Annotated in this window: 123 protein-coding genes and 1 tRNA gene (2 of these 124 only partly in view); 33 read left to right on the top strand and 91 right to left on the bottom strand. The window is 56.6% G+C overall.

All coding sequences use genetic code 11. The features are described 5' to 3' along the window. On the bottom strand, positions 1-133 hold the beginning of the coding sequence (locus AC0J4F_RS11435) for a branched-chain amino acid aminotransferase (protein WP_133946029.1). It extends 773 nt beyond the left edge of the window; only the first 133 of its 906 coding nucleotides appear in the window; it begins with the start codon at positions 131-133; its stop codon lies off the left edge, out of view. Positions 134-381: 248 nt separating this feature from the next. Between AC0J4F_RS11435 and AC0J4F_RS11430 the strand changes: the two genes are divergently transcribed. Genes AC0J4F_RS11430 through AC0J4F_RS11420 form a run of 3 tightly spaced genes read left to right on the top strand, consistent with a single transcriptional unit; the run spans position 382 to position 3087 of the window. Beyond that, on the top strand, positions 382-939 hold the full coding sequence (locus tag AC0J4F_RS11430; RefSeq protein WP_208326649.1) for a MarR family winged helix-turn-helix transcriptional regulator: 558 nt from the start codon (positions 382-384) through the stop codon (positions 937-939). 44 nt (positions 940-983) lie between these two features. Then, positions 984-1682, top strand: a complete 699-nt coding sequence (locus tag AC0J4F_RS11425) for a response regulator (protein ID WP_133946027.1) — start codon at positions 984-986, stop codon at positions 1680-1682. A 10-nt stretch (positions 1683-1692) separates the two neighbouring features. Next, positions 1693-3087 (top strand): ATP-binding protein, encoded by a 1395-nt coding sequence (locus AC0J4F_RS11420; RefSeq protein WP_133946025.1) that lies wholly within the window; start codon positions 1693-1695, stop codon positions 3085-3087. 30 nt (positions 3088-3117) lie between these two features. Here the strand turns inward: AC0J4F_RS11420 and AC0J4F_RS11415 are convergent, their stop codons facing one another. The 5 genes from AC0J4F_RS11415 to AC0J4F_RS11395 all read right to left on the bottom strand — a co-directional run bounded on the left by AC0J4F_RS11415 (position 3118) and on the right by AC0J4F_RS11395 (position 6234). Then, positions 3118-3459, bottom strand: a complete 342-nt coding sequence (locus tag AC0J4F_RS11415) for a tRNA-binding protein (protein ID WP_133946022.1) — start codon at positions 3457-3459, stop codon at positions 3118-3120. Positions 3460-3520: 61 nt separating this feature from the next. Next, the gene (locus tag AC0J4F_RS11410) at positions 3521-4225 is read right to left on the bottom strand and encodes a TetR/AcrR family transcriptional regulator (protein WP_473026310.1); all 705 of its coding nucleotides are present in this window, start codon (positions 4223-4225) and stop codon (positions 3521-3523) included. 83 nt (positions 4226-4308) lie between these two features. Then, complete coding sequence (proC, locus tag AC0J4F_RS11405) at positions 4309-5127, bottom strand: pyrroline-5-carboxylate reductase (protein WP_473026309.1); 819 nt, start codon at positions 5125-5127, stop codon at positions 4309-4311. Further along, positions 5124-5624, bottom strand: a complete 501-nt coding sequence (locus tag AC0J4F_RS11400; RefSeq protein WP_209174376.1) for a type III secretion system chaperone family protein — start codon at positions 5622-5624, stop codon at positions 5124-5126. The genes proC and AC0J4F_RS11400 overlap by 4 nt, the downstream gene beginning before the upstream one ends. Positions 5625-5967: 343 nt before the next feature. After that, positions 5968-6234 (bottom strand): accessory factor UbiK family protein, encoded by a 267-nt coding sequence (locus tag AC0J4F_RS11395; protein ID WP_133946014.1) that lies wholly within the window; start codon positions 6232-6234, stop codon positions 5968-5970. A 149-nt stretch (positions 6235-6383) separates the two neighbouring features. Here AC0J4F_RS11395 and lgt point away from each other — a divergent pair, with 149 nt between their 5' ends. From lgt to AC0J4F_RS11370, 5 genes are all read left to right on the top strand, one after another. Continuing rightward, complete coding sequence (gene lgt / locus AC0J4F_RS11390) at positions 6384-7277, top strand: prolipoprotein diacylglyceryl transferase (RefSeq protein WP_473026308.1); 894 nt, start codon at positions 6384-6386, stop codon at positions 7275-7277. Continuing rightward, positions 7274-8362 (top strand): class I SAM-dependent methyltransferase, encoded by a 1089-nt coding sequence (locus AC0J4F_RS11385; RefSeq protein ID WP_473026307.1) that lies wholly within the window; start codon positions 7274-7276, stop codon positions 8360-8362. The genes lgt and AC0J4F_RS11385 overlap by 4 nt, the downstream gene beginning before the upstream one ends. A 42-nt stretch (positions 8363-8404) precedes the next feature. Further along, the gene (gene pgeF / locus AC0J4F_RS11380) at positions 8405-9172 is read left to right on the top strand and encodes a peptidoglycan editing factor PgeF (RefSeq protein ID WP_473026306.1); all 768 of its coding nucleotides are present in this window, start codon (positions 8405-8407) and stop codon (positions 9170-9172) included. Positions 9173-9400: 228 nt separating this feature from the next. Continuing rightward, positions 9401-9922, top strand: coding sequence for a hypothetical protein (locus AC0J4F_RS11375; protein ID WP_133946008.1), 522 nt, complete (start codon positions 9401-9403; stop codon positions 9920-9922). 243 nt (positions 9923-10165) lie between these two features. Further along, on the top strand, positions 10166-11098 hold the full coding sequence (locus AC0J4F_RS11370; RefSeq protein ID WP_133946006.1) for a ribose-phosphate pyrophosphokinase: 933 nt from the start codon (positions 10166-10168) through the stop codon (positions 11096-11098). 70 nt (positions 11099-11168) lie between these two features. Here AC0J4F_RS11370 and AC0J4F_RS11365 read toward each other — a convergent pair whose 3' ends face one another. Next, a complete protein-coding gene (locus tag AC0J4F_RS11365; RefSeq protein WP_473026305.1) occupies positions 11169-11927 on the bottom strand; it encodes a hypothetical protein in 759 nt (252 codons plus the stop codon). Positions 11928-12015: 88 nt separating this feature from the next. Between AC0J4F_RS11365 and AC0J4F_RS11360 the strand changes: the two genes are divergently transcribed. Together AC0J4F_RS11360 and AC0J4F_RS11355 are read left to right on the top strand one after the other, a co-directional pair. Next, positions 12016-12576, top strand: coding sequence for a MarR family winged helix-turn-helix transcriptional regulator (locus AC0J4F_RS11360; protein ID WP_473026304.1), 561 nt, complete (start codon positions 12016-12018; stop codon positions 12574-12576). 9 nt (positions 12577-12585) lie between these two features. After that, positions 12586-13272: an MOSC domain-containing protein gene (locus AC0J4F_RS11355; protein ID WP_473026303.1), complete on the top strand. Its 687-nt coding sequence runs from the start codon at positions 12586-12588 to the stop codon at positions 13270-13272. Positions 13273-13293: 21 nt separating this feature from the next. Here AC0J4F_RS11355 and AC0J4F_RS11350 read toward each other — a convergent pair whose 3' ends face one another. Both AC0J4F_RS11350 and AC0J4F_RS11345 read right to left on the bottom strand, forming a co-directional pair. Then, on the bottom strand, positions 13294-15420 hold the full coding sequence (locus AC0J4F_RS11350; RefSeq protein ID WP_473026302.1) for a methyl-accepting chemotaxis protein: 2127 nt from the start codon (positions 15418-15420) through the stop codon (positions 13294-13296). A 54-nt stretch (positions 15421-15474) separates the two neighbouring features. Further along, positions 15475-16044, bottom strand: a complete 570-nt coding sequence (locus tag AC0J4F_RS11345) for a PDC sensor domain-containing protein (RefSeq protein WP_209002081.1) — start codon at positions 16042-16044, stop codon at positions 15475-15477. 365 nt (positions 16045-16409) lie between these two features. On the opposite strand from AC0J4F_RS11345, the gene AC0J4F_RS11340 reads away from it, so the two are divergent. The 5 genes from AC0J4F_RS11340 to AC0J4F_RS11320 all read left to right on the top strand — a co-directional run bounded on the left by AC0J4F_RS11340 (position 16410) and on the right by AC0J4F_RS11320 (position 21099). Next, positions 16410-17033, top strand: coding sequence for a 50S ribosomal protein L25/general stress protein Ctc (locus AC0J4F_RS11340; RefSeq protein WP_133945991.1), 624 nt, complete (start codon positions 16410-16412; stop codon positions 17031-17033). 117 nt (positions 17034-17150) lie between these two features. Further along, complete coding sequence (gene pth / locus AC0J4F_RS11335) at positions 17151-17897, top strand: aminoacyl-tRNA hydrolase (protein ID WP_133945987.1); 747 nt, start codon at positions 17151-17153, stop codon at positions 17895-17897. A gap of 94 nt (positions 17898-17991) precedes the next feature. Continuing rightward, positions 17992-19008, top strand: a complete 1017-nt coding sequence (locus AC0J4F_RS11330; RefSeq protein WP_473026301.1) for a ribonuclease T2 family protein — start codon at positions 17992-17994, stop codon at positions 19006-19008. 198 nt (positions 19009-19206) lie between these two features. Then, a complete protein-coding gene (gene ychF / locus AC0J4F_RS11325) occupies positions 19207-20307 on the top strand; it encodes a redox-regulated ATPase YchF (protein WP_133945982.1) in 1101 nt (366 codons plus the stop codon). A 105-nt stretch (positions 20308-20412) separates the two neighbouring features. Beyond that, positions 20413-21099: a fumarylacetoacetate hydrolase family protein gene (locus AC0J4F_RS11320; RefSeq protein ID WP_133945980.1), complete on the top strand. Its 687-nt coding sequence runs from the start codon at positions 20413-20415 to the stop codon at positions 21097-21099. Positions 21100-21166: 67 nt separating this feature from the next. Here the strand turns inward: AC0J4F_RS11320 and AC0J4F_RS11315 are convergent, their stop codons facing one another. Then, a complete protein-coding gene (locus tag AC0J4F_RS11315) occupies positions 21167-21328 on the bottom strand; it encodes a hypothetical protein (RefSeq protein ID WP_166672590.1) in 162 nt (53 codons plus the stop codon). 223 nt (positions 21329-21551) lie between these two features. Between AC0J4F_RS11315 and AC0J4F_RS11310 the strand changes: the two genes are divergently transcribed. The 4 genes from AC0J4F_RS11310 (at position 21552) to AC0J4F_RS11295 (ending at position 24884) form a co-directional block, all read left to right on the top strand. Then, positions 21552-23327 carry an SLC13 family permease gene (locus tag AC0J4F_RS11310; protein ID WP_133945976.1) on the top strand — a complete coding sequence of 592 codons (1776 nt, stop codon included), beginning with the start codon at positions 21552-21554 and terminating at the stop codon, positions 23325-23327. 188 nt (positions 23328-23515) lie between these two features. After that, positions 23516-23878, top strand: coding sequence for a hypothetical protein (locus AC0J4F_RS11305; RefSeq protein ID WP_473026300.1), 363 nt, complete (start codon positions 23516-23518; stop codon positions 23876-23878). A 71-nt stretch (positions 23879-23949) separates the two neighbouring features. Then, positions 23950-24408 carry a MaoC family dehydratase gene (locus AC0J4F_RS11300; protein WP_473026299.1) on the top strand — a complete coding sequence of 153 codons (459 nt, stop codon included), beginning with the start codon at positions 23950-23952 and terminating at the stop codon, positions 24406-24408. Next, complete coding sequence (locus AC0J4F_RS11295) at positions 24405-24884, top strand: MaoC family dehydratase (protein ID WP_473026298.1); 480 nt, start codon at positions 24405-24407, stop codon at positions 24882-24884. Before AC0J4F_RS11300 ends, AC0J4F_RS11295 begins: the two co-directional genes overlap by 4 nt. 34 nt (positions 24885-24918) lie before the next feature. Here AC0J4F_RS11295 and AC0J4F_RS11290 read toward each other — a convergent pair whose 3' ends face one another. The 12 genes from AC0J4F_RS11290 to AC0J4F_RS11235 all read right to left on the bottom strand — a co-directional run bounded on the left by AC0J4F_RS11290 (position 24919) and on the right by AC0J4F_RS11235 (position 37425). Then, positions 24919-25398, bottom strand: a complete 480-nt coding sequence (locus AC0J4F_RS11290; RefSeq protein WP_209174395.1) for a GNAT family N-acetyltransferase — start codon at positions 25396-25398, stop codon at positions 24919-24921. A 60-nt stretch (positions 25399-25458) separates the two neighbouring features. Further along, complete coding sequence (gene bluB / locus AC0J4F_RS11285; RefSeq protein ID WP_473026297.1) at positions 25459-26121, bottom strand: 5,6-dimethylbenzimidazole synthase; 663 nt, start codon at positions 26119-26121, stop codon at positions 25459-25461. Between the two features lie 6 nt (positions 26122-26127). Then, a complete protein-coding gene (locus AC0J4F_RS11280) occupies positions 26128-26676 on the bottom strand; it encodes an adenine phosphoribosyltransferase (RefSeq protein ID WP_133945963.1) in 549 nt (182 codons plus the stop codon). 122 nt (positions 26677-26798) lie between these two features. Then, the gene (locus AC0J4F_RS11275; RefSeq protein WP_133945961.1) at positions 26799-27677 is read right to left on the bottom strand and encodes an S-methyl-5'-thioadenosine phosphorylase; all 879 of its coding nucleotides are present in this window, start codon (positions 27675-27677) and stop codon (positions 26799-26801) included. A gap of 131 nt (positions 27678-27808) precedes the next feature. After that, entirely contained in the window at positions 27809-28648 is an 840-nt protein-coding gene (locus AC0J4F_RS11270; RefSeq protein ID WP_133945959.1) for a cytochrome c1, read from the bottom strand. Positions 28649-28678: 30 nt separating this feature from the next. Beyond that, positions 28679-29944 carry a cytochrome b gene (locus AC0J4F_RS11265; protein WP_133945957.1) on the bottom strand — a complete coding sequence of 422 codons (1266 nt, stop codon included), beginning with the start codon at positions 29942-29944 and terminating at the stop codon, positions 28679-28681. A gap of 26 nt (positions 29945-29970) precedes the next feature. Next, entirely contained in the window at positions 29971-30531 is a 561-nt protein-coding gene (gene petA / locus AC0J4F_RS11260; protein ID WP_133945955.1) for a ubiquinol-cytochrome c reductase iron-sulfur subunit, read from the bottom strand. Positions 30532-30836: 305 nt separating this feature from the next. Then, a complete protein-coding gene (locus tag AC0J4F_RS11255) occupies positions 30837-32675 on the bottom strand; it encodes an ABC transporter ATP-binding protein (protein ID WP_133947536.1) in 1839 nt (612 codons plus the stop codon). After that, positions 32668-33138: a hypothetical protein gene (locus AC0J4F_RS11250; protein ID WP_133945953.1), complete on the bottom strand. Its 471-nt coding sequence runs from the start codon at positions 33136-33138 to the stop codon at positions 32668-32670. The genes AC0J4F_RS11255 and AC0J4F_RS11250 overlap by 8 nt, the downstream gene beginning before the upstream one ends. A gap of 453 nt (positions 33139-33591) precedes the next feature. Next, the gene (locus AC0J4F_RS11245; RefSeq protein ID WP_473026296.1) at positions 33592-34911 is read right to left on the bottom strand and encodes a methyl-accepting chemotaxis protein; all 1320 of its coding nucleotides are present in this window, start codon (positions 34909-34911) and stop codon (positions 33592-33594) included. Between the two features lie 180 nt (positions 34912-35091). Further along, on the bottom strand, positions 35092-35496 hold the full coding sequence (locus AC0J4F_RS11240) for a DUF2177 family protein (RefSeq protein WP_133945950.1): 405 nt from the start codon (positions 35494-35496) through the stop codon (positions 35092-35094). Positions 35497-35547: 51 nt separating this feature from the next. Next, positions 35548-37425, bottom strand: coding sequence for an ABC transporter ATP-binding protein (locus tag AC0J4F_RS11235; protein ID WP_473026295.1), 1878 nt, complete (start codon positions 37423-37425; stop codon positions 35548-35550). Positions 37426-37557: 132 nt separating this feature from the next. On the opposite strand from AC0J4F_RS11235, the gene AC0J4F_RS11230 reads away from it, so the two are divergent. Further along, positions 37558-38028, top strand: a complete 471-nt coding sequence (locus AC0J4F_RS11230; RefSeq protein WP_133945944.1) for a tRNA (cytidine(34)-2'-O)-methyltransferase — start codon at positions 37558-37560, stop codon at positions 38026-38028. A 51-nt stretch (positions 38029-38079) separates the two neighbouring features. Beyond that, positions 38080-39006, top strand: coding sequence for an oxygen-dependent coproporphyrinogen oxidase (gene hemF, locus AC0J4F_RS11225; protein WP_473026294.1), 927 nt, complete (start codon positions 38080-38082; stop codon positions 39004-39006). Positions 39007-39041: 35 nt separating this feature from the next. On the opposite strand, the gene AC0J4F_RS11220 is transcribed toward hemF, so the two are convergent. From AC0J4F_RS11220 to AC0J4F_RS11200, 5 genes are all read right to left on the bottom strand, one after another. Then, the gene (locus AC0J4F_RS11220) at positions 39042-40163 is read right to left on the bottom strand and encodes an HD-GYP domain-containing protein (RefSeq protein WP_473026293.1); all 1122 of its coding nucleotides are present in this window, start codon (positions 40161-40163) and stop codon (positions 39042-39044) included. An 87-nt stretch (positions 40164-40250) separates the two neighbouring features. After that, positions 40251-41498, bottom strand: a complete 1248-nt coding sequence (locus AC0J4F_RS11215; RefSeq protein WP_473026292.1) for a CCA tRNA nucleotidyltransferase — start codon at positions 41496-41498, stop codon at positions 40251-40253. Between the two features lie 4 nt (positions 41499-41502). After that, complete coding sequence (locus AC0J4F_RS11210) at positions 41503-41763, bottom strand: DUF6111 family protein (protein ID WP_133945935.1); 261 nt, start codon at positions 41761-41763, stop codon at positions 41503-41505. After that, positions 41763-42413, bottom strand: coding sequence for a CoA pyrophosphatase (locus AC0J4F_RS11205; protein WP_420340138.1), 651 nt, complete (start codon positions 42411-42413; stop codon positions 41763-41765). Before AC0J4F_RS11205 ends, AC0J4F_RS11210 begins: the two co-directional genes overlap by 1 nt. 53 nt (positions 42414-42466) lie before the next feature. Beyond that, positions 42467-43084 (bottom strand): DUF1285 domain-containing protein, encoded by a 618-nt coding sequence (locus tag AC0J4F_RS11200; protein ID WP_473026291.1) that lies wholly within the window; start codon positions 43082-43084, stop codon positions 42467-42469. Positions 43085-43335: 251 nt separating this feature from the next. On the opposite strand from AC0J4F_RS11200, the gene AC0J4F_RS11195 reads away from it, so the two are divergent. The 4 genes from AC0J4F_RS11195 to AC0J4F_RS11180 are packed head-to-tail and all read left to right on the top strand — an operon-like array spanning position 43336 to position 50221. Next, positions 43336-44355, top strand: a complete 1020-nt coding sequence (locus tag AC0J4F_RS11195) for an AAA family ATPase (RefSeq protein ID WP_133945928.1) — start codon at positions 43336-43338, stop codon at positions 44353-44355. Between the two features lie 35 nt (positions 44356-44390). Further along, positions 44391-45314, top strand: coding sequence for a DUF58 domain-containing protein (locus tag AC0J4F_RS11190; RefSeq protein ID WP_133945926.1), 924 nt, complete (start codon positions 44391-44393; stop codon positions 45312-45314). Between the two features lie 3 nt (positions 45315-45317). Continuing rightward, positions 45318-48137 carry a DUF4159 domain-containing protein gene (locus tag AC0J4F_RS11185; protein ID WP_473026290.1) on the top strand — a complete coding sequence of 940 codons (2820 nt, stop codon included), beginning with the start codon at positions 45318-45320 and terminating at the stop codon, positions 48135-48137. 8 nt (positions 48138-48145) lie between these two features. Next, the gene (locus AC0J4F_RS11180; RefSeq protein ID WP_133945922.1) at positions 48146-50221 is read left to right on the top strand and encodes a hypothetical protein; all 2076 of its coding nucleotides are present in this window, start codon (positions 48146-48148) and stop codon (positions 50219-50221) included. A 99-nt stretch (positions 50222-50320) separates the two neighbouring features. Here AC0J4F_RS11180 and AC0J4F_RS11175 read toward each other — a convergent pair whose 3' ends face one another. Then, entirely contained in the window at positions 50321-50818 is a 498-nt protein-coding gene (locus AC0J4F_RS11175; RefSeq protein ID WP_473026289.1) for a GNAT family N-acetyltransferase, read from the bottom strand. Between the two features lie 377 nt (positions 50819-51195). Between AC0J4F_RS11175 and AC0J4F_RS11170 the strand changes: the two genes are divergently transcribed. The 3 genes from AC0J4F_RS11170 to AC0J4F_RS11160 all read left to right on the top strand — a co-directional run bounded on the left by AC0J4F_RS11170 (position 51196) and on the right by AC0J4F_RS11160 (position 54371). After that, the gene (locus tag AC0J4F_RS11170; protein ID WP_133945918.1) at positions 51196-52170 is read left to right on the top strand and encodes a glutathione S-transferase family protein; all 975 of its coding nucleotides are present in this window, start codon (positions 51196-51198) and stop codon (positions 52168-52170) included. 591 nt (positions 52171-52761) lie between these two features. Continuing rightward, positions 52762-53688 (top strand): metallophosphoesterase family protein, encoded by a 927-nt coding sequence (locus tag AC0J4F_RS11165; RefSeq protein WP_473026288.1) that lies wholly within the window; start codon positions 52762-52764, stop codon positions 53686-53688. A 101-nt stretch (positions 53689-53789) separates the two neighbouring features. Next, positions 53790-54371 (top strand): hypothetical protein, encoded by a 582-nt coding sequence (locus AC0J4F_RS11160; protein WP_473026287.1) that lies wholly within the window; start codon positions 53790-53792, stop codon positions 54369-54371. Between the two features lie 14 nt (positions 54372-54385). Here AC0J4F_RS11160 and AC0J4F_RS11155 read toward each other — a convergent pair whose 3' ends face one another. Then, positions 54386-54967: a hypothetical protein gene (locus AC0J4F_RS11155; protein WP_473026286.1), complete on the bottom strand. Its 582-nt coding sequence runs from the start codon at positions 54965-54967 to the stop codon at positions 54386-54388. A gap of 226 nt (positions 54968-55193) precedes the next feature. On the opposite strand from AC0J4F_RS11155, the gene mtnA reads away from it, so the two are divergent. Next, positions 55194-56300 carry an S-methyl-5-thioribose-1-phosphate isomerase gene (gene mtnA / locus AC0J4F_RS11150; protein WP_473026285.1) on the top strand — a complete coding sequence of 369 codons (1107 nt, stop codon included), beginning with the start codon at positions 55194-55196 and terminating at the stop codon, positions 56298-56300. A gap of 15 nt (positions 56301-56315) precedes the next feature. Here mtnA and AC0J4F_RS11145 read toward each other — a convergent pair whose 3' ends face one another. Then, positions 56316-56936: a GNAT family N-acetyltransferase gene (locus tag AC0J4F_RS11145; protein WP_473026284.1), complete on the bottom strand. Its 621-nt coding sequence runs from the start codon at positions 56934-56936 to the stop codon at positions 56316-56318. 157 nt (positions 56937-57093) lie between these two features. On the opposite strand from AC0J4F_RS11145, the gene AC0J4F_RS11140 reads away from it, so the two are divergent. Further along, positions 57094-57375, top strand: a complete 282-nt coding sequence (locus tag AC0J4F_RS11140) for a hypothetical protein (RefSeq protein WP_473026283.1) — start codon at positions 57094-57096, stop codon at positions 57373-57375. Between the two features lie 121 nt (positions 57376-57496). After that, positions 57497-57778, top strand: a complete 282-nt coding sequence (locus tag AC0J4F_RS11135; RefSeq protein ID WP_473026282.1) for a flagellar biosynthesis protein — start codon at positions 57497-57499, stop codon at positions 57776-57778. A gap of 5 nt (positions 57779-57783) precedes the next feature. On the opposite strand, the gene flhA is transcribed toward AC0J4F_RS11135, so the two are convergent. The 9 genes from flhA to AC0J4F_RS11090 form a co-directional block, all read right to left on the bottom strand. Then, positions 57784-59961, bottom strand: a complete 2178-nt coding sequence (gene flhA / locus AC0J4F_RS11130) for a flagellar biosynthesis protein FlhA (RefSeq protein WP_473026281.1) — start codon at positions 59959-59961, stop codon at positions 57784-57786. A 66-nt stretch (positions 59962-60027) separates the two neighbouring features. Then, a complete protein-coding gene (flbD, locus tag AC0J4F_RS11125; protein WP_133945901.1) occupies positions 60028-61380 on the bottom strand; it encodes a sigma-54-dependent transcriptional regulator FlbD in 1353 nt (450 codons plus the stop codon). Positions 61381-61392: 12 nt separating this feature from the next. After that, positions 61393-61728: a flagellar motor switch protein FliN gene (gene fliN, locus AC0J4F_RS11120; protein ID WP_133945899.1), complete on the bottom strand. Its 336-nt coding sequence runs from the start codon at positions 61726-61728 to the stop codon at positions 61393-61395. Next, positions 61725-62417 carry a FliH/SctL family protein gene (locus tag AC0J4F_RS11115; protein ID WP_209002074.1) on the bottom strand — a complete coding sequence of 231 codons (693 nt, stop codon included), beginning with the start codon at positions 62415-62417 and terminating at the stop codon, positions 61725-61727. Before AC0J4F_RS11115 ends, fliN begins: the two co-directional genes overlap by 4 nt. Positions 62418-62455: 38 nt before the next feature. Beyond that, complete coding sequence (gene fliG, locus AC0J4F_RS11110; protein WP_133945894.1) at positions 62456-63505, bottom strand: flagellar motor switch protein FliG; 1050 nt, start codon at positions 63503-63505, stop codon at positions 62456-62458. Continuing rightward, positions 63505-65121, bottom strand: coding sequence for a flagellar basal-body MS-ring/collar protein FliF (fliF, locus tag AC0J4F_RS11105; protein ID WP_133945892.1), 1617 nt, complete (start codon positions 65119-65121; stop codon positions 63505-63507). Before fliF ends, fliG begins: the two co-directional genes overlap by 1 nt. A 313-nt stretch (positions 65122-65434) precedes the next feature. Next, a complete protein-coding gene (gene sciP / locus AC0J4F_RS11100) occupies positions 65435-65710 on the bottom strand; it encodes a CtrA inhibitor SciP (protein WP_008194991.1) in 276 nt (91 codons plus the stop codon). 312 nt (positions 65711-66022) lie between these two features. Beyond that, complete coding sequence (locus AC0J4F_RS11095; protein WP_473026280.1) at positions 66023-66709, bottom strand: flagellar hook assembly protein FlgD; 687 nt, start codon at positions 66707-66709, stop codon at positions 66023-66025. Positions 66710-66739: 30 nt separating this feature from the next. After that, positions 66740-68881 carry a flagellar hook-length control protein FliK gene (locus AC0J4F_RS11090; RefSeq protein WP_473026279.1) on the bottom strand — a complete coding sequence of 714 codons (2142 nt, stop codon included), beginning with the start codon at positions 68879-68881 and terminating at the stop codon, positions 66740-66742. 370 nt (positions 68882-69251) lie between these two features. Here AC0J4F_RS11090 and mnmA point away from each other — a divergent pair, with 370 nt between their 5' ends. Beyond that, positions 69252-70430, top strand: coding sequence for a tRNA 2-thiouridine(34) synthase MnmA (mnmA, locus tag AC0J4F_RS11085; protein WP_473026423.1), 1179 nt, complete (start codon positions 69252-69254; stop codon positions 70428-70430). A 115-nt stretch (positions 70431-70545) separates the two neighbouring features. Beyond that, positions 70546-70622: transfer RNA gene (locus tag AC0J4F_RS11080), tRNA-Met, on the top strand. Positions 70623-70796: 174 nt separating this feature from the next. On the opposite strand, the gene AC0J4F_RS11075 is transcribed toward AC0J4F_RS11080, so the two are convergent. The 52 genes from AC0J4F_RS11075 to AC0J4F_RS10820 form a co-directional block, all read right to left on the bottom strand. After that, positions 70797-71051, bottom strand: a complete 255-nt coding sequence (locus AC0J4F_RS11075; protein WP_473026278.1) for a hypothetical protein — start codon at positions 71049-71051, stop codon at positions 70797-70799. Positions 71052-71067: 16 nt separating this feature from the next. Then, positions 71068-71874, bottom strand: coding sequence for a toll/interleukin-1 receptor domain-containing protein (locus AC0J4F_RS11070; RefSeq protein WP_473026277.1), 807 nt, complete (start codon positions 71872-71874; stop codon positions 71068-71070). 129 nt (positions 71875-72003) lie between these two features. Further along, positions 72004-72711, bottom strand: a complete 708-nt coding sequence (locus AC0J4F_RS11065) for a DNA-methyltransferase (RefSeq protein ID WP_473026276.1) — start codon at positions 72709-72711, stop codon at positions 72004-72006. A gap of 76 nt (positions 72712-72787) precedes the next feature. Then, positions 72788-73348: a hypothetical protein gene (locus AC0J4F_RS11060; protein WP_473026275.1), complete on the bottom strand. Its 561-nt coding sequence runs from the start codon at positions 73346-73348 to the stop codon at positions 72788-72790. After that, positions 73335-73505 (bottom strand): Com family DNA-binding transcriptional regulator, encoded by a 171-nt coding sequence (locus AC0J4F_RS11055; protein WP_473026274.1) that lies wholly within the window; start codon positions 73503-73505, stop codon positions 73335-73337. The genes AC0J4F_RS11060 and AC0J4F_RS11055 overlap by 14 nt, the downstream gene beginning before the upstream one ends. 179 nt (positions 73506-73684) lie before the next feature. Then, complete coding sequence (locus AC0J4F_RS11050; RefSeq protein ID WP_473026273.1) at positions 73685-74815, bottom strand: hypothetical protein; 1131 nt, start codon at positions 74813-74815, stop codon at positions 73685-73687. A gap of 76 nt (positions 74816-74891) precedes the next feature. Then, complete coding sequence (locus tag AC0J4F_RS11045; protein WP_473026272.1) at positions 74892-75911, bottom strand: phage late control D family protein; 1020 nt, start codon at positions 75909-75911, stop codon at positions 74892-74894. Next, complete coding sequence (locus tag AC0J4F_RS11040; RefSeq protein ID WP_473026271.1) at positions 75908-76150, bottom strand: tail protein X; 243 nt, start codon at positions 76148-76150, stop codon at positions 75908-75910. The genes AC0J4F_RS11045 and AC0J4F_RS11040 overlap by 4 nt, the downstream gene beginning before the upstream one ends. Next, positions 76147-76548, bottom strand: coding sequence for a hypothetical protein (locus AC0J4F_RS11035; RefSeq protein ID WP_473026270.1), 402 nt, complete (start codon positions 76546-76548; stop codon positions 76147-76149). Before AC0J4F_RS11035 ends, AC0J4F_RS11040 begins: the two co-directional genes overlap by 4 nt. Then, positions 76545-78863: a phage tail tape measure protein gene (locus AC0J4F_RS11030; RefSeq protein WP_473026269.1), complete on the bottom strand. Its 2319-nt coding sequence runs from the start codon at positions 78861-78863 to the stop codon at positions 76545-76547. Before AC0J4F_RS11030 ends, AC0J4F_RS11035 begins: the two co-directional genes overlap by 4 nt. Before the next feature lie 12 nt (positions 78864-78875). Further along, positions 78876-79109: a hypothetical protein gene (locus AC0J4F_RS11025; protein ID WP_473026268.1), complete on the bottom strand. Its 234-nt coding sequence runs from the start codon at positions 79107-79109 to the stop codon at positions 78876-78878. Beyond that, positions 79064-79543, bottom strand: coding sequence for a hypothetical protein (locus AC0J4F_RS11020; RefSeq protein WP_473026267.1), 480 nt, complete (start codon positions 79541-79543; stop codon positions 79064-79066). The genes AC0J4F_RS11025 and AC0J4F_RS11020 overlap by 46 nt, the downstream gene beginning before the upstream one ends. Positions 79544-79554: 11 nt before the next feature. Next, positions 79555-80061 carry a phage major tail tube protein gene (locus tag AC0J4F_RS11015; protein ID WP_447235519.1) on the bottom strand — a complete coding sequence of 169 codons (507 nt, stop codon included), beginning with the start codon at positions 80059-80061 and terminating at the stop codon, positions 79555-79557. 16 nt (positions 80062-80077) lie between these two features. Further along, entirely contained in the window at positions 80078-81310 is a 1233-nt protein-coding gene (locus tag AC0J4F_RS11010) for a phage tail sheath family protein (protein ID WP_473026266.1), read from the bottom strand. Positions 81311-81486: 176 nt separating this feature from the next. Further along, on the bottom strand, positions 81487-81966 hold the full coding sequence (locus AC0J4F_RS11005) for a hypothetical protein (protein WP_473026265.1): 480 nt from the start codon (positions 81964-81966) through the stop codon (positions 81487-81489). Between the two features lie 13 nt (positions 81967-81979). Next, positions 81980-83275 (bottom strand): hypothetical protein, encoded by a 1296-nt coding sequence (locus AC0J4F_RS11000; protein ID WP_473026264.1) that lies wholly within the window; start codon positions 83273-83275, stop codon positions 81980-81982. Next, the gene (locus AC0J4F_RS10995) at positions 83275-83964 is read right to left on the bottom strand and encodes a hypothetical protein (RefSeq protein WP_473026263.1); all 690 of its coding nucleotides are present in this window, start codon (positions 83962-83964) and stop codon (positions 83275-83277) included. The genes AC0J4F_RS11000 and AC0J4F_RS10995 overlap by 1 nt, the downstream gene beginning before the upstream one ends. Then, positions 83945-84121: a hypothetical protein gene (locus tag AC0J4F_RS10990; RefSeq protein ID WP_473026262.1), complete on the bottom strand. Its 177-nt coding sequence runs from the start codon at positions 84119-84121 to the stop codon at positions 83945-83947. Before AC0J4F_RS10990 ends, AC0J4F_RS10995 begins: the two co-directional genes overlap by 20 nt. A gap of 8 nt (positions 84122-84129) precedes the next feature. Beyond that, on the bottom strand, positions 84130-86487 hold the full coding sequence (locus AC0J4F_RS10985) for a hypothetical protein (RefSeq protein WP_473026261.1): 2358 nt from the start codon (positions 86485-86487) through the stop codon (positions 84130-84132). 2 nt (positions 86488-86489) lie between these two features. Further along, positions 86490-87152, bottom strand: a complete 663-nt coding sequence (locus tag AC0J4F_RS10980; protein WP_473026260.1) for a phage tail protein — start codon at positions 87150-87152, stop codon at positions 86490-86492. Beyond that, complete coding sequence (locus AC0J4F_RS10975; RefSeq protein WP_473026259.1) at positions 87149-88111, bottom strand: hypothetical protein; 963 nt, start codon at positions 88109-88111, stop codon at positions 87149-87151. Before AC0J4F_RS10975 ends, AC0J4F_RS10980 begins: the two co-directional genes overlap by 4 nt. Continuing rightward, entirely contained in the window at positions 88108-88515 is a 408-nt protein-coding gene (locus AC0J4F_RS10970; RefSeq protein WP_447235530.1) for a GPW/gp25 family protein, read from the bottom strand. The genes AC0J4F_RS10975 and AC0J4F_RS10970 overlap by 4 nt, the downstream gene beginning before the upstream one ends. Continuing rightward, positions 88512-89081 (bottom strand): phage baseplate protein, encoded by a 570-nt coding sequence (locus tag AC0J4F_RS10965; RefSeq protein ID WP_473026258.1) that lies wholly within the window; start codon positions 89079-89081, stop codon positions 88512-88514. Before AC0J4F_RS10965 ends, AC0J4F_RS10970 begins: the two co-directional genes overlap by 4 nt. Beyond that, on the bottom strand, positions 89078-89728 hold the full coding sequence (locus AC0J4F_RS10960; RefSeq protein WP_473026257.1) for a hypothetical protein: 651 nt from the start codon (positions 89726-89728) through the stop codon (positions 89078-89080). Before AC0J4F_RS10960 ends, AC0J4F_RS10965 begins: the two co-directional genes overlap by 4 nt. Beyond that, positions 89725-90207, bottom strand: a complete 483-nt coding sequence (locus tag AC0J4F_RS10955) for a phage virion morphogenesis protein (protein ID WP_473026256.1) — start codon at positions 90205-90207, stop codon at positions 89725-89727. Before AC0J4F_RS10955 ends, AC0J4F_RS10960 begins: the two co-directional genes overlap by 4 nt. After that, positions 90208-90672, bottom strand: coding sequence for a gp436 family protein (locus AC0J4F_RS10950; RefSeq protein WP_473026255.1), 465 nt, complete (start codon positions 90670-90672; stop codon positions 90208-90210). Between the two features lie 21 nt (positions 90673-90693). Next, on the bottom strand, positions 90694-91260 hold the full coding sequence (locus tag AC0J4F_RS10945; protein ID WP_473026254.1) for a hypothetical protein: 567 nt from the start codon (positions 91258-91260) through the stop codon (positions 90694-90696). 255 nt (positions 91261-91515) lie between these two features. Continuing rightward, positions 91516-92481 carry a capsid protein gene (locus AC0J4F_RS10940; RefSeq protein ID WP_473026253.1) on the bottom strand — a complete coding sequence of 322 codons (966 nt, stop codon included), beginning with the start codon at positions 92479-92481 and terminating at the stop codon, positions 91516-91518. 55 nt (positions 92482-92536) lie between these two features. Then, entirely contained in the window at positions 92537-92911 is a 375-nt protein-coding gene (locus tag AC0J4F_RS10935) for a hypothetical protein (RefSeq protein ID WP_473026252.1), read from the bottom strand. Then, positions 92908-93894 (bottom strand): phage protease, encoded by a 987-nt coding sequence (locus AC0J4F_RS10930; protein ID WP_473026251.1) that lies wholly within the window; start codon positions 93892-93894, stop codon positions 92908-92910. Before AC0J4F_RS10930 ends, AC0J4F_RS10935 begins: the two co-directional genes overlap by 4 nt. A 249-nt stretch (positions 93895-94143) precedes the next feature. Then, positions 94144-94980 (bottom strand): hypothetical protein, encoded by an 837-nt coding sequence (locus AC0J4F_RS10925; protein ID WP_473026250.1) that lies wholly within the window; start codon positions 94978-94980, stop codon positions 94144-94146. A gap of 100 nt (positions 94981-95080) precedes the next feature. After that, entirely contained in the window at positions 95081-96754 is a 1674-nt protein-coding gene (locus tag AC0J4F_RS10920; RefSeq protein ID WP_473026249.1) for an ATP-dependent nuclease, read from the bottom strand. 100 nt (positions 96755-96854) lie between these two features. Continuing rightward, positions 96855-98063 carry a phage head morphogenesis protein gene (locus tag AC0J4F_RS10915; protein ID WP_473026248.1) on the bottom strand — a complete coding sequence of 403 codons (1209 nt, stop codon included), beginning with the start codon at positions 98061-98063 and terminating at the stop codon, positions 96855-96857. A gap of 9 nt (positions 98064-98072) precedes the next feature. Continuing rightward, positions 98073-99710 (bottom strand): DUF935 domain-containing protein, encoded by a 1638-nt coding sequence (locus tag AC0J4F_RS10910; protein ID WP_473026247.1) that lies wholly within the window; start codon positions 99708-99710, stop codon positions 98073-98075. Further along, positions 99704-101359, bottom strand: coding sequence for a hypothetical protein (locus AC0J4F_RS10905; protein ID WP_473026246.1), 1656 nt, complete (start codon positions 101357-101359; stop codon positions 99704-99706). The genes AC0J4F_RS10910 and AC0J4F_RS10905 overlap by 7 nt, the downstream gene beginning before the upstream one ends. Then, positions 101356-101949: a DUF3486 family protein gene (locus tag AC0J4F_RS10900; RefSeq protein ID WP_473026245.1), complete on the bottom strand. Its 594-nt coding sequence runs from the start codon at positions 101947-101949 to the stop codon at positions 101356-101358. The genes AC0J4F_RS10905 and AC0J4F_RS10900 overlap by 4 nt, the downstream gene beginning before the upstream one ends. A gap of 2 nt (positions 101950-101951) precedes the next feature. Then, the gene (locus AC0J4F_RS10895; protein ID WP_473026244.1) at positions 101952-102248 is read right to left on the bottom strand and encodes a VpaChn25_0724 family phage protein; all 297 of its coding nucleotides are present in this window, start codon (positions 102246-102248) and stop codon (positions 101952-101954) included. After that, complete coding sequence (locus AC0J4F_RS10890; protein WP_473026243.1) at positions 102248-102583, bottom strand: DUF2730 family protein; 336 nt, start codon at positions 102581-102583, stop codon at positions 102248-102250. The genes AC0J4F_RS10895 and AC0J4F_RS10890 overlap by 1 nt, the downstream gene beginning before the upstream one ends. Then, positions 102583-102840, bottom strand: a complete 258-nt coding sequence (locus AC0J4F_RS10885; RefSeq protein ID WP_473026242.1) for a hypothetical protein — start codon at positions 102838-102840, stop codon at positions 102583-102585. The genes AC0J4F_RS10890 and AC0J4F_RS10885 overlap by 1 nt, the downstream gene beginning before the upstream one ends. Beyond that, entirely contained in the window at positions 102791-103021 is a 231-nt protein-coding gene (locus AC0J4F_RS10880) for a hypothetical protein (protein WP_473026241.1), read from the bottom strand. Before AC0J4F_RS10880 ends, AC0J4F_RS10885 begins: the two co-directional genes overlap by 50 nt. A gap of 6 nt (positions 103022-103027) precedes the next feature. After that, a complete protein-coding gene (locus AC0J4F_RS10875) occupies positions 103028-103255 on the bottom strand; it encodes a hypothetical protein (RefSeq protein WP_447235550.1) in 228 nt (75 codons plus the stop codon). A gap of 40 nt (positions 103256-103295) precedes the next feature. Next, on the bottom strand, positions 103296-103952 hold the full coding sequence (locus AC0J4F_RS10870; protein ID WP_473026240.1) for a peptidoglycan-binding protein: 657 nt from the start codon (positions 103950-103952) through the stop codon (positions 103296-103298). Between the two features lie 122 nt (positions 103953-104074). After that, positions 104075-104785, bottom strand: a complete 711-nt coding sequence (locus AC0J4F_RS10865; protein ID WP_473026239.1) for a hypothetical protein — start codon at positions 104783-104785, stop codon at positions 104075-104077. Positions 104786-105878: 1093 nt separating this feature from the next. Then, the gene (locus AC0J4F_RS10860) at positions 105879-106289 is read right to left on the bottom strand and encodes a hypothetical protein (protein ID WP_473026238.1); all 411 of its coding nucleotides are present in this window, start codon (positions 106287-106289) and stop codon (positions 105879-105881) included. Beyond that, positions 106290-106916 (bottom strand): regulatory protein GemA, encoded by a 627-nt coding sequence (locus AC0J4F_RS10855; RefSeq protein ID WP_473026237.1) that lies wholly within the window; start codon positions 106914-106916, stop codon positions 106290-106292. It lies immediately after the preceding gene. 3 nt (positions 106917-106919) lie between these two features. Continuing rightward, the gene (locus tag AC0J4F_RS10850) at positions 106920-107171 is read right to left on the bottom strand and encodes a gas vesicle protein V (RefSeq protein ID WP_473026236.1); all 252 of its coding nucleotides are present in this window, start codon (positions 107169-107171) and stop codon (positions 106920-106922) included. A gap of 1 nt (position 107172) precedes the next feature. Beyond that, positions 107173-107607 (bottom strand): hypothetical protein, encoded by a 435-nt coding sequence (locus AC0J4F_RS10845; protein ID WP_473026235.1) that lies wholly within the window; start codon positions 107605-107607, stop codon positions 107173-107175. Then, entirely contained in the window at positions 107604-107870 is a 267-nt protein-coding gene (locus tag AC0J4F_RS10840) for a hypothetical protein (protein ID WP_473026234.1), read from the bottom strand. The genes AC0J4F_RS10845 and AC0J4F_RS10840 overlap by 4 nt, the downstream gene beginning before the upstream one ends. Beyond that, the gene (locus tag AC0J4F_RS10835) at positions 107863-108252 is read right to left on the bottom strand and encodes a transcriptional regulator (protein ID WP_473026233.1); all 390 of its coding nucleotides are present in this window, start codon (positions 108250-108252) and stop codon (positions 107863-107865) included. The genes AC0J4F_RS10840 and AC0J4F_RS10835 overlap by 8 nt, the downstream gene beginning before the upstream one ends. Next, positions 108249-108890, bottom strand: a complete 642-nt coding sequence (locus AC0J4F_RS10830) for a hypothetical protein (RefSeq protein WP_473026232.1) — start codon at positions 108888-108890, stop codon at positions 108249-108251. Before AC0J4F_RS10830 ends, AC0J4F_RS10835 begins: the two co-directional genes overlap by 4 nt. Further along, positions 108890-109642: an AAA family ATPase gene (locus tag AC0J4F_RS10825; protein WP_473026231.1), complete on the bottom strand. Its 753-nt coding sequence runs from the start codon at positions 109640-109642 to the stop codon at positions 108890-108892. Before AC0J4F_RS10825 ends, AC0J4F_RS10830 begins: the two co-directional genes overlap by 1 nt. Positions 109643-109735: 93 nt before the next feature. Beyond that, positions 109736-110634: the 3' portion of a transposase gene (locus AC0J4F_RS10820; RefSeq protein ID WP_473026230.1), read on the bottom strand. 493 nt of this gene lie beyond the right edge of the window; 899 of the gene's 1392 nt are visible here — the last part of the coding sequence; the start codon falls outside the window, past its right edge — the gene reads right to left on this strand; it ends in the stop codon at positions 109736-109738.

Below are 110634 nucleotides of genomic sequence, written 5' to 3'. Positions count from 1 at the left end.
GTTCACCTTCAAACACGCTGCTTCCGTAATGCAACCCGTGGCTCAACACATGCAGCTTGGCATCGGACCAGGGCACAAAAGTCCCGTCATACCAGATATCACCCGTCAGCTGATCAAAGGGCTGTGCAGCCATGTCTTAAACTCCCGCCCGCTCTCCTGAGCGTGTTTTCATTTTTCAGTCGCGTTTTCAATCGGCTCAGGCGTACAACGGCCCATTGAATGGCTGTATCTTTTGCACAGCACGCCAACTATCGGTATCTTGAGAAGCGCGCCGTTCCTGATTGGATTCGTTTGTCGTTAAATGCTGAAAAAAGCAACAAAACGACCAATCATTTCGCACACCGTGGTCAACAAGTAACAATCGGTCCTAAATAAGTCAATATGACTGACATAAATTTCAAAGCGTCCCTGCCCGCCGAATCCAAGCCTGTAAGCCAGTCCGAACCGGCAGGAGACAATGACGGAGCCGCAAACGCAGTTCCCTACGATCTGATCGAACTTTTGTTTTTTGCCTATCGCGATTTTACCGGCGATCCAGATGATGTTCTGGCGGAATATGATTTCGGCCGTGCCCATCACCGCGTTCTACATTTTGTGGAACGCAATCCCGGGATCATGGTGACTGACCTGCTTGGCATTTTGAGGATCACCAAACAAAGCCTCGGCCGGGTGCTGAAACAGTTGGTCGACGCGGATATCATCGAGCAGCGTGAAGGCCCGCATGACCGCCGCCAGCGCCTCTTGTATACGACTGAGCGTGGCCAGGTGCTTGCGGATGATCTTGCCCGCCTGCAGCAAAAGCGCCTTGAACGCGCCCTAATTGGACTGCCAGATGGCGCCGACGTGATTGTCCGGCAATTCTTGTTGCAAGTCATTGATCCTGAAGCCAGGAACGACATTGTCGGGCTGATCCGCAGTTCATACGAATTGAAAGACTGATCTGGCGTCCGCCGGGTTCATCGTTGGGAAGGACAAAAGCGCCGATGACTGTGACGGCTCCTGATGACAATGCGCCTCATCTCCTACTGGTCGATGACGACAGCCGGATCCGGGATCTGCTTGGACGGCTTTTGAAAGACAACGGATATCGCGTGTCTGCCGCGGCCAATGCGGCCGAAGCACGGGTTTGCCTGTCCGGGCTGGAGTTTGATCTGATCATTCTCGACGTGATGATGCCGGGAGAGACAGGGACGGAACTTGCGACGTCGCTCCGGGAAACGTCACAGGTTCCAATCCTGATGCTGACAGCACGGACTGATGCCCCCGACAGGATCGCCGGCCTGGAGGCGGGTGTCGACGATTACCTCGGCAAGCCGTTTGAACCGAAAGAACTGTTGCTGCGCATTGGTGCCATTCTTCGCCGAGGCCAATACCAACCGCCAACGACGGTGACGGAAATCCGGTTCGGACCGTTTTGCTACAACACATCGCGGGGTGAACTCAAAAACGGCGACAGCTCGATCCGCCTCACCGACCGCGAGAAACAGATCCTGTCGATTTTCGCAGAACAACCCGGCGCCACCGTTCCACGGCACAAGATTGTCGGCGATGACAGCGGCCTCGGTGAACGCACAGTCGACGTCCAGATCAACAGGTTACGCCGGAAAATCGAAGACGATCCGGGCAACCCCGTCTACCTGCAAACCGTTCGGGGCATCGGCTACCGGCTTGCGTGTGACTAGGGCCTGTTGAATGGCGAGTATTGAAAGCTTTCTTCAGCGGTATGCAGCTTTTCTTCCCGTCAAGGCTGCTCATCGCGGCTATCGCCGCGTCTCCCGGTTTCTCTATCGGGTCATGCCGAAAGGCCTTTACACCCGAACCTTTCTGATCATCGTGATCCCGGTTGTCATACTGCAATCGGTGATCGCCTTCGTCTTCATGGAGCGACACTATCAACTTGTATCGCGGCGCATGTCTGAAGCCGTGGTTCGTGAGATTGCAGCTGTTGTCTATGTTCTTGAGAACTACCCGCAAGATCCGGAGCATGCAAAGATCGAAGAACTGGGCGCGCGGGCGCTCGGCATGTCCATGTCGATCCTGCCGCTGGAGCCGTTGCCTCCCCCCGCTCCAAAGCCGTTTTTCGATGTCATTGATCAGGAGCTCAGCAAGGCGATCAGCCAACGGATCGGCCGGCCATTTTGGATCGACACCGTCGGCCGGTCGCGGTTTGTCGAAATTCGAATTCAGCTGCAAAACGAGGTTCTTCGTGTCTTTACACGCCGGAGCCAGACCTTTGCCTCAAACTCACACATTTTCCTTGTGTGGATGTTTTCGACGGCCCTTGTTCTGATCATCATCGCGCTCTTGTTTTTGCGCAATCAGATGCGCCCGATCATCCGTCTTGCAAACGCGGCCGAGGCATTCGGCAAGGGCCGCCCGGTCGGCGATTACAAGGCAAGCGGAGCTCTGGAAGTCCGGCGTGCCGGGGTCGCCTTTGCCGACATGCGCCGGCGGATCGAACGGCAGATCGACCAGCGGACCACAATGCTGGCCGGTGTCAGCCACGATCTTCGTACTATCCTTACACGTATGCGGCTGCAGCTTGCATTTCTCGGTGACACTCCGGAAAGCGAGGCCATGCGCAAAGACGTCGATGAAATGAGCAACATGCTGGAGGATTATCTGGCGTTTGCCAAAGGCGATGGCGATGAAGAGCCGCAAGAAACCGATGTGGCGCTTTTGTTCGAAGAGCTTGAGGAAGAGAGCGAGATTTCCGGCAACAACGTCAAAGCCGATTTTGACGGCCCCTCGGAAGTTCTGCTTCGCCGGAACTCGATGAAACGGTGCCTCTCAAACCTGGTGACCAACGGCTGCAAATACGGACAGCGCGTCGAGCTCAATGGAACGATTGAGAATGACTGGTTGATCATCACCGTCGATGATGACGGCCCGGGCATTCCCGAGGATCAGCGCGACATGGCGTTTCGTGCTTTTCACCGCCTTGATTTGGCGCGCAATCAGGACGAGACCGGAAGCGGCCTCGGCCTTGCAATTGCCCGCGATATCACGCGGTCTCATGGCGGCGATCTCTACCTGGAAGACAGCCCGCTCGGTGGGTTGCGGGCCCGCCTCAGGATCCCGGCTTAAGTGACAATGGGATAGTTGGAACCAGAAGACCTAATAGAGCCGCCCGCCGATCGGCACGTCCTTGTCGGGGGTCATCAGGACAACCTCCCCGTCGGCGTCTGGGACACCGAGTGTGAGGACCTCAGACCTGACAGGTCCGATCTGGCGCGGTGGGAAGTTGACCACCGCCATGACCAAGCGGCCAACAAGCGTTTCGGGCGTGTAGTGTTTCGTGATCTGGGCAGAGGTTTTCTTGATCCCGATCTCGGGTCCGAAATCGATCCGGAGTTTATAGGCAGGTTTCCGCGCTTCGGGAAACTCCTCGGCCTCAACAACGCGGCCCACCCGGACGTCAACTTTCAAAAAATCATCAAAACTGATTTGGTCGCTCACGGTTCACTCCATTTTTTTGAGCGACCATGATCGCTAAACCAGCAGGAGTAAACCCCGGAAATTACGCGCCTTGCTCGGACGGCATCGGCGTCTCAGCGTCGGCTGCAAAATCATCGCCATCCCGAGCTCTGCTGCGGCTCCGGCCGCGCCTGGACGCGGACTTGATGAATTTGCGCAAACCCTTTGCCATTCCTTCCAACCGGTTCAGACGCTTCATGAAAGACACACCGTTGTCGAGTTCCTTGTCGAGGCGGGCCATGGTGCGCGGCATGCCTTCATCCGGTTCGTCCAACCAGGTATCGACGACCTTTGCAAACGCCATTACGAGCCCCTGGGCGACCACTGTGCCCTTCGCTCCGGCCAGATCGATCCCCGCGGCGACAAGCATCCATTTCTGCGAGCGTATGGCGATGCGATTGAATTCAAGTGCCAGGCCCGGGTCTTCATCGGCTGCGGTTTTGAGGGCCCGGACGGCCTCCTTATGCACCGCCAGAGCATCTATGCGTGTCATCAGGATATCGAAAAGACGGTCACGTGCCGGCTGATCATCCATACCCTCGTCGCGCTCGTCCAAAACCGCAGCGTCAATGCTCTCCGCAAATGCTTCGACCAGAGCAAGTTTGGACGGGTACGCGCGCCGCAGATCGGACAATTTGACTTTGGCGGTCTCGGCAATCAGCTGAAGCGAGACATCCTCGTAGGGATGCTTTTCAAGCAACTCCAGAAAAACGCTGAGGATCTTCTGCTTTGTCTTGGCGGTTGCCATGCTCTGGTCTCCTGTTTCCTATCCGGAAGATAGGAAACCAGCGATGCGGCGAAAAGGGGTATCTCGCCGCACCCGTTGCGGTTCTAGCCCGCCAGTTGTTTTGCCCTTTTTACAGCCGCAGCGACCGCCTCGGTCATGATGGGCTGGATTCCCCTGTCAGACATCAGAACATCCAAAGCGGCCGCAGTCGTCCCGTTCGGGCTGGTGACGTTCTGACGTAAAATCGCCGGGTCTTCTCCGGACTGGTGCATCAATTCACCAGCTCCGCAAACTGTGGCTATGGCCAATTGCTCCGCAAGCTCTTCCGGCAAGCCCGCAGCTTTGCCGGCTTCTTTCAACGTTTCGGTCATGTAAAAAACATAGGCGGGTCCCGAACCACTGACTCCGGTTACGAGGTCAATCTGGTCCTCGCTGTCCAGCCAAACGACCTTGCCGACGGCGGAAAGCAGCTGGGAGATCGTGTTCTTTTGCGCGTCCGTCACCTTTTCGGTCGGGTAAACTGCGGTAATGCCGCGTTTCACCATGGCCGGAGTGTTCGGCATGCACCGTGCTGTCGGGATGTCTCCGAAAAACTCCTGAAACTTGCGTACCGGCGTTCCGGCGGCAACCGAAAGGACTAGCGTGCTGTCGTCGCCGGCGGGCACCAAACCAGGCAGCACATCATCCATCATCTGCGGCTTAACGGCCACGAGTATGATACCCGCAGTCATATCATCCGGCATCTGCGCAGCATGACCAATGCCATGTTTTTTCAAAAGCGCACCGATTTCCGGCGATAAAAAGGGATCAACAACAAGAATGGATGCCGGATCAATTCCCTCCGCCATCCATCCAGACAACATCGCCCCACCCATCTTGCCAGCACCGACAAGAACAAAGGGTCGCTCTTTAGAAAACGTCATGCTTCTCCTGCAGTTTCAAAAAGGGCTGTACTCAGGGCCTCCGACGCGGAGTGGCCAGCCCAGACCACAAACTGGAATGCTTGATAGAACCGCTCGCAGTTATCAAGCGCATTGGCCAGCATGGCCTCGATTTGTGCCGAAGTCGGCTCCGCCCCGCCGGCAAGCAGCAGGGATTGGCGGAACATGACCACGCCTTCCTTGCTCCAGAGATCGAAGTGGCCGGCCCATAACTGTTCGTTGACCAGTGCCAAGAGCCGGACAACCTCGGTCTTTCTGATCTCCGTCACCTTCAAGTCGAAGGCACACGCCAAGTGAAGCGCCTCAACATCTTCCATCCAGGAAAAGGAGACGTGGTAATCGCACCAATTTCCGGCAATGGAAATCGTGATCTCATCATCATCTGAGCGCTCGAACGTCCAGTCGTTCAAGGCCGCAACAGTTTCGATGGTATCCACGGGATTCTCAGGTCGCTCGAAGTCGATCTCGATGAGGCTCATATGCCTTCTCCCCTTCCAGCCGGGGCCGAATACCCGATCAGGATAACCGGGTGGGCCGCCGGGGTAAGTCCCAAGCCGAGGAGCAACGCGCGTCCTTGTCTGGCCCAATCGTTAGACCGGTTCCGCCTTGCTCCGACGAATCCCTGTTATCTTTGAGTATAGGTGCAGGAAGGACTTGAGGCCTACCTACCAATTTCGAGCAGAAAGCCGAAACTTGTGGACGACTGAGCAGAAAGTTTAGCCTTCCTGCCCAAAAACACTGCAATTCCGCCGAGTTTGACTGTTACATCACTGACATCATTGATTAACAGAAATCGGCCGATAACGCTGATAAAGCGACCGCTTAGCTCTTTCCGGAGGCCTTTTCACCGGCTCCTTCGAGTACAGCGAGTCTCTCTTCCAGTTCATCAAGACGATCAAGAGCGCGGACGGCCATCTCTTTCACCGCTTCATGCTCTTCACGCGACACCAGATCCATGTCGGAAAGAAAGCGTTCCGCCTGGGCGCGAAATGCAGTCTCGACCTCGCGGCGCGCGCCTTGGGCAACACCGGCAGCATCGGTCATCAGCTTTGCGAAATCATCCAGCAGGCGATTTGGGCCTTGGGTCATGCCCTGCTCCTTTCAAGCATTAAATGTCTACCCGACAGGTATGAGGGTTTAAGGTGAACTTCAAGCGCTTAGATCAGTGAACATCTGCCAATACGAACGATATATCAGTTCGCACCTCAAAGACGTGATGCGCGGTGGCTTGACGCCTGATGCCAGATCGCGCATGCGTTGCCCACATCGGCATTTACTCCGAAACCGAGGGTCCCAGCTTGCCACCGCTTCTCGCCATTCCGTTTCCAGCGATTGATCCCGTTATCGTCGAAATAGGTCCGTTTGCCCTGCGCTGGTACGCGTTGGCCTACATCGTCGGCATTGTTTTGGCGTGGCGGTACATGAGAGCCCTTGTGCTCAACGATACCCTCTGGGGACCACGGAACCGTCCAACCCCGGTCGATCTGGATGACTTCGTACTCTGGGGAACCCTGGGCATTATCCTGGGCGGACGTCTTGGATATGTCCTGTTCTACAATCCCGCCTATTATCTCGCGAACCCGGGGGAAATTCTGGCGATCTGGTCAGGTGGCATGTCGTTTCATGGCGGCTTTGCCGGAACGGTTGTTGCCATGATGCTGTTTGCCTGGAAACGCGGGCTCTCATTGTGGACCCTATTTGACCTTGCCGGCTGCGCGGCGCCCATCGGCATATTCTTCGGCCGGATGGCGAATTTCATCAACAGTGAGCTTTGGGGACGTCCGACAGATGTCCCATGGGCTGTTGTCTTTCCAAACGCCGGACCTGAACCGCGCCACCCGAGCCAGCTTTACGAAGCCGCCCTGGAAGGCGTGATCCTGTTTCTGGTGCTCCGCCTTTTGAGCCATCACTTCAAATTGCTGCAGCGGCCAGGCTTCCTGGCCGGCGCTTTCGCCTGCGGCTACGGCGTGGGACGATCCATCGTCGAGCTCTATCGGGTCCCCGATGCCCACATCGGATATTTAAGCGGGTTCCTGACGATGGGAATGCTCTTGTCACTCCCGATGATCCTTGCGGGGATCGCGTTAATGGTCTGGTCCGCCAAACGAACTCCGCAGGCAGCTAATCAGTGACCGCACTCAAAGAGAAGCTTCGCCAACAGATCGCAGCAGAAGGTCCTATTTCTGTTGCAACCTACATGGCGCGCTGCCTCGGTGATCCGGAGCATGGGTATTATACCACCCGGGAGCCGTTTGGACGAACAGGCGACTTCATAACGGCTCCGGAAGTTAGCCAGATGTTTGGCGAACTCATCGGTGCAGTCTGCCTGAAAGCTTATGAAACGCTGGGCGCTCCGGGCGACTTCCAGCTGGTGGAGCTTGGCCCGGGCCGCGGCACGCTCATGGCCGACTTTCTCCGTGTGGCATCTCATCGGCCAGAGTTCCTGGAGGCAGCCACACTCAATCTCGTTGAGATGAGTCCGAGGTTGCGGCAGGTTCAATTGCAGACACTTCGGAACACACAGCTTCAGCCCAATTTCCGGAACACATTTCAGGATGTACCGGACGGCCCCGTAATCGTGATTGCAAACGAGTTTTTTGATGCGCTCCCGATACACCAGTTCGTCAAGACACCGAATGGTTGGAACGAACGCATGGTCGGGCTTGATGCGTCTGGGAAACTGGAGTTTGGCGTGGGCCCTGCACAGCTGCCAGCTGACGCTATTCCCCCTGCCGCAATGAAAGCTCCGGAGGGGAGCATTTTGGAGACGCAGCCTGCGGCCAATGCAGTCGCCGAGGAAATTGCGACGCGTATTGCGGAACATGGCGGCTTTGCGCTGTTCATTGACTACGGTTACGCCCAAACGGCACCAGGCGATACGCTGCAAGCCCTTTACCGGCATGCTTATGATGATGTTCTGGCCCACCCTGGCGAGGCAGATATCACCGCACATGTAAATTTCGAGGCACTTGCAACTGCGGCAAGGAGAGCAGGTGCGGTACCGCTCCCCCTCCTCACTCAAGGCACATTTTTGCTCCAGTCAGGGCTTTTGGAACGCGCCGGTGCTCTTGGTGCCGGAAAAACACCAGCGGACCAGGATGCGATCCGGGATGAAGTCGAACGGCTTGCCGCTCCGGACCAGATGGGCGACCTTTTTAAGGCTCTCGCGATTGCGCCTGAGGGACAAGTCTTTGCCCCATTCGAGCCGACTAGTTAGAAGCGCCTGCAAGTTTTTGCGGTGATACACCATGGAGACCGAATGAAAATCGAGGCGAACGAGCTCAATTGCAATGGGATCACGCACGGCTTCTTCACGCGCAACGGCGGTGTATCCGGTGGCCTTTACGAGAGCTTGAACATTGGTCTCGGCTCTGATGACGAACGGCCTCTGGTTCTTGAAAACCGGAAGCGGGTTGCCGAGACATTCGGCATCGCCCCGGAGTACCTTGTCTCGCCTTACCAGATCCATTCTCCAGATGTGATCACGGTCGAAGGTCCTTGGGCAGAAGGCGCAGATCGCAAAGCTGATGCGCTGGTAACAAGAACCCCGAACGTGGCTCTCGGGGTAGCGACCGCGGACTGCGGGCCGATTCTCTTTGCCGATCCGGAGGCCAAAGTTATTGGTGCAGCCCATTCCGGCTGGAAGGGGGCGATCTCAGGCGTAATGGAAAACACCCTTGAGGCCATGGAAAAGCTCGGCGCGAACAAACACAACATCCGCGCTGTACTCGGACCGACGATCTCACAGAATTCCTATGAGGTCGGACAGGAGTTCTTCAAACGGTTTGCAGATACGTCGCAGGCGAATGAGAGATATTTCAAACCGTCATCGCGGGCGGAACATCACATGTTCGATCTACCTGCGTTCATTACAGATTGTCTATTGGACCTCGGCCTTGCAAAGGTCGCTTCAATCGATGTCTGTACCTATGTGGACGAGGACCGTTTTTTCTCTTATCGACGAACAACGCATCGCAAGGAACCGGATTACGGGCGCCAAATCAGTGCCATTATGATCCGTGCATAACGAAAAATTAGGTTAGCATCGGGCCGCTTTTGCACCAGAACTGTTGGCCTGCTACCCAATTCGCTACGAATAAGGCCGGATTGGCGGTTAGCGGCACCGGTTCTGCACCAAGCCTCTCGACCTGCCGGACAAGTCGGGCTAAACCAGAAACCAAAATCGGGGTGGGGTTCGGCAAGTGCCGGAATCTGGCCCAAACGCCATGTGAGAGAATTCAGGCCAGCCATCTAAATGCCCCATAGAACCGAACTCCCGATTCTCCGGATCCTCAAAGTTATCGGAGGGCTGCTTCTGGTAGGTGGCCTTGCTGCCTGTCAGGGCGCAAATCCTCCGCCAGCTGCGATCAACACGACGCCGGTCGCGCCGAGCTTCATCCAACCCATTGATGAACAACAGGGCACGACGTTTGCCTTCGAGCCGTTTACCGGTGCTCCCGGCAACATTGCCGATGAGCTGTCCAATGAAATTGGTCAACAGGCTGCCCTGCGCGGCCTCAAGCTTGTGCGGCGGGTCGGTGCTGACGCGACCTACCGGGTAAACGGATATCTTGCAGCGACGGGCCAACCTGGCAAAGGTACGGTATTTTACGTTTTCGACATCGTTGACCGATCAGGGCGCCGCCTGAAACGGATTTCGGGTGCAGAGGAAACCGGCGGCTCTACTGGCGATCCCTGGACTGGGGCAACGTCCACGGTTCTGACCCGCATCGCAGAACGTTCTGTGGTTGAAATTTCCGCCTGGCTCAACCGATAAGGTCAACTTTAACCGGATAAATCAAAACCGGCGTCATAAAAACTAAAAAAACCGCATCTGACACCCTCAGCGCGGTTGTCGTCCGTCCGGTTGGTTGTTACAACGCCGCCGCCTGCCGAAGGTTTTCCCCCAAGAAGGCTTTGGGCAATCGGCACCTTGAACGACCTAACGCCCCAACCGCGTGTTTGCTTGGCCCATCTTGGCCCTACAAACCCGGCTCCGCACCAGAAGGACTTGCGGCTTATGAAGATCGTCGCGGGCAATTCCAACCGAGCCCTGGCCGAGGAAATCTCCCAATACTTGGATGTTCCATTGGCCAAATGTCAGGTCCGGCGCTTCGCCGACCAGGAAATCTTCGTCGAAATCCAGGAAAATGTGCGCGGTGAGGACGTCTTTGTCGTCCAGCCGACCAGCTACCCGGCCAATGACCACCTTATGGAGCTGCTCATCATTATCGATGCGCTGCGCCGGTCATCTGCCCGCAGAATCACAGCCGTTATTCCTTACTTCGGATATGCCCGCCAGGACCGCCGCGCCTCCGGCCGGACACCCGTCTCGGCCAAGCTTGTTGCCAATTTGATCACGGAAGCCGGTGCTGACCGCGTGCTGACACTGGATCTGCACGCCGGCCAAATCCAGGGTTTCTTCGATATTCCGACGGACAACCTGTTCGCCGCACCGGTCATGACCCGCGACATCAAGGAGCGCTATGCGACCGACAATGTTATGGTCGTCTCGCCGGATGTCGGTGGCGTGGTTCGTGCCCGCGCGCTTGCAAAGCGCATCGAGGCTCCGCTGTCCATCGTCGACAAACGCCGCGACAAGCCTGGAGAATCGGAAGTCATGAACATCATTGGTGATGTGAATGGCTATGACTGCATCCTGGTGGATGACATCGTCGACAGCGGCGGTACGCTCTGCAATGCAGCGGATGCGCTGCTTGCCAAGGGCGCCAAGTCAGTTACCGCCTATATCACCCACGGCGTTTTGTCCGGCGGAGCGGTTGCACGGGTGACCTCCTCCAAGCTGAAGGAATTGGTGATCACCAACTCCATCGAGCCGACGGCTGCCATCACTGCCGCGCCGAACATTCGCGCGATCTCGATTGCTCCGCTGATGGGCGAGGCAATCAACCGGACAGCTTTGGAAAAATCGGTTTCCAGTCTGTTCAACTGATTGGTCTGATAGACTTTTTGAAAGCGCCGGTTTTGCCGGCGCTTTTTTGTTTGAGTGAAACCATCTCCGATCAGTTGAGCTTGCCCGGCAGACTGAGATCTCCAGAAGCCACATCGAATACATCGACGACGCACAGCAGCGGAGCGTGGATGTTCTGATTGACGCGAAGAGCCGACGTCACCCCGTCGTAAGACATCCCATCAGCCACTGACGGATCATCAAAACTGACATTGATTGTGATTTCTTCACTTTTGAGCACCGGAGAGAAACCCGGGCTGTCGATGTAAATCGGCAATCCCGGCCAGGTCGCCGGCATTTTGGGCGAGGCCCCATCCGGGATATCCTTCACCGACAAAGCTCCTGCCCCACAGGCTTCGTTGGGCGTTAATACAACCCAATGCGAGTGCCATTTGGCCCCGTCATTTGTCAGATCCCCATCCCCGTCTTCATCAAAAAGCGGCGTGTCATCAAAATCCGGGTGAGACGTTGCAACCAGCGCCAGGATGCCGTCTTCGCTTTCAAAGCCGACAGCGTCCGGCTTCAATGAGGTCGGCCAAACATAGGCTTCAACCGGAGCCCCGGCGAGTTGACCGGCCGGTTCAGGCGTCGTGGCCCCAGCGGTTCCCTTAAGCGTCATGTGGAAGGTCACAATGCGTCCGGACCGATGCACGTGTGCTGCCAGAATATCGTAGTTCTGGTCTATTTCCGCGTTTTCCGGCGACAGCACTGCGCCCTTTTGATGAATTGCATGATCGCTGTGTGACCCGCCTGCCAAAGCGGCAATCGGCAAGGCAGCAAGGACAAGGCTTCCAGCTAGTGTCTTCAACATGGGTGTTCTCCTTTTCAGAAAAGACGCCCCTTCATTAATAGCGAGTCGATACTATTGCAAGTTTAATTTCGACTCGCTATAAAAAGGCATGACCGACGACCGCGACCACACCCGCTTCATCTCTGATCTGATTGACCGCCTCGGCAGGCTGAACGCGGCCGAAGAATGGAACGGACCGCTCAACCCGTCACAATTCGCTGCACTGTCTTATCTCGCCCGGGCGAACAGGTTTTCGCGGGCGCCGTCTCATGTGGCCGACTACCTGGCAACCACCAGAGGCACAGCGTCTCAAACCTTGAAAGCGCTGGCCCGGAAAGAGCTGATTGCCGAGTCGCGACTTGAAGAAGACAAACGCAGCATTCGTTATGACGTGACAGATGACGGGCACGCGTTGCTGGCCGCGCAGTCTGCAATGTCAGCCGCGATTTCGGCTCTTGAGGCTACGAACGCTGAAGCGCTAAAGGACGGGCTGGCAGCGTTGGTTATGAAGCTTCTGGAACAACGCGATGCAAAATCCTTCGGTCTTTGCAAAGAGTGTAGCCACCATCAATCAACGGATGCTGGCGGGTACTGCAACCTTCTGGACGTTCCGTTGAAGCCGCGGGAAGCTGAACAGATTTGCCATGAGCACACCCCCACCACAGGATGAGTCTTAAAGATGACAACCGCACAGATCTTGGGCGTATATGCCGGAAAACCTGAGGACAGATGGGACGGGAAAGCACCCTCTGCAATCCGTAAGTCTCTGATTCAGGGAGCTGTTCAGCTTACAGAAACCGGGATTGTGGAAGACCAGCAGGCGGATCTTGCGGTTCATGGCGGTCCTGAGAAAGCGCTGCACCACTATCCTTCAGAACACTACGCCGATTGGGCTGAGCTCTTTGGCATTTCCCCGTTCGCATACGAACCCGGGACATTTGGGGAAAACATATCATCGTCCGGATTCACCGAAGTAGACCTTTGTATTGGCGATGTTTTTGCCGTCGGCTCAGCCCGTCTCCAAATCTGCCAGGGCCGGCAGCCATGCTGGAAGCTTAACATGCACACCCAGAACCCTGCCCTTGCGGCGCATTTTCAGAAAACCGGCAAAACGGGCTGGTACTACCGGGTTCTGGAAACCGGCGTTTTCAAAGCAGGCGACAATATGACCTTGTTCGACCGGCCCTGCCCGGATTGGAACCTGAAAGACGTGATCTTTGCCCGGTTCAACCCGAAACTGGAAAGCAGCACGGCGTCCGCACTTGCCAACCTGGCCGTACTTGCCGAACCATGGCGGGCCGCCTTCGCAAAGAAGGTCGACCCTGATTTTGTAGAAGATACGTCACGCCGACTTCCTGGAAGCTAGGCGGGATCGCTCCGGCAACCCTTAAGCAGCTTCAACGGCTTTGAGGAACCGGTCGACCGTGCCGCGGAGATCTTCGGTTTTATCGGCCACATCATTGGACGCCCGCAAGACGTCGCCAGCGGATGAGCTGGTCATCTGCGACTTTTCGCTGATTGCGACCATTGATCCCGCGACTGACCGCGTTCCTTGAGCAGCTTCCTGCACATTCGCAGAAATCTCTGTTGTCGCCTGTCCCTGCTCCTGAACTGCTGACGCGATGTTTCCGGTGTAATTGTCCACCGTTGCCATGGTTTCAGCAATCGTTCCGATCGCCGAAACGGCTTCCTTCGTTGCCGCCTGGACTTCAGACACCTGCGCCTCTATCTGCTCGGTCGCCTTGGCCGTCTGTGTCGCCAATTCCTTGACTTCGGACGCAACAACCGCAAAGCCGCGGCCCGCCTCTCCGGCACGGGCGGCTTCAATCGTTGCATTGAGAGCCAGAAGGTTGGTCTGCTCGGCAATATCAGAGATCAGGTTCACAACATCGCCGATGTTCTGGGCAAGCTGCGCCAGCCCGCCAATCCGCTCGTTGGTTTCCTGAGCCGATCCAAGTGCAGCCCGGATAATCTCCGTGGTGCTGTCAACTTGCCGGCCAATCTCCTGAATGGACGCGGACAGCTCTTCAGAGGCAGAGGCAACGGTCTGGACATTTGCGGACGCCTGCTCAGAGGCAGCTGACGCGTTCGTCGCCTCACCGGATGTTTCATCCGCTATGCCGTTGAGGCCCTCGGCGGCCGCCTGCATCTGATTGTTGTTGTGAACAACCGTATCAAGCATTTGCTCGACTTCATCGCGGAAAGTTTCAATCAAGGAACTGACCCGATAAGCTTGCTCTTGTTGCGCTTGCTGGTTGGCATTTTGCTCTGCCTCCAACCGTTCACGCTCCAACGCATTCTCCCGGAAAACGGCGACTGTGTCGGCGATTTCCTTGATCTCGTCATCGGAGGTCTGCTTGGGGACATTGACCGCTGTATCGCCTTTGGCGAGAGCGCCCATGACCCCCGCCAACCCATTGATCCGGCGGGACAACTGAACAGACACCCAAAGGCCGAGCAGCCCGGCACCAAGTGCGCAAACCACAGCGATGACCACTGTCCAGTTCCGCAGCTTTGCCAGCGGGGCGAGGACTTCAGCCGCGCTCTGCACGACGACAAGAGCATAGTTTTTGCCGAGATATTCAAACGGCACGGCTGCCGCGAATGATTCCTGTCCCTGCAGATCGTCCAAAACCTGGAACTCCGGCGCGCCGCCCAGTGCATTGAGAATAGGACTGCCCTGGAGCAGATCGCTCGTCACTTCATCGACATCCGGGGTCCGAACACTGTCGTTTTGAATGATCCCGTCAGCGTTGACCAAAAACACATTCCCTGTCTCACCAAGGCCTGCATACTTGCCAAGCATGTTGCTCACACGGGCGACAGCGGTCTCATAAATTGCAACACCGATGACCTTTGATCCGACCGAAATCGGCACTGACAAGAAACCAACAGGCTTGTCATTGGGTCCAGGATAGCGCTCTACATCGAAAACATGCGCCTGGTCCGGAGCACCTGCAATGGCCGCCTCGAACGCCTTGGCTGCTGCCGTGCCGGTCCATTCGGCTGACTTCAGATTTTGAGCAAAATCAGCCTTTTTCTGAACGCTGTAGACAACATCGCCGTCCAAATTGATCAATAGGATCTCGTCGAAGCTGTTGGATTCAGCGAACGCCCGCATTGCAGGATGATGCTTGGTGTGCGCCCGGTCGTATGGCTTGCGGCCGGCCTTCACAAGATCTGCGCGTTGATCCGCCGGATGCGGATTGTCCGTGACATACACCTTGGTGAGAGTCGCCTGCGCCTTGTCTCCGTATTTCGCCCAGTTTTTATCGAAGTCGGAATAGGCAGCCCGTAAGCCTTTGCCGGATGCATGATCTGTCACAAGAGCCTGTTTAGAAGACAAGTAATCTGTCAGGGCGTCCTTGCGGCTTTCAGCGAGGCCCATAAGCTTTTCTTTAGCCAGATCCCGAACAGACTGTGCTCCGGATATGTAGCTCGCAATACCGACACCTGCCGAACAGAACAATGCAATCCCGACCATGATGGCGGGAAGTTTCTGAGAGACTTTCAAAGTATTTGCTCCGCAAAGGACATGGGCAAGGCTCCCGCCTTGCCCTTTGAAACATTAAAGATTTTCGACATTCACGCCGAACGTGACGGCACCGATAGGCTCACCACTATCCGGATCAACAACCGGTACACTGACCTGGCTCTGCAGAAGCTGAGTGCTCTCATCTTCTTCTAGATCACTGATGTGCACAGAGCCCGAACCCGCACCATAGGTGTCTTGCCATTTGGCTTCATCCCCCTGCCAGTAGTCAGAAGTCACATCGCTCTGACCAACGTTGAGGCCCTTGGCATCCATCACGAAGATTTCGGTAAAGAGACCATCGCTGCCATCTTGCAGATCGGCCAGATATCCGGACAGATCGTTTTCAAGCACGGCATCGATCATCGGCTGATCAACTGCTTCTGCTTCAGCGCGCCAGGTTTTGTCGAGCTCGTCGATCTTAGCCTGATCATGACCGGCAGTTTGCGTATTCTGTGCCTTTACTGCCGCAATTACTTCAGAAGAGGACGCGATTTCGGCGATTTGGCCGTTTGCCAGCTCCTCCAGCTCGGCCTTAAATTCATTCGCGTTGGCGGCACCGGTTGCAAGGAGTACAAATACCGCGGACTTCAAAAACATTTTCATGGATCGCTCTCCGTTGAGTTCCGTTACGATATTCAACGCGGCAGATCTTAATCACATATGTATAGTCGCTTATATTTACTGATTGAATTACTATTACATTCAACCAATGAGTTGCATTACAAAACCAATAATCTAAATAACTAAAATAACACTCGATGGTTGATAATTTTTACTTTTGAGAACTAGCAGATTTGACGATAATCGCGCACCTATCGGGGCCGCTTGCTTTTCCAAAGGGTTTCAGCTATATCGCGCACGCGCCTGCACCCCTGGAGGAGGCGCTCGTAGGACCGATCCCGAACAACTGATCGAACACTCGGTGACCCTGTTCGCCGGTCCGTTACATATTCCTATAGGAGTTTGCCATGGCTTCCAGCTATGAGCTGAAGGCGTCGGCACGGGACCGTGTGGGCAAGGGGGCCGCACGAGCACTGCGTCGCGAAGGCCTTCTACCTGCCGTGATCTACGGCGACAAGAAACCGGCTCTGCCGATCACCATTCCGGTGAAAGAAACCACCCTGACCCTGCACAAGGGCGGTTTCCTGATCAACATCGGAACCATCGACATCGACGGTGAAAAGCACCAGGTCATCGCCAAGGACTTCCAGCTGCACCCAGTGCGCGACGATGTTCTTCACGTTGATTTCCTGCGCGTTTCCGGCAACACGACCCTGACGGTCGATATTCCGGTCACCTTCATCAACGAAGAGACCTGCCCGGGCCTGAAAAAAGGCGGCATGCTGAACGTGGTTCGTCACACTGTCGAACTGATCGTTCCGGCGAATGCCATCCCGGAAACCCTGGTCTTCGACCTTGCGAAAGTCGAAATCGGCGACACGCTGCACATCTCGGCAACCACCCTGCCGGAAGGCGCGCAGCCGACCATTACCGACCGTGACTTCACCGTCGCAACACTTGCTGCTCCTGGCGGCGGTGTACAGGACGACGAAGAAGAAGCCGAAGGTGGTGAAGAAGAGACAAGCGAATAAGCTTGATCCTTCGATAAATTTGCAGAAGACGGCATCGTCTTCTGCACTTTGGGCAGCCGATTTCGGCTGCCTTTTCGTTTCAGCACCCTGATTTCAAAGAACGCGCAGAGACAGATCATGAAACTGATTGTCGGCCTTGGAAATCCCGGCGGAAAATACGCCCATAACCGCCACAACATTGGCTTCATGGCGCTTGATGAAATCCACCGCCGCAATTCCGGTTTCCAACCCTGGCGCGCCCGTTTTCAGGGTCAGGTCTCCGAGGGGCGTCTCGGCAGCGAAAAAGTGCTGTTGCTCAAGCCCTCAACCTATATGAACGAATCCGGCCGCGCGGTCGGCGAAGCCATGCGCTTTTTCAAGATCGAGCCGGAAGACATAGTCGTCATCTACGATGAATTGGATCTCCCACCTGCCAAATTTCGGATGAAGAAGGGCGGTGGTCATGGCGGTCACAACGGTCTGCGATCAATATCGGCGCATATTGGTCAGGAGTACCGGCGTTTGCGGCTTGGAATCGGTCATCCGGGCGACAAAAAACTCGTCTCCAACTATGTCCTGGGCGACTTCTCCAAGGCGGACCAAGACTGGCTGGATCCGCTGCTTGCGGAAATCGCTGATCAGGCTGGCCTTTTGGCAGAAGCAAAAGACAGCCAGTTTGCCAACAAGATGACATTGGCGCTCGAACCGGAAAAAGCTCAGCGCGGCAACAAGACGGCCTCCCAGAAGCCGGACAAGCCCTCCAAGCCAAAACAGCAGAGCCACATTCGTCAGGCCCGCCAGAACAAACCCGCCGCGAACTTGCCCAAGTCAGGCCCGATGGCGGACATGCTGAAAAAGCTTCTGGGCGGTGGCGACAAAACATAGAGCACAATTAGAGATTTTAGATCACGCAACCGCACGTCATATTGTGGTAACCTGAACAAGGATAATGGCCCCAAGCTTGATAAAGGGGGAAATCATGCGCCGCGTTGTTCTTGCATGCGTTGTTCTGGGACTCACACTCACGCCTGCGGCTGCTTTCAAGAAACTTGAAGGCTACTTTATCGCCCAACAAGCCTGCGAAGCGTACCAAAGCAAGAACAGGCAGACCAACCCCGGCAACGTCTTGACGTCTCCGCGGATTGCCTACGACATCAAGGGCATCAACAAACAAGGCGGCGATTATTTCCAGATCCTGGTTGATGATGCTCCGGTGACGCAGCTCCGTTGGGTCAGCACATCTTGCGGTGTGCATGTGGTGGACGCCGGCACGGTGACCGTCGATCCAGTCGTCGACCCTGGCCTCACGCCTGTTACAACTGGACAGGAATCCACAGACAATCTGCTGACGCTCAGCTGGCAGCCTGCCTTTTGTGAGATCCGGCCCGGCAAACAAGAGTGCCAGGATCTGAATTCCGGAAATCTGCCGCACACAACACGTCAACTGTCCATTCATGGGCTCTGGCCGCAACCGAAAGGCAATGACTATTGCGGTGTGCCGGCCTCTGTTCGGAACCTCGACAAACCGGGCAACTGGCACCTCCTCCCAGCGCCTGAGATTGACACCGAAACGGCCGACGCACTCGCCGCCGCCATGCCCGGTTTTGCAAGCTTCCTGCATTATCATGAGTGGATCAAACACGGCACCTGCTATTTCGGTGACGGCGGCGCGGACGAGTATTACGACGACACCCTCTATCTGACAGGGCTTGTAAACGACTCAGCCGTCGGCGACGTGTTCTTCAACAATGTCGGCCGCGAGGTTTCCGGTGCCCAAATTCGGGCCGCCTTTGATGATGCCTTCGGCGTTGGTACAGGCGCGCGGGTCCTGATCAAGTGTACCAACGATGGCGGCCGAAATTTGATCAACGAGATTTGGCTCAGCCTGAAAGGCCAGATCACCCCAACTTCGGATCTGGGCGAGCTGATGCTCGCCGCAAATGAGATCGGGATGGGCTGCACTGGCGGACTGATCGATCCAACCGGTCTGCAATAAACGAACAAGGCTTCAATCCGGCGGGTTAAAAGCGGACCTGAGAGAACAAACCCACAATACGCACTCCAAGCTGGTCCCTACTTCAGCACTTCCACGATGTTCGTAACCAGCTTGGAACCGCCAAACCCTTGACCTTGCCGGTCCCCTCGGGCATGAAGCGCGGCAACAGTTTCAGACACAAACCGAAAGCGAACTCCTATGGGTTTCCAGTGCGGCATTGTCGGACTGCCGAATGTCGGCAAGTCCACGCTTTTTAATGCGCTGACCAAGACAGCTGCGGCCCAGGCCGCAAACTATCCGTTCTGCACCATCGAGCCGAATACCGGCGAAGTTGCTGTACCGGATCCGCGCCTTTATGCAATTCGCGACATCGCGCAATCCAAGGAAGTGATCCCGACGCGGATCACCTTCGTGGACATTGCCGGCCTTGTGCGCGGTGCCTCCAAAGGTGAGGGTCTCGGCAACCAGTTTCTGGCGAACATCCGCGAAGTCGATGCCATCGCGCACGTTTTGCGGTGTTTTGAAGATGATGACATCACCCATGTGGATGGTGCCATCGACCCGATCGCCGATGCCGATACGGTCGAGACCGAGCTCATGGTCTCCGACATGGAAAGCCTGGAAAAACGCATCGCACCGCTGAAGAAAAAAGCGACCGGTGGCGACAAGGAAGCCAAGGCAGTTCTTCCGATCATGGAAGGCGCACTGGCACTCCTTCAGGACGGTAAACCTGCCCGTATGCTGGAAACAGCGGACGCGGAAGAAGCCAAGGTCCTCAAGGGCCTCAACCTTCTGACGTCCAAACCTGTTCTTTATGTCTGCAACGTTGATGAGGCGTCCGCAGGAGAAGGCAACGAGCTGTCCCGGAAAGTCGCAGAGAAGGCGGCTGCGGAAGGTGCTGTCGCTGTTGTGATTTCCGCTGCGATCGAAGCTGAGATTTCTCAGCTCGACAAGGAAGAACAGGAAGAATTCCTGGAGACCATCGGACTGGAAGAGCCCGGCCTCGACCGGATGATCCGGGCCGGCTACGAGCTCCTCGGCCTGATCACGTATTTCACCGCTGGACCAAAAGAAACCCGCGCCTGGACCATCACAAACGGCACCAAGGCACCAGGTGCTGCCGGCGTCATTCACACGGACTTTGAACGGGGTTTCATTCGCGCACAGACCATTGCTTACGACGATTACACATCGCTCGGCGGCGAGAGCGCAGCCAAGGAAGCCGGCAAGGCCCGGGACGAAGGCAAGGAGTACATCGTCAAGGACGGGGACGTCCTCCTCTTCAAGTTTAACACTTGATATGAAATCAGAGCCCGGGTCCCTGCCCGGGCTTTTTTCTGGGCGCAAGGGATACTGTCCTTTGCGCAATTCTCCGAATTCGACACTCTAGGCAGAGCCTTTCACATGCCGACTTTTGTTTTTGCTCCTCCTGCCGCGACCGCAGTACCCGTTGGCGGCACCGGAGACCTCTTCCCGGTCCGCCGTGTCTATTGCATAGGCCGGAACTACGCCGCCCACGCCGTGGAGATGGGGCACGACCCGGACAAGGAGCCGCCGTTCTTTTTTCAGAAGAACCCAGACAATCTCAACACTTCCGGTTCGTTTCCTTACCCGCCGAAATCCGACGACGTACATCATGAGATCGAACTGGCCGTCGCCTTGAAATCGGGCGGGCGCAACATTCCGGTGGGCGAAGCCCTGGATCATGTATTCGGGTATGCCGTTTCGCTCGACATGACACGGCGCGATCTTCAAGGAAACGCAAAGAAAATGGGCCGTCCCTGGGAGATCGGAAAGGCGTTTGAGCAGTCCGCCCCCATCACGACATTTGTCCGGGCAGCCGATTGCGGACACCTCTCCGAAGGCAGGATCCAACTCACGGTAAACGGCGATCTGCGCCAAGAGGGCGATCTCAACCAAATGATCTGGAAGGTGCCGGAAATGATTTCCTATCTTTCGGAGTATTTTGAACTGGCGCCGGGAGATGTCATCCAAACCGGCACGCCTGCAGGCGTTGGGCCTGTTGTGCGCGGCGACAAGCTGGTTGGTTCCGTGAAGGGATTGCCTCCCCTGGAAGTCACTGTGATTTAAAGCAGATAGCGCCTGCTTTAGTCCCGACAAAAAGATCCCCCGGAACATCCTGAGCCCGGGGGATCTCTCAACTTACATTCAAGCCCTGCATTACCAAGGGGTTCGGACCAGCTTCGTCGCGCCACTTCCGGGGCACCAAACGATAGTGCCGGGACTTTGCGTAATATTCAACGCGGTCGTAGTGGTCGTTGGCTTCGCAGCGGATGGTTGTTTTTGACACTTTGCTCATTTCTGTTTTCCTTTCCAGTTGGTCTGTTCCTGTCTGGAAAAGCATGTGGTGTTTGAATGTGTCCGGTGGATGTTCAGAACATTACAGGTTCCTAAATTCCGCACCCTGCATATGGGTTTGCGTGCCATACGGAGCTTTCGGAGAAATCGCTCGACGCTGAACGCCAATCCGGCCTAAGTTTCAGCATCTTCCAGGCGACGCGAACGGATCGGAGAATTCCAAGGTGACGCTCGATCAGATACTGCTGTTTTCACTCTTCGCAGTCGTCTTCGCCCTGCTGATTTGGGGCAAAATCCGCTTCGACCTGGTCGCCTTTGCCGCTCTGATCCTTGCTGCCTTCCTGGACCTTGTCCCCTCGGATCAGATTTTTTCGGGCTTTGGTCACCCGGCGGTAATCATCATCGCGCTTGTGCTGATCGTGTCACGCGGACTGATGAATTCCGGGGCCGTCGAACTGGTTGCCAAGTACCTGTTCTCTGCATCCCGTAGCTTGTCGGGTCATATCGGCATCATGGCAATCGTCGGCGCCGGACTATCCGGCATCATCAACAACGTGGCAGCTCTCGCGCTTCTGATGCCGCTGGATCTGGAAGCCGCCAAGAAGGCAGCCCGGTCTCCCGGTCTGTCGTTGATGCCGCTTTCCTTCGCAACGATCCTCGGCGGGATGATCACATTGATCGGAACACCGCCCAACATCGTGATTGCAGAGTACCGGTCAGACGCGCTCGGTTCGCCGTTTTCCATGTTTGACTTTGCCCCGGTCGGCCTAGTTGTCGCGATCAGCGGCATTGCCTTTGTAACATTGATCGGCTGGCGGCTGTTGCCGGCACGGTTCCGGCAAGCGCCCGAAACCGACAGCATGGCCGAGGGGCTCTACAGCGCGGAACTGAAAGTCGGCAAACTGCCCGAAGACAAAGACCTCACGCTTGGCGACCTTTATCCGGTCGCGGACGAAAAAGATGTCGCTATCATCGGACTGGTGCGCCATGGCAGCCGCATCAGAGGGTTTGCCCGCCGTGAACTGATCAAGGAGAACGACTTCATCCTGGTGGAAGGCGATCCGAAGGCTATCGAAGCCTTCATGGGAGCGGCAAAACTGGAGTTCGCCGGCTCCGAACGCCACAAAGACGGTTTGACAGGCGGAGCCTTGAGCCTCACCGAGGCTATTGTTCCAGATACGGCGCGCATCAATGGCACGTCCGCCTTTCAGCTCAGGCTTCTTTACGGTCACGGCGTGACGCTGCTGGGCATTTCCCGTGCCGGGCGCAGGATCCAGAACCGCGTCCGGCATGAAACGATCCGGCCAGGTGATGTTCTCTTGCTGCTCGGTTCATCCGACCGATTGGAGATGGCAGTTCAATGGCTCGGCGTGTTTCCGCTGGAAGGCAGAACCACCGGAATGATCCAGCGCAACAAGGCACGGCTGGCCATCTTGGGCTTCGTTCTTGCAATTGCGGCAGCAGTCGCAGGGTTCGCATACCTTCCGGTCGCTCTTGCTGCCTGCGTCGTTCTTTATGCGGCAACCGGGCTCGTCAGCGGTTCGGATGTTTATACAGCCGTGGAATGGAAAGTGATCGTGCTACTCGGCTCGCTGATCCCTCTCGGACAAGCCTTTGAAGCGGCTGGCAATGCTCAGATCATTGCCGATGGCATTCTGGCTCTGACAGCCGGGGCGCCGGCCTGGGTCACCTTGGCGGTTTTGATGGCCGTCACAATGACCTTGTCGGATTTCCTGAACAACGTCGCGACGTGCTTGATCGCAGCCCCTATCTCGGTTCAGATCGCAAACAGTCTAGGTGTCAATCCCGACCCGTTCTTGATGGCGGTTGCCGTTGCCGGATCCTGTGCCTTTCTGACCCCTATCGGACACAAGAACAACACGATCATCATGGGGCCCGGCGGATACCGCTTCGGCGATTACTGGCGCATCGGCCTTCCGCTGGAAGTGCTGGTTTTGGCTGTCGGCATTCCGGCGATCCTGGTGTTCTGGCCGCTTTAGTTTTCGCCAGTGAAAACCCCAACTGTTTCTGGGATTGCACAGACGCTTACCCTTTTTCGCGAGCACGTTTCTGGCCGTTGAATTATCCTGAGCCTTGGTGCAAGCGGTGTTTTCTCTTGAGCCCCGGCCGAAAGTAACGTGTTATGCATGCGTCAGGCTAAAAAAGCCCGGCATATCAGGGGGACACTATGAAGTATTTGTTTTCTGCTGCGGCAGGGATAGGCTTTTCATTGGCCGCGAGTTTTGCCTTTGCGCAAGGCACGGGCTCTGAAGGCTATTTCCAAGTTTACAACAACACTGAGGGCAACATTGCCGTCGGTTTCTACACAAATGGCGGTGATGGCTGGAGCGATAACTGGCTGGGCGATGCCTTGATGCCCGGTCAAAACGCCCAAGCAGCGTTCAATGCAGACACCGGCAATTGCGATCAGGTCTTCCAGATCGGATGGCTTGGCGCTGATGACAGCGAAGTGCTCGACGAGCCGATTGCCATCGACATATGTGCAGCCAGCAATGTCTATCTCGACGACAATGAGATTTACTACGACTAAACAATCGGTAAGATTGCGCATCCACATAGCGCGGCCTGCCGCGCTATGCCTCTCTAATCAAACAGCTATTGATGTCAGACATATATCATTTTGAAGACTTCGAGCCCGGACAGGTTTTTGAACTGGGCAGCGTGACCGCAAGCAAAGACGAGATTATCGAGTTCGCCGAAGAGTTCGACCCGCAACCGTTTCATCTCGATGAAGAGGCCGGGAAAGCCTCCATGCTTGGCGGGCTGGCAGCATCCGGCTGGCACACCGGGTCGATGGTGATGCGTTTGCTCGCCACCAATCTCTTGAACAACTCCACCGGGCAAGGCTCGCCCGGCATAGATGAACTGAAGTGGCAAAGCCCGGTCTATCCAGGAGACACACTCACGGCAAAAGCTGAGGTTTTGGCGAGCAAGGAACTACGATCCAAGCCCGACTTGGGGATCGTGACATTTCGCATCACGGCGACCAATCAAGATCAGAAACAGGTGATGTTTTGGGAAAATCCCATTCTGTTCCTGAAGCGGGGGGCCGCCCAATGACCAAGTATTTCGAGGAGATTGAAGTCGGCGAAACGATCGAGTTGGGCACGCACACATTTAAAGCCGACGACATCATCCGCTTCGCTGAAAAATACGACCCCCAACCCTTTCACCTCAGCGAAGAAGGGGCGGCCAAAACGCATTTCGGCCGATTGTGCGCCTCCGGCTGGCATACGGCGTCCGTCTTCATGAAGCTGCTGGTGGCAACCAACAAACGTTTGATCGAAGCAGCTCATAGTGAAGGGCGAGTGCCTGCCCGTGTGGGTCCGTCTCCAGGTTTTGAAAAACTGAAGTGGATCAAACCGGTATTTGCCGGTGATACACTGACCTATCAACGCGTCGTCACGGGCAAGACTGAAAGCCGCAGCCGGCCAGAGTGGGGCATTGTCCATTCCGACATGGTCGCACGCAATCAGAACGACGAACCGGTGTTTTCCTTCAAGGCAAACGTCTTCGTGGAGCGGCGCAAGGACTGATCCCACGGCGCTCACAGTTGCTTATGTCCGTATTTTACAGGCTTCGCGCAAAAAACACTTCGTCGTGGATTTCGATGCCGTAGTCGCCGGTCAACGGGATTCCAGGATTTTTCTCACGCTCGGCATCGATCACACCGAACCCGATGCGCTCCAAACGGAACCCGCGCCGCTGGTAGAACCGAAACGCATCCAGATTGTCGTTGGAAGTCCGAACCGTCAAACGGTGGATGTGGCTGGCTTTCGCCTCTTCCACCACGGCCTGAAGCAAACGGCTGCCAACACCGTCCCAACGATTCAAGGAGTCGAGAGTCAGAATCTCCCACTCCTCCGGCCGCTTGATCAAGGTCACCAGACCGACAAGCTCGCCGTCGGCACGGGCTGTGTAGCCGGGCAGCCGTGACGCATCGATCGTTTCGTTTTCGATGATCATATCCGGCGATGTCCAACGGTCGTTCAACAGCTGCAGGACATCTGCATGATCTTCGGCTGTCGTTGCATGAATGGTCACAGACATGATGGTTCCTAACTACAAACAACACGCGTTCAGCGGCTGTCCCTCAAAGCGGCAGGTATGCTAACGGCGAAACAAGCGCTCGTCCAATGGGCTTCGCGATTGCCAACGGGCCCGCTCAAGTTCTGGGTCGATATGTTCTTCTTCCGGGTATCCGACACAAAGATACGCAACAAACTGCCAATTCGGGTCAACGTCGAGGATTTCGCCGATCTTCATCGGATCCAGAATTGACACCCAACCAACCCCGACACCCTCTGTACGAGCTGCAAGCCAAAAGGTATGGATCATGCTGACGGTGGAATAGGCCAGTGTCTCAGGCATCGTCGCCCGCCCAAGTCCATGCCCCTGGTCCGGATTGGGCTCGCTGAAGACCGCCAGATGGACGGGCGCTTCTTTCAGTCCAGCCAATTTAAGCCGGCGGTAAAGAGCAGCCTTTTCATCCTGGTAGTCTTCGGCAGCAGCAGCGTTTTCCGCCTCGAAAATCGAAACTACGCGCGCCCGCTTCGCCGCACTCTCCACAGTCACGATACGCCAAGGTTGGCTGTTCCCAACTGAGGGTGCCAGATCCGCCAGCTCAAGAAGATGTTCCAGCGTTTTCGAATTGACCGGGTCCGTCCGGAATCGGCGCACATCCCTCCGCCATCTGAGAAGGCTCTCGAACTCCGTTCGAAACTCGTCGGAAAATGCCGGTTTTTCTGTCTCTCCAGATCCGCTCGCCGCCATCCGCGATCAGTGCCCTGGGAACTCAACCAGTGTCCGGACGGGAACACTCAAATCTTCCAGCTTTTTCCGGCCGCCAAGATCGGGAAGATCAACAATGAAACACGCAGCTTCAATGTTCGCACCCATGGATCTCAAGAGTTTGCAGGCAGCTTCCGCTGTGCCGCCTGTCGCGATCAGATCGTCAACCAGGATCACCCGGTCGCCTGGCTGAATCGCATCCTTGTGCATCTCCATTTCATCCAGGCCGTATTCCAGGGAATAGGCAATGCGCACGGTTTCGTGCGGCAGCTTGCCCTTCTTGCGGATCGGAACAAAGCCTGCGGACAGCTGATGGGCAACCGCGCCCCCCAGGATGAAACCACGGGCTTCTATTCCGGCAATCTGATCGACCTTGGAGCCGGCCCAAGGCTGAACCAGCGCATCGACCGCGCGCCGGAATGCCCGAGCGTTGCCGAGCAGAGTGGTGATGTCGCGAAAAAGGATGCCCTCTTTCGGGTAATCCTTGATTGTTCTAATGGCACTGATCAGTTCGTCACGAATTGTCTGATCGGTCATTCTGCTCTCTTTCCTGCAAAAACAATGTCGCGCAACACAATCCGCTGCACAGCCCCGACCGACGCTTATATCAAGATTACCGTGCCGGTCGAAGTCTTTTGATGGTTATGAAGTTGTTGGTATCAGCTGCGGTTCAAGACACGTCCTGCAATCGCATCAAGTTTGGCAACCAATTCCGGATCGCGTTTCTCCGGCGCTGTCATCAGAGCAAATTCCAGAGCAGTGTCGGACCCGGCGGGGCAGGATTGATGCTCCCTGGGAAGGTCTTTCGCGACACGCGCGACCAGTCTTTGAGCATTTTCCGCATTGTCATGCAGGACTTTCAATATCGCTTGAATGTCCACTTCACCATGATCCGGATGCCAGCTGTCATAGTCGGTCACCATCGCAACCGTCGCATAGGAGATTTCAGCTTCCCGCGCGAGCTTGGCCTCGGGCATATTGGTCATGCCGATAACATCGCAATTCCAGGTCCGGTAAAGTTCACTCTCTGCAAGCGACGAAAACTGCGGTCCTTCCATGGCGAGATACGTCCCGCCCTTGCTGTATTTCAGGCCTTCCGCTTCCGCGGCCGCCGCAACGGCGTCGACAAGTTTTGGGCTGACTGGGGTTGCCATGGAGACATGGGCAACACAGCCGGTCCCGAAGAAGCTCTTTTCCCGTGCAATCGTACGATCGATGAACTGGTCCACGAGCACAAACATGCCCGGCTCATGTTCTTCCTTCAAAGAGCCGCATGCGGAGACGGACAGAAGGTCCGTCACACCGCACCGCTTCATGACGTCAATATTGGCACGGTAGTTGATCGTCGTCGGCGAATAGACGTGGCCCCGGCCATGGCGCGGCAGGAACACGATCTTAAGCCCGTCAATCGTGCCGATCCGCACCTGATCCGACGGCTTGCCCCACGGGCTCTCGACGCTGATCCATTGCGCATCCTCAAGACCAGGAAGGTCATAGATCCCGGATCCGCCAATGATCCCCAGAACTGCGTCGCTCATTTTGCCCTCGTTGGATGAGTTCCTGAATTACCGGTTTGCTTAACAAGCCAAGCCAGCAATGAACAGCGGGCAAATGAAAAAAGGCGGGCTCGATGCCCGCCTTTTTCCGAGTGCTTCTTTACGCTTGGAGCTTAGTGCTCGACGTCGCGCCAGATCTTCTTCTTGGTGAAGTAGAGCATGCCAGCAAAGACGATGAGGAAGATCATCACGCGGAAACCAATCTTCTTGCGCTCTTCCAGATGAGGCTCGGCGGCCCACATCATGAACGCTGCGACATCGCGTGCGTAATTCTCAACCGTCATCGGTGTACCGTCGGTGTACTCAATCGCTTCCTCGAAAAGAGGCGGCGCCATTGAGATGAATTCACCAGCCATGAAGGAGTGGTTGTAGTACTGGCCAACCGGCACTTCCACACCCTCTGGCGGATCCACGTAACCCGTCAGCAGCGAGTAGATGTAGTCAGGGCCGTTTTCCTGGTACTGGGTGAAAATGTCGAAAACGAACCCAGGAAAACCGCGCTGCGGCGCACGGGCTTTCGCGAGAAGCGAAAAGTCCGGCGGATACGCACCGTTGTTGGCTGCACGTGCCGCATTCTCGTTCGGGAATGGCGACGGGAAGCGGTCAGCCAGGATGGCCGGACGGTCGTACATGTCGCCGAAATCATCCGGGCCGTCTACAACAGTGTAGTCGGCAGCAATTGCTTTGGCCTGGTCTTCAGTGAAGCTCGGACCACCATCCTCAGCCAGGTTACGGAATGCAACGCGGCTCAAAGCGTGACAGGCTGCACAGTTTTCAACGTAGACCTTGAAGCCACGTTGCAACTGCGCACGGTCGTAGTAACCGAAAGGCCCGGCGAAGGACCAATCCTGATAATCGATTTCAACCTTCGCTCCGGCCGCAAAAGCCGGGGATGCGATGGCGAGAGCCGCCACCGCTGCGAGGGAACGAACCATTGTGATCATGGTTTTCATTGTCTCAAATAACTCCCGATCCGGTTCGCGTTATTTCGTTTCCGGTGCGGCTGCTGCGCCGACCGGTGTGCCGGATCCGCCCTTGAGCACCGACTCGGAGATTGATGCCGGTAGTGGCTTCGGTTTCTCCAGGAAGCCCAACAGCGGCAGGGCGATAAGGAAGTAGGCAAAGTAGATGGTGGTGCAGATCTGGGACATGATCACGTAGATCCCTTCCGCCGGCATGGCGCCGAGGTAGCCCAGAACCACTGCGTTCGCTGCGAAGATCCAGAAGAACTGCTTGAACAGCGGACGGTAAGCACCGGAGCGGACCTTGGAAGTGTCCAGCCAAGGCAGGATGAACAATACCGCAATCGCACCAAACATCAGCACAACACCGCCGAGCTTGTCCGGAACAGCGCGCAAGATCGCGTAGAACGGCAGGAAGTACCATTCAGGAACGATGTGCGCCGGCGTGACGAGCGGGTTCGCTTCGATGTAGTTGTCGGCGTGACCCAGGTAATTCGGCAGATAGAACACGAAGTACGCGAAGAAGATCATGAACACGACAATCGCGAACAGGTCCTTGATCGTGTAGTACGGGTGGAACGGGATCGTGTCCTGTTTGGTCTTCGGCTGGACGCCTGTCGGGTTGTTGTTGCCGGTGGTGTGGAATGCCCACACGTGCAGCAGAACAACACCGAAGATCATGAACGGCAGCAGGTAGTGCAGCGAGAAGAAGCGTGTCAGTGTCGGATTGTCGACCGCAAAGCCGCCCCACAGCCAGATCACGACACTCTCACCGACAACCGGGATTGCCGAGAACAGGTTGGTGATAACCGTCGCGCCCCAGAACGACATCTGACCCCATGGCAGAACGTAACCCATGAATGCTGTTGCCATCATCAGAAGGAAGATGATCACACCCAGGATCCAGGAGATCTCGCGGGGAGCCTTGTATGACCCGTAGTAGAGACCACGGAAAATGTGGATGTAGACGGCGATGAAGAACATCGACGCGCCGTTGGCGTGCAGGTAGCGCAGCATCCAGCCGAAGTTCACATCGCGCATGATGTGCTCAACGCTGTCGAATGCAGCAGTCGTGCTTGCCGTGTAGTGCATCACGAGCACGATCCCTGTCAGGATCTGCGCGATGAGCACGAAGAAAAGGATCCCGCCGAAGGTCCAGAAATAGTTCAGGTTCTTCGGTGTCGGAAAGTCGACGAAAGATCCGCGTACGAGCGAAATGACCGGCAAACGGCTCTCAAGCCACTTTGCCGCAGCGCTCTGCGGTACATATTCAGAATGTCCAGCCATGGCTGCCTCCAGATTAACTCGTGCCGTTAGCCGATCTTGATGGTGGTCTCGCTGACCATCTCAAGCGGCGGAATGAGCAGGTTCTCAGGCGCCGGGCCCTTGCGGATCCGGCCGGCGGTGTCGTAGTGCGAGCCGTGGCACGGGCAGAACCAACCGCCGTACTCACCAGCATCACCCACAGGGACGCAGCCAAGGTGTGTGCAGATACCAACCTGGACCAGCAGCTTCTCATTGCCTTCGATGCCGCGGTTCACATCCGTCGCTTCTGCGTCGGCAGGCAGGTTGGCGTTGCGTGCAAGCGGGTCCGGCAGATCAGATACTGCAACAGCATTCGCCTCTTCCACTTCCGCATCCGTACGGTTGCGGATGAAGACCGGCTTACCACGCCATTTCACGCTGATAGACTGCCCCTCTTCCACGGCAGAGACGTCGACTTCAATAGAAGCCAGAGCCAAAGCGGAGGCATCCGGGTTCATCTGATCGATGAATGGCCATGCCAGCGCGCCAGCGCCGACGACACCCATGGCGCCGGTCGCAATGTAGAGGAAATCTCGGCGGGTCGGTTCCGCCTGATCCGTATTTGCCAAGGTCGCGTCCTCTCGAAACCAGTTTATTCTGTACCGAAAGCCCGTCGCACGTCCGGGCCCGTCCCTGAGAGCAAGGATAGGCGGACTCGTGCCGGGCTCAACGGTTGCCGGGTGCGGCAGATTTCCGCACCGGGCAAGGCGTGTGTCTTTTTGCACCGTTCAAAGCGCTTGTCCAGTTCAACAAACGCCTTAGAACGCATATGTCGCAGCCGAAACTGCGCTCTCGCCGTTTTTCTGCCGTTTTTCGGAAAATCGCAAGACCGGAAAATGCATTTCCCCGGCCTTGCGTGACGATGTGGCTGGAATCAAGCCGCCTGAACAGGCGCCAGGAACCCGCCAGACTGGTGCTGCCAGAGCTGAGCGTAAAGACCGTTCAGGTCCAACAACTCCTGATGCGTTCCTTCTTCGATGATTCGACCATGATCCATGACAATGAGCCGGTCCATCGCCGCAATCGTGGACAGCCTGTGAGCAATCGCGATAACGGTTTTTCCTTCCATCAGATCGAACAGGCTTTCCTGGATGGCGATCTCGACTTCTGAATCCAGCGCCGATGTCGCCTCATCCAGGGCCAGGATCGGGGCATCTTTCAGGAGCACCCGCGCAATCGCGATCCTCTGGCGCTGACCACCGGAGAGTTTCACTCCGCGCTCGCCGACATGCGCATCTAGGCCAACACGCCCGTTTTGATCTTCAAGACTGCGGACGAACTCGATGGCATGCGCCTTTTCCAGAGCTGCCTCGACTTCCTCACGGCTGACGTCCGGCTTGCCATAAGCAACGTTCTCGAAGATCGACCGGTGCAACAAGGACGTATCCTGCGTAACAACACCCACGTTGGCCCGGATGTCGTCCTGCAGGACCTTGGCAACGTCCTGACCATCGATCAGCACCCTACCGCCTTCCAGATCGTAGAAGCGCAGAAGAAGGTTGACCAAGGTGGATTTACCTGCCCCGGACCTGCCGATCAGACCGATTTTTTCGCCAGCCTTGATCTTCAAGGAGAGGTCCTCGATGACGCCGGTTTCCTTGCCATAGTGGAAGCGGATCCGCTCGAACTCGATCTCGCCTTTGTCGACAACCAGCTGCTTGGCGTTTGGAACATCCACCACATCCCGTTCCCGGGAGATTGTGTTGATGCCGTCTTGGACCGTGCCGATGTTTTCAAACAGGCCGGACACTTCCCAAAGAATCCACTGCGACATGCCCTGAAACCGCAGAACAAGGGCGACCGCAACGGCAATCTCGCCAGTGCTCACCAACCCTTGCTGCCAAAGCGTGATGGACATCGCCGAGACCGCAAAGAGCAACGCCATGTTCAGCGTTGTCAGGGTGATGTTCATTCCCGTGACGAGCCGCATCTGAAGAAAGACCGTCTTCAGGAAGTCAAGCATCGACCTCTTTGCATAGTCTTCCTCGCGCGCTGCGTGGGAGAAGAGTTTCACCGTCGAGATGTTGGTGTATGCATCGACGACGTGTCCCGTCATCACGGATCGCGCATCGGCTTGATCCCGGGACACGTTCTTCAAACGCGGGATGAAGACGCGCATCGTCAACAGATATCCGCCAAGCCAGGCCAGGAACGGAATAGCGAAATAGATGCTCGCCTCCGCAACGATGAACAGTGCGGCCACAAAGTAGACGATCACATAGACCAGAATGTCCGCGATCCGGGTCACAACCTCCCGAACCGCAAGCGCTGTTTGCATCAGCTTGTTCGCAATCCGCCCGGCAAAGTCGTTTTGATAAAACGCCACACTCTGCCGGAGAAGATACCGGTGAACCCGCCACCGCACAGACATCGGGTAGGTGCCCATCAAGCCCTGGTGGAACACCATCTCCCAGATACCAGCGACCAATGGCAAAAGGATCAAGATGACGAAGCCCATCCACAGAAGCTGGGGCCAGTTGTCTGCAAAGAAGGTCTGCGCGTTCTCTGTTCCGAGCCAATTCACCAAATCACCCAGAAAGGTAAAGATGAACACTTCCAGAATGGCGATGGCGGCACCCAGAACCGATGCGACCGCAAGGATCGGCCACACCGGTTTCGTGTAGTACCAACAGAACGCCCAGAAGCCTTTCGGCGGGACATCGAGATCCGTGTTCTCGAACGGATCAATCAGGTTTTCAAACCACTTAAACATGACGAACCTTTGCATGAGTGGGCTGGACAGTCTCATGACCATCCCCGCACTCGAATTTGTAGGGTTCCCTTTCATGATCACGCACGCCGAGGCGCGGAGACGCAATCGCGGCCGAAGCAAAGAAACTTACCAGCGATAGAGCTACGATAAAGGAACCAATTAGAAGATTTTCAAGCCGGTCAGCGAACTGCGGCGCGCTCAGGACCTTTCCATGCACGCCAACGGTTTCGATCGCTGCAAATTCGGAAATGAAGACCGGCACCGCGAACAGCACTGTCAGAACGCCAGTCGCCCCACCGAATACACCGAGAATTTTCAACAAGTTGCGCAGACGCAATAAAACTGGCGGACGCGGACGCAAGCGCGGATCAATGAAAACGTCCGGCCGCCGGACAGGCGGCTCCTGGACGATATCTGGACCTATGCCGGGTCGGAATGGCCCAAAGGGATCACCGAAAGACATGATGTGTCTCCGAAACGGAAGAAATTGAGAGTAACGCCCGCAGACATGCGCAAGGACGCACATGCAGCCAAAACTGATGGACGGCTTATGCCGGACGTCGGAAAAGTGTTAGGAACTCAGGCGCGTTTCTTTAGCCGAAACGTGCAGATGATCCCGTGCGAACCAAATGGACGGCTGTCGCTGGATGCGTCGAACAATTTAGCATGTAAGCCCTCCTGGTTGCTTGGCCGGGCGGCCAAAGGGATGGAAACTTCAACCCGTCAAAGTTGAGGACCTTTTGGTACTCTGGAATCGCGGATAAGAGAAGTCCGATTTCGGCCTAAAGCAGCCTAAACCCAGAGCTGTGACAAATCAGCCACATGTGTGACATGTGAGTGAGCGGTCGCAATGATTCACTCAGCCCGGGACCAGTAAGGCAGTGGAGCTTAGCCACCACAGACCAGCGACAAAGACTTAAGCTGCGCGGACGCTTTGTAGGAACTGCGAGACCTGTGCCTGAAGTGTGTTCGACAACGTTCCGAGTTCTGCGGAGGCCTGATGCATGCCGTCTGTCGCTGTCCGGCTGGCTTCCATCGCATCGTTCAAAGTCCCGACGTTGCCGGTTACCCGCTCAGAGCTTTGCAGCGCGGTCTGCGCACTGCCGTTGATCTCGCCAGTTGCAGAAGTCTGGTCTTCCACAGCATCCCGGATCTTGGCTGAAATCGCACTCACGCGCTCAATCGTATCGGCAATCGAAGCGATGGCGACACCAGATTGCTGTGCGACGTCCTGCACGGCCGAAACCTGCGCAGAAATATCCTCAGTTGCCTTGGTGGTCTGCTCGGCCAGCGCCTTTACCTCGCTTGCAACAACGGCAAACCCGCGCCCAGCTTCGCCAGCCCTTGCCGCCTCGATCGTTGCGTTCAATGCAAGCAGATTGGTCTGGCTGGCAATCTGACTGATCAGCTCGACAATTTCGCCGATTGCACGGCCTGTCTCAGAAAGGCGGCCGACGATTTCATCGGTTTTGCGCGCTTCAGTGACCGCAGCATCCGCAATGTCTGTTGCCTGATCCACATCCTCACGGACACGGGACAGAGACTCTGACAAGCGATGGGAAGCCCCGGTCACCGTCTCAACAGACTGATTGGCATCCGCAGACGCAGTACTGACTTCAGACACGGCGTGGAGCGAGGATTCCACAGCACGCGTCAAATCATTGGAGTTGCTCTCTACGCTGTCAGACTTTTCAAGCAATGAAGAAACAACGCCGAGCACGGATTTCTCAAAATCGTCTGCAACATCCTGCATCAGCGCGACGCGTTCTGCGTTCAAGGCATCCTGGTGGGCTTGTTCTTGCCGCGCTTGTTCCGCAGCTTTTTTGGCAAGGTTCACGCGAAAGCCTGTCACAGACCGCGCTATGGCGCCGATTTCATCGGATCGCTCGACACCGTCGATTTCGACCTCGAGATCACCGGCAGACAGTTTGCCAAGGGCGCCCTGCAAGCGGGCGAGCGGACGGGCAATGCCCAATGCCAATACAACTGCCAGACCAAGAAACGCCAGGCCAACCGGCGACACGACAAGGCCAATGGTGATCATCTGATCCAAAATCAGACCATCGAGTTTCTCCGCCACATTGCCCTGAAGGAATTGCTGAGCACTGTCTGCGGTTCCCAACTGAGCAACCATTGCTTGGCGGAACGTGTAGAACGCGAACGCTGTTCCACCCATCATGATAATGGCGGCGGTGACCACCATTGAAATAAATCGGCCGTTTATCGAAAGCGTCACGAAAACCCGGGCTCCAACCCCAATCCTGCGGGTACACTCGGGAATCCCGCGCAGTGATCTGTGTTGGCCCTTGATATCTCAAGGCTGTAAAAAATCAGTAACTACAACAATTAAGAGTAGGCTTGCACTAACCTGCGTCACGTTCACGGAGTTCAGGTTTTTCGCAGACTTGCCGAGTTGTCAGCCGAGGATCTGACGGCTAATCAGATAGCCCGCGCCGGCGGAAACCGCACCAAGCACCGTGCCCCAGGCGATATCCACGACGGCAACGATGATCGGCCAGTCCTTCAAGGTCGCATAGTTGGTAACGTCGTACGTCGCGTAGGTGAAGAAGCCGAACATGGCGCCGTACATCACGGCGTATGCAAAGCTTTCATTTTTAAGCGCAGGACCAACGGCAAACAGAACGATGCCGACAACGTAGATCAGATAAAAGGCTGCCGCAGCGCCCATATTTGGGCGTTCCATCAGCAGATGACCAATGCGATCAAAATAGAAACGCGTGGCGACTTGGGTCAGCCAAACATAGTCAATTGCGAGAAACACAATCGCGGTGGTGATATACGCTGTGATGAAATGAACCATAAGATCCTCAGGCGGTTGGCTAGCTTTCTACGCCACCGGCATTCATACAGATCAAGACGGGCTCGAATTAACCCGTTCATCGGCCGACAATCCTGCCTGAAGGAAGCCGCCTGATTGCCGGCGCCAGAGCTGCGCATACAATCCATCTTCGTTCTTCAACAGACTGTCATGGGTCCCCTCTTGGACAATCTGTCCGCCGTCCATCACGATCATACGGTCCAGCGCAGCGATTGTTGACAGGCGGTGCGCAATTGCAATCACGGTCTTGCCTGCCATCAATTGCTGCAGATTTTCCTGGATCGCAGCCTCCACCTCAGAGTCGAGCGCAGATGTGGCTTCATCCAGCACCAGAATTGGGGCGTTTTTTAAAAGAACCCGGGCAATTGCAATTCTCTGGCGTTGACCACCCGACAGTTTGACGCCGCGCTCTCCGGCGTAAGCGTCAAAACCTTTTCGCCCGGATTTGTCTTCGAGGTTTTCAATGAACTCAAGTGCGTGTGCGCGCTCCGCCGCATCGCGCAGCTCGTCTTCATTCGCCTCAGGCCGTCCATAAAGAATGTTCTCCCGGATGGACCGGTGCAGGAGGGACGGATCCTGTGTCACCATCCCGATAGCCCGCCGGAGCGTCTCCTGTTTCACCGAGCGGATATTCTGACCATCAATCAGGATCTGGCCTGCCTCCACATCATAGAAGCGCAGAAGCAAACTGGTCAGCGTTGTCTTTCCCGCACCCGATGGTCCGACCACACCGACACGCGCTCCGGGCGCGATCTTAAGGCTCAGATCCTCAATAACGCCGCCTGCTTTTCCGTAATGGAAGGTGATGTTTTTGAATTCAACCGCGCCGTAGTCCACAGATAGAGGTGGCGCATTGTCCTCATCCTGAACGGCCACGGGTTTGACGATGGCCTCCATACTGTCCTGGACGGTTCCGAAATTCCGGAACAGACCATTCAGCTGATTGAACAACCGGTTCAGCAAAATATTCAGGCGCAGGATCAGGCTGAGCGTAAAAGCCACATGCCCCGTGCTGATGCCGCCATCGCGCCAAATCACCAGCGCCATCCCGGCAATTGCGACGATCATCGCGCCGTTGACAAGGCTCATCACGACGCGGATTGAGGTGAGCAGGCGGGTGAAGGTCTTGAGCTGACCGATAAAGCGGATGAAGGCGGATCTGGAGCCCCGGTTTTCTTCTTTCAGAGAACCGAACAATTTGACGGACTGAATGTTGCTGTAGGTGTCGACCAGGCGTCCGGAGACGCCGGAATAAGCATTGGCTGTGTCCTTTGCCGCCTTTCGCACGCGCGGCACGAAAACCCGTGCAGTGGTGGCAAACAAGACAAGCCAGACAGCGACAATCGCCCCAAGCCGCCAGTCAAGGTCAGCGACGAGCACCAACGTTGTCAGGGCGTAGACCACAATAAACCAGGCGACTTGAAGGAGGTTCACCATGAAGTCGCCGGCGGACATACCGGATTGGAGAACCTTCTGCGACAAGCGGCCTGCAAGATCATCTTGAAAGAACGCTATGCTTTGGCGCATCACCTGCTGGTGCGCCTGCCAACGGACCAGATTGAAAAACCCCGGAACAATGGTCTGCTCTTCCAAAAGCGCCATGAGCGTATTGGTGGCGGCCCGCACCACCAAGACAAAGAACGCCATGCCGAACAGGGTCCAGCCGTGCTCGGCAAAAAACGTTTCCCGGTCGCTGCTGTCGAGCAAATCAACAATATGGCCCAGGAAATTGAACAGCGTGACTTCGACAAAGGCTGTCAGGCTGCCGACAATCAGCATCAGGAAGAACGGCCAGCGCGCCTGCTTCAGAAAGAACAGAAGAAACGCAACACCGCCTTTGGGCATGGCTTCAGACGGCAAAGGCCGGAACGGATCAATCCAGGATTCAAAAAGCCGGAACAAAGCAATCATTGAAATGTCCAAATGGGTGGCGGGCGATTCTTGCGTTAATACTACGCTTGGAACTGCTCAATGGGCCACGGCCCATGACAGGACGGCCTTCTCCTGTTAGGAGGCAATGAACCGTCAAGACAAGAAGCAGACATGCCCGACATCGCCCTTTACCAGCCAGACATCCCGCAGAACACCGGAACCATGCTGAGGCTCGCGGCCTGCATGAGTGTGGCGGTGCATTTGATCGAACCTGCGGGATTTCCGCTGTCCGACAGCGCATTAAAACGCGCTGGGATGGACTATCTGGAACGGGCTGCCCTGAAACGCCATCTCAATTTCGAGGCGTTCGACGACTGGCGCCAGACACATAAACGGCGCCTCATACTGCTGACGACCAAAACAGAACTCGCTTACACGGGTTTTGAATTTGAAGCAGATGATATCCTGCTTCTGGGCCGCGAAAGCACCGGGGCACCGGATGCAATCCATCAGCTGGCAGATGCGCGGCTGACCATCCCGATGGCCGAGGGCATGCGATCCCTTAACGTAGCTGTGTCCTGCGGCATGGTTTTGGGAGAGGCCTTGCGGCAAACCCGGGCATTTCCTAAAACATCAAGGTAATCCAACGCTTGTGCATTTCCAGCGCGGGCTCTTCATGTCGAGGCAAATCAGATGACAGCACCCTCTCCAGAATCACGCGACGGTCCGATTCCTGAGGGAATTGAAGACAAGAAGCTGACAGCATCCGCGTGGTTCAAGGATCTCAGGGATCAGATTTGTGCAGCGTTTGAAAAACTGGAAGACGACATTGGCGAACTCAATGGACCGCTGAGTGACTTGCCTGCGGGCCGGTTCGAGCGCACCCCTTGGGAACGGACCGACAGTTCAGGCGCAAAGGGCGGCGGCGGCGTCATGTCGATGATGCATGGCCGTGTCTTTGAAAAAGTCGGCGTCCATATTTCCACCGTCCACGGCGAGTTCTCTCCAGAGTTCCGCGGCCAAATTCCAGGTGCCAGCGAAGATCCCAGGTTCTGGGCTTCCGGCATCAGCCTGATTGCGCACCCTCAGAACCCAAACGTTCCGGCAGTTCACATGAACACGCGGATGGTGGTTACAACCCGCCAGTGGTTCGGGGGCGGCGCTGATCTGACACCCGTGTTGGACGACCGGCGGACACAAGACGATCCTGACACGGTTGCCTTCCATGAGGCCATGAAAGCAGCATGCGAGCCCCATGCCGTTGCTGATTACCCGGCTTACAAGGATTGGTGTGATGAGTATTTCTTCCTGAAACACCGGAACGAACCCCGCGGCATTGGCGGAATTTTCTACGACTATCTGCACAGTGGCGATTGGAACGCGGATCTCGCGTTCACCAAGGATGTCGGCCGGTCTTTTTTGAAGGTCTACCCTGAGCTCGTTCGCAAAAACTATGAAAACTCCTGGACAGATGCCCAGCGCGAAGAGCAGCTGATCCGCAGGGGCCGGTATGTGGAGTACAATCTTCTCTATGACCGCGGCACAATCTTCGGCTTGAAGACCGGCGGAAATGTCGCCTCAATCCTGTCTTCCATGCCACCGGTTGTGAAATGGCCCTAAGCAAAGCTAGTTCGAGAAAATGGTCCTTGCGCTGCTTAAGCAGCAGCGTCCCCACCTGCGGCAGAGACGGGTTTCGACAGTTCTGCAAAAACGCGATCCAGGATCATGTCTGAAAACTGACGCAGCAGGTCCTGATCGAGCTTCGGCCCCATGTTTTTCATCATGGCGATTGCCTGCCGCGGAGGGATTGGCTCCTTATAGGCGCGCTCTTCTGTTAGGGCGGTGAAGATGTCACAAATCGTCATGACGCGGACTTTTTGAGACAAGCGGTCCGCTTTGAGATGATTTGGATACCCGCTGCCGTCCAGATACTCATGATGCTGGATAGCCATGCGCTTGATTTCGTAAGGCACCTCAAGACGCGGCTTCAGTATTTCCTGGCCAAACACCGGATGCTTGGCGATCAGAGAGCGCTCCTCATCGGTCAGGCGTCCAGGCTTGTCCAGAATGGTCAAGGGGATGCGCATCTTGCCGATGTCATGAACCAGCCCGCCCGCGACCATCTCCCGGCAATCAGTTTCTGACCATTTCAGGTACCGCGCAAATGCGCCCGCCAAACCCGCAACCTTCAAAGAATGGCTGTACGTCGGGCTGTGATGGCTTTCGACCGCCTGCATCCACGCTAGTAAGCCTTCAAGGTCAATCGCCGAAAGCGCATCCTTGGCGCTGTCTTCCATCGCCCGGATCTGTATCGACGCATCACTGACTGCAGACATGCAAAGCGTTTCCAGAAACGCGTTCGCTTTGGAGAAAGCTTCTGCAGTCCGTTCTGGAGTGTCCTTTGGCAAGTCCTTCAAAATATCGGTTTTCAGATATTTTTTAACCTGATGAAGGAGCAACGCCAGCGGTGCCTCTCGATCTATAAGGTCCATTTCACCAAGCGCCGCCGCTTGGGTTACCTCCCGCCGATCAGACTTGTCGATGATGCCAATTACCGGGATCTCCGCAATGCTGCCCCAGGATGACTTCAGAGCCGACATGCCCGGCTTGCTGGAACCGAGAAGTTCGATAATCGCAACGGAGGCTTCACCCGCAGTCTTGGGAGAGACTTTTGCCATATCGATCAGGCGCGCCCGGAAGAAGAACGGAATTTTCCGAACCGGAGAATCCAGAGGCAGCGGCCCATCAGAGATCAAGATGACTTCGCTATGCGGCATTTCTACTTTCCCAACAGAACCCACGGCAGGGGTGATAACCCCAAGGAACTCATCGGGAAAAGGTATCCAAGGACTCTTATCAATTCGCTAAGCGCGGTTCTCCAAACGTGCAAGAAGATCCTGTTTGCTTAGGGCGAAACCGTTTTCGCACCAGATCTTCTCCAGAGTTTTGAGAACCTTGCCAACTTGCGGGCCCGGACGATGTCCGAGCGCAATCATGTCCGCGCCTTTCAAAGGAAAAACCGGCACCTCGAGGGATTTCAGTTCTAAAAGCGCGTCTTCAAAAGCTGGCCGATCTCCCGACCGTTTTTGCGCATCATAAGCTGCCCAGTAAGCCAGCAGCCCATCAATAGCTCCTTGGCGGCCATGGGTGTAGAGCAACGTTTTGAGATCCGGCATTTGGTCCGACTGCCGGAACGTTTTGTAAGCCTCCCAACAGATTTGCATTCTTTTACGCTCTGAATTGGACAGCCGCAGCCGATCAGCAACGCGATCGACATCTTCGCGGACAAAACCTGACAGCACGGTCAGGCCAACCTCCGGGTCCTGTGTTTCAGGCGCGAGCGCATCCAGTTGGCGAAACGCTTCAAAATCCTCGATCTTTGCAAGGCCGCCCGTTGCGATTTCCCAAAGGCCGCAATCATTCATCATCCGCACCGCGATCGCTGCTTTCGGAGCAGAGACGAGACGGCGCATTTCGTGGCCAATGCGTTCAGCGGAAAGGTGGCGCAAACCGTCGCGCTGGCGCAGGCAGGCACCGAGGCCTTCGGCATCCATATCCCCATCGCCATAGGCCGCGTAGATCCTGAAGAAGCGGAGAATGCGAAGATAGTCCTCGCGCAGCCGCATATCAGGATCACCGATGAACCTGACACGCCTAGCAAGGCAATCCTCCAGACCACCCAGTGGGTCGTGCAACTTCCCGACACTGTCCACATAAAGCGCGTTCATTGTGAAGTCGCGCCGCAGGGCATCCTTTTTCCAATCACGCCCAAACACCACTTTCGCCTGGCGGCCGTAGGTTTCAACATCCTCGCGCAGCGTGGTGACTTCGTAAGGAAATCCGTCGCTGATCACGGTTATGGTGCCGTGATCAATCCCCGTGCCGATGGGTTTTAATCCTGCATCGGCGGCCCGCTGCATGACGTCCTGCGGTGTCGCAGTAGTCGCGATGTCGATATCGGGAACTGGATGTCCCAACAGAGTGTTACGTATGGCGCCGCCCACCACACGCGCCCCGTCATTGTCGCGATTGAGAGCCGAAAACACAGCCTGGATGCCTGGCGACCGCAACCAATTGGCCGCAGCGAGAATGTCTTCAGCTCTATCTTTCATGAACTTATTCGAACCGCCCGGGAATGAGTACGCCGTCGCGGAATTCTGCCGGCCTGTATTGCGTGCCTTCTGGAGCCCTATTGAATTGCGCTACGGCAACAAATCCGGAGATCGTCAAAAAGAGGCCTGCGACTGTCAACCAGGCGACCGGCCCGCGTGACCAGCTCTCCGGATTATCACCCTTTTTAGACAGCCAGAGATAGCACGCATAACAAGCAAACGGCAGCAAAAACAGGAAGAGTTGTGTCAGGATAATGCGAAGCATCAGCGGTACACCGTATCATATAATGAGCGGATAATGCCTGCTGTAACGCCCCAGATATGACGTCCGGCAAAAGGCATTGCATAGAAGTAGCGTCGTTTCCCCTGCCACTCGCGGCTCAGCTTTTGATGGTTGGCAGGGTTCATAAGAAACTCGAAGGGAACTTCGAAAACATCTTCAACTTCGTCCGGGTTCGGAATGAACCGAACGGGATCCCTCACCTCTGCAACGATTGGTGTGACCCGATATCCCGACCCGGTTAGATAAGGCGCCAAATGTCCAAGTGGCTGTGCCTGGGCGGGATCCAGACCGATCTCTTCCTGCGCTTCTCTCAAAGCTGCCTCGACCGGTCCGTTGTCGTCCGGATCAATTTTGCCACCTGGAAACGCCACCTGCCCAGCATGGGATTTGAGATGCGGTGTGCGCTGGGTCAAAACAACGCTCGGGCCGGCTGCGGTGTTGCGGATACCGATCAAGACGGCAGCGTCCCTCGGTGGTCCCTTCCAAAAGGCGTAAGGCCCGACATCCGGGTTCAATATGTGGTCGCCTGTTTCCCGTTCAGTGGGCACGCTCGCTGCCAATGCAAGCCGTTCTTCCAGATGCTGGGACCAGTCGGTCAATTTGGTTGCAGATGTATCAGTTGGAGCGGTCATTGCGCTTGATATGGGGTGCTTTCATCAAATCGGCAATTGGATAAAAAGAGCGATTACAGAAGCTCCGGGTCAACGGCAAAAAACTGACCACCGCTCCAAATTCCTGTTTCCAAACCGGCCTCTCCTTGACGTTCGGCCATGTGGTCAACCAGCTGATACATGAGTGCGCGGGTAAATAGCGCCTCAATGCGTCCGCGGACAATAATATAGGGCTTTATTCCACCGCTGTCCGGCTCCTTCTCAAAACGCAGTGGCCGATCCGGTCCTATGCGGACCAGATCACCGAGATTTGTGCGCACGGTGAGTTGCTGGTCCGCGCCTTCATTTTCCACAACCATTTCCACAGCCAGCAGCGGAGCATCATCGACCGTGATACCGATTTTTTCGACCGGGGTTACAAGGTAGTGCTTGCCATCTTCATCCTTGCGCAGGACAGACGCAAACAGCTCGACCAATGGCTTCCGGCCAATTGGCGAGCCGAGATAGAACCAGGTTCCGTCGCGCGCAATCCGGATATCCAAATCGCCGCAAAAAGGCGGGTTCCACTTGTCCACCGGCGGCGGCGCCTTGTCTTTTGAACCAGCGCGGCTCATCAGGGCTTTGAGGCCATCCGGCAGAGTAGCCTCTGGTTTGGCTTGCGATGTCATTTCACTCCCCGTCCCATCAGACATCCGAATCTGTGATCCGGAATCCTACCTAGTCCGCGTCTAAACCAACGCCAATCCCAGCTGGCACAGCAATCGCAATTTTTGCGTTTATGCCGCAGCGAAGAAAAGAATCTTGGACCTATCCACTGTATGGCGCACAATTGTGCCTTATCTACTGAATTATATGGTGTCAGACTGGGTTAACGGAAAAAATTTGGCCGCCCACCGAGCTACCCGGCAGGCATCAGCAAGATAAGCAACAGGACAGGTGATCAATGAGCGTCGTTTCTCCCGCAAATCCTTCTGAAGAAGATCTCGCTGCTGTTGCCGAAAGCGCCGAACGGGCCGTTGAACGCATTTCAGAAGTTAAGGCCGATATCGCAAAGATAATCTTCGGCCAGGAGAACGTTGTTGAACAAACACTTGTGACGATCCTCGCCGGCGGACATGGGCTGCTCGTCGGTGTGCCGGGTCTTGCGAAAACCAAACTGGTCGAAACGCTGGGAACAGTTCTGGGACTGGATGCACGGCGGATCCAATTCACGCCAGACCTGATGCCTTCAGATATCCTTGGCGCAGAAGTCATGGAACAAGATACCAGCGGCGGACGATCTTTCAGATTTATTCCTGGCCCGGTCTTCTCGCAGTTGCTGATGGCCGACGAAATCAACCGCGCCAGCCCGCGAACCCAATCTGCCCTCCTTCAGGCGATGCAGGAGTATCATGTGACTGTTGCGGGTCATCCGCATGATCTCCCGCGGCCGTTCCATGTTCTTGCGACCCAAAACCCTTTGGAACAGGAAGGCACATATCCATTGCCGGAGGCCCAGCTCGACCGGTTCTTGATGCAGATTGATGTGCATTATCCGGACCTGGAAGCCGAGCGCCGCATTCTCCTAGAAACGACCGGAGCAGAACAGACAACGGCACATAGCGCGATCACCGCCCAGGAGCTCATGGAATTCCAGCAACTCGTCCGCCGCATGCCGGTGGGTGAATCGGTGGTTGAAAGCATCTTGAAGCTTGTCCGCTCGGCCCGACCGGGCGGCTCGGACGAAAATTCCGATCTCACAAAGCTGATTGCTTGGGGACCGGGCCCTCGCGCCAGCCAGGCCCTGATGTTGACCGTCCGGGCCCGCGCGCTCGTTGATGGCCGGCTGGCACCGTCAGTTGATGATGTTCTGGCTCTGGCAGAGCCAATCCTGCAACATCGGATGGCCCTCACCTTTGCTGCCCGGGCCGACGGGCATACCGTGAGGGACGTGATCCAGCGGGTGAAAGAAACAATCGCATAACGCAAATTTCGAACGCGAGGGAGCCGCCCGACATCATGGCATCATCAACGGAGAGTGTGAAACTGGACCAGGAAAACTGGCCGAACATCATCGGCGACGCCCGGTCAGTCGCCGACGCGCTCCCTGACCTTCTTGTTGAGGCAAGCCATGTTGCAAGTTCCATCATTGCAGGATGGCATGGCCGGCGGAGAGCCGGACCCGGCGAAAGCTTCTGGCAATTCCGTCCCTTCAATATGGGAGAGCCGGCCAAACGCATTGACTGGCGCCGGTCTGCCCGGGATGACCATCTTTATGTCCGGGAACGGGAGTGGGAAGCAGCCCATACCGTCTGGCTTTGGGCCGATCTCTCCTCGTCCATGGAGTTTCAATCCCGGCTGTCTCAGGTGACCAAGCGGGACCGCTCTCTGGTCCTGATTCTGGCATTGGCGGATATGCTCGCAGAAACTGGTGAGCGCATTGGTTTGACCGGCGTGACACGGCCATTTTCAGATCGCAGAGCCGCTGAACGGCTTGCGGACGCCCTAACGCACTTGTCTAAGCCGGTTGCCTTGCCCGACCCGACTGGCGTCAAACGCTTTGCCGATGTTGTTCTGGTCTCCGATTTCCTGGATCCGCTTCAAGATATTGCTGCCTGGATCGCCCAAGTCGCCGGGACCGGCGCCCGTGGGCACATCGTTCAGGTTCTGGACCCGATAGAAGAAACCTTTCCGTTCGACGGCCGTGTTGAATTCAACGACCCGGAAGCCGGCATCCGATTAACTGCAGGCCGCGCCGAAACATGGCGGGAGGAATACCACAAACGGCTTGAAGCACATCGCGCTGAAATCCGCGACATGGCACGCCGCGCGGGGTGGACATACGTCCTGCATCACACAGACCATTCAGCCGCCGAGCCATTGCTGGTCCTCCATAGCGCGCTTTCTGGCAACCTCGATACAATGCCGCGGGGGGGCGCCTGATCCGTGTTTGCCGGTTTACCACTGACTTTTACCGCGCCGTGGGTTTTGACTGCACTGGCTCTGCTTCCCGTGATTTGGTGGCTGTTGCGCTTGACACCCCCGCGGCCGCAACAGATCGCGTTTCCGCCCACCCGGCTATTGCTGGACATTGATGAGCACGACGAAACACCGCAGCGCAGCCCATGGTGGCTGACCCTGCTGCGCTTGCTCTTGGCGGCAATCCTGATCTTTGCACTTGCCGGCCCTGTCTGGCGCGCGCAGGAACCAGTTGCGAGCCGGGACGGCGTTATGTGGCTCCTGATCGACAACGGTTGGACCTCAGCGACCTCTTGGGAGGATCAGGTTCGAACCGCTGAAAACATTCTGACCGAGGCAGAGCAAAACGGACAGCCGGTGATGTTTGCCGCCACCGCGGAAGGTCCAAACCAAAGCTTTGTTCCCGAAAGCCCGGCGGCAGCACTTGAAACTCTGCGTGCGCTCGAACCCCGCCCCTACCCGCCTCTGCGAAGTGAGCTGGGCATTGGCCTCAGAAAGGCCGCACAGGATACACCTCCGGGTGCGGTCGTCTGGCTTTCTGATGGTACGGCCACTAATGATGCGTTTCTGGAAACTCTGGCGTCCTTGACAGAAGGCGTCCCGGTGACCGTGTTGACTGGACTTCAAACACCGCTTGGACTTAAGGGTCTGGCCAACGATACTGAAGCGCTGAGCGTCGATGTGGTCCGTCACCCTGAGAACACTACATCGGTCGTCAATGTGCGGGCTCTCGATCTGAAAGGTCTGGTCCTTGCGGAATCGACGGCGACGTTTGCCAGCGGGGATGTTGAGACCGAAGCCCGGTTCGAACTCCCAAGCGAACTCAGAAACGACATCGCCCGCGTTGAAATTGCAGGGGAACAGGCAGCCGGGGCCGTGCAACTCGTTGACGACAGCTGGCGCCGCCGAACCGTCGGCTTGATCTCCGGACAATCCGGCGACCTTGATCAACCGCTTCTCTCACCTCTTTATTATCTCGAGCGGGCACTCGCTCCGTTTTCCGACATCCGCCGGCCGCGAGACAGCGATATTGCAGCCGCAGTGCCATCACTGATCGACCAGGGAATTTCAGTGCTCATCCTTGCGGATGTCGGGAGGCTGCCAGACACCACCGCGATCGAACTTGGCGAGTGGGTCCAAAGCGGAGGCACTCTTGTCCGCTTCGCAGGCCCCAGAACAGCAGGCGGCACGGACGAGCTGATCCCTGTCCGCCTCAGATCTGGAGACCGGTCGCTCGGCGGATCACTCTCCTGGAAGCAACCTCAGCATTTGGCGCCGTTTCCAGATGCCTCTCCGTTTTCTGGTTTGAAGATCCCCGCTGAGGTGACGGTAAACCGACAGGTGCTCGCAGAACCGACATCGGACCTGCCGAAACGCACCTGGGCGATGCTGGAAGACGGCACACCGTTGGTCACCGCAGCGCAATCTGGCGACGGAAGTATTGTTTTGTTCCATGTAACTGCGGATTCCTCCTGGTCCAACTTGCCGCTCTCCGGCGTTTTCCTGAACATGTTGCGGCGCATATTGTCAGTTTCCAATGTTGCTCAGGCATCAGAGACAGCCGAGGATGGGCAACCGGCCCGCAGCGTTCTGCCGCCTCTGCGCCTACTCGACGGCTATGGCCGCTTCGGCGCGCCTCCTGTCGATGTCACACCGGTGAGCGCCGCCAATTTCCGGGAGGCCTCTGCCAGCCGCCGCACGCCACCGGGTCTTTATGGCAGCGAAGATGGCTTCCGGGCCCTCAATCTGATGCGCGCTGAGAATACACTGCAACCCCTCAGCATCGAAGCGCTAGGACCAGACGCGGAAACAGCGCCTTATCCTGCAACGGATCCACTGGACTTGAGAGCGTTATTCTTCACTTTGGCCTTTTTGCTGATCATTGCGGACGCCATTGCCGTGTTTGTGCTTGCGGGCGGCCTGAACCGTCTGCGCCTGAAGACCAGGATGGCAAGTGTCATCGGTGCGGCAGCGTTGGCAACAGCGCTCCTCAGCCCGGCAGGTGTTCCAGACGCATATGCGCAGTCTTCGTCTGATGACTTGAGAGCTTTGGAATCCACCCTCGAAACCCGGCTGGCCTATGTTTTGACGGGTGTCCCAGAGGTTGATGATGCAAGTGCCGCCGGTCTTGCCGGCCTGACGCAGTTTTTATCCGAACGCACTGCACTGGAACCCGGCGCTCCAGTCGCCATCGACATTGCCCGTGACGAACTGGCCTTCTACTCGTTGCTTTACTGGCCGATAGATCCTTCGGCCGACAAACCGAGCGACCAGACGATTGCCCGGATCGACACGTTCATGCGCAACGGCGGCACGATCCTGTTCGACACACGAGATCATATCAACGCGTCGACAACCGGTTTCGGATCGACACCTGCAACTCTGAAACTGCGTGAGATCCTGGAGGATCTCGATGTTCCTCCATTGGAACCTGTCCCGCCGGATCACGTGCTCACGAAAGCGTTCTATCTGCTCGACACTTTTCCGGGTCGTTATTCCACCAGCCCGTTGTGGGTGGAAAGTCTTGATGAAGCGACTGCCCGCGGTGATCGCCCGGTTCGGGCGGGAGATGGCGTTTCTCCGCTGATGATTACAGGGAATGATTTCGCATCGGCTTGGGCGATCACGCCGACGGGCGAATTCATGTTCCCGACAGTGCCAAACAACCCAATCCAGCGGGACTATGCCTTCCGTTCGGGCGTTAATATCGTGATGTACAGCCTCACCGGAAACTACAAGGCTGACCAGGTCCATATTCCAGCTCTGCTGGAACGGCTCGGGCAATAGGAGGTTTGATGGACTGGTCTATTTCATTCGACCCGCTCGTGCCGCAATGGGTTCTGATATCCGCCGGCACGATTGCTGTTGTGGTTGCCGTTCTTCTCGGCATCATCAACTTGCGCGGCTGGGTGCTGCGGGCCTTGGCCATGGCATTACTCGTGCTTGCGCTCGCCAACCCGGCTGTGGAGCGCGAAGACAGAGAACCCTTGTCCAGCGTCGTAGCGCTTGTGGTCGATAAGAGCCAAAGCCAGCGGCTTGCGGACCGTGAAGAAACGACCACTGCAGCAGCAGAGGAAATTCAGTCACGTATCGCGGAGCTGGAGGGGTTTGACCTCCGGCTGCTCGAAGCCCGAAACTCAGGATCCGGAGACGGGACGGAAGTCTTCCAGACCCTCGCAAACGGGCTTGCAGATGTTCCGCCTGAAAGGGTTGGTGGTGCAATCATCATCACCGACGGACAGATCCACGATATCCCGGAAAACGCAGAAGCGCTCGGCTTCGATGCCCCTGTTCACGGCCTCATCACCGGGACTGCGGATGAACGCGACCGCCGGATCGTTCTGGACACGGCTCCGCGCTTCGGCCTGGTCGGTTCTGAACAGACCATCAGCCTCACCGTTGTCGATCAAGGATTGGGAACCGGCCCCGGAGATCAGGTGAACCTGACAATAAAACGGGACGGTGATGTCGTCACCCTGCGCACCGCGCGGACAGGGGAGAAGATCGACATCCCGGTAGAGATCGCCCATGGCGGCGACAACATCTTCGAAATCGAGGCAGAGGCCCTGCCCGGCGAACTTACGACGCTGAACAATCGGGCTGTCGTAACCGTGGACGGAATCCGCGAAAACCTGAGGGTGCTGCTGGTGTCCGGGTCTCCGCATGCTGGAGAACGTACCTGGCGCAATCTCCTGAAATCCGATGCATCTGTTGATCTCGTTCATTTCACCATTTTGCGCCCGCCTGAAAAGCAGGACGGCACACCGATCAACCAGCTGTCCCTGATCGCTTTTCCGACCCGGGAGCTGTTTTCGGTCAAGATCGATGAGTTCGATCTGATCATCTTCGACCGCTATGTCCGGCGCGGTGTGTTGCCGATGCTCTATTTCGACAACATCACGCGGTACGTGCGTGATGGAGGGGCTGTCCTGTTGGCCGGTGGTCCTGATTACGCAGAAGGCGGCAGCCTTTATAGAACGCCACTTGCCCCTATTCTTCCGGCCCGTCCGACTGGAGCCATTTTGGAAGAGCCTTTTTACGCAACCCTTGCCAACCTCGGCGAGCGGCATCCAGTAACCCGGGGCCTGCCGGGTGCCGAACAAGATCCTCCGGGATGGAGCCGCTGGTTCCGCGTGGTCGATACCGAGTTGGACGGCGGCCAGACCTTGATGTCCGGTCCAAGCGAAACGCCGCTTCTGGTTCTGAACCGGGAAGGCGAAGGCCGCGTCGCCATGTTGCTTTCAGACCATGTCTGGCTGTGGGCGCGCGGCTTTGAGGGCGGCGGCCCGCATGTCCCGCTGCTGAGGCGCCTTGCCCATTGGCTTATGCAGGAACCGGATCTTGACGAAGAAGCACTCAATGTGTCCCTGCGCGGCCCTGAACTGATAGTCGAACGGCAAACACTTGGGGACACGGTCAATGAGGTGACTGTCGTTTCGCCCACAGGTGACAGCGTTGACCTCGCCATGACAGAGCAAGAGCCTGGTCTATGGCGCGGCTCCTCCCCCGTGACGGAAACTGGCCTCTTCTCCGTTACAGATGGTGAGATGAATGCCCTTATTCACGTTGGCCCGCAAAACCCGAGGGAGTACACCAACGTTCTCTCTGACACCGAGGTGTTGTCACCCGTGGCCGATGCAACAGGCGGAGCTGTCCAACGGCTAAGGGATGTCGGCGGTGATATAGATCTCCCGCGCGTCATCTCCATGCGCCAGTCGGCAAGTTACGAAGGCAACGGCTGGATCGGCCTCAAACAAACCGAAGCCAGCCTGTTGAATGGTGTCGACCGGTTCCCGCTCCTCATCGGACTGCTTGGTCTGGCCATCCTTCTGGGCGCCGTCTCGGCAACCTGGTACCGGGAAGGCCGCTAGAGCGTTTCTGAGCAAATCGACACAGGTTTCACGGCCGAAAATGCGTCAACAATTACTGCTTTGAGCACGTTGAGCGATGATGCTTATTCGCGACGTGCTCTATGCAGCCTTGCCCTGAACTGCGCCGGTCGGCTGCGCCCCATCCTGCAGGCGTGCAATCAAGAGCCTTTGTGGGTCGACCGGGCCCGGCAAGGTAATGCTGCCGAAAGGCGCCTGTTCAAAGCCGAATGGGCTGTAATAAGGCGCATCCCCAACCAGCAACACGTATTCGTCTCCAGCCGCCTTTGCAGCCTCAAGGGCTGTCCACATGAGCGCCTTGCCCAAACCGCGGTTCTTGAAATCAGGAGACACCGTCAACGGCCCTAGTAGCAGCGCGTCGGTCTCACCGATCGTGATGGGGCTCAAACGGACAGACCCTGCAATCCTGGATCCGGACAGGCCGACAAAGGCAAGATCTTGCCTGTGAGGGACGTTCTCACGGATCCTGAAAGCGGTCCGTGCAAACCGGCCAGGCCCGAAAGCTTCTGCTTGCAGGTCTTCAATTGCGGTGTCGTCGGTGGCGTCTTCGAGACGAATGACCCAAGAGGTCTGTTTCATGGGATTGGTTCCAGCTGGCAAAATGTGGCGATTGCGCGCCTGCCGGTATCCCTGTTTGTCGGAGTTATCGGGAATAGGTCAGCCGCGACGGTGCAGACGAGAGTTTCCTCGTCGGCTGGTTCGTCGTCGGAGCATGTGACCTGTGCTCATCAATCCCGAAGTTCCTTACGCGCTGCGCAGGTGGAATCTGCGTGCGGTTTCAAACAGAGGCTAGCGCGTACCACGCATGGCTCCTGCCGGTCCAGAACTTTTTGACGGGATAGACTACGTTTTGCGAACATCCAATTGTTCACCGGAGAGGGACAGTCCATTCAGTTGATTGAAATTTGCCATCACGGCACAACCTATATCGTAGAACAAACTCCAAGGAGACCGGTATGGGAACGCTCGTCGACGGCGTGTGGCACGATCAGTGGTATGACACCAAATCAACAGGCGGGCGGTTCGTGCGCAAGGACGCCGCATTCCGGAATTTCATCACGAAAGACGGGAGCCCCGGCCCAACGGGCGACGGCGGTTTCAAAGCCGAAGCCAACCGGTATCATCTGTTTGTCTCCTATGCCTGCCCATGGGCGCACCGGACCTTGATCTTCCGGACCCTGAAAGGGCTGAACGACTACATTTCCGTTTCTGCTGTCCAGCCGCTGATGCTGGAAAACGGTTGGGAGTTTGGAGAAACAGAGCCGCTCACTGGCGCGCACTACGCGTGGCAGGTCTACGTCAAGGCAGACCCGACCTATTCAGGCCGGGCCACCGTGCCGATCCTTTGGGACAAGCAGCAACAAACCATTGTCAGCAACGAGTCGGCGGAAATCATTCGGATGTTCAACACCGAGTTCGATCACCTGACCGGTTCAACGATCGACTACTATCCGCAAACCCTGCGCGCTGAGATCGACGCGGTCAATGAGCGCATCTATCACACCGTGAACAACGGTGTTTACAAGTCCGGTTTCGCCACCACACAAGAGGCATACGAGGAAGCTGTTACATCGCTTTTCGAAACGCTGGACGATCTAGAGGTCCGCCTGTCAAAACAGCGCTATCTCGCAGGTGAGGTCTTGACTGAAGCCGATTGGCGCCTGTTTACCACACTGGTGCGCTTTGACCCGGTCTACGTGACGCATTTCAAGTGCAACATCCGCCGGATTGCCGATTACCCCAACCTCTTCAATTACTTGCGAGAACTCTATCAGTATCCAGGTGTTGCCGAGACGGTCGATATGGCGACCATCAAACAGCACTATTTCAGCTCGCACGAAACGATCAACCCGCACCGGATTGTGCCGGTTGGGCCGGATCTCGATTTCCTGGCACCGCATGACAGGGACCGGTTCAAGGCGGCAGCTTAACTGAAGACCAGCTCAACGAGCATTTGCTGCAAAATAGGCAGGACGACGCGCAACAACCGTCGTCCTGCCCTTGTCCGCATTTTGCAAGCCTTTGGGAACGCTTCGTTAACCCATGCAATCCGCGCAGGGCAGCCCCGAAGGAATAACGCTCCTCCTTTGTGCACCGCACGCCTATATAAGAGGCAGATTGATGACGATTAGGGCAGCCGATTGCCCACCCCCGACAACTCAAAGGACAGCGTTATGTTCAAGACTCTTTTTCAGAAGCGTCGCCGGAACTACCAGTGGAAACCGGCTATCGACACCAGCAATCCGCGGATCGCTGCATCTCTGACCACGTTCCCGACCAACTGATCAAGCAGTTGCCGGCCAAGTTGGATTCTGTGCCATGTTTGGATTTGTGCATGTAGTCGGAGCCAGTCTCCGCGAAGGTACCCGGACCGTTCAGACCCAGGGTTCAGCCCCTCGGCAGACAAAAACACAAACAAAATCTGCGAAGTAATCTCCTCCCAACGACATTTCGCAGACTATCCGCTTGGCGCCGCTCATTTTTCCTTGACGCGGCGCTTTTTGCTTTGATGATGCGCCTCCATGTTCAGGCTTGCGCATCTCTCCGATCCCCATTTGGGTCCTCTTCCGGACCCCAAGCTCCTTCAATTGTTTTCCAAGCGTTTGCTCGGTTATCTGAACTGGCAACGCAACCGCTCCAAAATCATGGGCGGCAACCACCTGGAACAATTGGTCGAGGACATGAAGGCGCAAGCGCCGGACCACATCGCGGTGACCGGTGACCTCGTCAACATCGCGCTCCCCCTTGAAATTAGCGGTGCCCGTGCGTGGCTGGACGAATTGGGTCCGCCCGATCAGGTCTCCGTGGTTCCGGGCAATCACGATGCCTATGTCCGCGGTGCTGTCAAAAAAGCCCGAACCGCATGGTGGCCCTTTATGCGCGGCGATGGCGAAGACGATGTTCCTTCTGAAAAAGTCGGCTCAGAGGCAACGTTTCCTTATGTGCGCAAGCGCGGCGATGTCGCAATCATTGGCGTCACCACTGGCCGGGCAACGGCGCCTTGGTTTGCCTCCGGGCGCGTTGGAACAAAACAAAGCCGCCGCTTGCGGGCGATTTTGGAGGAACTTGCGGAAGAAAATCTGTTTCGTGCCGTTCTCATTCACCACCCGCCATTCAAGAACGCAACGAAATGGCACAAACGCCTCTCCGATGCCTCCCGGCTGCGCACCGTCGTCAAGCGTGCCGGGGCCGAACTGATCCTGCACGGCCATACGCATATCGACAGTTTTGAAAGTATCGAGGGGCCAAACGGCCCCGTGCCGGTCATTGGCGTGCCGTCAGCGACCAGCGCCCCGGGCGGTCACAAACCGGCTGCCCGCTATAATTTATTCTCGATTGCCAGGCAAACTGACGGCTGGACATGCCTAATGGAAGAGCACGGGTTTGAAGAAACCGGCGGACCTGTAAAACCACTTTTGCAACGGGACATTGCTGTACCCTCAACTTAGAAACACAACCTGCGTAAGCTCGCTGGCTAAAATTTCAAAAATACTTAACCAACATATGCAACTCTAGATTTAGACAAACATAATAAAAACTAGGATTTAAGGTGAATTTCAGTTTCAGGACATTTTTGATTATCTGCCCGGTAGCCCTCGTCGTTGCAAGCGTTGGCTACAGCCACCTATCATCGCTTAGCCTGTTTGGGAGCCGGGAAGAAAAATATGACGAACGAATAATAGATCAATTCTCCGGCATCGAACCAAAGAGTGTTACAAGCACTTATGTACCGGGCAATGCAGGCTTCCGTTTAACGGACACAAATTACCTCGAGGGGTTGAATGGTAAGCCACTCGACAAAATCTCATTTATCCTTGGGTCGTTGGCAAACGGTTTTCTCGCAGGCGATACAGCTGCAATCGAAATCAGGAAAATACTTCAAGAACCAACCAAGCTGGAGGAACAAACCTTCGAACACACAAATGATATCGAAACAATAATAAATTATTCTTGCGATTCAAAAGTGTTTCGCAAGAGGATCCCGGAGAGCATCATCGACGAGATCGCTCAATTCATTGATTCGGCTGGATACAGATCAGCAATGACTTCTGAACACATGACAATGATGAAACGCTTGACGAAGTTAAATTTGTTCTCCGAACAATGCCTCGAAAAGTTTCAGTATCACTAGTCTTAAGCCATGTGTCACAGAGGATTGGCAAACCAAGCAAAGCCGATCAGACCGACGATGCCAAGCGCAAGACCGATCCCAAAAGCGCCGGCGACCGGCAGCCAAGGTGTATGGCTCTCTTTCACACGCACCACTTTGGATTCCATCGCAACTTGGCGCAAACGGTTGTTCAGCCAGTCGCCTTCTAGCGCCTTCTCGCGCTCAAGAACGCGCTCCGCGATATACTCGGTCAGGCAATCAGCCATATCGTCGATATTGGCCGTCTCCAGAATAACAACCCGGCCAAGGCGCGTGTCTTTCAGGAAACGGTAAGTGCGGCGGTCCCCGGCGACAGCCACATGGCTGGTCGCATCGATCCACAGACGCGGTGTCGAGCCGGAAATGATCTGCAAGGAAAACTGATCGTCATCTTCCGGAATTTCCTGGAAAACGTCTTTCAACTCGTCCGCAAGCATGTCGAGCCGGGCACGTTCAGTGTCTTGCAGCTCAACAACCACATCGGAGCGTTCCACTTCGCCCAGCTGCACCTTGCGGATGGCATCGCGCAATGATCGCATGCGCGTGTGCGGAACCACATTGTCCTGCATTTCAGCCATTGAGTACCAGCTCCGTTTTCTCGTCGGGTCCACCAAGTCTTAATTGAGTCTTAACCGGGTGTGGCCGCGACGCCATTCCTCTTTGCCGGGTATCCACTGCCAATCGCGCAAAGATGGTTAACAAAGATTAAGCGATTTTTAACCCTGAGACCAGCGAAGGCTGGCTGGTTTGCGCCATCATGTTGCGTTATTCAAAGAGAAATCCGGTTTTTTGGGAGGCGCCGCCATGAATGTCGACGGAGAGAAGTACCGGACGATCTGGCTCGCAGATGACGGTGTCACGGTCGAGACTATCGACCAAACGAAGTTTCCATTTACCTTTGAGACCGTTCAACTGCGCACGATGGCCCAAGCGGCACATGCGATTCGCGTCATGCAGGTGCGCGGTGCGCCGCTCATTGGCGCAACAGCTGCATATGGTGTGGCACTCGCCATGCACGAGGATCCGTCAGACGTGTCCCTGCTGGCGGCTTGTACCGTGCTTCTGGAAACACGCCCAACTGCAGTCAATCTGAACTGGGCGCTGGAGAGGTGCCGGAGATCCCTAATCAAGGTTCCTCCTGAAAACAGGGCAGAAGCCGCCTACGCTCTGGCAAATGAGATTTGCGATGAGGATATCGCGATCAATCTCTCAATCGGTATGCACGGCATGGAGTTGATCGCGGCTCTCGGCAAAACCAAAAGGCCTGGTGAGCCGATCAACATTTTAACGCACTGCAATGCCGGATGGCTTGCGACGGTCGATTGGGGGACCGCAACAGCACCCATCTACATAGCCCATGACGGCGGTATTCCGGTTCATGTCTGGGTGGATGAAACCCGGCCGAGGAACCAGGGGGCCTTCTTGACGGCCTGGGAACTCGGACATCACGGGGTGCCTCACACGGTCATTGCGGACAATGCCGGAGGCCATCTGATGCAACATGGAGAGGTCGACATTGTCATCACCGGTACAGACCGGACAACAGCCACCGGGGATGTCTGCAACAAGATCGGCACATACTTGAAGGCGCTGGCAGCCAAGGACAACAATGTGCCGTTTTACGTTGCGCTCCCCTCGCCCACCATCGACTTTTCCCTATCCGATGGCGTGCGCGATATTCCGATTGAGGAACGCAATGGGGATGAAGTCAGCTGGATTACGGGCCGCACGGCCACCGGCGCGCTGGAGACCGTCCAAATAGTTGCGGAGGGCTCCGAAGTGGGCAATCCAGCCTTCGATGTAACCCCCGCCCATCTCGTGACCGGCCTGATCACCGAACGCGGTGTTCTGGACGCAAACCGGCAGGCGATCGCCCATGCGTTTCCGGAGCGGGTCCAAAAGAATGCTTGATCGAAAATGCAGCGATCAGTTCTGGCCCATCAGACAAGGAACATGCGGCGCAGTTTCACTGGCATATAAGCCAAGTCCACGCGGATCATCCGCCACTTCGATGGACCGTTTGTAAGGCTTAAAACCACAGGACTGATAAAACTTCAGCGCTTGGGGACTGTCCGCCGTACAAGTGTGCAACCACAAACGTTTTGTTTCAGGCCGCGACCAAGCCATCTCTACCGCTTGCGCCATCAGCCACCGGCCAACACCTCCACCAATAGCGCTTGGCACCAAGCCAAAGTAGGCGAGCTCGACATTCTCCGGGTCGGCGTAATTCAGCTCCAATGTGCCAACCGCCTTACCGGCGCGCAGCGGAAGGAAGTTTTCGCGAGCGGGCTCCGACAAAAGGGCCTCCAATTCGGCGTCCGGCTTAATCAATCGTCCAAACCAGATCCATTCCTCTCCGACTTCCCGAAACAACGCCTTGTACTCGGAAGCCGATGGAGACGACCAAGCCTCCAAGGTAATATCAGAGCGCTGCGGAGCAAGCGTTTCTGAGGGCTTTTCGGTCATTTCCAAATAGGTGACAACAACGGCGATTTTTGTGTCCGGCACTTCCGTGTAACCGTCGAGGTTCAAAATCGGATTTGGCATAAAAACTCCAATCAGCAACACTTTTCTAAGTGCATGTATCAGCTGATTAACCGTAAGCCAAGAATCGCTCGATACCTCCGGTTTTGCGTCATACACAAGCGCAATCCGTTAACTGTTCTGAGCGCATTGCACCTTTGACGAAACGTTGGAGGCCGCAATGCCGGTCACTGGATCAAAGTTTAAAAACAACTTCTTCCGCACGCGCGATACCCGCAAAAAAGCTTGGGCGAGGAACGACCAAATCTGGAAGTTGCGGCGGTCAAGAGCTATTCAAAAAAGCCAACACATCGGCACCCAACTGGTGAACTCGGTGTTGCGGATCAATCAGGCATCGAACGAACTGCAAGCGCTCCACTTAATGAAAGTTCGTCTTTATAATCCCGATGGCGGCTACAACACTCCGTCCGCCATCGCCACCCGCATCAACATGCAGGTTTGACGACCGCTGATACGACAAGAACGAATTCAGTCTCAGGGACTTTGTGTGCAATACGCATGCTGATTAACACGCTGTTAACCATGTTTTGTGAAGGTCGATGTGTATCCAGGAGAGATGCGCAATGCCCAAGGTCGGAAATTACATCCAGCGTGACTATCATAAACGTTTCAGCTCCAAGCGTACGGCTCGCTGGAAAAGCTACAACGAGGGTTGGTCACAAAAGCGCTCAAATTCCCTCCAGAAATCGCAGGCATTGAGAACGCAGCTCACAACTTCTATTACGAACATCACAATCACCTCGGGAACGCAGCAGGCCCGGTTTTTCCTCCAAAACGCCTCTGCACCACAATCAACCTATGCCAGCCCGACTGCCGTGGCCGCACGGGTCAATGTTCTCATTTGATGGTTTCAGATTGAACCTATCGTCTTCAGTTTGATGCGGGGATGGACTTCGCCCTGGCTCATGACCGTTGTATGCGCCCGGAAGCGTTCCACAATGGAGCGAACGAACGGCCGGGTTTGCGGCGAGGTCAACAGAACTGGAACCTCACCCTGCTGAGCCGCTTCTTCAAAGGCGTCGCGTACCACCCCAACAAATTCCTGAAGCTTGCTTGGCTGCATCGCCAGTTGACGGTCGTCCCCCTCACCAATGATAGCTTCCAGGAACGCCTGTTCCCATTGTGGCGACATGGCAATGAGCGGAAGGTACCCACCGGCTGCAAGATTGGCTGCACAAATCTGCCGGCCGAGCCGCGTGCGGACATGTTCTGCAATCGTGTCCGTGTTGCGGGTCATGCCCGTTGCTTCCGAAACGCCTTCCAGGATCGTGCCGAGATCGCGCACGGATATCCGCTCGTTTAGCAGGGCCTGCAACACGCGTTGAACGCCGGACACGGTGATTTGGGACGGGATCAGGTCTTCGACCAGTTTGGCCTGCTCGCCCTTGAGTTCTTTCAGGAGTTTCTGAACATCCCCATAGGTCAGCAATTCGCTGATGTTGTTCTTGATGGTCTCCGTCAGATGGGTCGACAAGACGGTCGCCGGGTCCACAACGGTGTAACCGCGCAAGGAAGCATCTTCGCGGTATTGCGCCTCGACCCAGGTCGCAGGCAGTCCAAAGGTCGGTTCTGTGGTGTGCGTGCCCGGCAGTTTGACCTGCCCGCCAGCCGGGTCCATGACCATGAAGTGGTTTGGATAGAGAATGCCGCGCCCGGCCTCGACTTCTTTCACCTTGATCACATAGTCGTTTGCTCCAAGCTGAATATTGTCGAGGATGCGGACCGGCGGCATGATCACGCCCATGTCGCCCGCAATCTGGCGCCGCAAGGCCTTGATTTGCTCGGTCAGGACATCAGAATCGCCGTTGGCCTTGCCATTGATCAGCGGCAGCAGTGCATAGCCAAGCTCGATCCGCAGTTCATCCATCTTAAGCGCATCTGTGATTGGCGGCTCCGGCGGCGGCTGCGGCGCTTCTTCGATAGCCTTGACCACGGCGGCCTTGGCCGCTTCCTTCTTCTTGTTCGCCCCGACCTGATAAGCGAGATATGCGGCTCCCGCAGCAAGGCCCAGGAATGGGATCATCGGCATGCCAGGCAACAGGGCAAGCACCACCATGACGGCCGCCGACATGCCCAGCGCCTTGGGGTAGCCTGTAAACTGGCTTGTGAGCGCCTTGTCGGCGGCTCCATGAACCCCTGCTTTGGAAACAAGCAGGCCGGCAGCAGTGGACACGATCAATGCCGGAATTTGGGAAACGAGACCATCACCAATGGTCAGAAGCGTGTAGTTGTTGGCAGCTTCCGAGAAGGTCAGCTCCATCTGCGCGACACCGATGAAAATGCCGCCCAGAATGTTAATAAATGTGATCAGAAGGCCCGCAATTGCGTCTCCGCGGACGAACTTCGAAGCACCGTCCATCGCCCCGAAGAACGAACTTTCATCTTCCAGAGCCTTACGGCGAGCTTTGGCCTCCGATTCATCAATAAGCCCGGCAGACAGATCAGCGTCGATCGCCATCTGCTTACCCGGCATCGCGTCCAATGTGAAACGGGCCGCGACTTCCGCGATACGGCCCGAACCCTTGGTGATGACGACGAAGTTCACGATCACCAGGATCGCGAAAACGATAATCCCGATGACGAAATTGCCGCCCATCACCAGATTGCCGAACGACTGGATGACATTTCCCGCAGCAGCCGTGCCTTCATGGCCGTTTGCAAGGATCAGCCGGGTCGAGGCTATGTTCAGGCCGAGCCTCAACATTGTCGCGATCAGAAGAACCGTTGGGAAGGATGAAAACTCAAGCGGTTTTTGAATGAAGAGTCCTGTCATCAAGACGAGGACGGAGAAAATGATCGACACCGCCAGAAACATGTCCAGCATGACCGGTGGCATCGGGAGGATCAGCAGCGTCAGGATCACCAAAATACCGGTCGCAAGGCCGACATCGCCCTTGCGCAGCGTATCAATGATTTCATGAACGCTCGGAAAACCCGAAACGGCAGCGCCGGATGGCGCTCCGGAAGCGCCCTCATGCCCGGTATTTGGTCCGGTTGGACCGCCACCACCTGCTGCTGTGTCTGACATTTACGACGTAGATCCCATTCCAAACTGACGCGAATTCAGTTACTTGTATGCCAACCTGCTACTTGATTAGCCCCGTGCCTCGCCCGGGCTCGGCACTTGAACGCCCTCATCCGTGTACTGATTCAGCTTGTTGCGAAGTGTCCGGATGGAGATCCCGAGGATTTTTGCCGCGTGCGTCCGGTTCCCGAGACAGTGGTCGAGCGTGTCCAGGATCAGATCCCGCTCCACGTCGGCAACTGTCCGGCCAACGAAATTCCGGGTGACAGCCTCAGCAGTTTGCGCCGCCCGTTCTGCAGGTCCCCGCGCAGCGCTTAACGGTGTACCGTCCGGCATGCGAATGGCTTCAACACCGATCTCAGCGCCGCTTGCAAGAAGAATGGCGCGGTGCATGGTGTTTTCCAATTCACGAACGTTGCCCTGCCATTGATTGGACATCAGGGCCTGCCGCGCTTCCAGAGAAAGCTGGCGGATCGGCACGCCATTGGCTTCCGAATAGTGGGCAATGAAGAACTGCGCCAGCTCCATGATATCGGCTGGGCGTTCGCGCAAGGGCGGCAGTTTCAGATTGACGACATTCAGGCGGAAGAGCAGATCTTCCCGGAAGCTTCCAGACCGCACACTCTCGGCAAGATCGCGGTTCGATGTCGCCAGAATGCGAATGTTCACGGGTACAGGCCGTGTGCCACCAACCCGGTCGATGACACGTTCCTGGATCGCCCGCAGCAGTTTTGCCTGCAGCCGGACATCCATTTCCGAAATTTCGTCCAAAAGCAGTGTGCCACCATCGGCTTCCTCGAACTTGCCGATCCGGCGGGCAACTGCGCCTGTGAAAGCCCCCTTCTCGTGTCCGAACAATTCGGATTCAAGAAGATGTTCCGGAATGGCTGCACAATTGATCGAGATGAATGGCTTTGACGCGCGGTTCGAGCATTTGTGCACGTGACGGGCGATCACTTCTTTACCCGTCCCCGATTCCCCCGTAATCAGGACGGACGCCTCGGACGGTGCTACCTGTTCTGCGAGTTTCACAACAGATGCCATAGCGTCGTCGCGGTAAATCAGATCGCCGCGATCCTGGGCAACGGCAGCAAGAACGGCTGCGATCAACTCCGGATCCGGAGGCAGCGGGATGTACTCCTTCGCCCCAGCACGAATTGCGGAGACGGCAGCTTGTGCATCTGTTTCGACACCGCAAGCAACCACAGGCACATGAACCCGTTCCGTCTGCAGCTTGGCGATCAGACCTTCGATATCGAGGTGAACTTCAACCATCAAAAGATCGGCGCCACGGCCGGACCGCAGGACTTTCAGTGCTCCCTCGACGTCATCGGCGTGCGTGACCTGAGCTCCACGCTGCATGGCGATCTTCGACGCTGCAGTGAGCTGGCCGCCCAGAGTTCCGACAATCAGCAGACGCATACGATCCCTCTTCTATCGATCGGTCTTGATGATTTCCGTCATGGTCACACCGAGTTTGTCCTCCACGAGAACAACCTCTCCACGTGCCACTAGGCGATCATTCACATAAATATCAATGGCTTCCCCGACTTTGCGGTCGAGTTCCAACACCGTACCTGACGCGAGTTTCAGCAGGTCCGACACATGCATTTTCGAGTGCCCAAGGACCGCTGAGATCCTAACCGGAACGTCGAATACCGCTTCAAGATCGGCCGCCGACTGAGGGTTATGGATCTCCTCAGCCTCTCCAACCCGATCCGGCGCTTCCAATTCATCCAGAGGGATGTTTGTGTCTTGTTCGTCACTCATGCCTCAGTGTCTTTCTCAGATGCTCCATCGGCCTTCGGAGCCGGTTTCGGAGTGCGCCCTGCTTTCAAATACGCGCGGATGCTGCCATCAATTTCAGCTTCAAGAGCTTTGCGGTCCCGCCGAATTCCGCCATCCGCCCACTCGATGTGGCAATCGCCTCTGGCAATCTCCGGCTCGCCAAGAATGACCAGGCGCCCCTCGAAACCCTTTTCATGAATAATGGGGTCGACCTTGGCCTTAAGTGCTTCCACGTCCCGCTCAGCCACACGAATGACGAGATGGGGTGCCCGCCGCAAAGGACCCAAACACTCTGACACCAAAGCAACGGTTTCTGCCAGTGGCTGCCGGGCAATCAGATGTGCGCAGAGGCGTCTAGCCACAAGAAATGCAAGGCCGACAGCATCCTTCTCCTGATTGGCAACGGAATCGTCGATGGTTTCCAGTACCCGGCCAACGGCGGCCACCAGATGCCCAACCTCTTCCGTTAACAAGGTCTCTTGTTTGGTCTGCAAGTCCTTGAGCGCCTGAACCCGGCCTTCTTCAAATGCCTGCGCCTTGGCTTTTTTAAGCTGGGCCTGGTGGTCGGCGACCGGCATCATCGGAATTTCCGGTTTCGGCGGCTCAACAACTTCGGGCTCTTCGGGCTCCGCGAAGTCAGTGTTGAACAAAAATTTAGACGGGTTCGTCATCGTGCCCAATCTCGTATATGTCCCAGCCTCGTGCCGCATTAGTAGATGATCTCTTCATCGCCCTTGGATTTCGAGATCATAATCTCACCCTTGGCAGCCAAATCCTTGGCTTGATTGACCATTCCAGTTTGCGCATCGTCTACATCGCGCAAGCGGACCGGTCCCAAGGCCTCCATATCGTCCTGCAACAGCTTCGCGGCACGCGAAGACATATTGCCAAAGAAGAATTCGCGTGCTGCGTCCGTAGAGCCCTTGAGGGCGATCGCAAGCTGATCTTTCTCTACATGCCGCAACAAGGTCTGAGCACTTGCCGCGTCCAGCTTCAGCAGATCATCGAAGGTGAACATCAGGGTCTTGATGCGATCTGCCGCTTCACGGTTGTCCTCTTCCAAAGCTGCCAGGAAACGGGCTTCGGTTTGACGGTCGAAGTTGTTGAAGATGTCAGCCATCATTTCATGGCTGTCCCGGCGCGAGGTGTTAGTCAGGTTGGACATGAATTCCACCCGCAATGTTTGCTCGACTTTCTCCAGAACTTCCTTTTGAACCGCGTCCATGCGTAGCATCCGGCTGACAACTTCGAGCGCCAACTCCTCAGGCAGGATGCCCAGGACGCGCGCCGCGTGATCGGAATTGATCTTCGACAGGACCACCGCAACGGTTTGTGGGTACTCGTTCTTCAAGTAGTTGGCGAGAACGTTTTCCTGAACGTTGGAGAGCTTCTCCCACATATTCCGACCTGCAGGACCACGGATTTCCTCCATGATGACACTGACTTTGTCACCAGAAAGGAAAGTCGACAGCAACCGCTCCGTCGCATCAACGTTGCCGGTCAGTGCGCCCTTTGAACTGATGCGGCGCACGAAATCCTTGAAGAGATCCTCCAACATTGTCGGCGTGACCGGTCCGAGGTTTGCCATGGCAGCGGACACTTGCCGGACCTCAATCTCATCCAGTTTGTTCCAGATCGGCGCGCCGTGAGATTCGCCAAGAGCCAGCAGCAAAACAGCAGCCCGCTCAGCGCCTTTTAGCTCACGCTCTTCCTCATCGACACTAACGGTGAGCTGTTGCTGTAACTGATCACTTGCCATTAAGCCGCCTGCTCATCTAGCCAACCACGGACAATGTTCACCGCCTCGGTTGGATGATCAGAGATCATTTCGCCAACTTTCGCGATCGAACTGGCCTGGAGTGCACCTTCTTGTTTTGCCTGCTCCAACCATTCAATCACGAATTCATCTTCTTCCTCTTCTTCCTTCGGCACTTCGCTGTCAGCGACCAACGTACCATCTGGGCCGATCACCAACTCCTGCGGTTGCTGCTCTTCCGGTGTCACGATACGGCGCAGAAGCGGGCGGACGACGAAGAGAAGGAGCAGAATTGCGATCAGGAACAGGACCCCAAGCTCTGCAAAACGCATGATATCAGAGCGCGTAAACTCAAAGAGCCCGTCCGCCTCAGCAATGTCGAGTTCCGGAGGCAGGGCGAATTGAAGATTAATCACTTCAACAACATCGCCGCGCGCCTCATCGAACCCCACAGCTGAGCGCACCAGCACAGCAATCCGGTCGAGAGCTTCCTGGGAGCGCGGCGTGTAGACGGAATTGCCATCTCCATCAGTCTCGTAGGTACCATCTACAAGCACTGCGACCGAAAGACGTGTAATGCGGCCAGCTTCAACGACTTCCGTGCGTGTAGATCTGGAGATCTCGTAATTGACTATCTCTTCGGTCAGCGAAGACGTATCTTGCTCCTCAGCATCGTTGTTCTGATTGGCGTCGGCATTTGGAAGCTCGTTTCCAACCGTGACCTGCCCGTCTTGACGGGTACTGGATGTCGCCTCTTCCTTTGTCTGGGTCGAGCGAACGACCTGCCCTTCCGGATCGAAGGTCTCTGTCGTCTCCGTCAAACGATTAAAATCGATATCAGCATTGACGCGCACCCGGGCACGGCCTGGCCCGACAACGGAATTCAGTATTTCCTCGACCTGATTGCGCAGGCGGCTTTCGATGGCAGTTGACCGTTCCTGCAGCCGGGCAGAAACCATGCCCTCGTCATCGCTGCTTGCGCCCGACGCTAGCAAGCGGCCGGATTCATCGACAATAGACACTTTGTCCGGGTCCAGCCCATCAACAGCCGTCGCCACGAGGTGCTGAACCGCACGGATTTCGCCGGGCCCCAGCCCCCCGCGCACGTTCAAAACGATTGAAGCAGACGGCGGGCGCCGGTCACGCTGGAACAGCTGGCGCTCAGGGATCACGAGATGAACACGCGCGGAGCGGATCCGGTCCAGGGAGCTGATCGTGCGCGACAGCTCGCCTTCCATTGCACGGAGGTGATTGATGTTCTGGACAAAGCTGGTAGCGCCGAGCGTGTCGGAGCGGTCGAAAATCTCGTACCCGATGGAACCGCCTGTCGGGAGGCCTTCAGCGGCGAGTTGCATCCGCAAACGCGCGACTTGCTCCTGCGGCACCATGATGGACGCGCCTTCGCGGGCCAACTTGAACTGCACCCCCTGACTTTCAAGCTGGGAGACGATCGCTGCGGAGTCTTCAAGCGTCAGCTCATTGTAGAGCGTCGTCATCTGCGGCGCAGTCACCCGGAAGATGATGAACGCAAAGACACCGACCAGGATCGCTGCAACGGCCCCCATCGCCGCGATCCGCGCTGGTCCCAGTGTTTTTATGAATTCAATAAGTCCGTTCACGAATGCCCGCCCGCATCTTTCGCCTGCCACTTGCCCTTATCGGCAGAGTCGGCAAATCACGCCATGCCTCTGTTGGGCAAAATTTGCCGCCCGGAAGGTTAACAATAAGTTAACAAAACATTATCAATGCGGGTGAGTTGGCTGATTTCTGCGAAATTCGCTAAGGCATTTTGCAACTGAAGTGGGGAAAAACTGCCCACCTCATTAACCTTTGGATAAGTTTACCGAAAAAGCGCGCAACAAAAAAGGCCGGCTAAGCCGACCTCGTCGCACCGCCCCCACGCGGTCGTTAATATCTTTGGCTGTCACGCCATCAATTCCGGTATTGCTGGATCCGCGTTGCGCGAAGCCCTGCCAATCCATGTTTTTCGATCGAGCTCTGCCAAGACAGGAACTCTTCGACTGTCAGGGTATACCTCTGACAGGCTTCCTCGAGGGATAATAGGCCGCCCCGCACTGCTGCTACCACTTCCGCCTTCCGCCGGATAACCCAGCGCTTGGTAGAGGTAGGTGGAAGATCCGCAATCGTGAGCGGGCTCCCATCCGGGCCGATGACATATTTTACACGCGAACGAATTTGTTCGGTCATTGTACTCTCACACTAACCATGACCAAGGTTGAATTAGAGACTACACAATGACGCTTAACAAACGACTAAAGCAATATTTGACTTTTATTAACTATAATATCTGGAATCTGTGAATGATATTTAGGGATTGATGAATTCATTACTTCAAAAACAAGTGAAACTTATTAGGTTTTGTTAACCATAAGCCTGCTGCCATGCAATTTGCAATGCAATGCGCTGAAACGCCCTCAAGATGCAAAAATGCAGGGCGTCAGCTTTTACTGGCACCCTGCAAAACCACTAATTTCAAGCAAATTACTTAGCCAACGAGATTTAGATAGACCTTACGGACTTCACCGCGCTCACTGGAACTGAGAGCTCCCCAATCCTCAGGAACGGTACGGCTCCGCTAAAGTCCACTTCGTCAACGACACCCGAGACTTCGATGGATGCGGGCTCGGCATTCCCGGCGCTGTCACTTACATTCAGCTGGATCGTGTAGGCGCCCTTGGACGCCGTGCCACCCAAATCAGTGGTCCCATCCCATGTGTAAGTGCCACCGCCCGCCTTGAGCTCGATTTCCCCAGAGTAGACCGTCTGCCCTGCATCATTCAGGATCTCGACGGTCCCGGTCGCATCCTCCAGGACATCGTATTTCCAGTTCGCCTGACCGTTATCGAACATTGCCGTCCCGCCAGCGGCTGTCACTTCGGTGCCTATGTAATTAACGTAGGCAGATGACTGATTGCTGGAAAGCAAACTGATCATCTCTTCGAGGTTCTTGTTCGTTTGAATAGACTGTTCAACATTCGAATACTGAACCAGCTGGTTGGTGTATTCAGCAGAATCGAGCGGATCCAACGGATCCTGGTTCTGGATTTGCGTGGTCAGCATGCTGAGAAACAATTCGTAGTTCGCCGACAAGCCAGCTTCACTAGCCTGCGTGCTGGATTGGCTCGATGATTGTGTCGTTCCGCTTGTGCTGCTGGTGTTGCTTGTACTCGGTGAAAAAAAGGTCATCACACTCTCCTCAGGCACTCTAGGTGCCCATTAAATCCTTACATCCAGGCCGCCGCGCTGCTCTGCCAGCGTCATCCTGAGAAGTTGCCCCTCCATGGCCTCATCCGCTGAGGCATCCCCGCCGCCATCCGCTTCGGTATTGGCTGTGCCGGATTGCCCGTTTTGCTGTCCCTGGTCATCTTGGGATGCAAACTGTTGTCCCGGCCCTTGTTTCAGCGAAAACTGCAGATCATTTGAATTGGTGTTCAGCCCGGCCGCCTCGAGCGCGCGCTCCAAACCGCGCTGATCCCGCAGGAACATGTCGAGCGTTTCAGGACGCTCAACAATCAGATGCGCCTGAACACTGCCATCCGCTGCAACCTTCATGTTGACATCAACTCTCCCGAGCTCGGGAGGATCAAACCGCATCTGAAACCGGATCTGCGCGTTTTTCAGGTTCCGTGCCATCTCAACTGCGACCTGAGAGGCCAATTGAGAGCTTTGTGCCTGATTTGGCGTCTGCAAGGCCTCGGTGCGGGCCGCTCCCTGCATCTCACCACCGCGCACGGTCGCGGTGAAATCAAGGTCCGCACCCAGATCTGTTTCAAAAGCCGATGCAGGGAGAACTTCATCTGCAATAATTTCATTTGAGAGAGCAGCTGCAGGGATAGCACTCTGCTGACCAGCTCCGCTGCTACTCAGCATGGCCACCATCTGCGGTTGGCTGCTGCTCGGTCCCGGCATCTGCGGTGTCGCGGAATTCACCGAAGGCGCCTTCGCCCCTGCGAACAACACCTCTCCAGCAGGTCTGCGCTCCAAACGCACAGGTTCAGCGTCCGCATCAACAGCAAGGTCATCAACACCCAAATCCGCACCACCCTGCTCTGCTATTGCTGGCTGCGGGATGATAGAGTTCGTCGGCCGGCTTGAAACGGCAACCGGCGTCACAGGAGGCTGTGCGCTTGCTGCCGGAGCCGGTTGCGCTTGAGGCATCGACGGGGTCACTGGCGCAGGTCTTGCAATCTCAGGCGCAGCTGGTTGACGGACATTTGCCTCATCCTGCGTCACAGACACCTCTGCGGCCTGCGGAGCCACGACAGACTGATTATTGACTGCAGAAGAAATCCCTGGCTGTGCGTTGATTTGTGCGCCGACCTGCGCAGACGTGTTCAGAGGCTTTGCAACAGGCTCCTTGGACCCGGCGGCCTGCGCTGCAGCTTGAGCCCTCGCCGCTTGTTGAAGCGGATCGAGAACTTCGCCGGAAGCATCATCCTGAGCAACCGGTACGTTTTGCGGTGCCGCTTGAACCATGACGGACTGCGAGCGCAACTCCGGCGGCAAACTCACCTGCCATCGCCGCTGCTTTGGCTCAATGATCGGCGCCTCATTTGTCCGGCTGAGACCGTCTTCAGCGGCAGATGATATTGATAGCGGCTTTGCCGGATCGGCAGTCTTAACCACCGTTGCTGCCGCTTTCCCCTCCTGCCCAGCCACATCACCGGCAGCGCTCTCAACCTGCGGAGCGATGATCGGCTGGCGATTTACCGGAGGCGGGAGATCAGAGACATCTTGTGAAGAGCTTGCGGGGGCCGCCTCGGACACCCCGGCTGGAGATGGCGCACCAGCGGCATCTGTTCCAGTAAAACCTAATCCGGACACAAAACCAGGCTTGCTGGCAGCACCAGCCTTCGCAGCAACTGCCTCGCCCTGAACATCACCACCATTGTTTCCAGCAGCAGTTGCATCGCCGTCAGCGGCGGGACGAACAAGCGGAAGGCCCGCCTCTTCCACCAATCCGCCATCTTCAGCAGCAGGAACAGGTCCAGCAGCATTAACGACAGGGCTTTCACCAGCAGCAGCCTGCCAAATCTCCCCCAAGCTTCCAGGAACGGCAGCACCGGGGTCATCGGCCAGGACGGCACCGGCCTCCAGCGTCTCGTCACCCGCTGCAGCTTCTGCGCTCACAACGGCGTCGCCAGCAAGCTCGGCCGCATCGGCCTTCAGCGCATCCGGGTTCGGTGCTGACTGATTGCCAGAGACAGCGCCGCCTTCTCGCGCAACACTGTCAGGCGCCAATGCCTGCAGGGTCTCCTGAAGATCATCCGAAAACTGCCGAAACCCGCTTTCGGCTTTCCCCATGGGCCCGGCAACACTCGCGCTGCCACGATTGGCAGACGAAGAAGCGGCAGTCATATCGGTCATCAATCCAAAAGGCAGCACAAGAGCACCTCAATAAAATTTGCCCGCAATTGGGCAGACAGCGTCACGAAATGAGAAAGCAAACCTCGGGCCAGTTTCAAAAATCCAATCAAGGCATTGAATCTCAAAGCGTTTGAACCCTGCCAACCTGACACCAACCAGCCATAACGCGGCAAGCTTTGCCGCTCCGGCAATGCATGCCGGGTGCGCACGGCTCGCAATTGGCAAGCAGCGTCCTTATCTGTATAGTGCGCGCCAATTGGAAATGGCCCGAGGAAACAAGCGTTTCCCGGCTGACCGGACACGGCGCTTACTTGACGCCTGTGACCGGCAGGGCCCGAACTTTCTGAAAGTGCCTTTGAACATGTTGAACAGTCTGGATCTTCCCGGCCGCCCCGAAGACACGCGCGTGGTCGTTGCCATGTCCGGCGGCGTGGACAGTTCCGTCGTTGCCGCGCTGATGCACGCCGAAGGTTATGATGTCATTGGTGTGACCTTGCAGCTCTATGACCATGGCGCCGCCGTCGCCAAGGCAAAGTCATGCTGTGCGGGCGTCGACATCCATGACGCACGCCGGGCCGCCGAAAAGATCGGCATCCCGCACTACGTGCTCGACTATGAAAGCCGTTTCAAGGAACAGGTCATGGACCGGTTTGCCGACAGTTATATTGCCGGCGAAACACCCATTCCCTGTGTCTCCTGCAACCAGACCGTCAAGTTCACCGACCTCCTGAAAACGGCAAAGGATCTTGGCGCGGACGCCTTGGCTACCGGCCACTATGTTCGCTCGGCAGCTAACGGCAACAAGCGCGCACTCTTCCGCCCCACAGACCTCGACCGGGATCAGAGCTACTTCCTGTTTGCGACAACGCAGGAACAGCTGGATTTCGTCCGCTTTCCGCTCGGCGGCATGCCGAAGTCTCAAGTCCGTGCCCTTGCCGAAGAGTTCGGGCTGTCGGTTGCCAACAAACCTGACAGCCAGGACATCTGCTTCGTGCCGAACGGAGACTATGCCGCGGTGATCCGAAAGCTGCGGCCAAACGCTGCCGAACCTGGCGAGATTGTCCATATGGACGGCCGGGTCCTGGGGGAGCACAACGGCATCATCCACTTCACAATCGGCCAGCGCCGAGGCATTGGTGTGGCCACGGGCGAGCCGCTTTATGTGGTGCGCCTTGATGCGGACGAACGCCGCGTGATCGTGGGCCCGCGTGAGGCTTTGGCAACTCACACGATCCTGCTGCGCGAAATGAACTGGATCGGTGATCAGCCGCTCGATGAAGGCGACGAGATCGAGGTCTTTGCCAAAGTCCGCTCCACCCGCCCGCCGGCCCCGGCGACCTTACGGATATTGAACGGCAAGGCCTTTGTTGATCTTGCCAACGGCGAAACGGGTGTCGCCCCCGGTCAGGCGTGCGTCTTCTTCGACAGTGATGACGAAACGGCCCGCGTCCTTGGTGGCGGCTGGATCCACAAGACCGAGCGCACCGGCACTTGGGCGGTGGATTTTCCACAAGCGCAAGCCCCGGTTTCTGCCGCCTGATCGACGTTTAGAAAGAATGCGCGCAGGCAAGCATTCAACGCTTGACGCCTGCGCGCAGCCTAACTATAAGCTCCCCCACATCGCAGCGCTTTGCACGAGAAGCAGCTGACCGGATGGCGGGGTAGCTCAGGTGGTTAGAGCAGCGGAATCATAATCCGCGTGTCGGGGGTTCGAGTCCCTCTCCCGCTACCACTTTTACAAGCCTATAAATTCTTATCCAGGCCAGCCCGTTGAGGTTCGGCAATCACGTGGTCTCCATCTGTAGCGCGCAATTTCGTTTGGCAAATCGCGCAACTTCATTTGGCACCCAGTTTAAAGCTGCTTTATAGGCTGTTTGAGCCAGTCGGAGATGACTGCCGTTTGATCTCATGTCGGCGGGCTGATTGTGAGGTCGCCGCCGCGCAATCCGCGCCTCGCGTTTTCACATCGGGGGCTTTGGCAGAGAAAATTCCGGGAGATCCGGGTCTCGTTGACAATCACATAGTTTTCCCCGAGCCGATCTATCAACGCATTCAGGTCCAGATCCCGGCCGACTTTGCAATATGGATGTTTGCAATGGCCGATGATCCGGTAGTTGGCGGCCTTCAGGTCGCCGAGGGTGGAGAGGGAGACCGGAGCCATTTGAGCTGTCTCCCCTTCATTCTGTTTCATCTTTGTCATTTGCGGGTTTGACCACGCGCTCCGGCGCTTCTGATGTTTCCTGAACGGCCGGTGATTGGGGGGGCTTAAATCCTATGCGCGATGAACGATCGGACTCAAGTAAGTCAGCTATGGCTCGTGTCAAAAATTCGGGTGTTTTTGTACTTCTAGTGGTGTTACGTCCACCGAACGTGCCGGGAAAGAAGTGTTCTTCATTCTCACGGGATAGATCACGAACAGCATGATCTAGGCTTCGGACCATTGAGACGAGTTCTTCCAGAACTTCCCCTGTTGGTCTGTGCTCTTGCCGAACCGGATTATCTGCTGGCGGCATGTTGTTCAATCTGACATTAAAGTTTGGCCAAACCGCATCAACGAGTTGTTTGAGTGTGTCTTCGGATCTTGGATCTTTGAGCAGTTTATTAAGCCCCAATACTATGTCGCAGATCCCATCCTTATCAACGGGCTTGGCTTGAAACTGACTTAAAGGTCCGGCGTTGGAAAGGTCGCTCGGACGTACTTCCCATAACAACGGAACCACTCGCCCTGTATCGACGGATTTCGCAAGCGCACCGGCTTCAAAAAGTATCCAAGGTGCGGTCAGGTTTTCAGGTGTAACACATACAATGCCGAATTCGGTCTTTTCTAACTGACCGGCTATTTCTGATGACCAGCGTTGTCCAACCTCGATATCATTGGACGATATCCAGGGTTTTACTGTCTCGAAAACCAGTGGCAGCCATTCCGAAAGAGCTTCAGCAATATGCTTGCTGCGCGGTCCGCTCCAGCTGATAAAAACCTTCATGAAAACTCCATACTAATCTAAAATTTAGATACCTATTTCGAGCATGAAACCCCGGTAGTCAACCGTGGCGAGCATATAGAATGTGAGGGACAAGACCGGCCGGAAACTCCGGCCGATATTGGTGGAATTTTAAACGGCCTTTGAAAGCCGCTCGCTGGCAATCTCGTAGTAGGCTTCCGCGCGCTCACAACCGACAAAGCGGCGACCGGATCTGAGCGCTGCAACGCCGGTTGTCCCGGATCCCGCAAACGGGTCCAGGACCGTTCCTTTTGGACAGACTTGAACAAGCGCGTCCATCAGAGGCACCGGCTTGCCTGTTGTGTGAAGCTTTGGCCCGCCAGCTGTGACCCGATGGCGAATAACACCGGGATAGGTTGGGCCATCCTTGTCATGCCATGGGCCTTTCGACCCCCACAGGATGAACTCGGCCTGCTGGCGGAAGCGGCCTTTGGCTGGGCGGCAGGCCTCTGTCTTGTCCCATGGAACGCAACCCCTGTAGGTGAACCCGGCCGCCTGAACAGCATCTATCATCACCGACAACTGACGCCAGTCTGTGAACACCAAAAACGGAGCGCCAGGCTTTAGAACCCGGTGAGCCTCGGTCAGCCATAGAGTTGACCAAAGCATGTAGGAATGCTGGTCGCGGTTTTCGCCGGAGAACTCGGGATATATCATCGGATTGTTGACATACTTGTTGTTGGCGCTGTCAGCTGTTCGGGCGCTGCTGTGAAGCCCACCCGATGAATATGGCGGATCGGTTACCAGAGCGTCGTACTGTTCGGCGGACTGGTCGGCCAACCAGATCAGAGCGTCTTGCTGGAAGAGTTGCCAGGACATGTCTTCTCCTTGCTTTCAGCCGCTCTTGTGGCGTTCGGAGAAGGGCTCTTAGGGGCCTCTGGGATTGAAGTAAGCGTCAGGTTTGCGGGTAGCTGCCGCGATCCCTTATTTGGCCAGAACCATCCAGGATGGTGTAGAAAAATCCTGCCGGTTTCCAAGGGAAACAGCCAAGGATAAAGACATCCGATGCAGGGCCAGCTTCAAATTCATTGATAGCCTTTGCCAGTCTTAGATTGAGTTTTTCCATGTCAGCTTCGGATTTCGGCGCAAGGATCATGAGCTTTATGCGTCCACGGCTTTGAAGAAGCTTCTCGAAATCGTCTTCAACGTCCCCGGAATTGTGCAGTTCGCTTTCGCAGGCGAGCGGCAGAGATCGCAGATGCCAGCCTTTCAGACTATCGCCCGGTCGGAAAAAGAAGCCGTAATCGCGCCAACTGATATCAAATCCGGTCTCGCCCCAATCCGCACCGGCTTTCCTGTCACCGGCAACATAATAGCCTTTCTGGTGGCCGAGATCTGTGAGCACGCGTTTTGTTTCGAAAGTCCAGTCTGCCAATCCAGATGGTGCTGACCTGAATTTCTCTGGAACAGTGGCAAGAGCCCTGCAGATTTCTTTGACGGCCTCATTGTGCGCCATGAGCTCTCGACCCTTGAATGATGTTTGACGGCTGGCTTTGACCGTTCTGGTCGGGCCGCTCTGGGACGGGCTCTAAAGGCCTCAAACTGGTAAGTGTTCCGCATCGTGGGCACTTGATTTCAACAGGACCGACTATCGCGTTTTTTGCCGACTTCATCAAGAGACGTCGGCAACTCCCGCATCGTATTTCTTCCATGACAACCTTATGGCGACTCAGCCACACTAGCGCGGCTCGCGCGAGCAAAGCGGGTGCGGCGGTTAATCTAGGTTGCTGCTGGGCGGGTTCTTGGTTTGGCGATTGAGGCCCGCCGTCCGGATTTCGGTCCGGACCACCCGTTACGGTGGGAATAGAGGGGCAATGCTGTGTCCAAGAACAAAAAAATTGGCCCAGTCGGTGATGGTCCGACCATCACCAAGGAACAATGGTTCGGGTTGGCGATCTTTACTGCAATGCTTTCTGTGCTGTTGTTCGGATGGATCGCATTTCAAGTGCTTTTTGGGTTCGGCCTGGAAAGCGACAAGGCGTTCAATGTGGCGCGCAGCGGAGCCGCATTGTTGACCTTTGGAGGCGCAGCGACCACCTTTTTTATAGTTTTCTACCGTTCCAAAATCACAGAACAACAGGTCGCGGAGGCCAGACGCCAAAACGACAGCAGAGACAAAGCTGACCAAGCTATTTTGCTGGAAAAAGCCGCTGGCTTTTTGGCCGCCGATGATCTTGAAACCCGCAGCGCGGGCCTCGCAATGCTTGAAACCATTATAGATACGCCGAAGAGCCCCTATGGGCAGTTTGCCCTTGACCTTGCCACGGTCAAACTCCTGCCATCCTGTCGGATGGAAGGCGATAGCTTGGCACTCGTCGTGAGACAAATCCAACGCATCTGGGATCGTGGTTATGACAACGGCCTGCGACAGCAGGAGTTTAAAGATTTCGAGTTCCCAGCTATCAATTCTGTACGAAATCCGAGACTGACTATTTCTAGGGGTTTGCCTTCCGGACACTATAAAAACGCCAACTTCCGGGTTGACGGCGACGCAGCTGATATTATCAACCAACGTAACTTGCTCTTCTACAGATGTGGGTTTTCGTTCCATCCAAGCGGGAGGAGAGAACCAAACAAAAGTATAAAGATTTCTTCGCAGTTTTTGAGCTGCAATTTTTCCGGCATTTCCATAGAGAGTGTTGATTGCCCGCAAGACTTCCGCATTCACGGCCCCTTGCAACCCCACCATTTCCGCAATTGCAGCTTCACAGGAGCAGTGATCTCGAATTTGGAAATTTTTAGAGACAGCATCTTCGTAGACTGCTTCTATTTTATTGGTCACGCCCCAACGCCTGGGCCGAATATCGAGCCTCACGAGGCTCGCCAGATAGAAGAATGCATTGGCAAATACCTGTCGCCGAGAAGTAAAGTTCTTCCATATTTCAAAATTGTCCAATAGCCCGGTCGTCTTAAGCACAATCACCGCCCCCTCTCCAAATCCACCTGCCTTTCATAGCCGTCACTTGAAAGCCGTTGACGGGAGACCAGGTCCGCCCCCCTCACGCCGCTTTCTCCTGCGTTTCCACGTCCACCGTCATTATCCAGCCCTGATCCGGAATGATCTCGTGAGTGACGGTTTCCGCGTCCCACTTGATACCGTCGATCACCCCGCCATAACCGGACGGGATGAAGGGCGCGCCTGCGAGCGCTTGCGGCTGTCCAGGACCGGTGAAAGAGCCGGTCCCGGTGTAGCGCGCGAGCTGCTGTGCAAAGGCCGAGGATCCGCGCCGGGCTTCGACCTCACTGGCAAAGGGATGAAGCACAGCGGCAAGACCGCCCTGCCGGTTGCCAGAGCTGGAGCGCTCGGCCTTCGACCGGCCCGTCTTCGGATCGAACCAGCCGCCCTCGATCGCGCTGTGTGCCGGGCGCTCCTCGATCTCCACTTCATACTCAAAGCTCGGATCGTGCCGCATCAGGATCGGCGGCAGGGTGCGGCCACTGGCTGACTGGCCGGATCCACGCTCCATCACAACCAGCTTGCCCGCCTGCGGCTTCAGGATCCCGCCGATCTCGTCTGCAAGATCGGTTGCAAAGTCCAGCGGGCTTTGACGCCAGCGCAGCCGGTACGGGATCTCTATGTTCTCAAGCGCCGGCGCAACCACAGCCGGGACGCCAGCGTTCCTTGCAAGGTCTCGGAAGATCTTGCCAGCCGTGCCGAACCCGCTTTCGGTGTCGTAGTGCTTGGAACTAGCTTCCTTCATCTTCTCGATGAAGTTAGCTGCCCGGCAGACGATCTCTTTGACGTGGCCGTTCTCTGGATCTCCGGTGAAACGAACATGGCTGAAGCTGTAGGCCCCGAGCATGGGCGGGCGGGTCCGATCGTATGCAGCCGCGATCGTGTAGAGCGTCCCCTTGGACGGTACATCCTTATTGCGATCGGAAAACCGCAACACCGCTTCATCGCTCTCATAGCCCGCGTGGTCGGTGACCGTGACGCCGATCAGATCAGACCCCCAAAACGGAACCAGATTGCGCTGTGTCGGGCCAATGACTTCAACATAGGGACGGCTCAAACTCATTCCCACGGCCTCGTCATTTCTTCCTCGGCCGGTTCCTTGGCTTCCGGCAGCGCCAGCACGGTTCCAAAGGTCATCATGCCCACGCTCGGCCGGATCTTTTCCGCAAGGCCCTGATTGGCTTCGAGCAAGCGTTCCAGATTGCCGCTTTCTTCGCCATAGAGGCGGCGGGCAACCCGGTCCTGCCGCTCTTCGTCTTCGGTGATGACCACTTTTCCGATGATTTCCGGAGTGTCTGTCACGGTGTTGTCCCCACAAACAAAAGCCCGATTTCAGCGGTCACGATCCGCCCGCGTCCGGACCATGGGTGAATGCGGTCTTCATCTACCGAATGGTCCCGGATGACGACAGAGCCTTCCAGGTGACCGGCAAGGTTTGCGGCCAGCCGGAAGTACGTCACCTCGTCCTGATTTTTGAAGTGCTGGAGCAGCCAGCCAAGCGCGTCGAGGCCGCCCAGGATGTGCGGAGCGGTCATAACTTCCAGACGCCGGGTTTGTTCCCCCAGGCCCGTTTTCTGATAGTGCATGCCCTTGAACGTCGGGTGTCCCGGAAACCGCGCTTCCCCCTGATCGGTCAACCGCTGCGGATTGAGGCCAATCACTTTTAAACGGGCGTTTCCGATGGAGATCAAAGTGCTCATGCGAAGGATCCAAGATCATGAAGCGCCCGGTTCCGGGACCGGCGAATGGCGCGGTTCTGTTCGCGGGTGGCATAGCGCGCCGTACGTTGCGGATCAGATGTGCCGTTGAACGTCTGATGGACAACCGAACCGGTACCGCCCGTGCTCGATCGGGTCGCGGCCGGACTTGGCGGTGCTGACCCGGCCGAGAATTGCGGCGAGATGGTCGGTGTCGCGGTGAAGGAAAACCGGCTTTCCAGATTGTCGGCAACTGAGCCCAGGCGCTTGGTTTCCGCCTCCAGGGCTGCTGCGAACTTTGCCCCGGCTTCACTCCCGGCCGACTGAAGATGTCCGGCCGCATCGCCGATGTCCGGGATCAGACTGGATTGTTTCCCCGGAAGCCAGCCCGGTTTTGCGCGCGGGACGTTGGGCAAGGTGTTGCCCGGAAACTCCGGTGAAGGTTGGGTCCTCGATTTTAAATAGGCTTCAAGGTCCGCAACCGGGTCGGTTGCCGCGTCAGATTGGGGGAACGGAGAGGCTTTGGTCTCTCCGCCGCCAAACAGGTTTTGAACGAACGCTGATGCGGGCTTTGTCCAATAGCGATCATAGGTCCGCCGCATGGCATTCGGAAACGCAGACACTCCCTCTTCGGTGATCTGTTGCGTTGCACCTCCAACGGAGTTCAACAAGGTGGAGAGACCCAACTTGTCGAGCAGCTTGCCAATCCCAAAAGCCGCATTGGATGTGGCCGTCGACAACCGGTCGATACTGGCTTGAGCATCCTGTGTGACGCGCTTGTGGCTTTGCTCAGTCGTTCCGGCCGCGCCCTCCATACCGTCTATGTAAGATTGCCGCCCGTCCGGGTTCGCCAGGAAGGCCTGCGCGGCCATATAGCTTTCCTTGTCGGTGAACAGCTTCGGCAAAATGCCGGGTTTCTTTTTGACGGCCTTTTGTGTCAGCTGGATCGCCGCTGTTACCGGATCTTGGCCATTCTCGATCGCACCGTTTACGGTGCCTTCAAGATCGAAACCGGCTTTCTTGAAGTTCTCCTGTGTCGCCGATTGGAAGATCTTCAAATAGAAATCCATCACACGGGTGATGGCTTCCTGACTGGTTCCGGAATTCTCCCGAACCACCTGAAGATCGGCGACCACCTTCTTGAGGCCTTCGACCCCCTGGTACTTCAACTGTTCGGAAGCCACCGGCAGCAGGTTGGGCAGATACCGCGCCATGTCTTCGACTTCAAACTTGCCCAAACGGCCACCTGTGATGATGCTGTCAGACGCTGCTGGCAATTGATCAGCTGACAGGTTCATCTTGTCGAGCGATGACTTGAGGGCGGTTGCCATGAGGCTTGCAGGGGTTCCCGTGCCTATAGACGCTTTCAAGGTGGCGGGCAGCATCTCAAGACCGGCCTCAAGGCTTTCAACGCCTGATGCGATGATGTCTTCCAGTCCCGAAACAGCCTGTTCAACCGGGATCGAAAGATCATAAGCCAGCTGGCGCACACGTTTGGTGGCAGCTTCCGTTTCGGCCTCGCTCGCTCCGGCGCTCATCCCAAGATAGGTCATGCGCCGATCGGCACTTGCAAAGGATTTATAGGCATTTGCGCCGCCGATGACGACTGCACCGGCACCCGCACCGGCCGCCACTGCGCCGCCACTCGACAACGGTACAGCTGCCCCAATTGGCAACCGATCATACAAAGCTTCTCCGAACCGGCCCTGACCACTGTGGAGCAGGTTCGTGCGCGGCCCGGTCAACTTCTGACCAGGCGCACCGCCTACACCGCTGCCGGTGCCTGTCCCGTGCCGTTTGCGCAGGCGGTCCAGCTTGTCTTCCAAAGCTTCCGCGCGCTTGCCCAGGGCCTCCAGCTCTTTCTCGGCCTTGTCGGTCTTTAGAAGGTTGAGTTCCCGGAATTCTTCAATGGGCGCTCTGAGTTTGTTGGCAAGCGTGGTGGCCGCTTCCTTCAAATCGTCCAGCTCGGTTTCGGCCCGGTCAGTCTTGAGCTTGTTGAGGTCCTTGAATTTCTCGGTCGTGGTATCCAGTCTGCCACCGAGGTCGCCTGCGGCTGTCTTGACCTGATCAAGTTCTTTCTCAAGCCGATCGGTCCGCAGGCCGTTCAGTTCCTTGATTTTCTCTTGCGGAACATCAAGGGCGGATGCGACATCACGGGCGTTGTTGGAGATCTTTCGGAGATCCGCCTCAAGATTGCCGGTACCGGCGCTGTTGAGCCGCTTGGCGGCCCGTTGAATGTCCTTTAAATCCTGCTCCGCCCGGCGCGCGTCCCGGTCCTTGTATTCAAGGTTGAGGCGCATGGAAACGTCATAGGACATGGCAGTCTCCTGCTACTCAGTTGGGTGTGTCCGGTTCAAAAAACCGGTCAACAGGCCAAAGGTTTCGGAGTGGACGCGATCAGCCTCACGCCACCACAAAAGACCTTCGCACCAGTCCATGGCGAGCACGTCGCGCAGCGGTGTGTGCAAGGCATTGGCAATCCGCGCCGCGATCGCCCGCCAGTCTTTGGGATCGGCGGTCAGCCGTTCTCCTTCAGGAGAAACGACGGAAAAAAATCGCGGCATTTCCCGACCACTGCATCACCGTCAACGTCCATCAAGCCGCGCAGCACAGGTGCGGGCAGCCCCGTCATGACGGCGTAGATGTCGTAGTAATCATCTATGCCGGCAGACACGGTGTCGCCCACTTCACTGATGGTAAGACGGTTGATCGTGATCGTTTTGATCACCTCGCCGTCAAGGTGGAAGGGATGATCCAGATCGTGGGTCTGCACCCGTGTTTCGGCTTCGGTAACAAAGTCCAGCCGGGCCGTCTCAGGACGCGGCTTTGAGGCCTTGTCGCCTGTTTGAGTTGACGCAGTTGGCCCTTTCGCCACATGCGAATTGTCCAGCTCCTCATCCAGCTCGGGCGGCGGTAACGGGATATCTGCCAGATCAACTTCGATACCGGATTGATCTTCGGTCTTCTCTGTCTTGCTGACCTTGGTGGATGTGGTCATGAGATCCTCGTTTAAGCGGCAGTCAGGCGGTTGTGTTCGGCGGAGTAATCAACGCCATTGCGGACAATCTTGTTGGCGAAGAAATCGAACATGTGGATCCGCTTGCCGTCCATGATGTCCTCGTATGTGACAATCGAACCGACCTGATAGCCGGTTTCCCCACCACGCTTGCCAGAGACACGGGGTGGAGAGACTTCGGACACAAGGCCTTTCAGGATGACGATCCGGCCCTTGTTGATGCCCTGCCGGATGTCACGAAGGCGTTCGTAGTAATAGAACGTTGTCCAATCCCCGGCCTCAGCTCCAAACAGGCCGCGCACGTCTTCATGTGCACCGTGCAGAGAAAAAGGCGCACGCAGCGGCTCGATCTCGCCAGGAAGGTCAAAGTTCATCCAGCCGCCGCCCGTTGAAATGGTGTCTTGAACACGGGAGAGGTTCGGCAACTGAACGCTGGAGAGGCGCAAACGCTGATTGAGCGTGTCAACGTACCAGTTTGCGCCGTAAATCAGGCTGTCCATAAGGTGGCTCCGTGCGTTAGGCCTCTACGCGGATGTTCTGGTCGCCCAGAGCTTCCAGCGCGGCGGCAATATTGTCGGCCAGGAGGTCATAGGCTTCCGGCTGCGGTTCGGTGTAGATGCCGAGATCGACCAGCTCCGGCGTTTCTTCAAAACGCAACTTGGTCATCAAGCTGCCATCACGTAGCGCCGTGTTCGGGTTCAAGGCCCGTTGCCAGACCAGTTCATAGTCGATGATGGCGTTGATCGCCTGACGGCTGGAGCAGGCTTCCGACATGGTCTGATAGACCAACGTTGCCAGATGCGCGCCGAGATCATCGGCGTTGTATTTGCGCATGGACCGTAAGAAAGACTTTTCGATCGATCGGCGTGTGCGGATCCGCTTGATGGAGCGGTAGTCACGGGTGGTCGGATCTGTGGCCGTCGTGAACGGAGCCCAAAGCAGCTTGTTTTCGATGACGGTACCGATGCCCGCCTGACAGAGGTAATTGCTCTCTGATGTCGGGTCACCGTCGCGGTGACTGATGGGGCGTTCTGTACCCCGAATGCCGACCAGCGGCTTGTTCCAGGCCGCCTTGTAGCGGTTCCCAACATCGGCATCGCGCTTCAGGATCTGGGCCGCCCAGAACGTGGACATGGGCGCGGTCGCATCCGCGCCGTTCTTCCAGACTTTGACGCGCGGCCAGCCCATGAGGATATTGCGCGCGGTCGCGAAGTCAGCAGCTGCAAGGGCCGCGTGCTCGCGTTCGGTGCCGTTTGCATCACCGATCGCAAAACAGTCGATCAGCTTGCCGCAGATCGCCTCGTGCGTCGTCAAAACAGGATTGGCCGCATCGCCGGGCCGCTGGTGAGAATATTCCGGGGAGAGGATCAATCCGGCTTCCAGACCGATTTCGCCCTTTGCATCCAGAACCGCCCAGGAGCCGGTCTTTTGGGCTGCATCGCCCACAATGTGGCCAAGCTGGGTGTCTTCGTCCGGATCATCGTCACAGCGCACGAAGATGATGTCGGTGGAAATGCCGGTGGACGCGATCTGCGTGATGGTGTCCTTGGCAACACCTTCACCAAGCTTTGCAATCATCTCGCTGTCTTCAGTCGAGATCGCATATGGGCGGTGTTTCTCAATGGAATTATCCGCGTTCGGTGCGGGCAAGGGCAGCGCTGCAAAGGTCTGGCGTGCATTGATGGAAACGACGGTCGGAGACAGGTTGGAAAAGACCCGTGTCCCGACATTTGGCACAACAGCGCTCATAGCATCTTTGTCTCCGTTAAAGACCGTTTGAAGGCCGGTTTAATCCTTCCTAAAAGGCTGGAGACAAGATGGCTGGATGCGCACAAAAAAAGGGGCTGACAGATGTCAGCCCGCAGAAAAAGTCGTTCGTTAGATGCCCCAAACACTACCCGTATTTGCCGCTGAAGTCGACCGGTCTAGACAGTCGGCCAGTTGTCCAGAATGGCTTCTTTTTCCGCCTCAGTCAGGTACCCTGCTGAGATCAGTTTTTGAAGACCGCCCAGCATCACAGGGTTGTCGCGCGTGATACCCTTGTCCATTTTCTCAAGCATCAACCGCACAAGGACGATTGATGATACTTCAGAGGTGGCAAGGATTTCGACCGCTTCATCGTCATTCACCCCGCCGTAGGCCTGCACAACTGAGATGAACTCGACAAACGTCAGTGCCTGATAGCTAGGTATGAGTGGTTCAGGGTCCGGCTCGGGATTTGCAACAGGCTCCGGATCGGGCGGCGCAGTCCACACCCCATCCTCCAGTGTTGCCATGTAAACCATCCCCGGTTCTTCCGGTACAAACTCCGCATTCAGAGGAGCCGGTATTTTGGCGTATGTTTCAGGGTCGATGATCTCAGCCACCGTCTGAACACCGCCCATGTCTATGATACGTGCGTACATGGATCACGCCTCCTTAAAGTTCGAAGAAGAACAGGACAGCACCGGCCCCACCAAACCCGGGAGGTGCTGAATTGACGTGATCGGCCGCGCCGCCACCTCCACCACCATGTCCGCCATTGGCCCGGATATAGTTAGCAGCAAGCGCAATAGGTTGAGTGGTGTTCCCTGCGCCTCCACCGCCGCCGCCAAAGCCGCCGCGACCGCCATTAGAACTGGTGTTTGTTGTACCTTTTCCGCCGCCGCCGCCGCCACCACCGAAGCCCTCATCGCCGCCGTTGCCGGTCAGTGATGTGGAAACAGCGTTTCCGCCGCCGCCGCCACCGCCACCGGGGCCACCGCACCCACCCGATGAACCCGGTTGACCGGCCGAAGTGCCGTAACCACCGCCACCGCCACCGCCACCGGATAGCTCAAGGGGATGAACCCACGGAAGCCCGGACCCGTTTTGGGCCGCGATAACGACGCCGCTCGTGAGATCGACAAAACCGCCGACTGCGGGGCTAACCCCGGCTCCGCCAGAGCCCCCCAAATTGGGCATGGCATCGCCGCCAGAGCCCAAAGCACCGCCGCCGCCAGAGCCAGCGTGGATATTAATGGCAAAAATCCCTCCAGCGTCGTGAAGACCGCCGCCACCAGTGCCACCGTTGGAGGTGTCGGTTGAAGTGCCAACAAACACATCACCGCCGTTGCCGCCCCAGCCACCGCCTCCGGTGCCGCCCTTGATGTTTGAAGTATTACCGGTGCCACCACGCCCGCCATCCCCAAAAATAGAGCCGGACCCTCCGCCGCCAAAACCACCGACATTCGAGCCGCTTTGAAGGCTTTCGCCGCCCTTGCCGCCATTGGCGGACCAACCGCCGATCACGGATGAATGAACCGTTGCAGTCCCACCATTCGCGCCCGTGTTTTGGCCATTCACATGCGCGCCCCCTGCACCGCCAGTACATGTTGCCAGTGTGGTTCCGCCAAGGGTGACAATTGTAGTACCTCCCGCACCGCCAGAACCGGCGCCGCCAACCAAATCCCCCGGCTGTCCGGCCACCCCATAGGTTATGCCGATGGTGTCGCCCGGATTAACCTCAATAATGCCACCAGCGGCTCCGCCGCCGCCGCCACCACCGCTCGGACCACCGGTAAAATCGGCTCCGCCGCCACCAGCACCAAAGGCATGGAACTCAAGACGCTTCACACCGGTGGGAACAATAAAATCACCGTTGATCATCAGAACCCGGCGCAAGCGCACAAGGCCGCTGCCACTAGAGATACCGGCCAAGCTGCCGCTGTTCAGAAATTGCGAGATGTTCGCCATTAGAAGAGCCTCCAGGTGGAGCCATCCCACCAAATGATGAAAGACAGGCCCGGTTGATCAAGCACGAGGTCTTCGCCAAGACCCATGATCGTTTTGCTGTTGCGGGCAAGGGTGACGGTGCTTGCAGCGCTCAATACACCTCCATCTATGATCTGGATGGAAGCTCCGATTGACGGAGTTTCGGGCAAGGTGTGACTGATGGAATGTGCCAGCAAGCGATAAGGCTTTCCGGCAACAAGATTAGTCGCTTCTGTCAAACCGATGAATTCGATCGGTTTTAAGTCCGCAATGGATGCAGCGTTAGCCTGTACACCCGCCATAAGTTCTGCAAACGCGTCTTGCGCGTTACTCGCCGCCAAGTTGGCTATTTCTGCAAGGCTGACGCTCGCCGCATCGATTCCACCCGCCTGAATGAGAGCGATCTGATCTGCCACCGCCGCCGCATCTGCCGATAGAGCGTCAAGCTCGGCACGGCGGACATTGATTTCCGCCGTAATGGTGTCTGAGATCACGGTGAGCGCTTGTGTTTCCAATAGCGCGATCACCGCATGGTAGTCGGCGATGGTGCCTTCCAGCGCCCTTACGCGGCCCATGATGACCGGAATGACCGCGTCCCAAGCGGCACGCGTTAGCACGAACTTCAGCGGCGCTACAAAATCATGCTGCTCTTCAGGCAGGTTGGATGTCACCGAACACCTCCCAGCCGTAGGTCCCGGCGATTTCCTTCAGCACCCGGCCTTTGAAGCGGTTTTGCGCCCGTGGTAGATACTTGCGGTGACCGCGTTCAACGACCTTTAAAAGGGTTACGGTGTAGGTCACACCGTCTTGAATAGCTTCAGGCGTCATCTCTCACCTCAAGTTGCGAAAAGAGCGGTGTTTTCGACGAAATACACAGCTTCAATATCGGTGGTTGTCATATCGAGAATGCTGCGCGCCCTGTCGGTTTCCGGCACGGTGAATTCAGCCCGCAGGATAAAGCGTGTTGGCCTTTGAACATCGCGAACCAAAGAGTCCGCATCGGCCTCATATTCGACCCCGGCGACCATTACCTTGGGCGTCGCGGTGTGCAGCGCCGGGTCAAACTGATCCAGCACCCATTTGACATCGATCGTTGTGGTGTTCAGCCCGAATTCCAATTCCTTGGTGATGCCCCGGCCGTTGAACTTGTGGCGATGCGCTTCTCCGCGCGCATACTCATTCAAAAGCAGTGCTGGAGAGAGACCGCCAAGACCGATCATGGTCAGCTCCAGCTGACAGGTTTCCGGCAGGCCGCGGAGTGGATTTGGCTGGGCAACAGTCTCCGCCTGGACAGCTTGCCATGGATGGTCGGGAGAGGTTCGCACGCGCCAGATCATAGAGGTGCCATCGGGCGTGAACGCCTCATAGAGCAGCTTGATCTGCGTCATCCCACCCGGCAGGTTCAGCGGATTGAACAAGACACGCGCATGCGTATGCGTATGCAGCGTGCCGTTGATCCGGCACAAGAAGTCTTCGTTCGGTGAACCCTGAGACCAGACACCATCCGTGCTCCACCCTAAAGTGCCGCCCGTGAAGATGTTGCCCGTCGCGGTATGCAAAGCGTGGTTGCCAGCGGTCGAGGTTGCCCAGGAATAACGCTTGCCGGGCGGCAGGTATCGAGGTTCAAACGGGAAGTTCACCCAGCCTTCGGCAAGGTCCGCATGGGATACTGTCGATGCAGCAATCACCCTGGTGAGCAACGGATCGCCCGAGACATCTGCTTCACAGAAAAACAACGTGACATCGCCGCTGCCGCCGACGCGGGAGAACTTCAGATCGATCGATGTCAGGATCATTGCCTGACTGACCGGGAAGGTCTGCGAATAGATGGAGCCATTGACACCGTAAGTCGTGGTGACTTCATCCCAATGGGTTTCTGTCCAAGAGTTTACCTGAACCGAGCGAGCCGCATTGATCACGCGGTTGCCGGATTGCCCGATCTGGCTGTTGTGAAGCACGACCATATCAAGGTCATACCCACCGCCATGCGTGGCGTTGAAATCGGTCAAATCAAGGCTGTCACCTGCGAACTGCGCATTGATCGGCCCCATGTTCTGGAACGTCTCGCCATTGGCCTGAAAAGTTTGACCGCTAACGGAGCCTTCATATCCGGCCAGTTCCTGCGTGTTGCCGCAAAAGGCGACAGTCGGGCCATAACTGACGCTCGATCGAGAAACGTGCCGCGCCACAAGCGTGGTTTCTTCATGGACGATGTTGGAAATGTCGCGGGTGGATCCGGGACCATCAACTTCGATGATGGTGGTTTCAACCCAGTTCAACATCATCACGTTGTTGACGATCTTGATGTCGCTTTGCTCAGGGTTTTGAACGGTCAGCTGCGTGTCCTGAAACGCATCAAAGGGAAAGCGGATCCCTTCATCAACGCGGGCATTCCACGAGGCGTGTGTTTTTGACCAGGCCCAGCCGACCAAGGCGGGATCATAAAAGTAAGCGCGGGCGGCATCGGGCAGATCAATGATCTTGCGTGCCTGGGCCATGTCTTCCTGCAGCTGACGAACCGCGTTGCGCGAGGCGTAGTTTTTGAGATCCGCCTGAACGTTGGCCAGATCCGTTTCCAGTGTCAGCGTCCGCGCAAAGATCGCCTTCATTTGGGCTTCGAGAACACTGACGCGGCCTTCGACCTCATAGAGCGTCTTTACCCGGTCATTATGGAAGTGTTCGACGGCCTCAACGCCGGACAGGCTTAGGAGGACATAGGCGATGCAGCACTCGCTATCGTCCACACTCGGTTTGACCGGCGTCGGCGAGGCAACACCGGCTTGGATGATGAAGCCGCAGGTATTTGCAAGGTATTTGGGGACCGGAATGTACTCGACCTCTTCCGTGTCCTCATCAATCTCCACATAGCGGTGTTCTTCGATGGTCTCGGTTTTGCCACGTACCAGAACGGCAACATATTTCATGTCGCCCGCAACGGTTGGCAGGTGCCCGGTCAGCCCTTCGTCGTGCGGTTCATCCAGATCATAGATCGTGCCGCCCTTGAAGAGCTGGCCTTGTTTAACCCGGATGACTGAGGCAGACGGTGTTTCGATCGTAAACCGCGCCCAATGGTTCGGATATCCGATCGCACCGCCCGCAATGTTCTCAGCGTGCTCGTAAGACGCTTCAGATGCCTTTTCGAGGTCTTTCGGCTCAAGGAGTTCAGCTTCGCCGTGGAGAAGTCTCTTGGACATGGTTACAGCCTCTTTCGATCGACAAACTGACCGAGCCGGATGCCGTCATCGATGTCGATGTTGTCGTCAATGGTGATGATGCGTTGGTGCCCGAAGTCCACGCGGCCTTGAGTGGCACCGTTCTTGGCAGCTCGAAGCGCCTTCAAACAATTCTTGATCGGCTCGCGGGAGGCCGTCTTGAGGGGGGAGCGACCGAGGAAACTCCGGCCCAGCACAAAGGCGTTTTTCGGCTTCTTGATCCGGATCCGAACCAGATGCCGGTTGAGAAACGGCGGGTGCCCGATCGGCATGCGCCGCTTGACCGTGCGGCCCACCACAACACGCTGCGGATAGGACATCGTGTCGATCAACTCAGCACCGACCAGGGCAAGGTAGCGCCGCACGCCTTCACGGGTGGTTTTAAGGCCTGCTAGCTTCTCACCCGGATAGGTCGTGGACCGGCCCGCAAACTGCGCAACGGCCTCCCGCTGCTGAGCCTCTGTCCAACTCGGGATCCAGAGGTCTGCGCCATAGTGGAAGGCGAGGAACGGCAGGAACCGTGCCGGTGTCCGGTACGGATCCATGAGGATCTCATAAGGAACGTCCAGGTCGTAGGACAGAACCTTTGACATGATCCGTTCTTGAACGTCCGCACTGTCCGGCTGAAGGGTGCTGAAATCGGTCATGGCAGCACCTCAGGGATCAAGGTGACATCGCCCAAAACCGGGATCGTGTACGGCTCCGCTTCAACAGACACGGGCGCATGATCTTCAATCGCCCACACGCCTTCCACGAAGGACGGGCCGGTAAGGTATTCCGGCTGGATCTGCGCGCCGATCAGCATGCGCCGGGCCGCAGCTGCTCGGATCGCAGCTTCGACCTCGGCGAGAACAAGATCCAGCGCCGGACCGTTACCGAGGACCGTGACGGTTTGGTGCACGTTGTAAACGTGACGCTTCGCGACCATGACCTGAAGGCCCATCCCGTCCAACATCCGCTTTTCGCTCAAGACGCGGGCGCGGATCTCAGAAAGGATTTCAGCCGGTGGTGCCTCGCCATTTGGCCCTGCAAGGACCAAATCCTGATCCCCGCGCCGGTTGAGATTACCGAGCTGCTTATGGACCTTCCAGCCATTCACGCGGGCATCCAGCATGCCGGTGCCATCGGTCAGCGCTGGCCAGATGTCCCAGGCATCATAGAGGATCCCGCCCGTTGATCCGACGGCAGGCAACTGGAACGAAAAGAGGTACTGCAGCAACAGGCTTTCGTCGGTCTGCATGACCGCTGGTTCGGTTGCCGTTGCTTCCTTCCGGATCTTGCGGGTGACCCCTTGTCCCATAACCAAGTTGTCCAGATTGGTGCCCTTGGCAAAGGGTGCAAGAAACGCCTTGATACCATCATTGACGCGGATCCGGTCCAGAAGCCGGACCGTTGCGACCGCCTCCATCTGGATCACGGCCGGGTCGGTCAGCTTGTTGCCAACGTCCCATACCGGCCAGTCCGGATTAGCCAGCCGGGCCGCCGCCATCTTCGCCTGATAGTCAACGATCAGCTCTTGGACCAGCGCCTCATATTCGATCGCTTCTAAAGCATCTGGAAACGGCAAGCGAGACAGATCCGGAGCGGCAGGTGCGTAAAGCTTCATGCTGGCACCTCGGACCGTCTCAAGGCGCGGAGCGCGACCTTGGCCGTCACCGGCTCGGCAACGTCATAATTCCCGAACCGTCCTTCGGGGTAATAGGTCCCGGAATGCGACAGGCCAAGAACACCCTGACGGGTCAGGGCAACCAGCTGCATTTGCTGAACCCGGTATTCATCCTCGTAAGTGTGCGCGGCAACTGTCAGATCGGTGTAGATGTCGAGCGCAAGCTCCGGGGTGATGTCCTCGCCCAAGTGCGAGCGCAGCTCAGCCCCGAACGCCAAGCGCATGGACCGGGTTCCAATCCGGGTCTGCCAGATCTTGCCGAGGCTTTGCGCGCAATGTGGCCAGCCGCGCAGGAACAACCCCGTGCGGGCGCAGGTGCCGGTGCGATAGCGAACAGCTCTCATCCGGTGGCCCTCACTGTGCTGGAGCCTTCAACGATCGGCCAAAGGCCCGCAGAAGATCCGGTCCCAACCTGCACCTTGTCACCAACCCGCGCGACCTTCTGACCGCCTTCGCCGGACAAGTGAACGTCATTGCTTTCAACGATCACTTTCGGGCTGATGACGCGGGCTTCCTCAGCTTTCAGGCGGACCGTGCTCTCGCCAAACATGACCAGGGCTTCATCCGCCTTGTTCGACGGCGGCGGGTTGTCCTCATCGTAGGTTGACCAGATCGCTTTGCTGGTTGTTCCGATCGTTCCGGACGGGCTGTGCAGGTCCATCTGTTCGTTGTCGGCCGGGGCTGAATGAACCTGCAGACGGCCCGCGCCGGGCTCGGGCCAACGCACGGGCGGTGACAGGATTTCCGATCCGTCTTCGCCGGTCGCAAGGATCAAGCGGACGGTCCGGTTTTCCATGTCCTGGGATCCCGGCTTGACCTTGCCGGGCAGCACCATGCGCGCAAGACGGCCATTGGTCTGGATCAGCTGACGGCGCAGGGTGCGCAGCTCGCGGGCGGCAAGATCGATCACGATTGCCCCCCATCATTTTCTGCATCCTCTTGGATCATCGCAGCGATTTCAGGCGGGATGCTGGTTTCGTCCAGGAACTTCAAGCCAGGGCCGCGCTCTTCGTCATGGGCAACAAAGGCCGGTGTTGGTCCACCAAGGAAGTCTTCCCCGAGGTCGATCAGCATCTGCGTCCAGGTCACCGCATAATAAGCGGTGCCTTTCTCGTAAGCGGTCGCCGTGAAGATTGGTTTGAACATCGGACCGGGATCGCCTTCCGGGGGTGTGATCCCTTCAAGGCCCCATGAGGCGATGTCCGCATTGTGCAAGATTTCAAGAAGGCGGGTTCCGATCGCGTGCGCCAGCTCATCCCGATCGACGCGGCGTCCTTCGATCGGCTTGTCTTCCGTCACGATGTAGGCGGCAAGATCAACGGGCATGCAGTATGTGCCGCTGACATCGCGCGGGCTTTTGACAGCCGTCCAGCCGATCGCAATGCCGGGTGCCCTCACAAGCTCGCGTTTCACAACGTCGTAGATGTCGAGCTTGCCGATATGGGACTTGACGGTAACGCCTTTAAAGAGGGTTTTAAGGCGCGCGGTCACCGCATCCCGCAAGGGTGTCACAGGATCGTTTGCAAGGAGTTCGGTCAAGGTGGCCGGTTCAATCACTGGAGACCTCCTAGCCCGAGAAAGTCGGTGACGAGATCAATCATTTCCTGACGGTTGTCATCAGACAGGCCAACGAACGGACGGGCCGGAATGGTCACCTTCTTGGCGCGGATGAACTGACCGCCGATCGAGAACGACAAGGCGTCGGCAGTCTTCGGCTCTATCACCGCGCCGAACTGATGGACATGGGCATATTCCCAAGTCGCGCCCCACTCGGCCGCATCGGCCTCATAGGTGCTGGCAATGCTGTCGAGAAGGTTCCGGCCGGTCTTGCGCAGAATGGACGTGCCTTCAAGGTTCTCCGCCCAGGCCTCGCCGTCCGGGGAAGTCTTTTCCTCTTCGATCCGCCGGCGCGTCTGGCTTTCGCCGAGCGCTGCGATCGCCGGGGTGACTTCCGCCGTATCGAAATCAAAGATCGGCCGAAGACGGACAAGGGCCTCGTCCAGATCCGATGTTTCCATGCGCAGGGAAAAGCTCATTTAAACACCCCTTAAACGATCGCGGGAGAACACCCGGCCGGGGGCATCAATCAGCACCTCATTCGGAGAGGTGACAGCCGGATCATTGGAACCTTGCGAACCGCTGCCATCGGACAAGAAGGACAAACCGCCGTTACCTTTGGCGATCGCCTCAAGCCGTTTGGTGGCGTTCTCATAGCGTTCCTTGATCCGCTCATTGGATCGGGAAAACGAGAGGGCGACGCGGTATAGGGCGATATCGATCGTGTAGACCTGCAAGACGCCCAGGCTGTCCGCGTCCAGGCGGCCCAGTTCATCCGAACCGTACCGGGCTCTCAAGATCGCGCGCACTTCCAGACTGGCGTCCGATAAACTTGCTGCCACGCGGTCCGCATCCACAAGGCCGGTCTCCTCGTCCGAAGCTAGAATAACCAGCTCGTTCGGATAACGGTTGTCGATGTCGGCCAGCGTGGCATAGACGGTCATGGTGGGTCCCTGACGTGTCAGTTAGTCTTCGAATTCGCCTTCAACAGCGAGATTGCGTTTGAGGTGATTGAACTCGGCAGGGGTCACGGTCACCTCGTCGCCGGGTTTCAGCATTTCGCCGTTCATGCGGACATGACACAGGAGCACGTGCGGCCGGGTTTCCGGTTCGTCGTCAGCAGCTGCTGTTTGCGCTGCCTGGTCGTTATCACCAGCTGCCTCTTTGGCTTCGGCTTCTTTCTTTTCCGACGCTGCTTTCGCCTTGGCGGTGACATCGGCGACGGCTTGCTTCTTGGCAGCTGCCTTGTCCCGTTCTGACGGCTTTTCATCGCCTGACTTTTCATCATCTGGCTTTTCGTCAGCACTTGCCGTTTCATCACCGGTCACCGCGTCTGCTGACGGTGTTTCGGTCTGAGCGGTTTCGCTTGCCGTTTCTTGGGTGGCGGCTTCTTCAGCGGCCTTTGCCGCTTCCGCATCTGCCGTTTTTGCAGTCTTGGTTTCATCAGCCTTGGCGGTTTCATCGCCATCCGGCTTTGCAGTTTTGGGGGCAGTTTTGGGGCCAGTTTTGGGGGATGTCTTGCGCGGTGCCATCTCATGTCTCCGGATTGAAAAGTGTACGAGGCGCGACCTGGGGTCCTTATGAGCCGGATGCTTTCAACCACCCGAAAGCCGAATGCGCGGGTAGTGCTGGGGGCCTTGCGAGCCGTACCAGACGCCTCTCTCAGGTATTTCGTCGCCACTGTTTGCGCTGGCCTCCCAAAATGAGACCCACCAGCCAGCGCGGGGCTTCGCTGGATCTGTCTCGTCACAAAACAGATCCAGCTCGCGGCACTCCCGAAACGTGGATTAGGCGGCGACCGGGTTTTGGATCAGGTAGCCAACGTCTTTGGCCGCAATCACTTCCTTCACCCGTTCGCCGGACCGGATCCGGAAACCACCTTCAAGGCCAATATCCGGATCCTCGATCCGGCCAGCGACCCGTGTGCCGTAGGTTGCGGTAAAGCCCCAGGAGACCTCGTGTTGCATATGGGCGGAGGGGTCGACGTAATGCGCGGCGATGAAGTTGCCCCAGGCGCGGGTGAGGTTCACCGGCTGTCCCGGCCGGGCTGCATTCACATGCGCGTCCCCCACCAGCACTCGCTTGATGGAGAGCAGATCGGCCAGCTGCTCTTTCGTGATGAAACCTTCGTTGGTCAGATTGCCCTTGATGGCATTGACCAGTTTCGGGTGCCGCTTGATCCAATTCCAGACCACATTGCCCATGGTCAGCTGATTGGCCCGGTAAATCAGTGTTCCCTGAAGGGCCGTGTCCAGCACGCCGAGGGGGTCGGAGTTGGCGAAGTCGGAGAGCTGGTCGCCCCCGGCCAGAACAAGGCGGCGGGCCGCTTGATAGTTGTTCGGATCCTGAACCACCTTGGCGACCCGCACTTCGCGGTCCAGCTGGGTGATCTTGGTCAGCATCATGGCCGAATGTTTTTCCGGATCGTAGGTCGACCGCTTTTGCGCGCGGGCTTTTTGAGCGGCCTCAATGTCCGAATTGGGAATGGGAACATCCAGACCGTAATCCTCGACAGAGCCGTCGCGTTCTTCACCGCTGAAGACAATTTGATTGACCTGACCACGGCGGCCGACTTGCGTATCAGGAACCGTGAAGGCTTCGTCGATCGGATATTCGGTCCATTTGAACTGCTCTTGACCAACGGGCTGGCGCGGCATGACATCATCAGCAATGAGTGCCTGCGCCGGGTTGGAATAGCCAATCGCGATGGCAGTCAGCTCCGGATCGACAACAAAGGGGCGTTTGGTAGCCATTTGAAAGAACCTTTTAACGGGCGTTTAATGCCTGAGGGTTTGAAGTCCGGGTGCTTTAAGCCGGGGTGTTGAGAATGCCGGGAGCGACAACCATGTCGAACCGGTCGTTTTCAGCTGCGTCCGACAGTGCGAACCCGGCAAAACGAACGATCGACCCGGCAATTGGAACGGCTTTCACCGCGCGGCCATCAGGACCGGCCGTGATCGGATCCCCGAAATCAATGTCGCCGCCAGAGACGACAGGAGCCGGGCCGGACAGGATGACATCGACCATGTCGCCGGTTTCGATATCGAAGCTGTCAGCAACCCCAAGGATTGGATCGGTCGCATCGGTCGCGGTCATCACTTCGCGGTCAGTTGCGGACGCTGCGACCAGACGCAGTCCACTCGTCAGGGCATTTGCCCGGAATGATTTGATGAGCGGCATCATTTGCCATCTCCTTTCACGTGGTTGACAGCGTCAATGATGTCGACGGTGATCCCCTTGGCTGTTTGCTCTGCCTGATAGGCGCTGGCCTTTGCCGCCAGCTGGACCGGGTCCAACTCATCGCCGCCATCGGCAGAGCCAGCGTCTTTGTCGTCGAGCCCGGATGCTCCGAGCCCCTTGGCGGTGGCATCCAGCAACGCCTTGACCTGCGTCAGGCCCTCATCGGTTGCACACAGTGAGGCGTAGTGATCCCGCTGTGCAGGCAGGATCTTCTTGTCCTTAAGTGCACCTTCCAGAAGTTCATCGACGTGCCTTTTGCGGGTGTCGGCCTTGAGCGCAGCCAGTTCGCCGGTCGCGGCTTCCAGCTTGGCAAGGGTTTCGTCATGGACGGCCTTATCGACCTTGCCCGTTGACAGGGTGGAAATGGCAGTGAGGCACGCGGCCTCATCTGCGTCCGCCGTGAGGCCAAGAGCCTCGGCAATCGCATTCATGGGAGCTTCCTTCAGTTCGTCAGGGGATGCAGACGCAAGCGCAGGCATGGACAGCGCCGGTGCAGATACCAGGGCAACGGAATGCAACCACGTCGCAGATCCTTGCTTGGTATGGGTAAAGGTTGGCGAGATGAAACGGCGGGTTTTGGCTTCCAGCACGTCCCGGCCGGTTTGCAGCCAATCAACCCGGCCATAAAGACCATCGGCGCGGGCATCCAGTTCCTTGATCCAGCCAACCGCTTCCGGCTTGCCGCCTTTGGTGATGCCGTGATCCAGATCGATCGGAATGTCGATGCCGTCTTTTTGAAAGCGGGCGGCGAGCTTTTTAGGATCAAAAGTGAAGGACCGGCCATCGCGGGTGACCGTTTTGCCAGCCGGAAGGATCTTGATCCATTCCGGGGCTTCAAAGGCTCCCGTTTCGGCATTGGCCGTGGCGATCTCGGTCACCACGTCGCCCTGGGCGATATCGGAATGTACGGTGGTCTTTTGGGTCATGCCGCCAAGCTACGGTGACGGCACACGCCTTACGGGGCTGACAGCTGTCAGCCGTGGCATTCAGGATCGGTTCGGGGGAGTGATTAGAGGCTAACAGACCGAGTTTTGATACGCCACCCGCAAATTGCATCGCGCTCGGAGAGACAGGATCGTTTTTAAACGGGGATTTAACAGGCTGGAGGCCCCTTGGGGTGATTTCGCGGGTATTGACGCGTCTAAACCCCTCCAGCGCGCTCACAGGCCGTTTTTTTAGATGGCCCCGATCGAAGCCTCGCAATTCTCCAACACGGTGATGAAGGCTTCAACATCTGCGGGCGCTGCTCTTGGAAACTTCGCATCGGAGATTTGCTCAGCATATGTCCCGGCTAGTTTTTCGAAAGCCCCGTCGATACTGAAACAAGACCCATGCTGATATGCCCGGTCACCGTCTTCCGATGTCTTAGCGATATAAGCCAGCTCCCAACTCGTCTTTCGGGCAGGCAAAAGAGCTTCAATGACAATTGCCCAACTTAAAGCGTTTCTGGAATTGGAAGTCGCCATGGAGGGCGGCAGGGTCTTTGGATCAAGCAGCTCAGTTAGGAGCGTTGCGCCTTCTTTATAGGAGTTCAGGACTTCAGGCAGGATGACATCCACACTGCGTAGGTTGGAGTTTGGGATTAGTCCTAACTCGGCTTGGCAGTCCAATACTTGAAGCGAATAGATGCTGAAATGCACTGCGCCCGCAAAAGGGTCTTGTGCTTCTCCGATGGTCTCCGCATACCGAGACAAGGCGCGCGCTGCAGAGGAACAATCCGAGTAGTCTGCGTACTGAGAGCTGGATCCGTCGCCAGACTTGAGGTCTTCGAAAAACAACTGATCGAATTGTTCAGCGGCTTCAACCAAGCGCTGTTTTGCAAGGTGGATTTCAGAAACAACCATTTGGCTTTCCAAACGGCTGCGATCGCGCTGGATCCGATCGGCCAAGAAACTGGTGATCTCATACAGCTCTGAGGCCGCGTACCGGGCCTCCATTGTGGATGGATTATCATCAGCAGCGGCCTGCCAACTCACAAATGCAAAAATCATGGCTAGAGCAAGAGACTTCATCGGCATTGCCTATCGTTTCAAAAAATACCATATTGGGTGCGTGGCGGCGCAAAATCGGTGGTGCCGGTCAAATGCGACCGCGAGGGGTCACGTCCTCCCGTCACTGATTTTGCTCGATTTTCAATGGCATACCCTTCCTATGTGGATTGGAAATCCATTGAGCTATGCGTCGCAGAAACTCCCAAACATCGGTCGTGCCGGGCTTTAAATAGGTAGGGTCGTTAGGGTCTGACCCCATCTTATTGAGTACATTGACCACCCAGTCTTTTTTGCCGAGTTGGCCGCCGAGCTTTGGAAGCCAGCTCTCCAACTCGCCCCGTGTAACAACAAAAATTCCGTAGTCCGCCATGCGATCAAACAGATCGATTGCAGCTTGACGGTCGGAACCTGCTAGCACTTCAACACCGCCATCAGTTTTCATGTCTTTGGATGTTGCATCAAACGCATTTTTTACTTCTCTTCGATCATTCCCCAATCCTTGATGTTGCGGGGTTGGAAAATTCGATGCCTTCAGCCACTCAGTCCAGACGGTGCCGCCCTCTTTCACTATGTCAATGTCGGGAATTCCCACCACGGGAACACCGAATTTTCTCATAGGGCCCAAGATCTCTCGAATCGTTTGCTTATTCTGAGCATTTACAAAATGAAGGGTTGGCAGATCGGGGTTTTCTTCCTTAAGGCGATGATAAATTTCTGAGTAGAATGCTCGATCATTATCGCTTTCAGTTACCACCATTCCATCGTGGAAAAGCCCGGCAATTACGTTGCCACTACGCATAAGTGGGCGTTGAGTAAGCATGTTAAGTTGTTCGCTGTCGACCAAATATGCAGAAGATTGTCCCTTTCTTCTTTCAACCCGGATGATGTTGACTTTCGCTCCTGATGAAAGGCACCCCATTACAAAGTCCGGACTGTGGGTTGCAGCAATCATCGTTCTATTCCTCCCCTCCGGCCCTTTGCTTAGAATGCTGCCCAACCTCCGTACCAATGGCGGGTGAAGAAACGCCTCAGGTTCATCAATCATGAGCGTATGGATATGAGGCTGAAAGTGCGCAATCATAATGCCAGTGTAGGCCTGCACTCCATCGCTGGCTTCCTGTATGCTCCGAGCTTTTACGAAGAACTTTTGGGCTTCTTCGGAGAACATCTTGGCAAGCTCGCCTGGGTCTTGTTCGGCTTGCCGGATCGCGAGGGTACTTCCATTGGTCAGAGGGTCGAGTAAGAAGTGGAAACCAAAGACTGCTCGGATTTCCTGGATGATTGATTTTTCTACCGCATCGGATCTAAAAATCTCATCCAGAAACGTGTTTGGAGGAGCTCCCAGTGATGCTTTCGCCTGAGGTGCTACCAAACTGAAACGCGATTTGCCATCAAGCAGCAACACGCCGAGACCAGCGACCATTTTCCACCATCTTAGGTCACTAGCTCCTTCGTAACAGAGTGTTTCTAATGCTTTTTTACTCACTCTTGTTTGTGTGAGGCCACCTGATGGACGAGCTACTCCCAACTCAATAATATCATCATCACGATCCTCGGAAGTTATTCTATACTTTAATGCCTCTGCGACCGCATTTTCGGGTGCTGGCCACTTAACTTTAATCTCTGAAACAGCAGCCGACTTCAATGAACCTACGTTTGCGTTTGATAGTTGATCTATTTCTCTCAGAATATAACTTTTACCGGAGTTATTTGGACCAACGATTATCGTGACCTCGTCCGAGCGTATTTGTACTTGATCGTTATTATCGAAACGCAGCGTAATTGATTGCAACAAGATCAATCCTCTTAAGTGAATGTGCAAAATGGAAATCGAACCAGTAGTACCGACCTATTGATCTCGACCATTGAGTGAATTTATGACCAGTGACTACCTGTCAGTATTCAACCCACTTTAAAGCACGATTTGCGTTGACCCGGTAGAGTGTATGCAACCTTAGATATCCAGCCGCTGAACGCTTGATCACCAGCTTCCACCATGCCCCGCCAAGCTGGACATAGACGGCCCGCTGCAACGCGTCCCGGCCTTCATCAACGACCCTGCCGGTTTCCAGCATGTGGTCGACCAGAGAAAAGGTGTCGATCGAAACCAGCGTGTGCTTGCCGGTCTTCACCGTCATGGTCTCCGATGAAACCACGATCAAAGGCGAACGTGCGTCGAGCGTCTTCTGCAGAGGACTGGAGACGGCGACCGGCAATTGCACCCGTTCTTTCAATCCGGCCAACACACGCGGTGCGGATCCGTCGAACAACTCGGCAATCTTCTGGCGGGCAATGTCTGGCCCGGCGTCTTCCAGCTCTTCAATCAACCGGGTTGATAGTGTGCGGGCACGGGAGAGACCCGGATTGGTATGCCATCCGGGATCAATGCCATCCGGGATCTGACTGACCGCACCGCTGCGCCGGTTCCGGAACGGCTGCGTCCGGATCTCCGGGGCTTCGGAGACAATCTGGACGGTCTCCCCGTCGATCGACATTTCACCGGCATTGATGAGCCTCTCCGCTTCCCGGCGTGTGATCTGACGGACTGAGCATTTGCAGCCCCAGCCATTGGGCGGAAAGTGCGTTGACCAGAATGGATCGTCCACGGGAAGAACTATCCCTGCCCAGGCAAGATGCTCTTGCCGTGGATCAGCTGCGGATGTGCGGACGTAAAGCAGATAGGGGAGCGCTAACTTGGTCCGCTGGATGCGATCCCATTGTCCGGCCGCACGTGCCGCGCGCATGTTTGACCAGAAGATTGTCTTCAAACGCCGGGAGCGGGAAAAGTCCACCTGCCGGTCTGGATCCTGCCCGGTCGGATCGGCAACGGCCCTTGGGCCCCACCACCCTTGTGCCTTGAGGCGCTCGGCAATCTTGGCTTTCCAGTTCTCAAACGTTTCACCGTTTGCGATCGCCTCATCCAGTGTGGCCCGAAAGGCTCCCAGCAGTTCGGTGTCGACCGCCTTGGCCACCGTGAATGCGTAACTGTGTTCCTCCGCCCAGACGTCGCCCCAGGAGAAGGCGGGCCGCAAACGCTTTTGCCGGAAATAGTCCGTGACCTCGCGCGGTGTCTTAAACCCTTTGCGAACCGTGGTTTCCGTCATTTTGGCACGTCAATCCTCGTCGCTTACGTCACCAAGCCCACGGGCGATCGCTGTCAGCTGCGACAATGCCTTGCGCAATGGCTCGCTGTCCGGCCCGGCCGCTTCGAGCCGTTTGCGCACGTCTTCAAAGTCTGTTGCTTCAAGGATGACGCTGCGCAGCGGCGCAAGAAGCGGGTCTGTAACGGCTTCCCAATCGACTTGTCCGAACAGCCGATCGAACGCGTCTAAAGACTGCTGTGTTTCAGGGTCGGCAGAAAGGCCGGCGCAACTCGAACACGCGCACCCCGTTCCATGAGCGGACAACTGCGCGTCCTCTTCCGCCTCCGGATCCTCGGTGTCCTTGTCGTCCTTGGTCCTACGCTTTGGAGCCGGTTTCTTGTCCTCTGGCGTGTCGTCGTCCGGCGTGCTCGTTGCGGCGAGCTGCAGGATCTCGTCCTCTTGTGCCGGTTCGCTCAAGGCGAGCTTTTCCCGGATCTCCCGCTGGGCGACTTTCAGCCCAAGCGGTACCAGCGTGCCAAGGGCCTGAGACAGCGCATTGATGTCTTCCGGTTCGGCAACCGGGAAGGAAACTTGCGGATAGACCTCTTGCGGGCCGAAGTTGACGTTTACAAACGGAATGATCAGATCGCGGTTATAGGTCGCCGCCAACTGTTTGCCGTCTGCCTTCAGGATATCAAGGCGCACCTCGTTATGGATCTGCGCCTGCGCCATTGACGATCCATCGTCGGCCGTCATGGTCTGACCGACGACCATCTTGGACACTTGCCGATCGACATAATCCAGAAGCTCGCCAAAGACGGCGGAGCCGTGGGAACCTTCAACCTTATGGAACTCGATGTCCATGCCCTGCGGGATGATCGCAGCCGCGTCGTTGGCAATCGCTTTTACCGCCCGCAAGAGCGTCCGCTTGTCCTGGGCGCTGGCGCTGGAGTGATACCGGCCAACCCGGAGCGGGACACCGTAGATCTCGGAAAACGCAGCCCAGTCCTTCAGGCCGAAAGACTGGATCAGAAACGCCCAGGCGGCCGGACGGGCAAGACCCCGGCGCAGCGGGATCCCCGCCTTGGTGCGTGGCTTGTGAATGAGGAACTTTGCCGGTGGCAGGTCTTCACCGTCCAGATTGGTGTCAACGCCCAAGCGCAGCTCTGTGAGAGACTTGCGGTCAAACTGGAAGTAGCGCGGATCCCGCCACTTGAACTCAACCGGCCGGAGCGCGCGCCGCTCATATTCCCACATGATTTCGCAGACCGAATAACCCTTGCCGATCCCGTCCGTCAGTTCGCCCGTGGTCTCATTGATGTCCGCGCCTTCCATCAATTCCATCACGGCATCGGTGATGTGTTTCGGGACTTCATCCGACGCTTCGACAACCGGGGTCAGGCCTTCGATTGCCAAACGCCGCGTCTGGAGCTGGGAGCCATAGTGCAGGTACCGCTCTTCCATTTCCTCCGCGAGGGTCAGGTAAGCCCGGGCGTGACCGTTCTGTGCCTGAATGAGGATCTGCGCCAGGCGCTCGGGTGTCAGGCCGGATGCCTCACGATCCTCCGCCGTCCGACGCACGCCCATGATTTCCGGAGTGGCGACCTCCTGGGCAAGCACGGTCTTTTCGATCGGGCGGCCATACTGATCAACGAGACTTTTCACCATAAGGCCCTCCCTGTGGTCTGAAAGGCGCTGTCGGCAAGCGGGCTGTGCTCAAGCGCGTCTTCCCCGGCCATGTAGTCGTATTCCGGCACGTCCCGTTCGCTGGCAAAGTGGCCGAGCAAACACGCAATGCCCGCGTCGCCGTGGCGCTTGCGCCCGGCCTTGGCCTTGTCAAGGGTGCGCTGATCGCTCGGGACCTGCGCAACACCCTTGATCTGTTTGAAGGCGCGCAGATCGTTCAGCGTGTCGTCGTCACGCGGGATGGTGCGGATATCGCCGTCCTCAAAGGCGGCTTTGAACTTCGGCGTGTTGTCCCGGTACCAGCCTTGAGAGAAGTGAACCGGCTCGATCATGTGTTCGCCGAATTCCTGTTGCGTAACCTCGGCGAGATAGGCCCCGTTGCCGGTGGCATCCATCGCCCCACCGGAAAAGCGCGGCAGGCCTTTAATCACATAAAACAGGATCTGCTTTTGCTGTTCATAGGGAACGTTGCGAAGCTCGATCGTAAAGGGCGTGTCCAGGCGCACATCCCGCCCGATCGCAAACGGCCAAATCACACTGAGGTCGGCAACGCGCGCAAAGTCCTGACCGAACACATGGCGCTGGCGCTTGTCGAGATCCTTCAGGAGCGGCGCGACGTGATCTTCCAGCCAGTCGTCGATAAAGGAAATCCGATCGGCTTCAGGACGGAACACAAAATCATCTGGACATTCCAGACGCAGAACCGGAACGCCATCCGCCATGCGGGAGCGGATCAACGATGAAGGTAAAAACGTGCCGGAGCCCTTGGACGGAATACAGAACAGCTCTTCGTCAGCTGCATCGCCATAGTCGGCCAGGATGCTCGCCCGCCATTCAGCTTCCATCTCCGGGGTCCATGTTTGACCGGTCCTCAGACACACCCGCTGATAAAGGCCATCTTCAAGGGCATCATCAAAATCAAACCTGATGAGCGAATAGTTTTTCTTGCCCGTCCGGATGTCCTGAATGAGTTCGTTGAAGGCGTTGTCTTCCCCGTCATGAGTGGAGATGATGCAAACCTTACCGCCCCAAATCAGGAAGGCGAGCGCAGCCTTTAAAAGCTCTTTCAAATCGTCATGAAACGCAGCCTCATCGACAATGACAAAGCCCTGACGGCCACGCAACGACCGGGGTTTCGAGGTCAAGGCAACGATTTCAAAGCCGCTGGCAAACCGGATCCGGAACGCCTGAATGTGGCGGTCGGCACCGTCGCTGTCGGTGCCATCTGGAAACAGGAACTCCTCGGCGGCAAAGGCGATCTTGTTAAAGGCCTTGGCCCACATGCCGCACACGTCGATAAACTCGCGGGCCATGTCGAGGTTATAGCCGATGTACATGGTGTCCATGCCGCCAGCGGACCGTTTGGACCCAGCTGTCAGAACCGCTTGCGCACCAAGCGCCCAGGTGGCCCCGGTGCGGCGGCTCTTTTCGACAACGGTGACAGAATGTGCCGCAGTGGATTTGAGCAGCTGCTTTTGGTAGCCGAGAAGAACTTCCACATGATCAACATCGGCAAGCTCTTGCAGTCCATCCGGCAGGCTGTAAAGGGACGCAGAGCGCAGCTCGGCCCATTCCTCTTGGGTGATGGCCCGGCCGGTTCTGAACTCGCTTTCCTGCGGCTCTATGCTCATTCCTCAAGTCCCAAGATGTCGGCCTTGATGGAGCGGACTGTATCGGGCGAGAACCCTTCCGCTTTGGCGACCTTATCGACCGCAGCTTCCGCCGCCTTGGCATAGTCCTTTTCAACCTGCGCCCGGCGCTTGGTCGAGATCCCTTGTGCGGCAGCGGCGGACTTCAAAGCGTTTGCAAGGTTCATGGCGGATTTCGGATCAAGGCCGCTTTCGCCCGCATCGGTCAAAAGCTCAAACACGAGTGTCTTTATGGCTTCAGAGGCGATCAGGGTTAGATCGTCGGACGCTTCTGCATCAAAGCTCTCGGCGATGCTGGCGGCAATGGCGCGGGTGTCTTCGAGGCGGCGTGTCAGGTGGGCCTGTTTGATCGCATAGCGGTTGAACGCGGAAAACGACGGGATCGTGAATTCAAGTTCGCCGCGATACTCCTTTTGCAGGCTTTCCAGTTCGCGGTAGAAATCCTCGTAGATTTCCGTTTGGGTCTTGTCCCGGCCGCGCAGATCCCGTGCCGCATCTGCAATGATGTGATCGCACTCGGGCGGGAGTTTCTCGATCGAGGACAAGCGGCCCCGGCCGCGACGCGGAGCCATGGTCAGTTACCGATCGACGGTTTCAGAACACCGTCCAAAAACGCCCGGCGCTCCACATGATCAAGGCCCGGCTGTTTCAGTTGAGCAACGAGAACAGACCCGACCTCAAACAGGTTGACCGCGCCCAGCTCATTCAGCTTGCGCAATTGGGTCCGGATGTAGTCCCGGCTCTTGGTATGACCAAAGGCCTGCAGGAGATGCGCAACCAGTGTTTCATTCAGGCGGTGGTCGTTTTCATCCGCCAAACCCTTGAGAATGATCAGGCGAACGTCCTGCGCGGAGTGTTCGGCGAAATCCATCACTTGCCCCCATTGTTGAGAAGAAAGTCGTCAATCCGGGTCGCAATCCGCTCCACCGCTGTCAGATTGGCCGACAGAGTTGCAATGTCGCCGCTGACTTGGGTGAGCTGGAGGTTCAACGCATGGAAGTCTTCACGGGTCGGCTGGTTCTTCATCACCGTTTCAAGGTCTGAGATCCGACCATGTAACTCCGCATTGACGGCCTGAAGCTCGGCGATCTTGTCGGCGTTTGCCTTGGACGGCCGGGTCAGCCACGTATGCAATGTGGCAGCGGATGCCAGCACAACAGCAATGATACCGAGCACCCCGTCGAGGGCCTTGATGTAGTCGAGCATTACGCCCCCGCTCTTTGCGCTGCGATCGCAATCTGCGGTCCGCATAGCGCGCGCCATTTGGCATTATGAATTTTGGCCTGCCGGATGCTTTCCGGAGTGTCATCCTTGGACCAGTAAAAGGGTTTGCTCGCCCCGCAATAAACCAGCGGAAGGCGGTCCTGTTTTTTGTCTTTCGCGGAAACCGTCACGACATCCGGGACCGGCCCGTCATTTTCTCCGGAACCCGTCGTCATCATGCAGCCGGTCAGGATGAGCATTGAGCTCATGCTCCATACCAAGCTCAGCAGTGCGGGCTTTTTGAAGGGCATTGGTAGCCTCCGTGAAAAACGCGGCGACCGCCTCAGCGCGGCCACCATTACGGATCTGCCGCTCCCGCATGCCCGCAGAAACTTCCCGAAGGAACCCAAACAAAGCACCGAGAGCGGAAATCCACTTCATGGCAAATCAGCCTATTCGACTGGTTGCGGTGACCCGGCCGTAGATGGCCAGAAGCCCGCCAGCCACAACGGCAATGCTGTCCCAGGCGGCAAGCGCCTGGTCGTACAGCCCGATGAGGTCTTGTTGGTCTGTAGCGGTGATTTCAAAACCGAATAGACCGGCAAGGCTGGCGACGATCGCGATCACCGCGCCCCAAAAGGTTTTCGACTTGAAGAGAGATTTCGTGCTGTTCATTTTCGAGGTCCTGAAGTTGGTTGGCTGGAGTTGGTGGCGCTTACCGTTTGGAGGCCGATGCCTTCAGCGCCTTGCGGGTTTTGGGTCCGACAATCCCGTCAGCAACGAGGCCTTGACCGCGCTGGAAACTTTGCACAGCACGGCGGGTTCGCGGACCAAAGTCACCGTCGATCGCAAGACCATGGCCGAGCTTGAAAAGCTGCTTTTGAAGATGTTCAACGGCAGGCCCTTTATCTCCAATCCGCAGCATGCGCTGGGTCAGGGCTTCCATCTGATCGGAGACAAAGGGTACGGATGTGGAAGACGCCGGATTGTCGTCTTTCCGGTAGAGCTTCCACGGCAACTGGAAGTGCGGACCATCAAAGAAGCTGTTCCAATCGCCGCCCCATTCGATCGGTATGCCGAGTTCTTCAGCCGCCTGTTTCATGGCGTCGGCAATCCGGTAGTAGAGCGGCACTTCCCAAGACACTCGGTTTCCGACCATCGCAACCACATCAACGGCATGGCCCGACAAATGCCGGGAGTTTAAGGTCTTGGAGGCACCGCGCCGGACAAGCTCCCGCTGCCGGGAAAGGGTGCGAACACCTTCGGTGATTTGAAACGGCTGGCCCGTGATCTCGGCCGCGCGCAAGACAACCCGCACTAGATCCGGGTGCACGCCCTTAAGTCGGTTAAGGCTCGTCTTGGTGAGTTTCATAGGGCCTAATCCTCAAAATGGGAACGGCCCTAAAGATCGCGGTAATGGGAAAAAGAAACGGGGCTGACAGGTGTCAGCCCGCAAGGCGTGGGGGGAAATCTGAACGTAGACTGAAGCGCGTTTTACGACTTGTCAAATGGCAAATTTGGGACCCATTTAATGAGTGCATCCAGCAGCTTGGCGGCTGAGTTAGAAAGATTTGCTACTCGGTCACTAAGCTTTCCTATGGCGCTCCAAGTCAATTCTTTTTTTGCGTTGGCGACGATACTGCCAGGTATTTTGTCAAGTCCGGTGTCGTCGTCTGGATTAGTGTAGATACTAAGGCATCCAATAGCCGCCAGAACCTGGGCGACTCGACTGTCCTTTAGAACAGGGTCGTTGATTCCTCTCAGGCATTCGGACAATTCTGTGAGAGTCTCATGTAGTTCTCTCAACAAGTCGAAAAAATCAGGAGTTTGCATATCGCGGCTGCGCGGTATTTCTTGCATTGTCACTGCAATTCCTAGTCCGCTTTCTCCCAAATCCGAGACATCTGTTGCTCCGGACTGCGGATCAAAAGCAAAATGCTCGACGGTACCGGAAAACTCTTTTTCCAGGAAATATGTGAGAATTATCTCAGAAATGTCACGTCGATCACCCTGCACAGGGATAATTTGGGTGATAGAGCCCTCAACATTAGAAAAATCTTGGGTCACTAAGCCCGGCAGATCCTTGGCAAGATCAAAACTTCCATTGTGATCAACACTAATGACTTGGAAGCCGCTTGCGGGGCGTATCATTTTACCATCTCGCCCAAAGAGTGCCTCTGTTGTAATACCAACTAGTGTTTTCATTTTATACCTGTCAGCGGATCTCTAAAGTTGTTTGATGTTAGCACTAGAACAACTTACCCTGACTGTCATCTTCGTCCCGCAACCGTGCACGCATGCGGAATGCGGCGCGTTCTGAAAGGCCAGCGCGGCGGGCGGCTTCGCGGGTACTGGTGCCCGCTTCCAGTTCGACGAGAAGGAATTGATGTCCTCAAAAAAGGCGTTTTATAATTATCAGATTGGATTTGATGGCCGCCAACATACTTCAGAGACTAACTCACCAAGCGTCCGGTTAGTGGCACTAGTCTTTGGCACAAAAAAGATAGTTTGTACGACCAGAAATGAACTGGCATGTGAACGGCAGAGTACCTGATAAGTCTCCACCGCCTATCGAACCGTTTTGACTATATGGAAGGCCAAATGTTTGAGAGTGCCCATTTGGCATATCGATGTTATGGCAAGCAGAAACAGTATAACCGGCTGGACATTTGTGCTCATTTGCGGACTTTGCATTGAATATGTAACGCATCTCTTTTGCAGCGCAGATGGCTACTATCTTGTTCGCGCTGCATGGATTTGAAGTACAAGTCTGGCCGTTTGCTGTTATATTGATTCCGCAACCTGGGTGTCCGTCGCTGCCATAGCTGTGGCAACCCACAACTCTAGTTCCAGGGTCACAGGTTACAGATGCGGCCACACCACCGGGTGCGATAGCTGACTTGATATTTCGTCCTTGCATGTTTGGTTGACAAATCATCTGAGCACGAAATGCCGGTAAAGGCGAAGCACCATCTATACACCCGCCCATGTAGCACGAGGTTCCATCTTCACTATGCCCGCTTTCGCATAGGTATGTTCTTTTATTGCCAAAGTTGGAGATCCCTGTAGTGCTGAACTGCAAGCATTGGCTTGATTGGGTACCACTGGGACAATAAAGGTTTTTGGCTTTGCTGGACTTAAATTCGTGCCTAATCCAACTACTCTCTGCGCCGATAGCTGGAATTGAGAACAGTACGGCTATCAAAAATAGAATTAATCTCATTGAAAATCCCCTAGAGCAAAACGAATACCGCCGAGGGCAAGTTACAGTGTAGAAATGAATAGCACCCCTAATAATTTATTTAAACAACTTTCCCTGACTGTCATCCTCGTCCCGCAACCGGGCGCGCATACGGAACGCGGCACGTTCAGAAAGACCCGCGCGGCGAGCGGCTTCGCGGGCGCTGGTCCCCGCTTCCAGTTCCATCGCAAGCCGCTTTTGAGCCTTGGCAAGACATCCGGCCGGGCCGCGTGGTATGACCACATGCCGGGCACCCGCTTCCCGGCCATCAGGTGACAGGATCCGGAAATGATCACAGATCTTGTCGGCGGCATTCCTGCCGACCAGCTCAACCAGCCAATGACCGTCCGGAGCACGGGCCGGGATTGATACGCGCGTGCCGCCGACCCGCTCGGCGATCGCCATGGCGACCCCGATATCGGTGATGTCGGCGATCTCGCCGAGCAGGCCGGGCAGCTGGTCACTCATTCAAGCGGCCTTCCTCATGCGCCGGTAGTTTTCCCCGAGCTTGTTCATCGCCTTGATCCAGTCGCCGTCGCTGAGCTGGTCCGGTGTTTCCTTACCACTGACACAGCGCAGCAGCTGCTCAAGAGAACCGGACGGGTGACGATCCCGTTTCACAAGCTCAGTCCAGATGTGCAGGCAGATCTGGAAGCGGTGATCGTTCAGAAGCGGATGCCGGTCTCTGTCGCTGGTGAACAAGGTTTCATTGCCTGTCTCGCGCCGGAACCAGATCTTCAGGGCATCAATCGCCTTGGCCGCGTCTTCGTCTTTGGACAGAAACCGATGATGATCAAGGCGGGTCTGGCGCTTCAACCAAACAATCATGGCCTTGTTCGACTTGTTGGTGACCACCCCGAGATTGTACCCGGCGATCCAAAGGGCCTGCAGCTTCTTTGCAAACTTGCCGGTCGCCACCGGGCGGTACTCTGCCGGCACAAGCTTCTGAAGCTCCGAAATGACCGTCAGGCGTTGGTATGAGGTCATGTCTTTGGATGACCGGCTACCGGTGTGCTTTTCGAGAAAGGCACGGTAGGTGTCATCATCCAAACCGGCTTGGCTTTTCAGGACGTGGATTTTCGCGATCGCTGTCATGCTTCAATCCTTGTAAGGAAGCCTGCCTTGCATCTGCCCACCAACGGCACCGGCATCGCCGAGCGGTTGGTGTTGTGGCTTTTGGAAAGCGGCTAATTCACGCTTTAAAAGTTCGTTTGTAACCGCCTTTAACTCGGCCTGTTCGGCCATCAATCCGGGCCGAAGTTGAACCCTGCGCGACAATCTGGTCCGCCAATCGCGCAGGGTTTGCGTCTCACTCAACTCGTACTCGGACGGTCTTGTGAGGCGGGCCATGTCAGGCCCTCTTGCTGTATCTTGGTTCAGGACGGAACGGCGCTGGTTGAGCTAACGAACGCTCGAAGGCAGCCGCTGACGGGTCGCCCATTAACAGTGCTGTCAGATCACACGGATGATCCGGTACCGGCTTGCTTTTGGCTGCTATCGTGCGAAACCGGCGAGGTTGCCACTTGGTTGGTGACACAGGCTCCGGGATCTCAACCGGCTTTGGCTCTGAGCGTGCGGCAACAGGGGCCGCGGCGGCGGCCGGATGGGGTTCAGGCATAGAGACTGAGACCCCAAAGGTTGCAAGGATCTCTTTGTATTCGACATCAATACGCTGCGCCGTCAGGCCGAGTTCCTGCCCTATGAATGCACTCTCTTCACCGAGCAATACGTATCCGATCAGCAGCGCCTGCTGCCGGTAGGAGAGCGGTGCAAGGCCCTTGCTCATGCTGCCCCCCCGTCGCTGGAGGGAACTGGACGAAGTCTGACCTTGGGAAACGGAATGACGTTTTCGGCGCTCAAGTCCACAACCACGTGATCGGTCGGGAAAGGAATGATAGCTGGCTTTGCTTCCATGCCTTCGGCCCGTTCGGCGGCTTCCAGAAGCCTTTCACCAAGGCGCTTGGTGAACTCCTGCAGCCGGTCATGCTCTTGGGTTTGTGCTGCCGTGAAACACATGTATCCAAAGTGGATGAGGTCGGTGCTAAGCATCGTTGCCCCCCGTGTTTTTCAAGCGGGAATGTGGGCAACCGTTTCGGCATGCCCGATAGACCTTCGTGCGAAACGGATTGGTCACAGCGCGGGGTTTCCCTTGCCAGTCCAGACAAACATTGCGGGCGATCTTTCCTTGCACCGGGCACGTCACAGTCTCGCCCATAAGGGCTCCACGAACCTTGTCGGCTACCTTGTCGATATCGCCCCGGTACTTGTTGCCAATGGCTTGGCTGATAGCGGCTGTTGAATACCCGATCCGCTTTTCGCATCCACGCAGGCCGTCCCGATCGGCAAGAGCTGCAAGTTCCCGGACCCAATCCGGCAACCCGGCACCCCAAGCCAACTCAGCCTTCTCAATCATTGTGAGTGCTTGGGTCATGCCGCGCACTCCTCGGCGACAGCCCCACCGACGATTTCCGACCGGTTTTGATCCCAAACAACTTTGGTCGCGAGGATCTTTGGCGCTCTTGGTCCAGTATTCATGGATGGCTTTAAACGCCAGATCCGGGTCAGGTTGGCACCGCCTGGGCGAAGGATTTGAAGATAACCAGCTGCCGCCAGACGCTTCGCATAAGACCCGGCTGTCACCGACGACACTTCAGTTTCGGGGATGGTGGCTGCGACGCCAAGTTCATGCTTGTCGAACTGCGGAAGCAATCGCATTGCATTCCACATTTGCTGATTGCGAAGGCCTTGGGTGCCGTGGGATCCATCCCGGTTTATGATCGGTGTCGCGGACGGACGCTTCAGGAGGCGATAGACATATTGGGTGCAGTACCCTCCCCGGTCGATCGGCACTTTCTCAGTGTCGACCACCTCAATGTAATCGGCTTTTGCAAGCCGTTTAACAAAGTCCGAAATTGAATAGTCGTCCCGGTCATTGCTTCGAAGGGCAACTTCCCGGACCGTGAAATGACTGTCGTTCTTGCCGAGGTCCCGGATCACGCTCCAATAGTGATCGTGTCCCCGGTAAATCGGTTTGCCAGCTGTGACTGTCAGTTCAAGTTGAATGGACATTACGCGGCCCTCCGAATGCGGCGGGGTGGCTCGCCTGTATAGAACTCAGAGGCGTGGAACTGTACTTCCGTCAGTTCATCGCAACCAAGGTTCTTGGCCTTGATCTTCATGGTGTTGAAGTTCACCGCCAGACGGCGTGCGCGGCCTTCGCTCTTTTGCAAAGTGGATTGGATCAAGCCTTCGGAAAGGCTCACGCCGGGACAGTAGATTTCAGCAAGGGCGTGGGCGTCGGAGAGGTCGCAAGGCTCGGCCGGAACCCATTGCAAAACCCGGTTGTGAACCCGCTCCACTTTCTGGAGTTTGGCCGGGAGTTGTTCTTCACCGATGAGAAGCAAGGGAACCTGACTGTGTTCCTGCAGCTCGCGGATCAATTCCAGCATGCCTTTGTCGGCGAGCTTGTCGGCTTCGTCTATGATAAGAGGACGGCCGATATCATCGCCGAGGGCCATGATGGCTTGCTTGGCAAGTTCCGGTATGACTGTGCTTTTTGGTAGGTCCACCCCCAACTCACTGAGGAGGTTCTGCAGAAGGGTCTTCCGGGTCCAGCTGTCACCGACTTCAATCACAGCTGCGTTGGTCATGTTCTGTGCGAAGATGGCGGCGAAGGTCTTGCCGTAACCGCTGTAGCCGTGAAACACGCCGATGCCTGGGAGATGGGGAGCGCGCCCGCGCAGCTCTTCCACCAACGTCATGAAGCGCCAGACGTTCTGAAGCTTGGCGAGACCGCCGCCATTGACATTTTGAGAGTTCATGATCATTCTAATCCTGTCTGATCTTGATTTTCGGCTCTGAGAGTTGCAGCTCTCAGGGCCATTTTCTTTGCCCATCCGATGGGTACGCGGGCGTTACAACTGGTTTGCTTGGTTGCTGTGTTCCTCCATCAATTTCCGGGCGCGATATTCGCCGCCGGACTGGTATCCAGTCAGCCAATGGGCGTCCTTTTCCGAGAGCTGCTGACCGTCTTTGATCCGGTCCTCTAGCTGGCAGGCACGCAGCCAACGGCGCTCCGGTGTGTCGAGAGTGTTGAGGGGTTCCGGTGCTGCCGTTCGGTCCGCCATTGGATTGCTGAACTTCGCCTTGACCGCTTCTTCAGCCGTGCTCAACGGGCGGGGTGATGGTTTCCGGCTAACAGTCTTGGCCGCTTCAATGGCAGGCGTGGTGTGCCCCTCCTGACGACCGGGGAACGAAACGATATCGGCGTTGTGCTGGGTGGCTCGTTTTTCCGCTTCCATGATGGTGCGCGGGGTGACTTCGCGGCGTGCCTGTTGGATCGGTTTTGCAAACTCTCGATAGATTGCGTTCTGCCGGGCGCGAACCTTTGCGATGGTTTCGACCGGATCAAGACCGGCAAGATCCGGACAAACCGCTTCACCCAGGTAGGTTTCGCCATCCGGCTCAAAGAGCCAGATCCGCCCAAGGTCATCGGGGTTCTGGCGGCAAAACACCTGCGTGTCCGGCATGACATCAATGGACAAGTAGAACTCGCCATTGATCCGGACGCCGTTCTTGGTGACGGTCCGGATCCCATCCTTGCCTATGGCTGGCGCCAGAAGGACGCGCAGGGTTTCTTCTGACGGTGCTGCGCGGACCGGGTCCGTCCAAGCTGCGGCCACCTGCATGGGTGACTTGCCCTTCAGGCCTGAATGGGCGCGGAAAGCGTATTTCTGATCCGCCCACCAATCGGCGTGGTGTTGAAGCTCGGCAGCGGTTAGATCGACACTGAAAAGAACATCATCTTGAAGGC

The organism is Roseibium sp. R5 (assembly GCF_055755305.1).
This window is presented reverse-complemented; position numbering and strand designations above follow the sequence as displayed.

Coding starts and splice junctions, on each gene's coding strand:
- AC0J4F_RS11005 (WP_473026265.1), bottom strand. CDS start 81,966: ATGTACGCACGTATCATAGACATGGGCGGTGTTCAGACGGTGGCTGAG.
- AC0J4F_RS10825 (WP_473026231.1), bottom strand. CDS start 109,642: ATGAACTCTCAAAATGTCAATGGCGGCGGTCTCGCCAAGCTTCAGAAC.
- fliN (WP_133945899.1), bottom strand. CDS start 61,728: ATGAGTGACGAACAAGACACAAACATCCCTCTGGATGAATTGGAAGCG.
- AC0J4F_RS11035 (WP_473026270.1), bottom strand. CDS start 76,548: ATGAGCACTTTGATCTCCATCGGAAACGCCCGTTTAAAAGTGATTGGC.
- AC0J4F_RS11255 (WP_133947536.1), bottom strand. CDS start 32,675: ATGTTTAAGTGGTTTGAAAACCTGATTGATCCGTTCGAGAACACGGAT.
- AC0J4F_RS11205 (WP_420340138.1), bottom strand. CDS start 42,413: ATGACCGCTCCAACTGATACATCTGCAACCAAATTGACCGACTGGTCC.
- flhA (WP_473026281.1), bottom strand. CDS start 59,961: ATGTCAGACACAGCAGCAGGTGGTGGCGGTCCAACCGGACCAAATACC.
- AC0J4F_RS11190 (WP_133945926.1), top strand. CDS start 44,391: ATGGCATCATCAACGGAGAGTGTGAAACTGGACCAGGAAAACTGGCCG.
- AC0J4F_RS11010 (WP_473026266.1), bottom strand. CDS start 81,310: ATGAGCGCTGTTGTGCCAAATGTCGGGACACGGGTCTTTTCCAACCTG.
- AC0J4F_RS11265 (WP_133945957.1), bottom strand. CDS start 29,944: ATGGCTGGACATTCTGAATATGTACCGCAGAGCGCTGCGGCAAAGTGG.
- AC0J4F_RS11065 (WP_473026276.1), bottom strand. CDS start 72,711: ATGTCCTGGCAACTCTTCCAGCAAGACGCTCTGATCTGGTTGGCCGAC.
- AC0J4F_RS10850 (WP_473026236.1), bottom strand. CDS start 107,171: ATGGCCCGCCTCACAAGACCGTCCGAGTACGAGTTGAGTGAGACGCAA.
- AC0J4F_RS11025 (WP_473026268.1), bottom strand. CDS start 79,109: ATGCCGCGATTTTTTTCCGTCGTTTCTCCTGAAGGAGAACGGCTGACC.
- AC0J4F_RS11195 (WP_133945928.1), top strand. CDS start 43,336: ATGAGCGTCGTTTCTCCCGCAAATCCTTCTGAAGAAGATCTCGCTGCT.
- pth (WP_133945987.1), top strand. CDS start 17,151: ATGAAACTGATTGTCGGCCTTGGAAATCCCGGCGGAAAATACGCCCAT.
- AC0J4F_RS11075 (WP_473026278.1), bottom strand. CDS start 71,051: ATGGCTCCGGTCTCCCTCTCCACCCTCGGCGACCTGAAGGCCGCCAAC.
- AC0J4F_RS10910 (WP_473026247.1), bottom strand. CDS start 99,710: ATGGTGAAAAGTCTCGTTGATCAGTATGGCCGCCCGATCGAAAAGACC.
- AC0J4F_RS10915 (WP_473026248.1), bottom strand. CDS start 98,063: ATGACGGAAACCACGGTTCGCAAAGGGTTTAAGACACCGCGCGAGGTC.
- AC0J4F_RS10885 (WP_473026242.1), bottom strand. CDS start 102,840: ATGCTCATCCTGACCGGCTGCATGATGACGACGGGTTCCGGAGAAAAT.
- AC0J4F_RS11135 (WP_473026282.1), top strand. CDS start 57,497: ATGCCCAAGGTCGGAAATTACATCCAGCGTGACTATCATAAACGTTTC.
- AC0J4F_RS11240 (WP_133945950.1), bottom strand. CDS start 35,496: ATGGTTCATTTCATCACAGCGTATATCACCACCGCGATTGTGTTTCTC.
- AC0J4F_RS10990 (WP_473026262.1), bottom strand. CDS start 84,121: ATGACGCCTGAAGCTATTCAAGACGGTGTGACCTACACCGTAACCCTT.
- AC0J4F_RS11090 (WP_473026279.1), bottom strand. CDS start 68,881: ATGACTGCCGCTTCTTCGTCTGCCAATCGTGGCAGCGCGAGTGTTGCC.
- AC0J4F_RS11230 (WP_133945944.1), top strand. CDS start 37,558: ATGCCCGACATCGCCCTTTACCAGCCAGACATCCCGCAGAACACCGGA.
- AC0J4F_RS10900 (WP_473026245.1), bottom strand. CDS start 101,949: ATGGCTCCGCGTCGCGGCCGGGGCCGCTTGTCCTCGATCGAGAAACTC.
- AC0J4F_RS10930 (WP_473026251.1), bottom strand. CDS start 93,894: ATGACCCAAAAGACCACCGTACATTCCGATATCGCCCAGGGCGACGTG.
- AC0J4F_RS11000 (WP_473026264.1), bottom strand. CDS start 83,275: ATGGCGAACATCTCGCAATTTCTGAACAGCGGCAGCTTGGCCGGTATC.
- AC0J4F_RS11430 (WP_208326649.1), top strand. CDS start 382: ATGACTGACATAAATTTCAAAGCGTCCCTGCCCGCCGAATCCAAGCCT.
- AC0J4F_RS11200 (WP_473026291.1), bottom strand. CDS start 43,084: ATGTCTGATGGGACGGGGAGTGAAATGACATCGCAAGCCAAACCAGAG.
- AC0J4F_RS11220 (WP_473026293.1), bottom strand. CDS start 40,163: ATGCCGCATAGCGAAGTCATCTTGATCTCTGATGGGCCGCTGCCTCTG.
- mnmA (WP_473026423.1), top strand. CDS start 69,252: ATGTTGAACAGTCTGGATCTTCCCGGCCGCCCCGAAGACACGCGCGTG.
- AC0J4F_RS10855 (WP_473026237.1), bottom strand. CDS start 106,916: ATGACAGCGATCGCGAAAATCCACGTCCTGAAAAGCCAAGCCGGTTTG.
- AC0J4F_RS11115 (WP_209002074.1), bottom strand. CDS start 62,417: ATGACGAACCCGTCTAAATTTTTGTTCAACACTGACTTCGCGGAGCCC.
- AC0J4F_RS11290 (WP_209174395.1), bottom strand. CDS start 25,398: ATGTCTGTGACCATTCATGCAACGACAGCCGAAGATCATGCAGATGTC.
- mtnA (WP_473026285.1), top strand. CDS start 55,194: ATGAATGTCGACGGAGAGAAGTACCGGACGATCTGGCTCGCAGATGAC.
- lgt (WP_473026308.1), top strand. CDS start 6,384: ATGCCAGATCGCGCATGCGTTGCCCACATCGGCATTTACTCCGAAACC.
- AC0J4F_RS11410 (WP_473026310.1), bottom strand. CDS start 4,225: ATGGCAACCGCCAAGACAAAGCAGAAGATCCTCAGCGTTTTTCTGGAG.
- AC0J4F_RS10890 (WP_473026243.1), bottom strand. CDS start 102,583: ATGCTCGACTACATCAAGGCCCTCGACGGGGTGCTCGGTATCATTGCT.
- AC0J4F_RS11330 (WP_473026301.1), top strand. CDS start 17,992: ATGCGCCGCGTTGTTCTTGCATGCGTTGTTCTGGGACTCACACTCACG.
- AC0J4F_RS11175 (WP_473026289.1), bottom strand. CDS start 50,818: ATGAAACAGACCTCTTGGGTCATTCGTCTCGAAGACGCCACCGACGAC.
- AC0J4F_RS11395 (WP_133946014.1), bottom strand. CDS start 6,234: ATGACCCAAGGCCCAAATCGCCTGCTGGATGATTTCGCAAAGCTGATG.
- AC0J4F_RS10985 (WP_473026261.1), bottom strand. CDS start 86,487: ATGTCCAAGAGACTTCTCCACGGCGAAGCTGAACTCCTTGAGCCGAAA.
- AC0J4F_RS10905 (WP_473026246.1), bottom strand. CDS start 101,359: ATGAGCATAGAGCCGCAGGAAAGCGAGTTCAGAACCGGCCGGGCCATC.
- AC0J4F_RS11210 (WP_133945935.1), bottom strand. CDS start 41,763: ATGCTTCGCATTATCCTGACACAACTCTTCCTGTTTTTGCTGCCGTTT.
- AC0J4F_RS11235 (WP_473026295.1), bottom strand. CDS start 37,425: ATGATTGCTTTGTTCCGGCTTTTTGAATCCTGGATTGATCCGTTCCGG.
- AC0J4F_RS11215 (WP_473026292.1), bottom strand. CDS start 41,498: ATGAAAGATAGAGCTGAAGACATTCTCGCTGCGGCCAATTGGTTGCGG.
- AC0J4F_RS11360 (WP_473026304.1), top strand. CDS start 12,016: ATGACCGACGACCGCGACCACACCCGCTTCATCTCTGATCTGATTGAC.
- AC0J4F_RS11055 (WP_473026274.1), bottom strand. CDS start 73,505: ATGAAGTCGGCAAAAAACGCGATAGTCGGTCCTGTTGAAATCAAGTGC.
- AC0J4F_RS10945 (WP_473026254.1), bottom strand. CDS start 91,260: ATGGCACCGCGCAAGACATCCCCCAAAACTGGCCCCAAAACTGCCCCC.
- AC0J4F_RS10975 (WP_473026259.1), bottom strand. CDS start 88,111: ATGAAGCTTTACGCACCTGCCGCTCCGGATCTGTCTCGCTTGCCGTTT.
- AC0J4F_RS11170 (WP_133945918.1), top strand. CDS start 51,196: ATGGGAACGCTCGTCGACGGCGTGTGGCACGATCAGTGGTATGACACC.
- AC0J4F_RS11250 (WP_133945953.1), bottom strand. CDS start 33,138: ATGTCTTTCGGTGATCCCTTTGGGCCATTCCGACCCGGCATAGGTCCA.
- hemF (WP_473026294.1), top strand. CDS start 38,080: ATGACAGCACCCTCTCCAGAATCACGCGACGGTCCGATTCCTGAGGGA.
- ychF (WP_133945982.1), top strand. CDS start 19,207: ATGGGTTTCCAGTGCGGCATTGTCGGACTGCCGAATGTCGGCAAGTCC.
- AC0J4F_RS11020 (WP_473026267.1), bottom strand. CDS start 79,543: ATGACCACATCCACCAAGGTCAGCAAGACAGAGAAGACCGAAGATCAA.
- AC0J4F_RS11030 (WP_473026269.1), bottom strand. CDS start 78,863: ATGTCCTATGACGTTTCCATGCGCCTCAACCTTGAATACAAGGACCGG.
- AC0J4F_RS11345 (WP_209002081.1), bottom strand. CDS start 16,044: ATGAAAATGTTTTTGAAGTCCGCGGTATTTGTACTCCTTGCAACCGGT.
- AC0J4F_RS11370 (WP_133946006.1), top strand. CDS start 10,166: ATGAAGATCGTCGCGGGCAATTCCAACCGAGCCCTGGCCGAGGAAATC.
- AC0J4F_RS10845 (WP_473026235.1), bottom strand. CDS start 107,607: ATGAGCAAGGGCCTTGCACCGCTCTCCTACCGGCAGCAGGCGCTGCTG.
- AC0J4F_RS11165 (WP_473026288.1), top strand. CDS start 52,762: ATGTTCAGGCTTGCGCATCTCTCCGATCCCCATTTGGGTCCTCTTCCG.
- AC0J4F_RS10950 (WP_473026255.1), bottom strand. CDS start 90,672: ATGACCGTCTATGCCACGCTGGCCGACATCGACAACCGTTATCCGAAC.
- AC0J4F_RS10875 (WP_447235550.1), bottom strand. CDS start 103,255: ATGAACAGCACGAAATCTCTCTTCAAGTCGAAAACCTTTTGGGGCGCG.
- AC0J4F_RS10880 (WP_473026241.1), bottom strand. CDS start 103,021: ATGAAGTGGATTTCCGCTCTCGGTGCTTTGTTTGGGTTCCTTCGGGAA.
- AC0J4F_RS10940 (WP_473026253.1), bottom strand. CDS start 92,481: ATGGCTACCAAACGCCCCTTTGTTGTCGATCCGGAGCTGACTGCCATC.
- AC0J4F_RS11295 (WP_473026298.1), top strand. CDS start 24,405: ATGACCAAGTATTTCGAGGAGATTGAAGTCGGCGAAACGATCGAGTTG.
- AC0J4F_RS11070 (WP_473026277.1), bottom strand. CDS start 71,874: ATGAAGGTTTTTATCAGCTGGAGCGGACCGCGCAGCAAGCATATTGCT.
- AC0J4F_RS10840 (WP_473026234.1), bottom strand. CDS start 107,870: ATGCTTAGCACCGACCTCATCCACTTTGGATACATGTGTTTCACGGCA.
- AC0J4F_RS11275 (WP_133945961.1), bottom strand. CDS start 27,677: ATGAGCGACGCAGTTCTGGGGATCATTGGCGGATCCGGGATCTATGAC.
- AC0J4F_RS11375 (WP_133946008.1), top strand. CDS start 9,401: ATGCCCCATAGAACCGAACTCCCGATTCTCCGGATCCTCAAAGTTATC.
- bluB (WP_473026297.1), bottom strand. CDS start 26,121: ATGGCGGCGAGCGGATCTGGAGAGACAGAAAAACCGGCATTTTCCGAC.
- AC0J4F_RS11140 (WP_473026283.1), top strand. CDS start 57,094: ATGCCGGTCACTGGATCAAAGTTTAAAAACAACTTCTTCCGCACGCGC.
- AC0J4F_RS11015 (WP_447235519.1), bottom strand. CDS start 80,061: ATGGACAGCCTGATTTACGGCGCAAACTGGTACGTTGACACGCTCAAT.
- AC0J4F_RS10955 (WP_473026256.1), bottom strand. CDS start 90,207: ATGAGCTTTTCCCTGCGCATGGAAACATCGGATCTGGACGAGGCCCTT.
- AC0J4F_RS11400 (WP_209174376.1), bottom strand. CDS start 5,624: ATGAGCCTCATCGAGATCGACTTCGAGCGACCTGAGAATCCCGTGGAT.
- AC0J4F_RS11305 (WP_473026300.1), top strand. CDS start 23,516: ATGAAGTATTTGTTTTCTGCTGCGGCAGGGATAGGCTTTTCATTGGCC.
- AC0J4F_RS11155 (WP_473026286.1), bottom strand. CDS start 54,967: ATGGCTGAAATGCAGGACAATGTGGTTCCGCACACGCGCATGCGATCA.
- AC0J4F_RS10925 (WP_473026250.1), bottom strand. CDS start 94,980: ATGAAGTCTCTTGCTCTAGCCATGATTTTTGCATTTGTGAGTTGGCAG.
- AC0J4F_RS11095 (WP_473026280.1), bottom strand. CDS start 66,709: ATGACCTTTTTTTCACCGAGTACAAGCAACACCAGCAGCACAAGCGGA.
- AC0J4F_RS11425 (WP_133946027.1), top strand. CDS start 984: ATGACTGTGACGGCTCCTGATGACAATGCGCCTCATCTCCTACTGGTC.
- AC0J4F_RS11045 (WP_473026272.1), bottom strand. CDS start 75,911: ATGAGTTTGAGCCGTCCCTATGTTGAAGTCATTGGCCCGACACAGCGC.
- AC0J4F_RS11145 (WP_473026284.1), bottom strand. CDS start 56,936: ATGCCAAATCCGATTTTGAACCTCGACGGTTACACGGAAGTGCCGGAC.
- fliG (WP_133945894.1), bottom strand. CDS start 63,505: ATGGCAAGTGATCAGTTACAGCAACAGCTCACCGTTAGTGTCGATGAG.
- AC0J4F_RS11320 (WP_133945980.1), top strand. CDS start 20,413: ATGCCGACTTTTGTTTTTGCTCCTCCTGCCGCGACCGCAGTACCCGTT.
- AC0J4F_RS11420 (WP_133946025.1), top strand. CDS start 1,693: ATGGCGAGTATTGAAAGCTTTCTTCAGCGGTATGCAGCTTTTCTTCCC.
- sciP (WP_008194991.1), bottom strand. CDS start 65,710: ATGACCGAACAAATTCGTTCGCGTGTAAAATATGTCATCGGCCCGGAT.
- AC0J4F_RS11340 (WP_133945991.1), top strand. CDS start 16,410: ATGGCTTCCAGCTATGAGCTGAAGGCGTCGGCACGGGACCGTGTGGGC.
- AC0J4F_RS11315 (WP_166672590.1), bottom strand. CDS start 21,328: ATGAGCAAAGTGTCAAAAACAACCATCCGCTGCGAAGCCAACGACCAC.
- AC0J4F_RS11300 (WP_473026299.1), top strand. CDS start 23,950: ATGTCAGACATATATCATTTTGAAGACTTCGAGCCCGGACAGGTTTTT.
- AC0J4F_RS11270 (WP_133945959.1), bottom strand. CDS start 28,648: ATGAAAACCATGATCACAATGGTTCGTTCCCTCGCAGCGGTGGCGGCT.
- pgeF (WP_473026306.1), top strand. CDS start 8,405: ATGAAAATCGAGGCGAACGAGCTCAATTGCAATGGGATCACGCACGGC.
- AC0J4F_RS11365 (WP_473026305.1), bottom strand. CDS start 11,927: ATGTTGAAGACACTAGCTGGAAGCCTTGTCCTTGCTGCCTTGCCGATT.
- AC0J4F_RS11060 (WP_473026275.1), bottom strand. CDS start 73,348: ATGGCGCACAATGAGGCCGTCAAAGAAATCTGCAGGGCTCTTGCCACT.
- AC0J4F_RS10935 (WP_473026252.1), bottom strand. CDS start 92,911: ATGATGCCGCTCATCAAATCATTCCGGGCAAATGCCCTGACGAGTGGA.
- AC0J4F_RS10895 (WP_473026244.1), bottom strand. CDS start 102,248: ATGGATTTCGCCGAACACTCCGCGCAGGACGTTCGCCTGATCATTCTC.
- AC0J4F_RS10870 (WP_473026240.1), bottom strand. CDS start 103,952: ATGAAACTCACCAAGACGAGCCTTAACCGACTTAAGGGCGTGCACCCG.
- AC0J4F_RS10830 (WP_473026232.1), bottom strand. CDS start 108,890: ATGTCCATTCAACTTGAACTGACAGTCACAGCTGGCAAACCGATTTAC.
- AC0J4F_RS11355 (WP_473026303.1), top strand. CDS start 12,586: ATGACAACCGCACAGATCTTGGGCGTATATGCCGGAAAACCTGAGGAC.
- AC0J4F_RS10980 (WP_473026260.1), bottom strand. CDS start 87,152: ATGACCGATTTCAGCACCCTTCAGCCGGACAGTGCGGACGTTCAAGAA.
- AC0J4F_RS10865 (WP_473026239.1), bottom strand. CDS start 104,785: ATGAAAACACTAGTTGGTATTACAACAGAGGCACTCTTTGGGCGAGAT.
- AC0J4F_RS11180 (WP_133945922.1), top strand. CDS start 48,146: ATGGACTGGTCTATTTCATTCGACCCGCTCGTGCCGCAATGGGTTCTG.
- AC0J4F_RS10970 (WP_447235530.1), bottom strand. CDS start 88,515: ATGAGAGCTGTTCGCTATCGCACCGGCACCTGCGCCCGCACGGGGTTG.
- flbD (WP_133945901.1), bottom strand. CDS start 61,380: ATGCGTCTGCTGATTGTCGGAACTCTGGGCGGCCAGCTCACTGCAGCG.
- AC0J4F_RS10835 (WP_473026233.1), bottom strand. CDS start 108,252: ATGACCCAAGCACTCACAATGATTGAGAAGGCTGAGTTGGCTTGGGGT.
- AC0J4F_RS11280 (WP_133945963.1), bottom strand. CDS start 26,676: ATGACCGATCAGACAATTCGTGACGAACTGATCAGTGCCATTAGAACA.
- proC (WP_473026309.1), bottom strand. CDS start 5,127: ATGACGTTTTCTAAAGAGCGACCCTTTGTTCTTGTCGGTGCTGGCAAG.
- AC0J4F_RS10860 (WP_473026238.1), bottom strand. CDS start 106,289: ATGAGTGACCAGCTGCCCGGCCTGCTCGGCGAGATCGCCGACATCACC.